Source organism: Flavobacterium sp. ov086, assembly GCF_900187965.1.
GTDB lineage: Bacteria > Bacteroidota > Bacteroidia > Flavobacteriales > Flavobacteriaceae > Flavobacterium.
This window is the reverse complement of the sequence record NZ_FZNL01000003.1, coordinates 1-115,343: the sequence shown is the minus strand read 5'-3', so window position 1 is coordinate 115,343 and position 115,343 is coordinate 1. Positions and strand designations below refer to the sequence as shown.

The following is a 115,343-nucleotide window of genomic DNA, read 5'->3' as shown; positions in this document are numbered from 1 at the left end:
ATGGCGCAGATGTTGGTTTTTGGAAAGTATATGTTGGATCACCAGTAGCTACACCTCCAAGGTTTCCTGATTTTGTTAAACCAAGGCTCGCTGTTGAATTGTATGTATTTGGAACAAAGTAACTTCTTCCCCAATCTTTGTTGATTAAGTTTCCAACATTTGCCATGCTGAATGAAATTTGGAATGTACCTACTTTTGTAACTTTAATTTCATCCATTAATTTCAAATCTGCCTGAATATTCCATGGCGTTGTATCACCATTTCTTTCAGTGAAAGTTCCTCTTCTGCTTTTCAAATAATCATTTCCGTTAACAAAAGCTTCATAAGCTGCAACTTGTTGTGCCGCTGTTGCAGATGGAACTCCTGCTGAACTTACTCCAATATATTTAGCTGCTTCTGCTGCATCTTTAAAGACATAAGCCAATCCTGCTGCTTGTCCTGTTCCTGCAATTGTTGAGTTTACAAATCCCCATGAGAACGGATTTCCTGATTGTGCATTAAAATACACATTAGCAGAGAAAGTATTGTTATCAGCTAATTTTACTGCATATCCAACATTAGAAACGATTCTGTGTTTGATATTAAAGTTTGAAGTTGCCAATTGCGGATCATTTGGTGTCAATGATTGGTTCATTTGGAAGTTACTTTCCATAGAATTACGAATTCCATTTGTAACATCGCGAGAATCTCCGTAAGTATAAGCAACCATAAAGTTAAGACCAAAATCGTATGTTTTTGAAACCATTTCGGTAATACTATATCTGTACCCTTTGTTTGTGTTTGATAACAAGTAAGCATTTGAAAAAGCCGGGTTGATATTTGCCGCATAAATTGGCATTTGGTGATTGGTGTCGTAAGAGAAATAAGTAGGATTGTCTAGCTTATTAACTTGTTGAAATTCAAGATCACGAATCACTTTTGTGTAAATACCTTCAGTCGTAAATTTGTATCCGTCAATGATTTTATCGATTGCCAATGAGTTTCTTAAAACTGCCGGCATTTTGAATTTATTGTCTACTAAATCTGCCTGAACTTTTGGAGTTGCATCGTGATATCCGTTCAATCCGTTTGTTGCCAAAGGATCTCCCGCTGCTGCAACCTGAGCTGGCGTTAAGTTATTTTTGTCATAACTTCCGTAACCAACACCGTCATTATAATATGCATATCCTAGCCATGCAAACGGAATACGTCCTGTAAATACTCCTGAACCTCCTCTTAAAACTAAGGTTTTGTCTTCGTCAACATTGTATGTAAATCCAATTCTTGGAGACACTAATGCAGTGCTGAAGAAGTTGTTATTTATTTGGCTTAGTGGAGTATAATTATATGTTGTGCCATAGTTTGGATCTGCTGGAGAATTTTGAACTTGCGGGCTTAATTTTGGTTTGTTTGGCAAGTCTGTATAATCAACTCTCACACCCGGAGTAACTTTCAATTTACTACCAATTCTGATCTCATCCTGTGCATAAACACTATATAAGTTTACTTTGAATTTAGCATATGGATTGTTGAAAATCTCATCTCTTGTAGAACCATCAAAAGGATACGTTCCACGAACACGAGAAGGAAGTTTATTGAAGAAATCATTTAGAGATTTGTATGAAACTCTTCCATTAAGCGAATTTACAAATCCGTAATTAATGTCGTAAAATTCGTTGTGCGTACCAAATAAAAACGTGTGATTTCCTGTTTTATAAGTAAGGTTGTCTGTGATTTCGACAGTATTTTGTTTCATGTTAAATACTGTTGCTTCACGATCGTTTCCTAAGAAAATAGTTCCTCCGTTGTAACCAATCTCTGTTTGGGGAAACATGATATTGCTTGATTTTGGATCACGATAATCTTTAATTGCTGAGTAACTTGCAATAAAGGAGTTTGACCATTGGCTGTTGAAATGACTTTTTAATTCTAAAACCGTACTAATAGATTGGTTTTTCTGCGTAAAATCCATGCTTGAAAATCTAAAATTTGCCGCATCACGCTCTAAGTTTGAAGCCTGAGAAATTACCGTATTGTTTCTTAACGAAAGAGAGTGTTTGTCATTAATTTTCCAATCTAATTTATTGAAGAATTTTTGACTTTTTGCAAAGTTATTGTATGCTCCATAACTTCCTGGATCAAAGCCATAATTTGTTTTTACGAAATTCGAAATTTGTTCTGCAGTAGCATTATCTACTAATGAAGTTAATTTTCCGGCAGAATTTGTTGATCCGGCATTGTAGAATAAAGGGTCAGTTCTTTCTGCATATTCCATATTGGTAAAGAAGAAAAGTTTATCCTTAACAATTGGCAAACCTAATCTGAAACCAATTTGATAATCACCAAAAGAGCTTGGCATTTTTGAACCGTCACCAGCATTGTTTGGACCTGTAATAGCGGCATTTCTGCCATAACTGTAAATAGATCCGCTTACTGTATTTGTACCGCTGCGAGTTACAGCATTTACACTTCCTCCAAGAAAGTTTCCTAATTTAATATCATAAGGAGCAATATAAACCTGAATATCCTGAATCGCATCTAAGCTAATAGAGTTTGATCGTGTACTGCTTCCAGGCATACCTGAAGTTCCGGATTGACCACCCAATGATGGGCTAAAACCAATTGCATCGTTATTTATAGAACCGTCAATTGTTACGTTGTTATATCTGAAATTGGTTCCTGCAAAAGAGTTATTAGAACTTTGTGGAACTAGTTTTGTAACATCCTGAATTCCTCTGTTGATTAACGGAAGACCATTTACTTGTTTTTCATTGATATTGGTTCCGTTATTTTTAGATGATGGTTTAGAACTTGTAATTACAACTTCTTCCAATACATTGTTGTCTGCTTTATTAACTACAATTGTTGGCAAATCATTGTCACCAAGTGCTAAAAATATTTGTGCATTAGAATAATCTTTGGTACCTGAACTTTTAATTTCCAGTTCATATGGACCACCGGCATTCAAATTTTCGAAACTAAATCTACCTTGTTTATCAGTTGTAGCTCTGTAAACGGAGTTGGTAGGTAAATGTGTTAATGTAACCTCAGCTTCAGTAAGTGGGCTGGTTCCATCATTAACTTTGGCGGATAATGATGAGGTTGTAATTTGAGCAAAAATGTTTCCCATAACAAGAAGCATAAATGCCGAAAAAAAGAGTTTTAGTTTTGTCATGTTGTTTTTAGTTTTTATTTGACAAAGAAACTCAGTTTGTTTCGATCGGATTTAACGCTTTTGTTAACTTAAAATGATAAAAATATTCATTGTTAACGCAAAATTATCAACGTGTTATTTCTGTTTAAAGGGTTTAGGTCTTTAAAATCAATCGTTTATTCAAAATGCTAAAAATAAGTAGATTAGTCTTGTATTTGAAGTAGATTAGAGAAAGATTAGAGTGTTAATTTAATGTTACCGATTGTGAAAAACGATAAGTTTAGATATTAATATTGCAACCCAAAAAGTGTAATTCTTTGATATGTCTAAGTCTATAATAGATTTCAAAATACTATAAAATTGAATAGCGTTCAACTTTAGTTGGATGTAAAATAAAATACAAGGGAAGGGCTTTAGCCGAATTTGGGAGAGTTTGGCTAAAGCCCTTTTCTATTCAATTTTTATTCTCCAGCTAAAGCTGGAGGCTATTCAAAAAAACTTTATTTTATTACCAATCCGTTAAATTATGATTTTAAGAAGTTACAATGCTTAAAAATTTTTCTCGCAGATTTAGCAGATTAGGCAGATTTTTTTTCTCAATTTAGATGACGTAAAATTAAGATTAGATCCGCTCAATCTGCTCAATCTGCGAGAAAAAAATAAATTCTAAATCTTTTAAACTGTCATCCCTTTGTCAATAATTTAAACTTTTATTTAAGGAAATATCAAAGAAATTGAAGTGCCTTTTTCTAACTCAGAATCAACTATGACATTAATATGGTGGAGTTTTAATATTTGCATTGTTATAAAAAGTCCTAATCCTTGTCCTTGAATATGACGTGTATTATCGCTTCTGAAAAAGAGATTAAAAATAGATTCCTTATCAGTTTCTGAAATTCCTGGTCCTTTATCTGTAATTTTTAGCTGGAGTTTTCCTTCTTTCGAAAAAGCAAAAACGGCAACTTGTTCAGGAGATGAAAACTTAATAGCATTATCCAGAATATTATACAATGCTATAAAAATCATGTGTTTATTTCCATTAATGGAAAGCAAATCTTCATCATTGGCAATAGCATCAAAATTGACGGAAACTTTAGATTCAGGATATTCGATAGTTTTCTTTTCCAGAACATTCCATAAAATTTCATCAATTCTGACTGTTTCCATTTGCTGAGGTTCAGAAAGTTCGAGTCCGGATAATACTAAAAGACTGTCCAAAGTAGATTTTAAATGTAACGTATCTTTCTTGAGTGATTTTAAAATTTGCTCGTATTGCTTGTTGGTTCTTGGTTGCTGCAACGAAACATCAATATCTCCAATAATAATCGTAAGCGGTGTTTTTAATTCGTGAGAAGCATTTTTTAGAAAATTGTTCTGAATCATAATTCCGCTTTCCAGTCTTTCCAGAAGATAGTTGAAAGTAGTAACAAGTTCTTTTATTTCGTCTTTTCCGCTTGTTTGAGGCACTTCTAATCTCGAATGAAGATTTTCGGTCGTAATTGTATTTACTTTTGCTATAACGCGCTCAAAAGGCAGAAATGTTTGCTTAGCAAGAAATGTTCCCAAAAGATAGTTTATCGGAATTCCGGCGAGATAAAAAATAATAAACATAATGCCCAAAATCTCCAATTGTCGGTTTCCTGCACGATCAATTCCCGAAACTACAATAATAAAATCTCCCTGATTGTCTTTGTAAAATAAACCTACAAATTGCCTTCCGTTGATTTTAAAATGTAAAATTTTATCTTTTTTGATTAAATCCAAATATTGATCACTCAGCTGAATATCAATATTATCCTTGACAAAAAGTTTTTTTGTTTTGGCATCATAAACTCTTATCGATTCATTATTGATTCGGTTGTATTGTATTTCGATTTGATTATAACGTTCACTGTTAATCTCTTTGATTTCGTCTTTTTCGAAGTAAAAAAGAGCCGTTGTCATCGCGTGATCTTCAAGGTTATCATAATACAGATCTTTCATGTGAGTTCTAAACAACAAGAAAGAACCCGCCATTACAAGTCCAACCGTAAAGGCAAAAAGCAAACTGGAATTAACCGCCAGCTTGTTTTTAAGATTCATGATTCTTTTGTTTCAGCATATATCCCGTTCCTTTTATGGTATGGATTAAAGGCGTGGCGAAGTTTTTGTCGACTTTATTTCGAAGATAATTAATGTAAACATCCACAGTATTAGAATTCATATCAAGATCAATGCTCCAAACTGCCTGAGCAATGGCAATTCTCGATAAAGCCGTTTCGCGGTTCTTCATAAAAAAGATCAGTAGCTTAAGTTCTCTCGACGATAAGTTGAGTTCTTTTCCGTCTCTTGTGGCGCTTTGTTCCTTCATATTAATCTCGATTCCGGCATAAGATTGGAAATCTAATATTCCCGTACTAAATTCGGCACGACGAAGCTGAGCATTTATTCTTGCCAGAAGTTCTTCAAACAAAAAGGGTTTTGCCAGATAATCATCGGCACCGGATTGTAATCCTTTTACTTTTTCATGCGGAGTATCTAATGCACTTAAAATAAGTATTGGGACAAGTATTTTTCTATTTCGTAAAACCTCACAAACTTCAAATCCAGTAATATCCGGAAGCATGATATCGAGGATAATAATATCAAATTCATTTTCCATGACCTCGTTGATGGCGTCATAACCTTTAGAAACCGTTTTAACCTGATAGAGATTTTCTTCAAGTCCTCGCGAAATAAAGGAAGCAACTCTGGGATCGTCTTCTACTAATAATACTCTATTCATAACCGAATATAATTGGGGTGTGCAATATCATTTAAGTAATACAATAAGCATTAGTATGACTTATTGGATTTACTTTTTTATCGTTTAATTCTAACAAGGTATTTTCGATCATTTGTGACATTGCGTCCAATGCCAGATCGTTGGGCTGCAAACCAAACGGATTTTCCAATTCGTCTGCAATTGCTTCAAGAGCTACAAAGGTATAGGCTATAAAAACAATTATAAATGGTGTAATCCATCCCATTGTTTCTACAAAGCCAAAAGACAATAAAAAGCAATAAATATATACGGTTCTGTGCAATAATACACTGTATGTATAAGGGATTGGCGTGCTTGCGATTCGTTCACATCCGCCAACAATGTCGGATAGTTTATTTAGATTTTCTTCGAAAGCGAGTTGCGTAATGCTGTCGATTTTGTTGTCTGATTTGGCATTTTTCACCCAAATCCCTAATTCTCTTAAGATAATTATAGGTTTGAATTTGACTTCTTTAAGATGATCTGCAAACTCTTTAGGAAGTAATCTGTTCATATCCTGCTCAGAATTAGTTTCTCTAAGCTGATGTTTTAAACTGTAGGCAAATGCAATAAGTAAGTTGGTGAAGTTTTCTCGTTTGGCGTCATATTCTTTGTCGTTTATGAGCGTAATACTTTGTCTGGCAAGAGATCTGGTGTCGTTAAGTAGTGCGCCCCAAAGTTTTCGGCCTTCCCAAAAACGATCGTAACTCACATTGTTTCTAAAGCCGAGAAATATAGCCAGCGCGATTCCGAATAAAGTGAAAATGGCGGGATTAATATGTAAATTATATTCGAGAAGATAAGGCTTAAAATATACAACGAGAAGCGAAAATAAAAGCAATAATAAAAGCCTTGGAAGGAGTTGTGGCAAAACGGAACCTCTCCATTCAAAGAGCATTTTAAACCAGGTATTCTTTTTCTTTATGATCATTTGGGAAAAATGAAATTCGATGTTATAAAAGTAAGTAAAAGAAGTATCGCTCGCAAAAAATCACAGAAAATATCATGATTTGTTGGGTATAATAACTGAAAATTTAATTTAACACATAGAAACATAGATTTTATCTGTAAAAAAGAATACCGAAAAAGAAACATGTTTCTTTCACATAGCTAGTTCCGAAGCGAAATGTTATTAAGGTAAACTTTTTTAAACGCAATCTTGTCAGGCTGAGCATCCCGACGCTTCGGGAGAAGCCCATAAGTAACTCGACAAAGAAAATTTTACCGCATCCCTAAGCCTCGGGACACAAAGAATTACGCAAAGTATGCAAAGTTTTTGTGAATTACGCTTTGCTATAAGATCGCAAAGGGATTGTGTTTAAAAACCGAACTTAATGACATTGAGCATCGAGATGAATTTTAAAATAAGTGAAACGCCTTTTTTATACGCCGAACACTATGTGTTAAAATAATTACGCACAAACAGGTTAAATTAATATCGATTGTAATAAAAAAGCCGTCAAATTGTAGCAATAAGACGGCTTCTGAAATTGAAATATTTTATTACGTAGATAAAGTCAAACCTTTAGCTTTAAAATTACTGTAAAACATTTGTCTTGCACTACTTATTGTTTCTTCGGTACGGTAAATGCTGCACCAGAATTTTACTTGTAATTTGAATTTTCCATCGGCAATAGCTGTATAATAAATCTGAGGAGGCTTAGTATTATTCACTAGTTCCATACTTTCCAGAGATTCTAATATTAGCGTATTAATTTCTTCCGGCATAATTTCGCCACTAACTTCGATGGCAATTTCTACCAGTTTAAAATTGTCCGTATAAGTCCAGTTGGTAATGTTTTGAGATAATAAATTACCATTCGGAATAATAATTTCGGCACCATTTGCTGAATTAATCTTGGTAGTTCGCAATCCCATCGATTTCACACGACCAGAATCAGAACTTATATTGATAACGTCTCCAATTTGTATTGGTTTATCAAAAATTAAAATAATACCCGAAACGAAGTTATTAACCACACTTTGCAATCCAAGTCCAACACCAACACCTAATGCTCCCAACAAAATACTTAGTTTGTCTAATGGCATTCCGGATGCGGCAACAGCAAGAAGATATCCAACAATTAATACCACAAGCCTTGTGATGAGTAATTTAGAATGTTGTCTTTTATTGACATTTTCTTCGTTTTCATCGTCGATTTCGCCAAAAAAGTAAGCTACATATTTTTGCAATAGATGCGCTATCCAAATAATGATGAAGAACAATACAATGTTTCCTAAAGTAAAAGTGATGCTTCCAATTGTATTTGGGTGACTTAATAATGAGGTTAAGCCGGCACGCAGCGATTCCCAGGTATTTAGATTGGCTGCGATTACAACAATCCACATATAAGTGATGATGATAATGAAAGGTTTTTTTAGTGTTTCTGATAACGTTTCATGATCAAAAATCTTTTCGAGACCTCGTTTAATTCGGGTTGTGTAAATCTGTAAAAGAATAACTTCCAAAACAATTTTCAAAAGAACGCTTAAAGCGACAATCTGTGTCAGTGATATAAAGGCTGTAAGAGTTAGCATATTGGATAATGAAACTCTTCCGAAAAGATTATTAAAGATTGATAAGACATTTAAACCAATAAAAATAATCGTCGCCCATTTAAAAAATCCTTTAATATAAAGTTGTTCTTTTAAAGTTTTAATCTGAACGAAGCCGTAACGAATTCCCAAAATATTGATGGCAATAAAAGCACAACGCTGAATAAATCCTACTGTGATAAACAAGTCCAGAAAGCACAGAATAAAGAATAAAACTAAAAGATATACCCAGTTTTTCAGGGCTACCGCCGACCATTTATTCTTAAAAAGAACCGTAAGAAGTCCCAGAAGTACAAGCTGAATCAATTCTATAAACAATGCCGGAGCATATAAATTACTTACCACAGCAATGTTAAGTCCAATGACAGCGACAGGAATTATAACACCTCGATTTAAATATTTGAAGTTAAATTGAGACAGATTTTCGTCATGTCCGTTGCTTTTTAGGTATTTAATATTTCGGGAAATATACCAGCCCAATAATCCCATTAATAAAACCAAAGTGATTAAACCGCCGGCTCTGTAACTTAAGTAATAGGCTGCGACATTTTCTTCGATAATGATTTTGGCTTTGATGTTTTTGCCTACTATTTTTTTAGCTGTCGAATCGCTTTTACTCCACAAAGTAGGGTAGTCTTCTTTAAGCATTCCAATTCCTGATTTCTCCAAATTGGCTTCGACAGTAATTAAGGCATTCGAAACCGCAATCTTTCTTTCGACAGTAAGTCTTTTGTTATTGTTTAGAATGCCCTGATTTTTGGTCATTAAACTGTCTGTGCTCAGGTATCTGTTTTTAAGATTGGCTAATTCTGTTTTAAATTGCTTGCGACGGATGGTATCCTTAATAAGTGTCATGAGGTTTTTATCCTTGCGTAAATCAATTACACGGCCTTTGATTTTTTCCAAAGCCAGATTGCGTGAATTGATGCCTTTATTCTGTTCTTCGAGTTCCTGCTCAATTTCCTTTAACACAATACGATACATCTGCTGATTGCGCACATTAGGATTTGCACCTTTTAAACTCTCCAGAATAAGATCAAGTTTGCTTTGCGTTCTTTTGATATCGCCAAACAAATGGTGACTGTTTCCGTCAAATTCAGTGTCATTATGAGCAGATTCCAGCACTTCTCCGGCTTTTTCAATCGCCATCAAATAATCACTATCTGTAGTGGTTTCTTCAAATAGTTTAGATTTGGTTTCGGCTTTTGGAGGAGCTGTTTGCGAATAGGCGAGTGGTGCGCAAAATAATATTGCTAGCAAGGCAAGTAAATAAATCGAATGTCTTTTCTGAATCATAATTTAGGGCATAAATTGAACCTTCAAATGTAATTTTTTTTGTAGTATTTATGATGAAGAGTATGATAAAATTTGGTTAAAAGAGATTTTGTGATTAATCGCGCAAAGGCGCAGAGTCGCAAAGTTTATGTGCAATATTGTCATTTCGACGAAGGAGAAATCCTCGTGAGAAGCTCGACAAAGATTGGATTCTCGTTTTGGATTTACTTGTGGAGATTTACTTTGCATGAATTCACATAGACTAAAGTCTACAAGGAATAATCTTTTTACCCCATTTATCCCGAAGTCTCGGGAGTGGCAAAAAAAACAAAGGGAAGCAAACACAAAACAGAAAAAAATCTGCCTAATCTGCTAAATCTGCGAGCAAAAAAGAGAGAAGTAAAAAGAAAACTTTAAAAATATTATATTCGTACTCTTATACCACCAAAATACCAAAACATCTACAAAATGGAGAATATTACCGTAATTATCATGTTACTATTTGGAGTCGCTTTCCTGAGTCTTGTTAGTAAAAAGTACAATTTTCCCATCCCGATTGTGTTGGTACTTTGCGGAGTTATTATCAGTATTGTTCCCGGGCTTCCGGTAATTGCTTTAAGTCCCGAAGTGGTTTTTATTGTCTTTTTACCACCTCTTTTATACCACGCTGCATGGTACACCAGTTGGTCTGATTTTAAACAAACCATTCGGCCAATTACACTTGCGGCTGTAGGTTTGGTTTTTTTTACTACAGTTGCTGTTGCGATTGCCGCACATATGTTGATCGATGATATTTCATGGCCGTTGGCTTTTCTTTTGGGGGCAATTGTTTCGCCACCGGATGCAGTTTCGGCAACTTCTATTACAAAAGGTTTGGGTTTACACCCGAGATTAATTGCGATTCTCGAAGGCGAAAGTCTGGTGAATGATGCGAGTGGTTTGGTCGCTTACAAATATGCCTTAACAGCTATTACAGCCGGGAATTTTGTGCTTTGGCAAGCAGGATTAAACTTTGTGGTAATGTCTGTATTAGGAATTGCGATTGGTTTAGTTGTTGGGTATGTGATGAGTTTTATTCATAAAAGATTTGTTTGCGACGAGGTTATCGAAGCCACATTAACTTTGCTGACGCCTTTTGCATCTTATTTAATTGCAGAACATTTTGAATGTTCCGGTGTTCTTGCTGTCGTTGCCACAGGACTTTTTCTTTCGGCAAGATCGGGGACTATTTTTACACACGAAAGCCGAATCATGACCGGAACAATCTGGAGCGTTTTAACCAATATTCTAAACGGATTGATCTTTATCTTAATTGGACTTCAATTGCGACAAATTATTGAAGGAATTGGTGATTACTCGGGTTGGTCGTTGTTTGTTTGGGGCGCTTCGGTAAGTTTGGTCGTGATTGTGGTGCGTTTTTTATGGGTGATTCCCGCGACATTGTTACCACGATATATTAGTAAAAAGATCCGTTTGCAGGAAGAATTTGATTTCCGGAACATGATTGTTTTTGGTTGGTCCGGAATGCGTGGCGTGGTATCGATGGCGGCTGCATTGGCGCTTCCGTTAATGATGAATAAAACAGAAGCTTTCCCATTGAGAAACCTCATCATTTATCTCGTTTTTTGTGTGATACTTTCCACTTTGGTCATTCAGGGATTGACATTACCTTGGCTGATTAAAAAACTAAAAATTGAAAAGTATTCTATACTTGCCGAAGAATACGAAATTCGAAACATCATCGTTTCGCAAACTATTACTCACATCGAAGATAATTTCTCCTTACTCAACGACGACTTACTACACAATATAAAAAGCAAATACGAAGTAAAATTCAACCGCCTCCAAAAAACCGAACTCCCAGCCAACTTCTTCGGAAAAGGAAATCTTATGGGCGGCGAGATCTTCAACGACTTCACCAAACTGCAAATCGATCTCCTGAATGTTGAACGCAACAAATTAGAATTCATGCATAAATCGGGTTCTGTAAATGAAGAGATTTTTAGGAAGATTGAGAAGGAGTTGGATTTAGAGGAGACTAGGTTGTGGATGGAGATGTATGAGGAGTAGGGATTGCATAATATTCAATTCCTTTTTGTTTTAAAGGATTTGTACTCCATTCTGACCATTCATTTTTGTATGGATCATAACCACATTTTAAAGGTTTTGAATAAAAATTTTCAGGTTCTTCAGTATAAGCACGACAATCTGTACAAATATGTCTGAATTCACAATCTTTGCAAACTGTTATTTGATCTTTAGTAATGTTCCAATATTTTTTAAAATGGGGTTTGTTTAAAGCTTCCTCTAAAGTAGTATCTTTTATATTGCCAAAACTTGCAGTCATTGAAGGACAGTTTTTTATATAACCATATTTATCAATGGATATTTTTCTGTTTAGACAAGTATTGTGATGAATGGATTCGCTAAAAAGTTTAATATTTGAATAGAAATATTCTTCATTTATTATTCCGCAATATTTTTCGTTAGATATGTTTCTTGCTACTTGCATTATATAACCCATGTTTTGCCTTAATGGCTTAAAACTTTTATTATAAGGCGAATTAAAAACGACAATTGAATGTATTCTGCTATTTTCCGATAATAATGTGTTTAATTCTTCAAGGTTAAATTTCTCATAGTAGGGAATTATAAAGTCAATGGAAACAATTCTCGATTTTTCTTTTTTTAGTAATTCAGCAATATTCCTGATATAATCGATACTTATGTTTTTATAAAATCTTAGCTGAATGTAAGAACATTTTAATGTCTCAAATTGTGGAATTAAAACATTAAAGTCGTGAATGATTGTTTCATAATCGATAATGATATTTGTGATCAAAGAAGGAGAATTCCATTCTGTTGACATTTTGGGAAACAAATCTGGATTTGAATTAAAAAAGATCAGTTTATTATCAATTAGATAATCAAAGTATTCATCAATTATTTCATCATATTTATGCTCAGAATCATTTTTTATATCTTCAATAGTTTTGCCATTGTAGTTTTCCAGAATATCGTATAATCCATTTGGAATCAAATAAAAATTATTGCTTTTTGTATCACAGATAATACTTCTGTTAATTCCTTTAACGGGAATACAGTCGGCAAAAAGAATAAAGTTGGATTGTTTCAAATCAGATTATTTTAGAAATGGGTTTGACAAAAGGTTTCGATATGTTTTGAGAATTTTGATATGATTGAATTGTAATCAGATTACTTTTTGGTTTTGTTTGATTTTGAGTATCCATATTCATTTTCGATTTTAAACCATTAAAAACATTGATTGGTTTTTTATTTTCCATATTCCAGAATTTTGGCTAGTTTATTTTCTAAATAATAATTGCAGGTATTGTTCATAAAGCTTACTTGCCCAGTTGGATTTATTTCAAGAAAATAATAATCACCTTTACAATACATAAGATCTGCCGAACCATAATTGAGATTAAATTTTTTAAAAACATTTTCAAGTTTTTCTTCAATAGCTACGGGCAATTTAAAAGGAACCATTCTTAAATTGTCCATTTCAATAAGCTTTGTTCTATAATCAATAGTATCATCAAAAACGTGAATAGCTATAGAATAAAAAGAGCCATCGATATAAATCGCCCTAATTTCAAAATCGGCTATAATTCTTTCCTGAAAAAATGAAATAATAAATTCGTCAGGTACTTTTGCCAGGATTTCAGAAGTGACCTGAAAGGTTAAATTAAAATTATACCGAAATTCATTGTCCTGATAATACAGAATGTCTAATATTCTCTTAGATACAATTCCGTTTTTATTAGCAAAATGATCATAGAATGTCTGTAATTTTTGTTTACTTCCCGTAATTAACGTGTGCGGGATTTTCACTCCCTGTTCTTTCGCTTCGAGCATTATATCAAGGCGATTGGTTTCGAAATCAGCAATTCTTTTTCCTATTTTTTTAATTGATTTTTGCAGAATAAAAGCATCATTGAGAACTTCATAACATTTATCTTCATAATTATTTCCCATAGATTTGATACATCCACCATTAAACCAAACACTTTGAACTTTTTCTAATTCAATATTTTCTAAATATCCGGTTTTTAAAACATAAGAGTTTTTCTCATTGCTAAAATCCATTGCTTCGATGGTCACTTTATCAGATTCTCCTATTCTGATAAAATTGCTGTCCAGACAATCAATAACATTATTTACAAAATCATCAACATCTTTACTATATATCAAAATCATAATCTGCGTTTTTATTTATCATAAAACTCCCAGTCATCTGTAAGCTTCATAATTAAGTTGAAGTTTTCTGCATAATAATCGTCCGCCGCTTTTGGATTCTTAGGGTTATAAGCTTCAACGACAAAATTTCCATAATCCATAATAAATCCGCTAGGATTACTGAATTTGAAACTTATTTTTCTAATCTCTACATCATTTCTTCCACAAGATTTTGAACTATATAAATTGCCCTTATAAATGCTAAAACAAGAACCAATTTGATTATCGTTATTAGAACTTCTTTTACTGTCGTACTCAAAAGCGGTAACGCTTTTATCCAGTAGATTGTTTAAAACATTCAGATTTTCGGGCTTTTGCTGGGAAGCGTGTATAATTAAAATATTAAAATCAGGATAAGATATTAAACTAGTGTCCCTTATTATATAGGCACCTATTCTTTCTTCAGATGGGTAACCTTCTTTTTTTAATAAATCGATCAGTTTACCGGTAACTCTTTCGGTTGTTTCATATAATACTTTTGAACTTTTTCGGTTTTCCAATCCATATTCAGCTTGGTCTTCGTTTTGTAAATTTGTTAATTCTTTTTTTAGATTTAAATTCCATTTACTCTGCGTATTTTTGCAGATTGAATCGTATTTGATACTAAAGTTTTTCCATTCAGGATTTTTTCGTAATCCGTTGAAAATTTTGGCATTAAAGTATGTAAGATCAACGCCTTTTAAAGCTAATTTTTCACTCCACCAATAAGCTGATTTTATATCTCTTGATAAAATAGCACAACGAATAGCGTTATGAATATCTCTGGCAAATAAAATGGGATAATTTTGACTCAGCAAATTGTATTCTTCCTTAGCTCGTGCATATTGTCTGCTTAGAATATAATTCTCAGCTTTTTGTGTGTGGGTATAATAAGTGATTTCTTGTTTTTGCGCTTTTTCTTTTTCAATATCTGCTATTAATTTGTTGTTATTGATCAGAGGTCTGCAATCAAGTTCTTCTTTTTGTATTATTTTTTTTTGTTGATTTTTTTTCGGGTTATAAATCATAGAACCTAAATCAAAAATCTCAGAATAAGATGAGACTGAGCCAAATACAAGCAATGTGTTTTTTGTGACTTTTCCGCTTATTTTAAATGGCTGTCTTGTTCCTAGAATTGTTCTGTTAGGTAAATAGTTTTTAAAATAAAAAGCAGGAAATGTGTCCAGAATTGTAGAAGATTGGTCTATTTCTTTGTTTCTCAGTTTTACTTCTACGCTATCTTTATTTACAATTTTACCCAAATAACAAAATCTTATAGTATCCGTTTTTTGTCCTAGAAATATCTCAATATCACTTTTTGTTTTTTTTGTTTTAATAAATTGATTTGAACCCCAATTATCATTTCCACTAACAAAACCTTCTATGTCTATACTATTGTCTTTTGGGTTATAAACACATTTGCTAATTTCTACTTTTAGAAAACATTCTGATAAATGTTCAACAAAACGAAAGTTTCGATAATTCTTACTACGAAAGGTTATACCATAATTAATAATTCCTTTATATTTTCTGGCATCTACAAAATAAGATGTTTTTACACTACTATCATTTGGCACTGAAAACCAATTCCTTCTATTCTTATCCCACAAACTATATATCTCATCGAATGCTTTGTTTTTTTCAAAATCAGTTTGATTATATATTATTTGTTTTGGCTGATTTTGTCCTAATGAAACATTGATAAAAGCTATGTTTATTAAAATAATTAGAGATATTATATATGTTTTTTTCAAAATAATAACGCGTTAGATTAAAAGAAATACTAATAGAGTTTTGGCAATTTAAAATGAGTCTGGACTGCTAGAATACAGTTCAGACTCAAAACAATTATTCTCGAAGTAGAGGACCATCAGGACTACTTGCAGTTATAAATCCACTACAAGTATCTTTAATTTGGGTTCTATCATGATAGGTCAGAACTCCATCTCTATTAGAATCATATCCATAGTTAAAATTCATCAATCGTTGTGAAGCTCCATGAAAAGCACAGATATTACCTGCGGTACTTTTAATTCCGCCACCATTCAATTCGAACATCTGTTCTTTTTTTAAAGTACAGTCTTTAAACTTGTCTAATTTTAAACTTTCTAAATTCATAATTTTTCATTTTTTAATTAATAAATAACGTTTTAAAATCATCAAAATCAATTTGTTTTTTCGTAACGTGCACTTTACATAAAATAAAAAGAAAGAATAATTTGTAATTCCAATATTACACAATATAAATGTTAAAATAATATTTTTCTTATAAATATTTAGAAAAATGTTTGCTGTTTGAATGTTTTTGAAGTAAAAAATTGAGAAGAAAAGCTTATGAGAGGCGAGATCTTCAACGATTTTACCAAACTTCAAATCGATCTTTTGAATGTTGAACGCAACAAATTAGAATTCATGCATAAATCGGGTTCTGTCAATGAAGAGATTTTTAGGAAGATTGAAAAGGAACTGGATTTGGAGGAGACGAGGTTATTGGTGGAGATGTATGAGGAGTAGGGGAATTTATTAGTATTTAAAACTAAATGGCTTGTTTTACTAAACTCATTATATATTCTAGATTTTCAGTATCCTTTACATTTACTTCATAATCTCCGTTGCCACCATGACCTGTTATAGAAACATCCCTCATTAAATTTTTCGGATCATCTAATTGTCCTTTTTTTAAGTTAATCCAGATTTTTAATGATTTTGCCTGTAATTCAATATCAACAACATTTTTATTTAATTTAAAAGCTATATACCATTTTTTAGGAACAATTTCAAAGTCTGGTTTTAGATTGAGAAGAGCCTCTTTAAAGCTTTCGTATAATTCAACAATTTCCTCAGTTCTTCTATTTAAATGATCTTCTTCATTGTAAACTTTGATTTCTTCATTGACTGATTTTATTAAACTGCTTTGCTTTGTCACAGTTTTAATGGTTTCTGCAGATTTGGTTTTTTTGATAGGATTAATAATAATCACATCATTTTCATATCTTTTTATTTCCCATAATTCAATGGCAATATCTTTAAAATTAGTAGCTAGCCTTTGATTTTCTGTAAAATTAGGAGAAACAAAAACAACTCTTGTTTGTGACCAATCTACTGAAGAACTGTGAATCGACTTTTTAAGAGTTTCATTGTAAGTTAAAACAAAATCGGCTTTGTTTTCTAACATTAAACTTAAATAAGTGAAGCCTTGATCTACTACACTTACATTTTTATCTCGTTTATATTCAATTATAACAAATGCCTTAGATTGTGGATCATATCCCAATGTATCAATACGTTTACCTTTTATAACAAATTCCGAATTAACCATTTCTAAACCCATCAACTCAGAAAGATTCTTTTCAAATAGAATTTGTATTTCTCGTTCCAGTTTAAAAGGTTTTTCTTTTAAAATATTTAGATTGTTGGAATTTTTGGATTGATATAGATTCATTTTTTTTAATTTTTCAAAAGGTAATATTTTAGATACCTATAACTTTTGTTTTAGATTTTATAGAGAAAACTTATTTATGCAAAACCGGCATTTTGATTTACATCATTAATTACCTGAATGATTTGTATGAGTTTGTTTTCTTCTGGAAAAATTCCGAAAATTCCCTGATCATGTTGCTCATTAAAAGGGGATTGAGTTAATAATTGTTTTTCTATTACTCCTTTATTATTCAGGTAATTTATTATCTTTTGAATAAAAGTAATTTGATTACTGTTTAAATTCCCTTTACTAATAAAGTCTGCAAACAATTGATTCGCTACTTCTATATCAAGACCAATAATATTACGAACAAATTTCCCCAGAGGTTGTTCTCCATATTCCCTCACAAATCGATCTTTACTTTCTAGAGCTTCTTGTAGTAAAAAATGTTCCAAAAGGTTTAATTCATCATTAGTAATGGGTAAGTTTTTATATAATTTGTCAATTACCAAGTGTGATTTGTTTTTCCTGATAAAAGCTTCAACACGATCTTTATAGCTTTGTAGTGAAGTATAGCTAGCCAGAACATCGACTTCTTCAACTTTGTCTAAATGAAGTTCATCCGTAAGCGAAGTATATATGGGATCTAATTTTTTTTCGTCTTTCAAAAACTGCATTAAATCTCTAAGCTCTTTCCGGAAATCTTCTATTTGTATTGTATTTATGGTACTCCAAAATTGATCTTTTTGTAATTTTTTAATTGTTTCGATTTTAGCAAGTACAGCCGGGATGTTTCTTTTTGTAAACAATAAATTGACAATTTCATAAATATTACCAATGTGCTTAACTTGAGCTTTATCGGATGTAATTAATGCCAGTTGTAATTTATAGGTTAGTAAATCAAAACGTTTAGCAAGTTCATCCTTATCCTGATTGTAATCTATAAGATGAGATAAATTGCTTTGTATATTAAGGATATCGCCTTGCAAAAGATTATTCCAACGGTCTCTTTTTTTATACTTTAGTACATAGCGCCAATGTTTTCGAACTTCAAAACGATTTTCATTTAAATTGCTAACTAATTGATGTAAATCATCAGTAAATTGAATTTGAATAGTTTCTTGTTCTTCTGTTGGGTCTTGCAACTGTCGAATTGCTATTACAATTTCCAGCTTGATATTGAATATTTGTTGAGACAGAGAAAGACTTGTTTTTTGAGTTTCACCGTCCGGATTATCTCCAAAGTATTCAAAATTACCACAGAAATCAAAAATCAAAAAGTACTCTTTATCTTTTCCGGGACCAAATATGTTGGGACATAAACGTGTACCACGACCAATCATTTGCCAGTATTTTGAAAAGGATTTTACTTCTTTAAAAAATACTAAATTTAATACTCTTGGTGCATCAACACCAGTATCCATCATATCAACAGAAACAGCAATTTGAGGATCTTTTTCATCGCCTTTGTCAAAGCAAAATCGCTCTAATAAATCTTGCGCTTTATCTTCGTAATTATCAATAACACGCAGAAAGTTACCGCCATATTGTGGATAGTTTTTATTAAAACGTTCTTCTATAAAAGCAGCATGTTTATGGTTTTTTGCAAAAAGAATTGTTTTAGCTATTTTGTCTCCTCCAGCAATTTTCTGACCATTGCTCATTAGATAATCTAACACTTTATCTATCGTATCAGTATTAAATAGCCAAGTGTTGATCTTGCTTTTATCAACATTTTGGACTTCGTTTTCGTCTCCAAATTCAACTCCAAAGATTTCCCTGAAGCGAGTTTTATCCTGATCTGTAAGAGCGTCATAAATAATGCCTTCTCTTGGAAATTTCAAAGGAATTTTAAAAGCTTTAGGTGGTTTAAGATAATTATCTTCTACTGCTTTGTTTAATTCATAAGCATAGGTTGGATTATCATCCTCGATTTCAAATAAGCTATAAGTGTTTTTGTCAATTTCTTTTTTAGGAGTTGCTGTCAATCCAACCAGAATGCAATCAAAATAATTAAAAATCGACTGGTATTTTTGATAAACAGATCGATGTGCTTCATCAATAATTATCACATCAAAATGCCCCACACCATAAAAGCGTTCATCGCTTTTTAAACTATCAATTTTATTCATGATAGTAGGATAGGTAGAAAATACTACTCTGGTTCCGTTATCTTCTTTTTCTTTTGTTAAATCAATTGCAGAGAGATGTGGTAAATGTTCTTTAAAGGCGTTTTTGGCCTGAGTGACCAAAGCATTTCTATCTGCCAGGAACAAAATCCTTTTTGCCCAATTACATTTAGTAAACATATCGACCATTGCAGCAGCAGTTCTAGTTTTTCCGCTTCCGGTTGCCATAACTAATAGAGCTTTTCTACTTTTGCCTTTTAATTTATTTTCGTTTGTACCAACGAGATGCTCCGCTACACGTTTGATAGCTTCAAGCTGATAGTATCTTCCTGCGATATTTATATTGACTCCAAATTCTCGTAAATCTTTGCGAGCGAAACGTCTTTCGATAAGAATTTGTAGTTCTTCTTTGGTGTAAAAGCCTTGTGTTAATCTTGAAGGATAAAAAGTGTCATCCCAAATATGGGTTTCAAAACCATTGCTATAGAAAATAATTGGGCGCTGCCCAGTGTTTTTTTCTAAACAATCTGCATATAAGTAAGCTTGATGTTTTCCTTTTGTAGCACTATGAACAGTGCTTTTTGCTTCAACTACTGCTAGTGGCAAACCATTATCTCCCCATAAAACATAATCAACAAAACCCTTGCCTGATGGATTTGTAGTTAATGGCATGCCTTTAACCTCAAATTCAATTTCTCTGCCTTGCTTTAGATTGTCCCAACCTGCTTCACGTAATAATAGATTAATTAATAAAAGTCTTGTTTCTTTTTCAGAAGTCAGTTCAGGAATATCTTTTTCTTCTATTATTTTTTGATAACGTTCTTCTTTACGCTCCGTTATAAGTTGTAATTGCGCTTGTAATTGTTTACGAAGTAAATCATTCTCTTCGGCAAGTTTCTCTTGTTCTTTTAGTGCATTTTGAGCTTCAGTATGCTTTTGTTCGAGCTGATTAGCAAGTTCTTCAAGTTGCTTTTTGTTTTTATCATTTGTATCTCCGTACGGAATTACTCTCTCGTCAAATGCCGGAATATCAGGATTAGCTTCGCTATAATACTTACTTAAATAGGATAAAAATCTAAAACTGTTTTTTAATGATTGTAAAGCTTCCAGAGCCTTTACAGATTTGCCATGTGCGGCATTATTTCCGTTTAATCGTATAACATTTAACTCCATCAACATATTTGGATGAAGCATGTTGATAAAGCTTTCGTTACGCAGTAAGGTATCTAATTTAGTATCATATGGCAATACTAAATTTTCATCATTTTTATACAACCAAAACAGGACTTTTTCAAGAGTACTTCTGCACAACAAGGCTGTATATCGAGGTGCCGTAAAAGTATGTTTTTCGGCATCTGTAATCTCACGATAGATTTCAGGGAATTCTTGTTGAAGAAAAGTAAAGTTACTCTGCATAGTTTTATGTTGATAGGACTAAAATACTACTTAATTTGTTAATTAAAGGTAGTATTCTATAAACTAATAATAAAGTTAAGCGATAGTTGTAGTTAACAATAAAAAGTCAGCACATAATTTATTTAACAGTTCAAAAACCTCTTCTTTGCTTTTTATCATTGTATTTAAATGATACCTTGAATCTCTTATTTCAAAATTTAATTCAGTTAAGGTATTTATTATTACATCTGGGTATTCATTTTCATATCTATCATAAAAACTTAATAAAAAACCATCTTCAAAGTAAATGTCTAATGCAAAATTATTATTTCCAAAAAACCAATTTTCAATAAAAACACATGGTTCATCTATTGTATCGTAATAATTACTACGGGTAAATGGTTTTAATGGCTTATCTTCAAAATATCTTGAATACAAATCATAGGAATATAATTCTGCTTTCCTCTTCCAACTGTTAGCAGTACTTCGTGCCAGATATATTTTTTCTTTATTTTTTTTAATTTGAAAATTAGAACAATATGCTATTACAGCAGAATTATGTATGAAAATATTTTTCCAATCATTTTTTGTATATGCATCAATTAAAGAATTTAAATCACTTTCTAAGGAATCAATATTGATATTATCTAATAAGCTTTTTAAAATTAAACTTTTATTTACATCATTAAAAACTTTTCTCCAATTGTCGATTTTAGTACGAAGACCCGTTTCAAAACTACAAAATGTTTTACTATTGCTTGTATCCACTAAGTAATATCCCATACTAGTTAATGCTCTTTGAAAAAGAAAATCCTTAGTGTCTTTATAATCGCTAAACAATTGACTCAATAAGGAAGAATAATTAGAAAACTTGTTAATATTGTATTCTCCTTCTTCTTTTGAGTAGTTTAAAATAAAACCTATTTGACCATCAAAATAGGCGTGATTTTCAATTTTTAGAATCTCATTTTTCCAATTAGAATTTGGAATTAAAATTAATTCTGCTTTAAGTCGCTCTTCTTCTTGTTGCGTTGTTAGAAAACCTTGCACCACAGAACTGGAAATTATATGTTGGTAAATATCTTCTAAACCATCACTTAATTTATTAATTGATCGAATGGCAGTATAAAATTCACTAGGGCTTTGAATTAAAGTGTTGTTTATTAAGTTTTTACAAATACGCATCCAGTTTTTATATATGTCTTTATTCGTATCATTTAATTCTCCTTTTTTAATGAAAAATTTTGCTAATGCATAAAATCTCACTCGTTCCCAATAAGTTATGGATGTTGTTTTGATGAAATCGAAAAAATATTTATCGTCATCATTATATGTTTTTAAAGCGTCTAATATAGCATGTATGTCTTTTGTAGATGTGCTTTTGTTTTCGTAAACTGTATTATAATGATTAAATAGATAATAGTTATCAGTAAATTGTTTATCAATATCCTGTTTTTCAACATAAAAATTCAAGGTGATATTAGAAAAGAAATTATAAAATTGATTGTCAATATTTTTAATTTCTAAAGTTGATTTTGTACTTTCTAGTTTCCAAAAAATATCATACCATTCATTATCTAATTTAGATTTTTCTTCCTCTTCAAGGAAATATGAAAAGTTAGCTTTGAAATTTTCAAATTCGGTTAGAGGTTTTCCTCTTGAATTCATTTTTATATAAAGTTCATCAGTTAATTTGAACTTATCCAATGGCAAATAATTAAAAGTAATCAAATGACTATCAGTTAGCTTCTCAAATAAATCTATAGTAGTATCCTGAAAGGTTTCCTGAATAATATCAAGCATATTAAATATTGCCTTTATAGTTGGATCTGATTTCCAGGATAATGAAAACCATTTTTGATCTTCAATTTGCGAACTAACTAGTTTTGTATTATCAAAATTTAAAATTCCCTCAGTGACTACTTTTAGACAAAAATCTTGAGAACTAGGTCTGGTTTCATAACTGAAGTTGACTAATTTATCTTTTACTTCTTCAGAAATTTTACCCTCTTTTATTGCAATGAACAAGTGCAATAAAAATAACGTAGTCAATCTTTGTTGACCATCCAATGGAATTAATTTGGAATCAGCTGTTTTTCCATAAACAAAATCAAGATTTAAGTTTTCATCATTTAAAAGTCTGATTTTTATTTTATTTATAAAACTAATTGCTATTCTGTATTCTTCAACTCTTCCTTGTGCATAATCGCGCTGGATTATTGGAATTTCAATTTTGTATTGCGAGATAAGTTCCCAAAAACTAGTTTTCATTTGTAATAATTTGAGGTAAATAATCGTGAAGTGTTTTTTCTAATTCGTTGTAATAAGCACGCTGATCTTCTGTATTCCAGCTTACGTTTTGTTCAACATTTTTTGAATAATATTTCATAAAAACATTTTTTGTTCCCATTGGAATAAAAGATCCTTTTTCGTCTAATTGTTTGATTTTGTCTTTTTTAATAGGGAAAATGTTATTGTTTAAGGCAGAATTATCATCTTTACTTAGAAGTGCCATATTTTGTATTGAATGCTCTTTACTTTTATCAGAATATTTTAAGAAGATTTCATCTTCAAGAGCGTTAAATTCCGGATCATTTAGTGTAGATTTTTCTAATAGTTGAACTATTCTGTCAAAAATTACAGTGTTCTTTTTCTCAAAATAAGTTTTTTGTTCTTCAAGCAGCAGGCGTTTTTGTTCTTTGGTTAAACCTTCAGAATTTTGTGCATGAATATGCTCTAAACTCCAATTTTCTTCTTTAAACTTTTCAAATGGGAATCTATTATAGTTACTTTTCATTGTAGAGATTACATTGAATAGAAAGAGGGCTCTATGCGTTTCGTTATAATTATCATAGGATAACTCACTTAGTTCAAATGTAAATTGAGATTTTATTTTTTTTCTCAATGCTGCTTCAAATTCTGTTTTTGTTTCATTATCAGCCAGCGAAATAATATCAGAAATGTTGTTTCTTTCACTGGAGTGAATTAAGTAACCAATTAAATGATAGTACTCATTATGATGGTAAAAATCTAGAAATTGACGATAAGATGTTTTAATCTCATCCCAAAGTTGTTTTTTTACAGATTCTGTCGTGTTGGATTTGCCCTCTGGAACTAATTTTTGAGCAATTAAATTATTAAAGATATAAAACGTATATAATTTATCATTTTTGTATTTTGCATCAATAGAAGTTAAATGCACATATTTCTGGGCAATTAAGTCAAATATTAATTCAATATGATTAGAACCTTTGTAAGGTTGTGAAGTTATAAAATACCAGAAGTTTTTATTTTGAAGTGCATTTTCTATTTGGTCCCATTCATATCCCATTTGCAGCTGATGTCTCTTTTTATTGCTTTCATCTTTATCAGTTACAAAAAACAGGGCTTTAACAAGTTCAGCATTAGTCAAAGGTATTTTACCCATATTTAGACGTGTAAAAATCTCGATGGGATTTTTTTCTTCTACAACTTCATACCATATAAATCTTATATTATTTGCTATATCAATTCCTTCATGAAAGTTTGTTTTAAGTAGTGTGTTTAAAAAATCTCCAACATTTACACCAGACTGTTCAAACCAGGTTTTTACCGTGAGGAAAGCCTGACTCATATGATAAAAATCTGAATTGGTTTTGTCAATCTCAGTGCTGTTTTTGAGTTGATTTAAAAATTCTTTACTGCTGTTGCCATCTTTTTCGCGAGTTTCATATTCAATAGAATATAATTGGGAGTTTGGAAACAAATATTTCTTCGCTTCTCCCAAATAGGTTAAAATGATAAACAAAGTAGTAAGTCGCTGCTGACCGTCAATAACTTCCCAATTTCCATTTTTGTTAATGACTACAATAGGCTGAAGACAATAAAATTCTCCTTCTTCCTTATTTCGTTTATTCTGAAATTCCAGAATATCATTTAATAAATCAGTTACTTCTCTTTCAGTCCAGCGGTAGCCTCTTTGATAAGATGGAATAAGAAAATGATTTTTTAAAAAATCTTCCTCGCCAATTGCTTTTAAAGTAATGTTATTCATAGTTGTGGTTTTGTGATAGTAAGTTAAGTAGAATGATATAAAGATATTGGTTAGAGCTTTGGGTGATAAAAAATAAAACTTTCTATAATTTATTTTATATTAACTCAACTCTCCCTTAAAAGCTTTTTGCAATAAACTTTGAAACAAAGCTTCACTTTTCTCTAAAGCTTCTTGCGCTTGCTGTTTTTGAGTTTCTATCTGAAGTATAAATTCTGCAAATTTGTTTTGAAGATTAATAGGAGGTAACTGTATTTCTATTTTAGATAATAATTCTTGATTAATATTTTGAATATTAGCACCACGTCCATTTTTAAAAATATATTTCTTGAATAATTTATTTCTCATTAATTGAACTAAATACATATCACTTAAATATAAACTGCTTTTTCTAAATCTTATGCAAAAGCCACTATATGTAACTTTTTCTTCATTTGGATAAGTAATCAAGCATCTTCCAACTAGATCTTTATTGCCATTTGATCTAACAAAAATTAAATCTCCATTTTTTAGTAAAAAGTCAGGTGAAGGGAAAGATTCTATTTCAATAGTTGAAAGATTACTATAGTTTGATATTTTCCAAAAGTCTTTAAAGTCACCGACACCTAAAATTTTAACAACTTTCCCATTTTCCGATTTTGTATAATTTAATCCATTTTTAAAAGATCCTAATTCACCTAATTTTTTCTTTTCCCATTTCTTCTCATTGTTCAAAGGATCCCCAAACATATCCAAAAACAAACTTTGTGTCAAAGCATCATATTTTTCAACAAGTTGTTTGTTGTATTGTCTTAGTTCATCAGCTTTATCTAGAATGTTGGCAATTTTTTGTTGGTCAGAAAGTGTAGGAAGTAGAATTTCTAACTCCTTAATGTCTTCTAATCTAATGCTAGGATAAGCATCATCTAGGATTAAGTTTGTTGGGTTAAACCAATTTAAATATCTTGCTAAATAGTTTGTATTGAAATTTTCAGAGGGAAGTATAGCAGCCAAATGGCTTACAAAGTAACTGTCTTCACTTGAAATGTATATTCTGTTTTTTTTTGCACTCATTCCACTTTTTGCAAATAAAATAGATCCTTTAGGTAATTTTTTTAATTTATATTTTTTTGCAATTTCATTATTTATTTTAGGAATTTTATTCAATTCACTACCGGAAACTAATTCTTCTAAATGACCAGCTCTAATAAATGGAAGCCCATTATTTGAAAATTCTTTTGGAGCTGCTTGTCCTGCTGTAATTGTTGCAATTTCTTTAAATTTAACTTTACACATTATGCTAATATTTTATAAATCTAAATTTATTTTTTACTTTTATTTTTTAAATACATTTTCGAATGATGGTCAAAGCTTCAAATCTTTCTCCAATTACAAGTTAATTTGTAGAAGGTTACAGGTTTGAATCCAGTCGAGGTCACAATTTGAGCACTTGCCTTCTAAAGAGGCGGTCGTATTTTTCCTCTTTATTTTACTAAATGTTGTAATAGTTCGAGGGTTTATAGTTCGAACCCCTCCGCGGTCACATCTGTTTTTAAGGAGCGCAGGATTCATAACCCTGAGGTCAGGAATAGAATCCCTTCCTCTCTGCAAAACAAAAAATGTCGGAGGTTCAAATCACTCTTTCTCCGCTAGCCTAACATTTTTTCTAGATCTTTCATCGCTTCCAGACGTCTTTTATCTATTTCCTTAATAGCTTCTATAATGGTTTGTGGCTTTTCGTAAACGACCTCATCATAAACAATTTCTTTGTATCGGTTTATGCTTAAATCATAATCGTTAGCAACGATATCAGCTTTTGAAACTAAGAATGATTTTTGGGTTTTGTCCTGTCCTTCGCCTTTTTTCGGTTTAACATTTCCGCTATATTTTTTCCAATCTAGTAGAATATTAGGAATGTCACATTTACCGTTCATTTCATCCAGAACACTTTCGGGATTAGCAAAACATTGTTCGAAAATTTCTTCAGATAGTTGCGGGTTTCGCTTATCATCCAAACTAAAACCATCAGCTTGCATATCATAAAACCAAACGTTACCTGTACCTCCGGAATTTGTTTTGGTAAAAAATAAAATAGCGGTACTAACTCCTGCATATGGTTTAAAAACTCCGCTTGGCATCGAAATCACCGCTTGTAGTTGTTGGTTTTCGATCAATTCCTTTCTAATATTTTTGTGGGCGCCTGAGCTACCAAACAATACACCGTCAGGCACAATAACTGCTGCACGACCGCCTAATTTTAGCATTCGTAAAATCAAGGCTAAAAATAGTAATTCGGTTTTTTTGGTTTTGGTAACATTTAGTAAACTGCTTTCAACCTCATCATAATCTAAAGCTCCTTTAAATGGAGGATTTGCCAAAATCAAAGAATATTCGCTGCTAATATTGTTACTTTCACTTAATGCAGAATTTCCAATTAAAGTTGGGTTTTCCATTCCGTGCAATTGTAAATTCATTGCCGAAATTCGCATCATCGACGGGTCAATTTCAATCCCGTTGAACATATTTTTATTATAATGTTCCCTGAATTTTTGCTCCATGAACCAATCTTCGTGTTTTTCATGTACAAATTGAGAAGCCGCGACTAAGAACCCCGCCGTTCCACAAGAAGGATCACAGATAGTATCTTCTTTTTGAGGCTTGGTCATTTCAACCATCATACGAATAATATGTCGCGGTGTACGGAATTGTCCGTTGGTTCCTGCTTCGGCAATTTTGCCTAACATATACTCGTATAAATCTCCTTTTGTATCGCGATTGTCAAGCGGCAATTTGTCAATTTGCTGTACTACACGATCTAATAATTTAGCCGTAGGAATCATAAAAGTAGCTCCTTTGATGTATTGTGTAAAAGCACCGCCATCTTTACCCAACGTTTTCATGAAATCAAAAACGGTAACATCATTTAAATGTCGTTGTTGTTTGGTAAACAATTCAAACATCACTTCAGGATCTTTGTCTTTAAAACTACTCCAGCGCAATTCTTTTTGTTCTGGGGTATAAATATGCTTTTGCGTTGTCACGCCAAGTAGATTTGCGTTTTTTTCGATAAGGATTTGTTTGTCGTCTAATTGTTTTAAGAAGATAAGGTATGTAAACTGTTCGATTACGGTTAAGGGATTCGATATTCCGCCTGTCCAGAAGTCGTTCCAGATTTTGTCAATTTGTGCTTTTAATTCTCCGGTGATCATGTATTCTTGTTATTTTAAAAATGCAAAGGTAAGTTTGTATTGTGTGTTATACCGTGCATTCTGATTATTTTCGTATTCTTATTTTTTTAAAACTTCTAATAACTTAAAGTTTAGATATAGTTTTTCTTTTCCTACGATTTCGCTTTTTAGAAATCCATTTGCTTCGAGATCTTTTAGATAATTACCTACTGTTTTTAAATTTCCTATACGTGCTTTTTCAAGATTGTTTCTTTTAGTGTATGGTAATCGAAACAATTCTTCCATTAGTTCTTTTGAGTATACTTTTGGTAGTTTGTATTGTATTTCTTTACCCATTTCGGTCATTAAGTTTTCTATGGCAGCAATTTGTTTTCTGCCTTTTAGTGCAGTTTGTTCCACCATTTCCAGCATATATAAAATCCAGTCTTCCCAGTTTCCTTCTTCTGTTACTTTTCTGAGATTGCTATAATATTGATTTTTATGCTGTATGATATAATCACTTAGATATAAAGCCGGTAAATCTAATAAACCTGACATTTTTAGATATAATAATAAAATGATTCTTCCTGTACGACCATTGCCATCAAAGAAAGGATGTATGGCTTCGAACTGATAATGTATAATAGCCATTTTTACCAATGGATCTATTGTATCATCGGCATGAATAAAATCTTCAAGGTTTTTTAATTTTTCTCTAATAATTTCTTCTCCTTCAGGAGGTGTATAAACTATAGTTTCGTTTGCAGGATTTGTTAATTGTGTTCCGGGAGTATTTCTAATACCTGACTGGTTTTCTTTTATTATTTGCATTATTGCAATGAAAAGATTTGTTGTCAGTATTGGGCGTTTGTTTATTTGCTCTACACCATACCACAGCGCATCTTTATAATGCATAACTTCTTTAGTAGCATGATCTTCATTTTTTTTATCAGCTATAGATGCCTTAAATAATTCATCCTGAGTCGTAATAATGTTTTCAATTGCTGAACTCGCTTGTGCTTCTTGTAAATTGATTGTGTCAATAAAAAGTGTAGGATTTGGGAGATTAGTAATTGCACCTTTCAACTCTGACAATGCTCTACTTGCTGCAATTGTTTTTTTTAATATTGTAGTGCTTTCTATTTCCGCTTTTGGTGGTAATAAAGGGAGATTGTTATACGGAGTTTGGGGATTATATTTTATTTCTTCACTCATCTTTTTGTAGATTTAAACGAAAGTAAATAATACTCTTGTTTTAGTTTCGAGTGTAAATATATGTATAATTTACTCTCGTTTTGTTAACAAAGGTAAGTTTTACTCTCGTTTTTTATAATAAGATAGGATTACTAATCTCAAACAAATATTGTTTTTTAAAAGTAAACGACTTTACGGAAAACCATAATATCGTAAATTAATTTTTATAATGTATGCCAATAATATCTATTAAATACAATATCCCTAAGCCAGACAGGAGTGGCATTCTTTTTCCTGCTTTCTTTAAGCAGGAAAAGGTATAGAGTCCGGAGGCTTAAGGGTGGAAAAAGCTCCTTAAATTATTTGATAACATTACTTTTTCAATCTTTTAATATCTGCTTCAATTTCTTTTAAGCTTTGTTCGGTCTCTATTGTTTTTCTGCTTTCTTTAAATTTTTCAAATTCTAGAGTAGATTTATCCAAAGCCATTTGATGACTAATTTTTCCCGTATACGTCAACAATTCTCTTCCGTTGAGTTGTAAAATACTGTCAAGTCTTTCTGCCCAATCTTTCATATACATGGGAGTTTGCTGTTGCGCCATAGTCTCCGCAAATGCTAAATATTGCTCTACCAATAATCCTAAAAGTTTTATTTCGTCTTCATTCAGATAATTTTTGGAGATGCTAACATCTGTTTTCAGAACTGCTTTGGCTTCTTTTTTATCAAAACATTGCATTCCTAACAATGGTAAAGTAGCATCAACTCTGCGATATATTAATTCGGCAGCTGTGTTTTGAGAAATTGCCTAAAGGAATTTGTTTTGTACGATTTTGAAAAATGAAACTATTTTTTCGTCTTTTGCATCATAATCAATACTTGTGGTGTAAATGTCTTTTATTTTTTGGTAGAAAAACTTTTCAGATATTCGGATCTCACGAATGCGTTGCTGCAATTCGCTAAAGTAATTCATGGTATTACCTGATTTAAAACGATCGTCATTTAATGTAAAACCTTTAACGATATATTCTTTTAATCGCTGGGTTGCCCAAATACGAAATTGCGTTCCCTGAAGTGATTTTACTCTGTAACCTACAGAAATTATGACATCAAGATTATAATAATTAGTTTGATAATTTTTACCATCAGATGCAGTTGTTCGGAATTTCCGAACAACTGCATTTTCATTCAATTCTTCTTCTTCAAAAATGTTTTTTATATGCTCGCTGACTGTAGCTTTAGATTTTACAAAAAGATCACAAAGTTGTGCCTGAGTTAACCAAACTGTTTCTTCTTCAAGTCGCACATCAATTTTAATATTGCCTTCTTGATTTTGATATATAAGTATTTCTCCCGTGTTCATTATACTATTCCTCCATAAAATTCGTTCCTATATTCTTATACTCTCAGATTGTTGATGTGCTACAAAATAATCTGATTGCTAAAGTATTGAATAAATAGTTAAGATTAGTAGGTAAAGCTATAAAAAAGTAAGAATAGGTGTATTTTTTAGAAGTAAATGTTGTTCTTAGTTTAATCAAAAAGGTTCTTATGAAATGTTTCCTAGCCCAGATAGAAGCGGCATCCTTTTTCTTGCTCCTTTAGCAAGGAAAAGATATAGTGGATGGCTGGAAATTGCTCCGAAAAAAAGAAATTCCAATATTTTAATCCCGAAGCTTCGGGACCAAATTCCAAATTGCTTCGCCTATTCGCTATCGCTAGCGTTCAAAAAAAATCCTTCTCCCGAAGCTTCGGGACACTCAGTGTAACAATAATAAATTTCAGAAAGCGTTATAATGAAACTTCAAGCCCCTCGGGCACACCAAAACCTCAACTCAAAACCTCCCAAAACACCAACAAAATCTGTATCCTGTATACTAAAGCGTATAATAATTACACACTCAAAAACTACTCAAGAAAGCTAAAACGCTAGAATCCAGTAAAAAGTGATTATGGCACGTGGCTTGCAAAATGGGAATAAGTGAAATCCTTTCCGATAGAGAAAAATAGAATCGGAGGGAAGCATTTTTAAATAAAAGCCCATACATAGCAATCAAAAGTAGTGTCATATGAAAAGTGAAATCTTAACATCAGAACAATTTTATACTTCAAATTCAAATAGCAATAACGAACACGCCTTAAATGGTTCCATTTTTCGTATTAACAATTCCAATGCAGCAGTAAAAAAAGTAAGTGAGCGCACCAAAAGTAAGTTTGGATTATTTGTGTTGGTGAGCACCTTTGCCTTAATGTTTGTTGGAGCATACTCGGTGTATTATTTACAAGCAGACTTTGATCAGTTTCAGATCGATAGAATGAATTCTTCCTGGGGACTTCCGTTCCTGATAGTGGCAGGATTATTATTTTTCTTTCAAACAGGAGTATTTCTTTATAATTTATACTTGTATTATAACTACAAACCAATCGAATCAGTTTCGGATGAAATGTTGCCAACTGTTACCGTGATCGTTCCTGCGTATAACGAAGGAAAACTGGTTTGGGATACTTTATTGAGTTTGGCCGAAAGTGATTTTCCGGCGCATAAATTAGAGATATTAGCTGTTGATGACGGAAGTAAAGACGATACCTGGTACTGGATGCAACAAGCCAAAATAAAACTGGGAGATCGTTTGACTATTTTTCAGCAACCTGAAAATGCAGGAAAACGTCACGCACTTCACCGTGGATTCGAACTGGGAATGGGAGAAATTTTTGTAACGGTTGATAGTGATTCAATCGTGAAAAAAGATACTTTAAGAAACTTAGTTAGTCCGTTTGTGGTGGATGAAAAATGTGGTGCAGTAGCCGGAAACGTTCATGTATTGAACAGTAAAAAAGCAATCTTGCCTAAAATGCTTAATGTAAGTTTTGTGATGAGTTTTGAATTCATGCGTTCTGCCGAAAGTAAATTGGGTTCTGTTCTTTGTACTCCGGGAGCGGCGGCAGCTTATAGAAAAACTTCGGTTTTTGCTTGTCTGGACGAATGGATCAACCAAACTTTTATGGGACAACCATCAGATATTGGTGAAGATCGTGCAATGACCAATATGATTTTGAAACAAGGTCAACATGTATTGTTTCAGCGAAATGCGTATGTATTGACAAACGTTCCTGAAGAATATACGGGATTGTACAAAATGTTCATTAGATGGAGCAGAAGTAATGTGCGTGAGAACATTGCAATGGCAAAATATGTTTTTACAGATTTTAGAAAAGATTCAAAATTTGGTGCCCGACTTTTATGGTTCAACCAAGCTTTAAAAATTGTTATGGCATATCCATTTATGCTTTTTATGTTTGTTTTTATTGCCATGCATCCACTATTATTTTTAAGTTCTACACTTTTGGGGATTTTAATCGTATCGAGTTTTCCGGTGTTGTTTTATGCTAAAAGATACAATCTTGCCGATTCGCTTTGGGCGTATTCTTACAGTGTTTTTTACACCTTCAGTTTATTCTGGATCACACCCTACGCCATTGTTACCGCCAATAAAAGAGGCTGGCTGACAAGAGGTTTAGTCTAAGATAATTGTAATTAAAAAAATAGAAATTTGATTTGTTTTTTTATGACTCCTGTTCCCCCGAGCAGGAGTTTTTTTATGGAGTAAATTTTTTGTTTGAACCGATTTTTAAACCCGACAGTCCCGAAGCCTCGGGACTGTCGGGTTTGTCGTTGTAAATTATTCTGAAAAAAATCAATAATAAAAAAACGTTCATTCATTTATTATTTTATCTTTGCCAAAAATAATCAGTATGAGAGTAAGAGATGTTGACAAAGAAAAATTGGTAATCAAAACTGCAATTGACCAAATTGTGCGTGACGGGTTTCAAGGTTTCAGTATGAACAAGCTGGCGAAGGCCTGTTCTATTTCTGTTGGCACGCTCTATATTTACTACAAAGACAAGGATGATTTGATTCAGAAAATAGGTGCCATTATCGCGCTGAAATTTTTTACCAGTACCGTAAAAAATTTTTCGTCCGAAATGTCATTTGAGGAGGGTTTATGGAGACAGTGGGAAAACCGCGCCAACTTTACCATGAAATATCCGAAAGAAGTTGCATTTTTTGAAATCATTAAACATTCGCCTCATTCAGACACTATTCTGGCTTCTATTAAAGAGTTTGCAGAATTTAGAAAGATTATGAATGAGTTTATGGATAACGGACTTCGTAATAAAGAACTGGTCCCGATGACATTTGAAGCTTTCTGGTCTGTCGCTTACGGACCGTTATACACATTGTTGAATATGCATACTGAAGGTAAGAGTATGGGAGGAAAACCATTTAAACTTACCAAGGAGATTATGAAAGAGGCTTTTAAGGGTACAATTAAAGGACTAAAACCATGAAAAATTATGGAAACGAATTTGAACACAATACACATTTTCAAAACAAATATTAAACAAATCAATCCAGATTGCGATATGCATCGAACGCTGGATAATCATTCGGACATACAACAATGGAGCATCGATCATGAAGATGTTGATTGCGTGCTTCGCGTCGTATCGGATGTATTGAAACCTGACGCCATTATCGAAATGATCAATGAATTTGGTCACGAGTGCCAGGAATTATCTTAATCAAAAAATAACCAATTTATATGGAAAAAACTTCTGGGGACAGCCCCGCTTTTACTTCTCACCAAAAAATCATTATTGCGATATTAGCGCTTTTGCAATTTACAGTAATACTTGATTTTATGGTTATTTCTCCACTGGGAGATATTTTAATGAAAACCCTGAATATGACGACTGCAAACTTTGGTTTTGCGGTTTCTGCTTACGCTTTTAGTGCCGGAATCTCTGGATTAATGGCGGCGGGTTTTGCTGATAAATTTGACAGAAAAAAACTTTTAATCTTCTTTTATACCGGATTCATCATTGGTACCGTTTTCTGTGCACTTTCAACAAGTTATATGATGTTGTTGATGGCAAGAATCGTTACCGGACTTTTTGGCGGTGTAATTGGTTCTGTTTCTTTGGCAATTGTGACCGATTTATTTGTGATTCACCAAAGAGGACGTGTTATGGGATTCATTCAAATGGCTTTTGCTACAAGTCAAATTTTAGGAATTCCGGTTGGATTGTATTTTGCCAACAATTGGGGATGGCATTCGGCTTTTATCATGATTGCCGTTCTGGGAGTTTTGATTCTTATTGCAATTATTACCCAAATGCAGCCCATCACCAAACATTTAGAAGTACAAACAGACAAAAGTCCGTTTTTGCATCTTTGGCATACTTTGAGCAATAAACGTTATCAGGTTGGTTTTGCTTCTATTGCTTTTCTTTCGGTTGGAGGTTTTATGTTACAGCCTTTTGGGAGCGCATTTTTAGTGAATAATATTCATATTAGCCAACTCGAATTGCCTATGGTATTTTTCTTTACCGGACTTTCGGTTCTTTTTATAATGCCGTTGGTTGGTAAATTAAGTGATAAAGTAAGCAAGTTCAAATTGTTTGCTGCAGGTTCAATACTTTCTATCATTATGATTTTGATTTATACGAACTTAAATCCAATTCCGCTTTGGGAAATCGTAGTGATTAATATGATTTTGTTTATGGGAATCATGAGTCGTATGATTCCTGCAACAACACTTAATACTGCTATTCCGGGATTGGAAGATCGTGGTGCTTATATGTCTATATCTTCGTCTTTACAACAAATTGCCGGCGGAATCGCAGCGGTTTGTGCCGGATTTATCGTGCATCAAAAAACAAAAACTTCACCATTAGAAAACTATGATATTTTAGGATATGTAATTGCGGTAATTACACTTTGTAGTATATTTTTTATCTGGAGAGTAAGTCAGATGGTAAAAACGAAAGATGCTGTTGAAGTTAAAGATGCTATTGAAATAAAAAATACTGTTGAAGAAAAAGATGTTGTTGAAGTAGAAATAGAAAGTTAAGCGAAGAATATTTCGTTTAAAAATAGAAAAGCTTGTCTATAATAGACAAGCTTTTTTTTGTTTGTATGGCCCGCGGATTGGACGGATTGGACGTATTTATGCGGTTTTTTGTTTTTGTGTGAATGATTGATTGTGTAAGGATTTTATAAAGTAATCACAATCTTGTCATTTCGACCGAAGGGAGAAATCACACACGAAACTCTGCCGTTGCAATTGCTAATCTTTGTCGAATTACTAGTGTGATTTCTCCCTCTCGTCGAAATGACAAAAAACAAATTAAACTTCGTGCCTTTTGTGCCTTCGTAGCTAATGATTTCAAGAATTCCAGATTCCGGTTTGGGCTGTTTCTTTCGCGTAAGCGGAAAAATCTTTTGCTTTTCTTCCCAGAACTTTTTCGATGTCTGAAGTTATAGTTGAATTTCGTCCGTCTAATACTTGTTCGAAAAGGTAATTTACGAGCCAAATATGATCTTCCGGAACTTGATATTCCACTAACATTTGGTTGTATTCTTCTAAACTTAAAGATTGAAAAGTAATATTTCGACCAGTAACCTCAGCGATTTCTTTAATGACTTGTTTAAAAGTTAGAAGTTTCGGGCCAGTTAATTCATAGGTTTGTCCGTTGTGTTTGTCGTCTAATAGTACTGCTGTAACGACATCGGCAATATCATCGGCATCAGTAAAAGGTTCCAATGCTTCTGCTCTTGGTAAAGCTACGATTCCAGCTAAGATAGGATCTAAAAAGATGCTTTCGCTAAAGTTTTGATTGAACCAGCTTGCCTGAACAATTGTCCAGTTTTTGGCATTTTGTTTTACCATTTCCTCACAAAGTTGCGCTTCTTTTTCGCCTCTTCCAGAAAGTAAAACCATTTTTTGTACGCCTAATTTTGTGGCAAGACGGGTGAAATTCTCAATTGAATCTTCTGCCGATGGAATGGCTAAATCGGGTTGAAAAGTAATGTAAACCGAATCTATATCCTGAAGAACTGCTTCCCAGGTTTGTGGTTTTTCCCAATCAAAAGGAATTTTCTCATTTCGGGAACCTAAACGAATTTCGATATTCTCTACTTGTTCTAATCTTTCGACTACTCTGCGTCCTGTTTTTCCGTTGGATCCCAAGACTAAAATTTTCTTTTTGTTCATGACAATAGTTTTTTAATTGATTACTGATACAAAGTTGCAACCATTAAAAAAGAATCATTTGTCTGAAAAGAATTAAGATTTGTTTGAAAGGAATTGTTGCCGAACTTCATTGGGACGCATTCCGAATTTTTTATGAAAGGCATTCGAAAACGAACTTAAGCTTTCGTAACCCACTTCCCAAGCTGATTCTTGTACTGTTTTTTCGCTTTCGCGGAGTAGTTCATAAGCTTTATGAAGTCGTTCTTCCTGTACATATTTAAAAACAGGAATTCCGAAAAGTTCTTTGAAATTCTTTTTTAGTTTATTACTATTCAAGCCTACCATTTTAGATAATTGGGTAATCGATGGTGGTTTTGAATAACTGGTCGTGACAATTTCTTTGGCTTTATACAATTTGTTTTTGTCTATTTCTGAAAAGTCAATTTTTGTTCCTGTGGATAAAAGGGCATAGAAATGTGCCAATAATTCATTGATTTGACTTTTTAAAAACAACAATCTCGTGTTTCCCGTATACGTAGTATTGAAGATTTTCTGAATCGCCAATTGCATTTCGAGTGTCATATAAAAGGATGGGCCTTCGACAAAATGCTCTTTTGGATGTAATAATTCCGGAAGATAATTTTCGAAGATTTCTTTTTCGGCTTGTGGTAAAGAATGGAGTTTTTGGGGTTTGGTAAAAATACTGATCGATTGCAAAGGTTTGTTGGGTTCTATTTTATGGGCGAATTCTACTTTTTGATTTCCGAAAAAACAAATTGCCAAACCCGTTGTATTCGTTAGATATTTGGTTTGATTGTTATGTTTGATTTCCAGTTCGACATTTCCCGAACCATAAAAGGCAAAACCAACAGCATCGCCATCAATTTCACACTTCTGAACAAAAGTTTTAGAGGTGTTGGATTGTTCGATTAAAACAATAAAGTCATTTAGTTCTATGATATCTGTTGTCATTGGTTTTTGGCTATTTGACTACAAAAAGTATGAAAAGTTACTGTTTATTTTTAATTCTGCATTTATAATTATCGAAGTTTTGTAAAGATGTGTTTTGGTAATTGCTTTAAAATAAAAAGGGAATAGTATTGAAACTATTCCCTTTTGAGTATTGAAAACTATAGAATTAAGTCTATTTATGTTCTGTAATTGCAGATTGATTTAGCTTAATAATTCTAATTTTTTGGTTTGTATTGTCAGACAAGAAAAGACGATCATTAAGTTGTGCTGTACTAACAATTGTTCCAAATGGATTTTGTCCCATAATATCAGAAGCATTAACTCTTGCGGTGTATTTTTTATCCAGAAATTCAGCTTTAGGATAAAGGCGTAAATAATTTAAAGCTCCGATATTTTCTGATGTAATGGCCCAATCTTTACTAAAACTGATTGCAATAGGTTTTGCATCAAAAGTAGTATTTGTTGGCTCCATTGGTTTTGTCAACGATGCCGCAGCGTTGGCTTTAATAGCAGCAATACTGTAATACAAATAGCTTTTAGCATCTCTTCCGGCAACTACTAAATTTCCGGCTTCAACATCCAAAGAATACACCTGATCGTAACCGTTTAAGGTGTTTAACATCGCAATTGGTTTTAAATCCCAGTTACTGGTTTCAGTGATTTGTGTGGTTTCAAAAACTTTAATTGTAGTGTTTTTTTCTTTTACAAATACTAATCCGTCTTTTACGACAACTCCAAAAACGTGCACAAAAGTTGTCCACCATTGCCCGTTTCCAACCGTATTGATTCCGGCATTTGTAGTTTCGTCCATTACAAAAAGTCTGGAATCAACGCTTCCGATATAAATACGACCTTTATCAATACTAACCGAAGAAAGTTTGGTAAACGGAATTGTCGTTGTTCCTTTTGTGTAAGTCGTAATTGTTTTTAAATGTGCCGAAGTCAGAGCATCAAAAATTTCAAGAACATCACCATTACAAACGTACAATTTGTTGTTTGAGATTGTAATTCCTTTAGGATCAAAAGTTCCTGTTCCGTCGCCAATTTTGCTTGCAGTTATTGAAGCTTCGTCGGTTGGGTAGTAATAATTGTATTGCGAAGAATTATCGTTCTGATTGTCATCTTTGCTGCAATTGGTAAAAAGGCAAAGTAATGCTATAAAAAAAAGTATTTTGTTCATGATAGTTTTGTGGTTTATTTCCATTTTCCTTCTCCTTTATATTTTAATAAAAACGAATTTTTAGGATTAATAGTAAAGACAGGTTTTTTGTAAGTACCGGTCAAATAAGCCGTTTTTGTATACGTTTTTAATATCTCAGGATCGATAAAAGGTAAATCATTTAAGTAAATCAGATATTTATAAAACTCGGTTAACATTTCCTGCTGACCGCCGCCTTCGCCACTATTAGCTAAATTACTGGTGTGACTATAACCACTGTGATGAGAATATTCGTGTGACCAAACAGACATTTCGCCTTTCCAATGTCCGGTTACATAACCAGATTCCCATTGAGAAGCTAATGCGCCACCGCCCCAAGCCGAACCTCCGCCAACCATAGCCATATTCAAAGTTCGGTTATCGATGTAGGTATTATAAGCAGTTTCAATTTGAGCTTTGGTCAGATAATCATAAACACCGTTTGCAGCATCATCTTCAACATTTCCGTGCCAGTTCAATGCACCATTAACTGTAGCAGTTCCGGCTGTTGCTGCCTGCTCTTTTTTGAAACGATCAAAATTCATAAATGTATCATAATACAAAGGATGACTTATCGCATACGAATAATTGATAATCATTGTAATGGCTTCTTTGGCCAAAACAGGATTCATTGGTAAAAATTTATTAGGATCATCAGCAGGATTATTAAGGTGGTACTGCGTGCTGAATTGTACTAATCGATTTGATTTGATCTTTTTGAATTTTTCGAATAAAGGATCACTCGATTCTACCGAAAACTGGATTGCACCAGACGAGAATCCGTTGATTTTGTCAATGGTTACCGTTTTACCATCTTCTAATTTATAATCATGTTTTCCGTTAACTAACGGAAGTTGGTGAAACGAACGATGAAAAGCCGGAACTTTTGTAAATTCAAGGACTACAAATCGTTTGTCATAGTTAGGTAATTTTGCATAGACTTTTACATCTGTAAGTCCAACGGGAGAATAAAGGGAAATTTGTACAGAATCTTTTCCTTTCTGGATCACTTGCATGGGTTGATTGACACGAAACCAGCGGTCTTTGTTATCGTACATTCTCGCAGAACTTTCGCTGTCTTCGAACATGGTCATTGGTTTATTACCTGCAGGTAAATTTGTTGCGTCAATACTCGACAAATACGTAGGATTGTAATTTTCGTCTTTTGAGTCATCGCTGCATCCAATAAGGACTCCTGCGAAAAGTGCAAAAGATAGAAAATAAGAAATGGGTTTTCTCATAAGGTTTTGGGGTTAAATTTGGGGTTTAATTCTAAAACGCAAAACTATCAATATCCTTGCGTAAAACAAGAATATTGAAAGAAAATTGCTATTTATTTTGTTGTATAAGTACTTTTTTTTAAGTTTTGTTACATTGAGATTGTTTATTTGTTTTGAATTTGTTACTAACACGAATGTAAAAATGAATTGGAAGATGGGCTTTTAAATTTGATTTAAAATGTTTTGGTTTTGGTTAAAATTTTATTGGAATCATGTTTAAGGGAAATATCTTTTAGGTATATTTTTAAATAGAAAAACCTGTAAAATCATGTTTTACAGGTTTTTCTATTTAGTCGATTCCAACTACACTTTTTATTCAACTGGACAAAGTCAATATTATATTTAAGGAGCTACTACTGAAGCCGGATATTGTATCCAGCCTAAGCTTGATTTCTCATAAATCACTCCGCCTCCAATAATATTCATGCAATGAACTCGAAGACTAATCGCTTTTGGATATGTTGAATTCAAAGTTGTACCTGACAAAGCTGTAGTAGTTGTATTTATTACTGAGCCAATTTGATCAGTGTAAGCTTTAGTAACTAAACTGGTGTCACCACCTGAATTAATCAATGCTATTGTTAATGAAGGGGCTAATAATTGATGGGTATCAGTTTTTCTTAATCCTATTATACCATTGCCATCAGATAATACTATATTAGCATTTAAAGCTGGAGCTAATCCTGTTACTTTACCTAGAATAGTATTTCCGTTACCAGTTGTTACTCCTGTAGTATTACCTAGATTTTGTGCTACTATTAAATTATTATTTCCTGTAGTTATACCTCCACCCGGAGAGACAAATCCAGCATTTGCAATGATTGTATTATTACTTCCAGTTGTGATCCCACTTGCTGCTTGATTTCCCAAAGCAATATTCCAATTTCCTGTAGTTTGTGCAGATAAAGCCCAAGAACCAAAAGCTTCTCCATTACCAGTAGTGTTTTCTCTCATAGAATTAGACCCTACTGCTGTACTTCTATGCCCAAAAAGATTAGAACCTGAAACTCCTACATTTTTATTTAAAGCAAAATTTCCTATAGCAGTATTATGTTCACCAAATATATTAGTAGCTAAAGCTGCTGTGCCAATAGCGGTATTATATGAACCTGTGTTTACAGATAATGCTGCTGATCCAACACCTACATTATTATTTCCAACTAAATTATTCTGCAATGTTCCTTGGCCAACAGCTGTATTCCAACTTCCTGTTGTATTTGCTTGTAATGATCTACTTCCTATAGCTGTATTACTACCACCTTCGGTATTACTAGATAAAGCATTGTATCCTATTGCAGTAGAAGCATTCCCTGTATTTAATTTTAAAGTATTAGCTCCTAAAGAAATATTTCTTGAACCAGTACCAACAGTAATTTGTGAATCAACACCTATAGCAGTATTATCAGTACCTGTACTACTACCTATACCTACATTTACTCCATGTATTGATTTATCTACTCCTCCTAATTCTTGTAAAGGTATATTGTTGACTATTCCTGATTGTGTAGCAGATACTGGAACATTAATTTGATCCGTAGTAGCTACATCATAATCACCTTCTATTGTTTTTTCTGGAAAATTATAGTTTGTAAAACTAGAAATAGATGCAGGAATTTTTAATTCTATTGCTTTATGTGTAGATAAATCCTGTTGACGCATAAGTAATTTTCCGTCATCTGCACCTATAGCTGATTCATTTGAAGGCGATACATGTGTAATTGCAATCTGTGAATTATTAGAGGTAAAACTAGCTCTATTGGTTCCGTCTCCAACTGTTATTTCTGCGGTTCTATCATTAGAGTCACCATATAAAAAACCTATTATTGAATTTCCTTCGTCATATTCAGCTGTATTACCGTTATCTAAAGTTTGTTGTAAATTCTGTGAACCTTCGCCTGATACATTAATGTTTCCTGTTTCGGGATCAGGTTCATTACCGTTTACGGTTCTTACTCCGTATTTTTTCTTTGTCATTTTCTTGTATTTTTTAATTAATCAGTAATGTCGTTTATGACTAGATTATCGTCGTCATCGTAATAGCGGATTTTAGTAGTGCCATCAGGTCTATTGTATATTTCTTTTAAAATAGAAGGATTAAAAAGTAATAAATCTTCATTAGGTGAAATATCAGTAATACTTGAGTTTTGGAGCAAACTTAAATTTGACATTATTGAATCTGACGGTATAAAATAGTCTCCTGAACTTGAACCTTCTTTAAAGGTGCATTGAGTTTGTCCCGAATTATTTTTAAACTCAACACCTTGTTGGCTAGATCCTCCGGAAAAAGTTAAATATTCCTGATAAGTATTTGGCCCAAATGTGCAATTTGATTGCTCAGCAGAATTTAGAATTATAGATCTTTGATATCTTCCCGCAAAATTTATGTTTTCAAAATAAGAGTGAGAAACTGTAATATTCGAAACTCCTTTATAAGATTTAGGATTAAATGAATTGCCAAATTGAAATGCTTTAATAGCAGATTCTCTACCAAAATTATCATAATCAGATTTAGTATAAATTACATCACATCCTGATTCAATTTCATATCTGCGCGAGATCCAATCATTAGGATAATCATATTCTAGAATATCTAAAACCTGGTTATAATTATCTTCATTATATTGATCTTTTGTCCAATCGTAAGACAATGTGAATTGATCATAATTTTGTCCTTTTGCTCCTGAATTATTTGTCCATGAATATCCTCCCCAAATTGTTTTATCTCCTATGGAATATGACTGTTCTGGTTCATCTGTTGAAAGCTTAACAACATTGTTTGAATCCATATTTACAAAATATAAATCATTACCTGAAGAACAAACTGCAAAAGGTGTGTAAAAGGATGGATTATCATAAATTAAAGTTGATGTTCCATCAGGAGTTATTTTGAACACACGAGAAGTATAATTGTTAAGAGCAATAACATTACCTTCAGCATCCAAACAAAGGCCTCTTGAGGGAGTAGACACTGTTCCTAGTTTCGCGAAAACACTTGTTGTTCCATCAGGCTGGATTTTTATTACTGTTCCTGTACTAGTACTAACATATAAATTTTCAGTTAAGCTAGAAAAACAAATATCCTGGGGCCCTGATCCTAGTGTCGCAAAAAGACTCGATGTTCCATCAGGTAAAATTTTTGTAATACCGTAACCACCTCCATGTGCAACATATATGTTGGAATCGTTATCTAAACACATGCTAAGATTTCCATTTCCACAAGTTCCATGAATTGTGAAGGATCCATTTGGCGAAATTTTAATAACATCTTGATACGTGGAATTTGCCACATATACATTTCCGACTGAATCTACGCATATATCTTCATTACCATTTCTTCCTAAGTCTGCCAATGTAGATAAAACACCAGATGAATCTAGCTTAGAAACTGTTCCTCCAAAACCCCCTATCATATAAACAACATCGTCTAAACCTATACATAATTTATCTGTCCTGGATCGAGTTGATGTATCTATATCAATTCTTGTTCCATTAGGCAGGATTTTTGTAACACCACTGCCTCCTCCTGGGTATGGGTTTGCATTTGCCGTGTAAACAACACCATTACTATCAATAACTATACTTTGTGGATTATTTCCAGTACTGGATAATATTTGTTCATAATATCCGGCATCATTTAGTGTAAAAGTCTTTGAATTCCATATATTGAATCCATTGATCAATTGATCATATTTAGGATTCCAAAATTGTCCATGACCATTTTTTTCTAATGTATTAGTTGTTGCAGCTTTTATATGGATCGTTGTTCCGCTAGAAGTTCCATCGTCATATAAAGTTGGATGAACTCCACTTACTATATAATAAGCGCCTGGAATCAAAGAATCATTTTGGATCAGATTGTCTAATTCTGATTTAGTCACAGAAATAGCCGAACCACCACCAAAAGAGCTTTTATCGACTTCTTTAATGATTTTATCGGTACCTCTTACAAGTACTTTTTCTTCGGATATTGAAATCTCTTCAACATCGTTAAGAAGTATTTTTTTTCCAATTGAGTACTCACTCATTTTTTATGTTTTTTCGTAATTAATATTCATATTATCAATGTTTAATCTTTAGTTACGATTATATCATAACTAAAGATTAAATTCAGATTGCTTTTCTAATAAAAACTTTTACTAAACCTTCTGGGATACTTAATTCGATTAATTGTTAATAGTTACAATTAGTTATTTCGCAGAAGATTGAATTTTGGATTAGAGAAGTTGTTTTTTATTGCGTTATTGTTATAGTGTATTGAATCCATCCAGCGGTAGTTTTCTCATAGGTTAAAGCTCCGCTTGCAATATTTAAACATCTCACTCTAAAACCTGATAATGCATTTGGGTATGTACTTGTTAGAGTAGCGCTTGATAAGGTTGTAGTTGTTGCGTTATCTACCGCTGTTGTATTATCGACATAACCTTTATTAACTAACGAAGAGGTTCCACCGGAAATGATAAGAGCTTGTGTTAAATTAGGGGTTTTTAGTTCGCCTATAGTGCTTTTTGTAATGGCAATATTACCAACTCCATCAGATATTGTTATTGTATTTGATGCGTTAGCCAAAAGACCTGTTACTTTTCCCACCACAACGTTACCACTTCCAGTTGTTATACCAGTGGTATTACCGCTGTTTGGTGCAAGAATCATATTATTGGACCCCGTTGTAATACCGCCGCCTTTCAATATAAATCCGGTACCGGCAATTATTGTGTTACCACTTCCTGTCGTTATACCTGATCCTGCCTGATCGCCTATCCCAATATTGTATATTCCAGTTGTATTATTATATAATGAATTTGCTCCCACGGCTATAGCATTCCCAGTGGTGTTAGAAAACAGAGCAGCTGCACCAACGGCTGTACATAAACAACCATCTAAATTAGAGTTTAGATTACCAATAGTATTAAACATAGCATTTGTACCAATGGCTACATTATTATTTCCTGAAGCATTATTACGTAGTGCACTGGCACCAATAGCAACATTATTATTACCATCAATAGTTTTTGATAAGGCACTTGCTCCCATTGCAACACTAAAGGAAGCAGTTTTATTAGCATTCAATGCATTTACTCCAACAGCTGTATTATTACTTCCTGTTATATTACTACGTAATGCCCATTCTCCAAAAGCTGAATTGTTATTACCAGTTGTGTTTGCAATCATGGAATCGTAACCAACAGCTGTATTATAATCTCCCGTAGTATTTAAACTCAATGTATTTGCACTACCAAGTAATATATTTTCAGTAGTAGTCCCGTTACCTTTACCTATTCTTATCCCGTTGATAGTTTTATCTGCACCACCTAATTCCTGTAATGGTGTATTGTTTACAATTCCACTAGTATTGTTTGATACGGGAGTATTGGTAGTTATGTCATCTAATGTTGCCAACGTATATTCTCCCTCTGGTTTTGCAGGAAAACTTAAAGTAGTTGCAGAAATTGGATCTGAAAATTTAACTGTGGTATCTAATGTGTTGAACGGATCCGTTTGTTTTAATTCTACTCTACCTTTTTTAATATAAACGTAACCCCTTTGTTCAGGTCCCAAACTTTGTAAAGTAACGATATTTTTATCTACATAAACTTGGTGTGATGTGCTTAAATCTGGTGATTGAGCTACCAATTGAGATTTATATCCACCAGATCCATCTGGAGTTAATAAATCAACGGTATTAATTTCTCCTTTTTCGGCAAAACCATTTGAATTTACAATTGTCTGCAATAATATATCATCTCTGGTAGCCAAAGTATAACTTCCTGAAGGTTTATTTGCAAGATTATAAAAGACAATCTCACCAGAGTTTATTGCAAGATCTAAAACATTAACTCCACCAAGAGCGAGATTTCTTGCAAATATTTGATCTCCTCCTTCAAATCCTATGCCTTTATTCTCTACATGATCTACAACAGTCACTCCTCCTGATGCAATATAAGTTGTATATCTATTACTGGCTTCATGGAATTCAAGACCTCTATCGTCTACACGTGAACCAGCAAGTAATACTTGCTGTATCGGTGGTACACTATTGGTGATATTTATATTGCCAGACCCACTTAAATTTTGATTATTTATTGTTTTTAAGTTAATAATGGGATTGTTAAAAACTGAATTATCTACAACGTTACCCGTAACAGATTCGATGCCATTCCCACCCAACTCACTTTGCGAAACATATTTCACAGTATTATCATTACCTCGTACCAGTACATCATCTTCATTACTACCTTGATTAACTGTTTCTAATCTTAGTGGTTTATTTATTATGTATTGTTCCGGAATTGGTACTTGTTGAGATTCTTCTTCAAGAGCTTTATTATTATTTATCATGTTGTATTTCGTTTTTTATATTGTTGTATTTCAGGTTAATCGGTCGATGCTATTTTATTTATTAAAAACAACCAAACCATTTCTCACCTCATCAGATTCGAGAAAAGAACTGTTTTCCTGATCAAATTGAATGGTAAAATCTGTATGGTAATCAAGAATTTCAAATTGTGATCCGTCTCCGGCAATGACGATGCCCAAGGATTCTTTCAAATTCTCGATTTCTTTGTCGCAGATTAATTCATTGCCGGATAAGAACAGATCAAAGGTTTTTATTTTTTGTTGTATTGTTGTGCTAAAGGTTACTTTGTAAATTTCGGCTTCAAAGTTTGCTGTGGATTCTTTTTTATTTACAATAGAAAAAGAATCGCTTAAATCTATTGTGTTGTTTATTCTTCTGATTTTAAATATTCGGTCTAATTGGTAAGGTGCATTTTTGGGTTCTACTTTCAATTTGGTTGGTTAGTTTAAAGGCTGAGATTCAGATTCAGAAAAAAAAGAAAGTAGTTTTTATTTATTTTTAGACTTGCGTAAATTGTTGCAAATCGTATTTTATGAGGAGTTTTTTGTCTATTTCTCTATATGAAATTTGGGATCGATAGTGATCAAAAGACGTTTGAATAATTGTATCAAACGTTCTCTTATTGATTTAAGAATCAAGGTCATTGCGTCGAAATTTTCGACTTCTCTTTTTGTCTTTATGGCAATTATATTGCTGATTATTGAAATTCCGTCGCTAACAATAAGTAAATCCATTACAATGGTTACAAACCATTTAAAATTGTAATTAAGCCCTTTACTCATTAATGCCAAAGCTGTTGGTATTAGCAATACGGCTAACTTGGATACAAATCCCAAGGCTAATTTTTTAAAGCTAAAAGCATTATTTAGCACTATGGTTTTGATTATACCCAGAAAAGTATCCATTACCATTAAGTAAAATAGCACTTTGACAATTTCGATATCCATTTCTAAGTACATAAAGACTCCATAAAGCAATAATTTTAGTTCATTTGAATATTCTGAGATTTTATGCATCATAGGTTTTTAGTTTTTTTTAGTCTTCTACAATAGATTTTTTGGCATGATCAAAATCAAATACTCCCAATAAATTGGTAAATCTCTTTCCGAAAACCGATAGCGTATCGTCTCTTTCGTTTTCGCCTAAATTGTCGCTAATGGTTTCCCGGATAACACCAAATTGATTGGTAGAAGAAGCGATAATAAAATTGTCATTCAATAGCGCTCCGCCAACAATATTTCCGCCAATGTCGATACTCAGACTAAGTTTTCTTAGATAGCTCAAAAAGCCATTCCATTTTATAGCGGCATATGCAAAGCAAATAGGGTAGATGCCTAAAGAACAAATCAATGCAAATAAAAAAAGGGTCCATTTTGTGTAATGTTTTTTCGAAATAAAGAGAATTGGTAAGAGTAAAGTCGCAAACGGCATCATTGTCAAGATTGTAATTAGAAGCCACAGCAAGGCTGAAGCTGTAAAAATAAATTTCACAATTTTCATGTATAGTCTCTTTAAGATTAATGATTTTTGAATAAATAATCTTTTGGGGTTTAATTACCCCAAAAGATTATTACATATTGTAATTTATGGTTCCATTGGTTGTTTATTGTTGTGAGCAACAATTCCGGAAATAACATAATTATCTACATCTTCAACATCCAGAAGTATTACTTCCAAAGGTTCTTCTTTAAAGACGATTGATTCGATAGCTTTTGTTTTTCCTGTTTTGTCAATTAATAACATGCTTTGTACAACATTTTTTGTACAAACCCATTTTACATTCTCACCATCTTCAGACACCAATAACGGATGTTGTCCTGTGGCTTTAATAGTCGTTTCTGCTGTTTTAATTTCGAAATAATTAGGCTGTAAACTGGCTTTTTTGCCTACTACAGTTACCTCTGCTTTTGAAGCCTCATTTAGTTTTCCGTTCCAAACCATGTAATCTCCGTCAGATTCATCGATTTCATTTGGGAAAGAGAATCCTTGAAGTTTGTCGCCAATTTCAATATTCTTTAATTTTTTGGATTGTCCTGAAGCCATTGTCACCAAAGATTCTATATCAAAACATCCGCCACCTCCACCGCCACCGGTTGCAGGATCTGTAGTTGCATAAGCTTCACCATTAAAACCAGATGCATTTAGTTCAGCATCTAAAGCTTGTACCTTATAATAATAAGTCGTGTTTGGGGATAAACCCGTATCCAAACGAGAAGTATCAGGACTCATCATAAATGCACCGTAATTTCCGCCAGCAGGTTTTCGATATAATTCGTACTGAACACTACCACTATCATCAGTCGAAGCGTCCCATTTTACAAGTATTTGACTTTGACCTTCTGAGTTAGCTTGTATATTTTGGGGTACTGTTGGAGCTATTATTGATGTTGTTGTTACATCTCCATTGTCACTTCGTGCTGATAGATTTCCGGCGGCATCTCTTGCAATTACATAGAAATTATATCTTGTTCCAGCAGTTAAAGAGGTTACATAATAAGTAAGAACATTACTTGCTGTTTCTGCTAAATAATCACCATCTTTATAAATCAGATATTTTGTTACACCAATTTCGTCGCTTGCTGCTGTCCAGTTTAAACGTAAAGTCGAATTACCAATGTTTGAAAACGTTAAGATTGGTTTTGTTGGTGCTGTTGTATCGTTGGAAGGACCTACATATACGATAAATTGAACTACTTTGTAAGGGTTAAGAATTGGGAAAGATTGATTCTGACCTTGATAATCGGTATAATTACTTGCTCCGGTATAACCTTCCCAAGGCTCTGCTTTCATACCATCTCCAGTACCTGAATAATCTCCAACGGCGTGTCTATGTCTTGGCATTTCATCAATACTTAATGACTTAGCAACATATCCTCCTTCAGCTCCCAATGCGTCAAAAGGCCACGTCATTGTTCCATTATCATTATAAAAAGTTAAATTTTCGAAATAACTTCTTTGACCAAATTGCTGCGCACGTACTGAAGAACTAGGATTATATAAACCTACAGGCATTCTTCCTGATAGTGGGACATATTCTTCCCAGCCTCTAGGAATTGGCTCGGTTTTTCCCCAAATAGCTACCATACCAATAGGTATTGCCGAAGCAGGTTGTTCCTCTAACTTACTAATTCGTTTAAGTAATGAATCTAACAGGTTATTACTTTTAAAGACTTGGCTTGCATTATCAGTTAGTAATAAAGAATGTGATGAGGTCTTAGCAAGGATAAAATCTTCGGTACTTGTATTGGTATTGTCTAAATATATTTTTCCACCTACATGAGTGTTTGTCCAGTTTGACTGATAATTTAGAGTAAGATTTGACGTTCCGGGAATACTGGTGTCAACCAAAGCTTTTGCTAAATAACCATTTATTTGATTAACATCGCCTTCAATTACATCGATGTTTCCTTCAATTGCGTTAATGTTTGTTTTGATAGCAGTAACGTCGCCTTCAATTACATCAATGTTTGTCTCGATTGCATTGATATTTCCTTCAATTACATTGATATTGGATTCGATTGCACCAATATTTGATCGAATTTGCTGTAGAATTTCGTCTATTGTTTTGATATCTGTAATGGTATCAAAACCTCCTAAATCATAATATTTGATTGTCTGCACTTCACCATTTTCAGCAACAATAACAACATCATCATATTTTGCCGGGCTGTATTCTGCCTCATAATCATAATAAGCAGTTTGAGACGCTCCGGTTCCGTAGATTAATTTTGTCTCTGTTCTGGTAGTTTTTAAGTAATTCGTTCGAGCTCCCGCTTCAATAGAAAATAAAATTCCTGTTTGATTTTGAGGGCTTACCGGATCTTCCTGACGAATAACTGCCCAGCCTTTTGTTGCGCTTGTTGCATGCGCTACAATATAATCTGCAGTGTTGTCGATGCTTAAATGCCTTTTTAAAGCTTCGTACAATTCTGATCTGTAGGCAGTTTGAAGTCTTTCTAAAGTTTCTTGCTCGAGAGGAAACCCTCCTGCATGAGTAAAATTTACTTGTTTCATTTGTATTGATTTAAATGTCTGTTGTTTTGTATATTATTTATCTAAAACTTCTGGCGAATAAGAGTAGCTTTCATAACTTTTACCGGCTAGTTTATAGAAGTTAAGTAGGTTATGGAATTCAATGTTTGCAACTTTAATAGGTGATGCCGCCGATTGAGTTTCGTTATTATTTGGCTGAATAACTATTGTTCCGTTTGTTATTAAACTCTCCGGAATAAAAACTCTGAAATTGGCATAAGCTATTGTTGTATAATCTTTGCGATGAGCGAGATAAACAGGTTTGTTGTCTCTGTTTTTGTATTCATCATGGTTATATATTTTTAGTTGCGGGATCAATAATTCGCCTTTAACTTTGGTACCGTCCGGTAAAATACGATCCGGTTCAAAATACTCTTTGTGTAGGTATACGTATTGCAAAGTAGGTTTGACGGATTCGTCTATATAAATTAACTCGTCTAATCTTTTTTGCTCGATGCTTGCATTAGGATTGTAATTTTTGGTTGGATTGAAGGTTTCATTCAATATTTTTTCCAGATAAATCACCTGTCCTGTATGTTGCATTTTATAAAGAGTTTCTTCATAAATGGAACGAATGGGTGAGAGTAAAACATTGAGCCAATCCGCATGTGTTTTTTTCCTAAGAATAGGAGGGATGAGCCATAATAATAGCTTTTCCCATTTTAAAATCGTGTATTTATTCATTGTTTATGTATTAGACTATTGTTTATCTCTGTAAAATGTATAAGGAATATAGTTGACCTCAACCTCAAGAGTGCTCATATCAAAATACCCTGCTTTTGGAATGAAATATTCTATTTTGGTCACATCTGTTGGCGAAGTATTTGGTGCGTCACTTGGATTTGTTGCCGCAGCGGTTTGAACTTTTGTTAAAATCGGAATTTTAACTCCTTGAGCTTTCTGAATGGCATCTACCAAATAGGTTTTGACAAAAGCACCATTGAATTCAATGTTTTTCAAATGGTCTTTAAGAGCGTCTAATACTGGATATGCATCAGGATCAGAGATCAATGAACCATTTAATGTATCCAATACATAATCATCAAATACATTTAAATCACCTTTATTTGAGATTTTGGACTGATAATATTCGAGATCTTTTGGATTGATATAAATACTCAACGGATCGATATAAACATTCAAGCTTAGTTTTAGAATATCGCCTTGATCAGAAGTTATATAGACTTGATTTCCTGCATCTTTAATTTTTGCGATATATTCCTTAAAGGCATAAAGCTGATTTGGAACATCAATTCTCGAGATTTTTTCATCTTTTACGGTGGCGACTTTTATAAAAACAACTCCAACTTTGTTATGAAAATAATCAGAGAAAATTTCTTCGATTTCTGTGCCTGGTTTAAGCACCGTTTCTAAATCAATTTCACTTACTGCGCAATGTTTGATTATTTTAGAATCTTCAATTTCAGTGTCAGTAAGGTCTGTTGTATCAAATTGGTACGATCCATCTCTCCAGACTAGTGACATTCCGTTACTCGAATCCGGATCCAAAGACATTCCGTAATGAAAGTTCAAAGCCTGCTCTCTGTACCAGTTTAAGGTGTGAGGTCTTGATATCAAAGCATTTTTTTCGACTATTTTTTCATGAACCCAAATAGCAGTCGCAACTATGTTGATCCAAAGTTTCCAAATGGCTGTTTTCGAGTCACTTGTTAAGTCTTTCAAAGAAGATTGTTTCTTCTTTTCGTCCAGAATATCATTCTGTATTTCAGCAATTGTACGTGCCATATTTTAATTTTTTAATATAGATTAGCCTGTAAGACATGTGTAATATGCTTATAGAAAATTGTGTATGTTTTTTTGTAAATACTACTGAGATGTAGTTTTCTTTTTAGAGAATTCTAAAAGAGATTTGAAGATGAAATTTCAGTCTGTTTGATTGCTTAGAACTGATGTTGCAGAGAATTGCGGCAAAAGATTTTTATTAATAAATGATAAAATCATCTTCAATAATCATATAATCAATTCCGGAGAAGTTGTCCAGTAAAAACTCTTCTTCTTCAGTAAGAGCGGTTGCAGGTTTTAGGTTTCTGGAATTGTAATATTCGACAATATCTTTTTTAAAGGCTTCTCTTCCAATTTTCAAATCCTGATATACAGAAACATCTTCTGTAATATTAAACTTGTCATTGTCTTCTAAAATGTCGAATACTTTTTCGATACTTCCGTATTCTTGCAAAGAGAGGTCAAAAATGTTTTGGTTTTCTTGTGGTTTAATAGTTTCCATCGATTTTAATGTTTTGTAAATCGTTGACATCTAATGTTTTTACGTAAAAATTGTCATACGATAATTGTTTGTCTATTTCGTTTTCTAGTCTTAATCTGGATGTTGCATCCGGACTGTTAATGTATTTTTTAATTCCTACGCCAAGAATTGGAAACTCTTTATAACTTCCTTTTTGACTTAGCAGTAAATGTTCAATGTTTTGCTGATCTGCTTCCTGAATGGCGAAATCTCCATTACCAAAAGCATCCTTTATAATTAACAAGTCTTCATCTATGATAAAATCTTTCATATGTTGTAATTATTTGTTGTTTTTATTAATTAATTTCTCTCTTGAATTTGCGCGCCATATTCAAAAGATGCTGTTTTATTTGATACTGTAAAAATACGCTATGCTTATCCTTTAAACAAGATTTTGAGGCTTAGTATTCAGTAGTTTCAGTAAGTTAAAGTGTGTTTTTAACTTGTATTTAATCAGGTAGTTATGATTGATTTTGTGTGTTATTTTTTTAATGAAAAATTGCTTGTTAAAGACCTGGAATAATCATTTCGATAATTATTTTAAAAATCATTTTTATAATATTATTTTTAATCGCATTCAGTTTTATTTTTGATATTCCGGCAGCTTGAAGTGCTTGTAATGTCAATAGATTCAATTGGCTTTTTAAGAGCCATTCCAGTTCGTCTTCAGTAAGATTTCCCGAAGAGAAAAGAAGCATCCAGCGTTCCAGTTTTTCTTTGGATGTTTCCAAAAATGAATTTAAATCTTTCTCTAATTCAGGTTTGAAATCTTTGTAACTTTCAGATATAATAGCTTTTAATTTGCTTTTTAACTCTTCCAATAATTTATCGTTGTCCATAAGTTTTATGTGTTACCGTTGATTAAATCTAAAATTGCATCTTTTGATTCCTTGTCTTTTTTAATTTCATATTGAATAAGTAAATCAAAAGCATCTAAAACCTGTTTTTTGGATTCCTCCAGAAAAGGCTGAGAGAGAATTCCTTTTGTTTCCCAACGTTTAAAAAATCCAGCCAAAAGATTTTTTTCTTTATCGTTTAAAACTTTCCAGATCGAAAAAGTGATTTCATTATTGGGTTTGTTTTTCTCATATTCTGTTAGTTTTTCGATGTTAAGCAGCAAAGCTTCAACTTCTTTTGTATGAATAGAATAAGGCGAAATTGCTTCATCCATTAATTTCGAAGCTTCGACTTTTAGCTCCGTCGTTTTTTGATAAGAGTAAGAATCGTATAACGCAGTTTTGGTCGAAATACAAGAAGTAATTGTAAACGAAAGGACAATTAGAAATGATGCAAGTTTTAATTTTGAAAGCTTCATCTGTTTATTTGTATAAGATTACATAGTTTTTTCTGTCGCGTTTTAGCTTGCTAAGAACTTTCCAGTCGCTATATCCTTTTTTATCAAAATGCGGAAGATCTTTAAATGTTTTCCAGTCTCCGCCCCAGTTCCAGTTGTATTTAGCAAAAATTTTGACACATTCCTGCCAATCAGAAATTTGGTCGTTATCCCAATCTTTAGCCGTGTCCCAGGAAGCGGTTTTGCCATCTATAATGAGACAAATGTCTACAGCAAAACCATAATTATGAACAGATTGTCCGCCTTTAGCATTCGTCACTTTTTTTCCGGGTTTAGTTCTTCCAAAAGCGTAAAGATCTTCTTGTTCCTGAAAAGATCTGAGTCCTTGTGTAATTCTCACTTTAGCCTTTCCGGTTAAAGCAAGATCACATTCCTCAATAATTTTGGTAACTTCTTCCCTGACCGAAGGATGAAGCAAATCAATGTGTTTTTTTGTTGTTTGATCCATATTTGTATTTATTAATGATTTCGTTTTTTGAGAATAAAAAGCCTTTTCTGATTGTTCGAAAAACGATCACGGTTTTAATTATTTGGTAAGATTATTTGTGTTTTGAAATTTATTTAGTGTGGAAAGAATTCCTCAAATAAATCCTGAAAATGCTCCTTTTTTAGAACAATAATTTTGATAGAATAAGTGCTTTTAATTAGAGTGTAAAAATACGCCGAAATAGCGGGTTGTAAAAATAATATGAAGTTGTAAATCAGTAGTTTCAGTAGAGAATTAAGTGCTTTTTATGTTTTTATTTTGGAGAGAAAAATGGAAATTAAAGGCAAAAAAAATCCCCATTTTTCTACAAAACGAGGATTTAATAAAATGAAAATTAATTTATAGTTAATGTGAATATTAACCTCAATATTTATTCTAGAAATATATCGAAATACAAAAACATTTTACACAAGAATATTAAATTGATGATAAGTAGAACAAGAGAAAAAATCAGATAAGTTTTATTTTTAAAACTTCTAAGAAACAAAAATGATAAACATCCAAAAATAAGGCTAGTAATCGCATATAGCATTTTTAAGAATCCTACAACATCACTGTCAATAACTATTAAATCTCCTTCATTGACAGTATACGGATCAATAAAATAGCTGAGAAGAAAAAGAAAAAGTCCAATAAAAAACAATATTCGTATTATGATTTTCATAGTATTAATTAAAAAATGCAAGTATAAAAAATCATCGTTTCTCAAAGTAGAAAAATGGTTATTTCATGAATGACGAACAATTAATCTAATAAGATGTTTTCTCTAAGATAAATTGGCGTCTGAATTAAAACTTCATTTAAACTTTGTGCAGAAATTTTAAAGTTTAGTACCTCTTTCGGATTTATTTTTTTCCAAACTTTCCAGTACCAGACATCGTCTTTTTTATATCCTATAAAAAACCATAAATTGAAAAACCTGCTATTAAAAGGAATTTTAACATCATGAAATTTTTCATCTAATAATTCAATTTCCGGATTTTCCATTTCCTCAATTGTTTTACTATTAAAGTATTTATTCCATTTTTGAATTATCTCATCATCAGTAAAAGACCAGAAGTAATTGTCTTTAAACATCTGGGTTTCGTTCTCAATTGCGATATTAAAAACTTCAAAATCTACGCATAAAAAACTTAGATTTTCTTCTTCATTATATTCAAAATCATAATCGTTTATAATGAATGATATTTTTGAAAACCATCTGCCGGAAATGTTATTATCTATCGAAATGAAAATTTCTTTTTTAGTTCCTATTTCTTTTGTATTCATCTTTTTGTTTTAATGAAATCTTTATAAAATACAGAAACAATTAGTTTTGATAAATTCGTCATAGTTATTTTTTAGAAGCAATATTAGAAATTTGATGATTAATTAATAAGAACCATCAACTTCAATATATCCAGCTTTTTTACTGATGTAAAGCAACTCTAATGTTTTGGCATCAAAATAAGCAAAACAATACATTCCTTCAAAAAATGAAATAATTTTGCCATATTCATCATACTCTAAATTAGTACTTTTTGTTTTAAAAGATACTACATAAACTTCCTTTGTCTTTCCGTCTCTTAATTCTCTTAATTCTTTGTCCCAACAATTGAAGCCTATTTGTTCGTCGTATGAAATAATGTTGATCTTATTAATCCAATTTTTTAGATTTTCAATTGCTTGTTCTTTTGTATTTGGAAGGTTTTTAGAAATAAAATCTTTGAATGCTTCCATAAAATTAATAAATTCATTAAAAGTCCAGTTAAAATCTTCTTCTTCCTGAGCGGTTCTCCAATCAAAAAAACAGACACACTCTTTGTCAATAGAAATAGTTAATTCAGTTCCTGGAACAACATAGTCATAAATATCATTTCCGGTTAAACTCTTAGATTTGTCAATAATCATTTGAACTTCTTCTACAGTCCAACCTTGCCATGCAATTTGAAACAACGATTTATGCTTTTTATCCAGAGAATCGTAATCTACTCCATATGCATAAATAATTTCGTCTTCAGGAAGAGTGCTATAACTAAAATCTATTTTACTAAATTTAATTTTTTCCATCTGATAAATATTCAATCTTAATTTTTTTATCAATACATTCTTTGTTTTGAGAATTAGAATATGCAAAAATCAATAAAAAAAGAAATACGTTTTTTTTCATAGGGATCTGTTTTTTAGAATAATCTGTAGATCAAATTATTTAAACTCATTGTAAAAATCATCTATTAAAACTTCTTTAGTATTGTTAAAGAAAGTTTCGGCACTATTATTTTTTTCTGTAAAAATCAGATTGTCTAAAGTATTAAATAAGTAAATATGATTTTCTCTTTGTCTTGCATAATAGACTTGTTCATCCCAAATTTCATAACATCTTTTAGCGTAATTCTTTCGCTCCAGCTTTCGGATATAATTTGCATAATCATTGGCTATTTCAAAAGCTTTTTTAGCAGAAATTGAATCCTTAAAAATATATTCAGTTAAGGCGATATTATTTTGGGTTTTATTTTCTGTTAGATAATAAGTTTTGCTTTTTATTAGATCCTTATAAAAAGATGGCTTACAAGTGTGAAGATTTGCAAGAAAAAAATCGCTATCCTGGGATCTTATTAGTTTTATTTTTTTGCTAATTTCTAATGTATTAAAAACTTGATTAAAATTAAAATCATCTGAAAAACTTACATTAATACCAGAAGTAGTGATAAAAAACACAATGAATAGAAGAAAAGCTGAGGTCAGATTTTTTTTCATTATTTAAGATTGATAAATTCCTTCTAAGAACATTACATATCGCATTGGTTGTATTTCTCCAAAAGAAAACAGAAATTTTTTATCCTCTTTAATACAAAAATACATATTGAGATTATCCACTGATTTATATTTTGGAATAAAAGAATCTACTTTACTAAGATTTAGATCTGATAAAATTTGGTTTAACTCTGATTCATTTATATAGTTCAATAAATCTTCTAAGGAATTATCGATAAAGTCAGTAATCTTAAATTTAAATTTTTCATTTGCATAGGCAATCTCGAATATTTGATTGATTATATCACTTTCAAATCCATCAAATAAATTTTCTCTTTTATTATTGCTCATTCGTAAAATGGATACAAATATATTATTGCTTAACTTTCTTTACTTTAAATTCAATTTTAGAAGGACAATATCTAAATCCTAAATAATAATATTCTTTACTAACACTTTTAATATAAATAGTTTTATATGAATCATTATATTTTGTACATTCTTGTTTATCCATTAGATCAGATGGTATCGTTATTAATGTTTTTGCTTTGGAATTTACATCATAAATAAAAAATTTGTAATCATCATCTTCATCTGCGTATAAGATTAACTCATTTTTTAAATCAAAATCCATTCCAATACCTGTAAAAACTTCCTCTCCTGTTTCTTTATCATACAACCAAAAATAAGAATTATGAGTACCGAAGCTTGCATGTAAAACAAAATATTTTTTAAAATCATTACCTTGATATATTGGAATATAAGGTGAGTCAAATGTATCTGTTAATAAGTAAGTGTTATCCTTTTTTTCTTTAACTATTCTAAAATTAATTACTTTTTTCCCTTTATCTAAAGCAGGAAAAATTATCAATTTGTAATTGTTTTTTAAATGGAATGTATCTGCTACAATAGTGTCTCCTGTGTGTTCATCGATAAAAGCAGTATCAACAGAGACTTGTTTTTCGCTTTTTTTCTTATTAGTAATTTTATTTGGATCAGTTTTACAACTGATAAAGCAAATGAGTAAAATGATTAAAATTTTATTTTTCATTTTTTATAAATTATGATTCATATAATATTTCCATAAATATCCTTTATTATTTGGATGCTCATAGTAAAATTTCCAAAAAATGTGACCTCCATAAACCACAGTAGCTTTGTGTAAAATTCTTCCAGAGTTATTATTAGTGCCTAAAGTTTCATAATAATCTATGTTTTTTTTGCCCTCTAATCCAATCTGAAAATTCCAATTATTATTTTGAGATGGAAAAAAGTCAAAAATGTAAGGTTCATTAGTTTTTTTTGTTGTTTTTTCTTCTTCAAATGGTATAGTTGCTAAAGCTTCTGCTTTCGTTTTATCTTTGTCGTGAGCTGGTGAATCTGGTCTATGTAAAAGAAGTCTTTGAGTTCCTTTACTGTCAGGTTTGAACTTAGAATTCTCTATAAATTTGACCCACAATTTTTTGGTAATAGAAATTCCTCCCTCTTTTGTTGCTTTGTTATGAGTAATACCTGTATCTGCAAAGTCAATACCATCCCACAATACTGCTCCTTCTGAGTAATCTTTTTTTCCTTGTAGGACATGTATTAATCCTTTTCGGGCATTTTTATAAATATTATCATTTACTGTATCTTTTAATGATTTTTTTGATGTTGCGGTTGAATAACCTGTAGAAAGCAGTTTTTTTGCAAATTTACCTTGTTCTTCAATAGTCAACTTATCTCCTTTTTCAAACTTAACGGCATTAAATGTTGCTTGAGTGGTTGCAGCAGCACTCTCAAAAGTACTAGAATCTTCTGCATTTATTACTCCGGCAATGTAGCAAAAATTTTCATGTGTTATATCTAATTTAATTGCATTTAAGAACATGTTTTTTTCTTTTCCTTTTCCGTCGCAGACATATACATCGTTAACACTTCCTTTATTCTTCTTGATATTTACTTTCCCTTCAAAAGTTCCATCTTTATTATAAAAATGACCATTTACATTTATAGCAGGATCAACAAATATTTCCTCTACAGAATCAACAAGATTGCTTGTAGAAGATTTAAAGGTATTAAATTTGTAATTATTCTGATCATTTAGATCTTGAAAATTATTCTCTAATAAGGTTTCTCTAGATAAACTAGTGTTATGTTTTTCATCAAGTGTTATGGGCTCAAAACGTTGATTAATCTCATTTAGTTCAATATACTGATTCATCTCAACACTATTTTTATCATCTTCAATTTGTTGACGCCAAATACTCAGCATAATTTGCCTAAACCTGGCCATTTCAGATGCGCTGGTATCTTTTAGTTCTATATCGTGGTTTTTAACAATCATTATTATGGAGTTTTAAGGAGAACAGAAAATGTTTTTTAGATTACCTCTATTTTTACAGGTTTAGGTTGAATATGATCTGAGAATGCTGTGGTAATATTGAGACGCAAATCATCCTCTTGTTCAATTTTGCCATCGCCGCCCAAATAACAATTTCTGAATAATACTTCAAGAGCTTTGAATTCGTCCATTTTGGAAGCTTGCAATACGGCTGATCTGATGCTCATGTCCGGTTTTTTGAAATAAGCAAATAGGGGAGTTTCATCATCATCTGCAATGGTAAGTTTAACAACTTTTTTGTGTTTGTATTTCCATTGGTTTAATTGCGCTTGAGTAATGTTTCCGTCCAGAACATCTGCAGTTTTAGAGATTGTGTTTTCCATTTTGAAAGTCTTTGTTTGGTTTTATGATTGGGTAATTGATGTCAGATTTAGTGGTGTCTTTTATCTGTATTAAAATGCAATAACACTTTATAATACTTTGCGACACAGGTATAAATGCCATTCAGCTTATATTAAACTGATTGACGTTTTTCTATTATTATAGAAATTGAATTATTTATGTAAGCAGATTTTAAAAAAAAGAGGCTGCTGAGTTATTTCTGTTGAAGTTGAATACCCTCAAAGCAGCCTCCTGAAGTAAATTCCCTGCTTAAAACGGACTAATAAAGAGCGTGTAGAATAGTTTGCTTGCAAAAATCATGTTGCTTCTGAACTTCTTTTTTGTGTAACGCGTTTGATATTGGTTTTCTCTTTTTAGTTGGTTTTAGAGACAGGGAAGGGGATTATGATTTTAGGAATTTATCGGCTGATTAATTCCACTCAACGTGAGAACAGATCAAGTCAAAAGAAACTGCAATTTTAGTATCTCCCTGGCTAATTCCTCTGCTGTTTGAGTTAAACTCACAGTTTCTTACCGTGTGAGTAATCACTTCATTACTATCGTCAAGGTAACTTACGATGATGCTAAAAGGATTAATATCTTGTAATCTTTGTCCTTTTGGCAAAGCAGCCAAAATAGCTTCTACTTCGTAGTTATATAAAGTGATTGAAGCTTTTGCCTCATATTTTCCTCTACCTCTGTGAACTGGCATATCTCCAGCTCCGTAATGGTTTTCTTTAGATACTGAGTCACTATAGTTTACAGCTGTAATACCCGTAACGATGTTACCTGCAATACTTACTTCAATTGATGACCAGCTGTGTTGTTGTCCGTTAATTAATGGTAATTTATTCATATGTAGCTTTATTTGTTTTTTAATAATCCCGATAACGCTCAGGAGCTATAACCTTATTCCTGTTGTGTTTGCAACAATTGAATGATGGCGATAACGTTGGTGAATTTTTTGTTTTTTGTGAAGTATAAATTATGCTTTGTCGATTCCAAAAGGATTTTTGAATCCAAGATCAACCATAATTTTACGAGCAGTTCCAACTGGCGTGATTTCTGCTTTTACTTTTAATTCAGAAGTTGCTAAAATGTTTTGTTTTGGATCTACATAAACATCAAAAGCAGAAACTTCCTGATTTGCAATCATTCCTTCTAAAGCTGATCTGCATAAACCTTCAAAGCTTTTAGAAACAGATTGTGGCAATTTTCCATCAATATCTACTAAAACTGGAGAAGCCAATTTTGGTAATAAAGCAGTACGCAATAAACGAGTTGCTTTGTTAATAGTACGGTTGTTCTCAACATAAGCAAAGTCAGATGTTCCTGTAGTACAAGTAGCGCTATCGTTGAAATAAACTCCTGGTAAACCAGTGTGGGTTCTTGCAAAAATGTATCTTTTGTCGTTTAGATCTCCTAAGGTTCCAAGAGCTTTTACTTCTTCTCCACCTACGAAACCTGCTTTTGCGAAACCTTCACCAGTAAGATTGAATTTTTCGATCCAGGCGATGTTTTCAGATACTTTTGCTTTAGAAATTGCGCCTAATGCTAATCCAACTGCTGCAGAGTTTGGGTATTTTTCTGCTTTTTCAACATCCATAGCCACAACTACAGATACATTTTCTGCAGTTAATTCAGCTAAAGAAGTAGCTTCTTCAATACTAAAACCTTTTCCTTCCAGGATAACTTCAAACGGCATGTAATCTGCATAAGCAAGTTGAGTTTCTGTTTTTGCTTTTAAAACTGCGGCTTGTGTTTGTGCAAATGTTGTAGCTCCGGAGTAGATAATTGCCATTTGACGAATGTTTCCATTTGCTTTTTCCTGCATATCTTTTGCTTTCCCTGTAATTACTTCATAAGAAGTTGCTGCTGTTTTCATAATGTATAAATCACCAGAAGGATTCATTCTGAAAAATTGCTGAATTTGGTAGTAAGCAGATTGTCCTTCTACATCATTTAATTCTGTAACGCCATACGCTTCGGCATCTTCTAATGAAGCTAAAAGAACTACCTTGTCATTGTCAAGTTCATCAGTTGAAGCTCCACTAAAAAGTAATCCTGAAACCATGTCTTGTTCTGGTGTTCTTCTTCCTAATCCGCCAGATAGTTTGTTAATCACTACATCGTTTAATTTACTCATAATATAAAATGTTTAATTGTTTAAAAATTTGTTTTTGGGTTTTTGCTCAAAAATGGGCAAAAGAGGGGCTGTAACAAGTTGTTAAACTTGTTATTATTGGTGTTTTATTATTTAAAATGATATTCGTAATCCAGAATCCAAAAAAGCAGAATTTCTATTTTTGGACGATTTGTAAAAACTGATCTTTTAATTGGATTTTCCTCTTGGCCAAGAGATAAATTTGCTTTTGATATCGAGTACAAATTTAAGACTCAATGTTGCTTTTTCCAATTTTTTTGATTGTCAAAACCAGTAGTTTCAGTGCTTTAAGCTCTAGCCTCTGTAGCGAGACCTTCATTTATAATAGTATAAATAGTGCGCTCTGTCAGGAACAAAGTATCCGAAAGTTCAGATACTACAACTTTCATTTGTTTAGCTTGATTTCTATTAAGATAGTTAATAACATAATCTCTCCTTTTGTCTAATAGTGTTCTGCTTCTTTTCATTTGTGGTATTTAATGGTGGGGATTAATTTTACTTAGCTTTTAGTTTTTGGTTGCTGCTTTAATTTGAGTTTTAATTCATAGACATTATTATTATTATTATTATTTAAATGAATGACTTTTTTGATTAGCGAGTTGTATTTATATCGATATCTCCCTGAACCTGATTTGGGTTTATCCCGATTATTCCCGAAGTTAAATCGTATCCTAAATCTTCTAATTCTTCATTGCTTAAACCGTTATTAAAAAGGATGTATTTCTTTTTTAATATATTTTCGATCAGGGTTGTTTTATAAGTGATCTCCCAAATAAAAAAATCATTTTTGTTCCAGTACGTATGTTCGTTTGTACATTGTTTTTCTCTAATTTTAAAAGTCGAATGAGTGTCTATAGCAGTGTTACTATTACTATTAGACAATACAGCTTTGTCTATTCGCTGTGCAATATCGAATGCATTTGCATAACTTGTAGATGAAATAGTTTCAACCGGCAATACGATATACACACAAAAGGATACATCTGCTTTGTAATTTTTTTCAGAAGATGTTTCCCAGTTTACAACATCGTATTTAAACATTACTACTGGTGTTTCAATAGAAGTTTTAAAAATAGCGTCACTGTAAAGTTGAACTGTTGGCGCATTAGAAATGAACTCCGTTTCGATTGCGTTCTTTTTTTCGGTATAAAAGTCTTTTAGAATCATATGATGGATTTATTTTTTACAAATATACAACATATGTTTTAAATTACACAACATATTACACTAAAAAATGCAGTTATTTCAGTAATATGATTTAATTATTTCTTTCTTATCCTCTAGTAATACAATAAGAAAGAGGTTACAAATAGCTTGTAAATCAGCTATTTTAAAGAAAAAATATAAAAGAATGCAATTATTCAAGATATATTATTTAGCTTTGCAACATATAGTGGAATGTTTTGGATAATATAAAACATATTACATAATAAGATAAAGATAACTACAACATGGAAATACATACTAAGATAAAACGTATTATAGACGAGATGAAGTTAAACAATAACTCATTTGCGAAGTTAATAGGCGTAACCAGTACTACGATAGACAGTATCACGATTGGAAGATTGCAAGCTGACGGAGATAGAAAAAGGACCAAACCTGGTTTTGATTTACTGCAAAGTATAATTACACATTGTAATGTAAATCCGGATTACTTTTTTGGAGACAGCGATGAAATTTTCACCAATAAAACAACTGCTGAAGTTGGTTTAAATCTGCCAAAGATTATCACGGTAAATGAAGATGGAGAGGAAAATATTAATTTTGTTGGAGTAAAAGCCCGTGCAGGTTATTTAGACGGTTATTCGGATCCGGAATACATGGAAACGCTTCCTTCTTTTAGTATGCCAATGCTAAAAAACGGAACTTACAGATGTTTTGAAATTAAAGGAAATTCGATGTCGACAACCATACATGACGGAGATTATCTTTTTGGGAAATATGTCGATAATTTTGATGATATTCTTGACGGAAGAATCTATGTTATTATCAGTAAGAATGATGGAGTAGTGGTAAAAAGGGTCTTAAACCGAATTAGAGAAAGCGGAAAATTAATCCTGAAATCTGATAACAGAGACGGAAATTATCCAATGTATTCTATTTATGCCGAGGATATTCTGGAAGTTTGGTACGCAAGTATGTATGCTTCTAAACAAATGCCGGATCCTATTAATATTTACGAAAAGATTCATGATCTCGAAAGTAAATTCTATGAAATGGAAGAGACTTTAAGAAAGAAGCTAAACTAGATAAAACAAAAAAACTGCAACGTTATGTTGCAGTTTTTTATTTATCATACATTTTTAGTTTATTGTGTTTTGATACTTCTTGTGTGATTAAAAGAAGAAAATTAGTTTTCTTTATACTCATCACGCAATACGCCTGGTTCGTCTTCTAATATTTCATCGCCACTTGGTTCTTCCAGACTTACACCTAACATTTCCATTATCATTTTTTCTTTTGCGGCAGAAAGATCTAAGCCTTCTAATTCTTTATTGCTAAAACTCGTTCTTCGAAATATTTGACTCGGAAAAGCGATGTAATCTTTGCTTTTTCCATTTTTTACAAAAACCAAAATAATTTTAGGATAGGTATCTTTAATACCATTACGGCCTGTTATTGTGTATCTGGTAGTGATAAATTTATTATATATTACTTCGTAATAGTTAAAAAGAATATCTGAAATTTTATTCATTTGCTCCTCAGTGACCAAAGTCTTTGAGTCATGAAATTTTGATTTAATATAATTTCGTGGTTCCTTATCATCATGGTATTTTGGTGTCACAATATATACAGAATCATATTTAGAAAAGGGAAACATTTTTTTTCTTTCTACTAACGGGATTTTGAACAATGGCATTAGAGTGTCTTTTTCGTGGCTTATTTCTAGAGGAGATGGAGGCCAACTCGGAAGTTTAGAAAGATAATATAAATGTTTGTGGTAAAAATCACATTGCTCTTCGCAATATATGTTTCTAAGCTCGGTAAGTTTTTTTATTTGAGCATTGCAAACAAAAGTAAATAAGATCGTTAATGTAAATAAGATTGTTTCCTTTTTCATAGATAGTTTATTTTATTTAAGTTCAGGGTATACGGCTTGGGTATCTAACTTCCATTTTTTATATTTTGCCAACCCCCAATTTTTAATATAGAACTTTTCATAGTTTTTTGAAAAATATAATTGAGCATAATATTCTTTATCACTTTGTTTTTTTGTTAATTCACTTTTTCTGTCTAGCAAAGTGTATATTTTCTTGCCCATACTATGAAGCCAAAGATCTTTTTTTGTAATAACTATTTCTTTTAGTTTGGTGTCATAATACTGCCAGCCATTTTGATTCTTCCATGCCGATGTTATGTAACAATTTAAAATGGAACGATAATCATTAAAAGATAAATCATAATCTTTATATTTATAATCAGTTCCATCATCTATAAGAGAAAAGTTAGTATTCCCAAATATCTTAATGTTTTTATCTGTAAAATCTCCAAGTTCGGTTAAAAAACTAGGATCTTCAGCTTCTTTGCACGCAACAGAAAGAAAAGCTCCTTCATCTAATAAATTGCTTATTAATAATTTTAAACCTAAGCAGGTTTTTATTTTTTGTTCATTAGGTGCGTTTTGGGTATACAAACTCTTTGCTTTTTCAACTACTTTAGCTACATATGTATTGTCAACCTCTGTTGGAGTATCTAATTTAGCAATTACTTGTTTTATTTCACGAATTTTGTTTGCAAACAAAATGGCCCAGCTGTTTTTGCCTTTTGAGGTATCGGAAAATATATTTCCGTGATGAACAAGGCAGATGTTTTTATATTCATATTCTGCATTTAATTTATTTATTGCTTCAATATCAGCTATACTCTCGAGCTTAACACATTTCCAAATATCATTATAAGTTCTATTAAATTGTGTTATACCTCCCAATTCCAAAACAATCAAAAGATTTATCTTTTTCTTATCTACAATTAACGTTTTATCTTGAAAACTAGTATCGCCATTAACTTCTTTTATTCTAAATATTCTTTCCATTGTAGTAACTAGTTTTCATTTTCAATTGGGATTTCTTCTTTTAAAATAGCAAAACCATCTGCATTTACTTCTCCACTAAATTTTACAAGTTTATTATTTGCTTTAATGTTTTTGCCGTTTGCTTCATCGATCACAATGACTATGGTTTCTCCTTCTTTATAATTTTTTGTTTCAACAACCAGACTTACTTTGTCACCAATATATGCTAAATCTATCTCATTTTTCAAATCATTGTTTTTCCAATTAACACTTACAATTTCTTTTTTTAAAGGTGTTACTACGGGTGGAGTATAATTATCAAATATAACAATTTTAGATCCGGTTTGCAGTGAATCTGTAATCTTAATCTTTCCTCCAACAGTACATATTAATTCTGAACTTTCTAAAGAGGCTTTTTTATTTCCCACATAAACATTAGCCGCAGGATTTTCCCATTTAGTTTCTATAACAGGAGTGCATGGATCATTTTTTTTTAATTTACAGTTTCCAAAAAAAGGACTTTTAAAAGTTATATCATCTTCAGTTGCCATTAATTTTTCCTGAACAAAAATTGTGTTTTGAGAGCTGACATCCAAAGCACCCTCTTTAGTACCTTGGTTGCAGGCGCATAATGCGCCTTTACATACATATTTGGTAGCCATAATTTAATTGATTTTTACATTATCTCCGCTAATAATAGTATCTCCTGTGGCATTAATATTGATTTTTTCAGTCGATTTAATATTTATATTTTTTGCTTCGATGTTAATATCTCCTTCACTTTTTAAAGTAATGGCTGTTTTTCCTTTCAGTTCGATTAAATTCTGATCATCTTTTTTTAATCGAATACTGTCACTTTCTCCATTTAGTTCAAATGATAGTTTTTTAAGCTCATCTTCTTCAAACAAGTATGCCGCTATTTTGCTTCTTTCAATAGCTAAAGAAGCTTGCTTTTTATCGTCTTCGTTTTTTAATAAAATAGTGTAATTCTCAGGAGTTGCAACCATCGAATTCAACTCCTTGCCTGTGTTGTTCTTAAATTTGAAAGAAACATTATCTTTAGAAGCACTCAAGACTAAGGATTCTTTTACTTCTTTATTTTCAATAGAATTAAAAGTTGTGGTTAAGCCATCAGATGAAAAATGTGTAATTGCCAATGGTTTTTCATCATTATCAAAGTAACTAATTGTAAAATGTTGTTCCTTATCAAACTCTATTTTAGCGACATCGGTAATTTTAGTTTCATCAGTTTCAGTTTCGGTATCTGTGTTTATATAGCGAATATGTAGTTTATTGCCGTCAGCGCTATAATCCAGAAAAAAATTAGAGTCAAATTTAGATTGTATTCTTCCCATTATTCTGTCGACTTCAGAAAACTGCGAAACAAAAGCTCTCGTTTCTACTCCGTCAATAATTGTGGCCAAAACCCAACTGTCTTTTTTAGGAATAGTAATAATTCCTTGTTCTACATCAAGGATTGAAGCTTTCAATCGTACGTTTTTAAGTATGGCGCCATCAGCGCGCATAATATTTACCGTATAAGCATCATTTGTATTATGAGGTGATTCTGTTTCCTTATTTATTTCGATGACTTTTGCCGCAAAAGTTTCGATCATTTGATTTTTATTGGCGACATCTTTTATTAGATCTGTTATATTTCCCATTTTTGTTTTTTTAAATTGCTTCTACTCTTCGTCCTATAAAAATCCTTTGTCTGTAACCGTTTTCGCCAAAGCTTCGTTCTACTTTTTCGACCTGAAAAGTTCCATTTTTTTCTTTATCCTTTGCGTTTTCAAGAATCACTTTGTCTGTAGGTCGCACAAAAGGTTCACCAAAAGTCAGGAAAGAACCTTCGAATCCGCTTGGTTTAGATTCCATTGCTCTCAAAGCGGCATATTGATACAACTCTGAAGCTATTTGCGTAGTTACTTTTTTGAAAGCGGTTGGATCATTTGGCAAATCGTCAGTATCATTATGCAAAATATGGGTTTTTGTTAATTGCCCGTTTGGATCGCCCAATTCAATGTAAATTGGAGTGTTTGAGTTCTTAAAGTATTTCTCAACTCGAGTACGCGTGTTTTTTGTAGATTCGTTAACGACAACTAATTTGTCTTCGATAATATTATAACGAAATCTAAAACGTGCTTTTCCAGGGAAACTTGAGGAAATTGATTTTCCGGCTTTATCCAATTGAGAACTTAAAATACTAAGTCCCTGATTGATTAACTTTTTGACAAGTGTTCCAGCCAACGGACTTTTGATGAAATTTCGAGTGATAAATCCGCCCAATTCAGCAAAAGTATGCTGTTGCGGATTATTGGTAATGGTAAGAACGGGACCGGTTAGTTCGGTTTTAAAATAAGTATAGATTCCTTTGTCTTTTAGCATTTCAAAAACTTGTGCCAGACTTTGGTTTCTGTTAACCAGTATATTACCCAATTCTTCGTCAAGTGCATTTACTTTAAAAGGGAGTTTTAGTTCTTTGATTCTTTTTTCGAAAAAAGTTTTAGGATTAAAATTTTCAACATTTGTGGTTGGGTTTGTTGCGACAAGATTTAGAACATCATTTTTGTTTTGAACGTCGTCATCTTTTACGGCTTTTACTTTTTTGAAAGCATACATTGTGTCTTCACAAGTTATTGTAGCAGTTGTTATATCTGATTGAACTCCTGTGATATAACCTCTGAAAGCGGGTTTGTAATCGCCATCATATCCTAAGAATATTTCGATATAATTTTCCAGTTTAAAAAAGTCGTGAATTGTTTTTTCTTCACCGCTCGCATTTGCAAACAAGCTTTGATCGAATCCTTTAGTATCCGTATATACTTTTTTTGGCATTACAAGAGTTGCTGTATCAGTCAGTGATTTGTATGAACTGTTTATGTCGACATTTTTGACATAAGTAAATTCATAATATTTGGGAGTTGGAATAAGTCTTATCGTTTCGTAGACTTTAATTCTCGCATTTAGTTTAAACATTGTCTCTGATTATTAGTTCTACAGTTTCGTCTGAAGTGGCGCTGGCAGTAAATTTTTGAATATTTTTTGTCCCTGAAATAGAAGGAATTGAGTACGAATCTATCACAAGTTCATAAATACCAAATCGGTTCAAAATTGCGTGTGTTACTCTTAAAGAATATGGCGCATTTAAGAATTGTTTCAATAAAAAAAGTTTTTCTTTTGGATATTCATCTCCGGTTTCACTTGCAATTAATCCTTCGATAGAAATGCTAAAATCGCCATTTGTAATGTGTTCTTTTATGGTAGAATCTCTTCCTTCGATGCTTTCTTTTTTGATGACTTTTGAACGATTTAGATTTACAGTAACGGCATCGATTCGTAAACTTGGCAAATTAAGATCGCTTTTTACAAGAGGTTCAAAAACCAGGGGAGCAAAAACTCTCAGGTTAAATTCGCCTCCGGTTTTGTCGATAATAAAATCTTTTGATTCAGATTCGTTATAATTAATACCAGTATATTCAGGATCTTTGGTATCTAGAATTTCGTTTACATTAAAATTGAATTTCATAATGATTTATTTTTTGTTTTTAATTTGAAAATGTTTGTGCAAAAGCGGTCATAAGTGTGTTTTCCATTCTTTTCTCATTGTGTTTTTGTAACCAGAGAGCTTCTTCCAGAAGTTTGTAAAACTCATCCATAGAAAGCTGATAAGGATCGACCTGAAAAGCTTGTCTAATAAGTGCAGCCGATTTTTTGAATTCGTCTTTTTGCGGAGTTGCATCTATCGTAAATTCGCTGTCTTTTTTTATCATAGCAACAATTGAATTTCCTGCCGAAAGCATGAATTCATCATCATAGTTTTCCTGATCAAGAACACATTCTTTAAATAAAAACAAGATCGCTTCGTGCGGATTGTCTTTGTATAGATTTTGATAGTTTAAGAAGATATCGAACGAAGGTTTTTTGCAATAAGCAATTGTCAATTGATCGGCTGAGGTAAGTTTTAATACGGTTCCGTATTTTTCTTTTAGGTTTTGTATTACTGTTTCGTCTGACATTTTTATGGGTTTTAGCGGTTTTGTTTTTTTTGCTCGAAGAATTAAGCTTTGTAATTTTTGAATCTTAAATATTGCTGTCTCTGCTTTCTTTTTTAATGGCTTCGGTCAGACTTTCGCTTTTTTCGGATACACTTAAAGGCGCGATGTTAAAGCTTTCTATAAAAATGCTTGCTTCTGATGCTTGCATTAAGGGATTTTTGAAATTACTCATGTCTGGTGTTTTAGGTGTTTCTCCTAAATCTTTTGGTGTATAATCCATGATTCGCTTATTGTTTTAATTGTTAATATGATGATTAGAATTACGTGTATAGTTGAGGTGTCCACTTTCAGAAATATTTTGAAAGCAGGAGCTTTTTTTGTGCCTTTTCGGCAAACTAATAGTTGGAATTAGAGTATGTAAAAATACGGCAGAAGTGTCTGAAAAACGAAAAATTGGAGTTGTGTTTTCAGTAGTTTCAGTAGAAAATAAATTACAATTAACTAATTGTTATTAAGGTGTTTATTGTTGTTTTTGTGTGATTTTTTGGAGAGGACTTAATCACCGATTTTTTGAATTAGTCAAACTAGGTTTTTCGTGTCAAAAAAATACGCCAGAATCGAGAAAAGGGATTTTACTTTTCAATCGATTTTGGCGTAAGCTTTAGATTAATGTTGCTTTTGATATCTATTTTCTAATGTGAAGCTTAATTTAATTTCACCCATGCAGACCATGTTCCATTGTTGCAATTTCGAACATAAGTATTAGGTATTGTTCCCATCGAAATATAGGTTTGAGTACCATAATCCCCGGCATCATCTGTTTTGCAACTTGTCAACATTCCCCATGATGGAGAAGTATCAGGAGCGAATTCACTTTGATAATTTACCTGGCAAGTATTTACGGAACTTCGTCTGTAACTTGTAAATAATGTGTTTAGATTGGTGATACTTTTATAAGGAACATCTGGAACATTTATTTTTTCTCTTATGCCTCCATGAGTTTCCCATAATGTCCCGTTCCAATCACGTTCGAGTGCTCCATCTTGTGGAGTAGTAGTTAAAATTCCACCTGGAAGTATCAGCGGAGGGCTTGTATAGTTACCGCTCGGTAGTGTTAAAAAATCTCCTTTTAATGCTATTGTTCCGGCTTTATCTGGCATTAGAAAACTTCTCGAAGTAGTTAAATTATCGGTATTTAACTCTGCCTGAATAGCTGCTCTGCCAAATTTTATACCATGTGAGTTTACTTCGGTGCTGAAATTACCATTTGAATTGTGAGTGAGCATTATTCCATCTGGTTGCGTAATTATCATATTGTATGCTAAAGCAGATGGTTGCTTTAAATAGATCGCCCCAGCATCAAATAATGTAGAACCACTAAGCGTTTTATTGCCATTTATGATTTGACTTCCAGATGTTTTTACGTTGTCTAAATTTGTAGCAGCAACAAAAGCTGCAGTAGCTATTTGGTTGCTGCTAGTTCCTAATGATGGTGTTGGAGCCGTTGGAATTCCTGTAAATGTTGGCGAATTAACTGGTGCATAATATGTAGATGATTGTCCGCCAAGATTTGTTGCATTATTTGCTGTTCCTGTGGTATTTTGGTTTAATATTGGAAAATCACTCGCCGTTGCAATTACAGGAACACCAGTTGCATTTGTGTTTTTTAAAATACCAGTTGGTAATTCTGAAAGTAAAGTTCCGTTAATCCCTTTTACCGTTAAAGTTGTTGCTCCCGTAGCATCACCTGTATGGGTTGCATTTGATACTTTTGAATTTAATTGTGCTTGAATACTGGACGTTGCATCATTAAAAGCTTGTTGATTCGCAGTTTGGAATTTTTTTGTTGCTGTTTCCGTGATTTGGTCTGCTGTATAATCTCCTGTTTGAGCTGTAATTGCTCCGTTACGACCAAAAACGGTTGTTACATCACTCGTTGGTGTAAGTAATTCCTGCCAATCTGATACTACTGCTGGATTTCTTCCTTTTAGAATAAAAGATTTATTTAAATCAGATCTTACTGCGATGTCTCCGGTTTCTACAGTTAAAGCCAACATTTCGGTTTCTGAAGCAACAACAAAAGTGTCATTTATAGTTATCGAAGGAATTTGTGAAGAGATTAGTTTTCCGTCAACGCCAAGTCCGGCATATCCGTTTGCTACATTTTTATTGCTTGCATTTTCAGGAGTAAATCCAAGTGAAGCTTGTTTAGCATTCCAGGTTACTTTCTCGGCATCTGTTACAAATCTATTATTTGCATCCTGAGTAATAACACTTGGTGGATGATTTGTTGGATGAACATAATTAAAGAGTGTCGCAAGACGGGTAATTTCGGTATCTGCAAGTAAACTTTTCCCGGTAGATTTATCCACTTTTGTAGTTTGCAATAGTTTTCCCATTTCGGCAGTCAAAGCTTTGGTTGTTCCTCCAGTAGTCAGATCATTTACTAAAATAGAACTTAATGAAGTTTGGATGGTTTCAATCGCATCAACAATTTCCTGGATAGTATTTAAGTTACTATTGTCTGAAGCTAACAATGCCTTTATATTGTTAATTTGGTTTTGCAGAATTACGCCTTGTTCGGCACTTAAAAGAGAGGTAGAACCGCCGGAGATTAAATCATTTACAATATCTAAATATTGACTGGCCAATTTTGTAAAATTGTTTAATGGCGCATATCCGTCAGCGGCACCTTTTAGGATCTTATCTTCTTTAGTTTCAAACAAAGCGATATGTGCCGTTTTATCGACTTTATGAGCTTCAATTTGTGATTTATCTGCTTTAGTATCTAATGTATTTACCAGATTGCTAATGCTGTTTTGAGGTATTACCTCGTCCTTATGCCAAAAGCTTTGCCAGGAAGCCCAAAATTGGTCTTGTGATGGTTTTTTGCCGGTTTTAAACCAACCTAAAATAGTATTGATATTTGTTGCCATATTGTATTGGAATTGATTACGAAATTAAATTGTAGATTTTGAGAACCCCGGATTTTTTAGTAGTGTTTTGTACGGAATGTACGGGAATTTGAGTATGTAAAAATAGGGAAGAGGTGTCTGAAATACAAAAAATAAGTGACTCGTTTTCAGTAGTTTCAGTAGAAAGTAAAACCAATAAATTGTTGTGATTTAATAGATTATTTTTTAGAAGAGACAGCTTTGTTAATAGAGGTGTTTCTTGTGAATTTATAAAGTGAAAAGCCATCATTACGAGATTTTTTAATCCTTTTATGATGGCTTTGTTTTAAATTAAATTGTTGAGAAATTAGATGTTTGTTAGAGAGTTTTTATTAGATTTCTCTTATTTTTTTTTGGTAAAATCTTTTAATACTATTTAGATAGGAATTACCAATTCTAAGAAACAAGGTTAAAAGTTTTCTCTTAGTTTAAGGGTATATTTCTATTTTTATGTATGCATTAATTAAATTAATATCTACATAACTATTTGTGACTGCAGATGATAAAGTCGCCGTTCCAAAAAAGAAAGTGTCTCCGCCTAAGGCTGCCAGTCTTAAAATCTCACTAATGTTTTTTCCATCTACCCAGTATAGAACTTTTTTAAATTGAAAAATTGGACTAGAAAAAGTTCCCACAAATTGCCCTGCATTCGATGTTTTTACAAGGTTTAATGTAGCTCCGGTGTCATTATAAATCACTTTAACAGTGGGTTCATTTGTGCCAATCCGATTAATATTTGCAATAAATGTTTTTACTGGAGGCAGTGAAATCACAACATTACCATTTATATCAGCAGGAATACCATTTACTTTTGAAACAAGCGTGATTGATGGTTCTGTTGTTTCTACCGGTAATTGATAGTCTGTAAGTTTTGATAAATTATCGGATTTAATTATACCGGTACCGCTTTGAGAAATATTGGTTTTTAAAAGCAGACCCTCAGTATCAAGTTTAAAACCTGTTTGATTAGCATAATCACTTCTTGTATATAGCGAACTGATATCACCGCTTCCATAAACGATACCAGTTGTATTGCCTCCATGTGATTTTTCTACTCTAATTCCTCCTGGCATAAGTCGCATTTCATTAAATTGCCATCCAGGGGCATATTGATTTGTAAGGCGCATATAATCATTTTGCCCATAGGTGCTATAGTTATTTCCTTTATTAAGTACTTGTTGTAAATCCTGAGAACCTCCACCATCAATACTTATATCTCCAGAACCTAATATTGATTCACCATTGATTGTTTTAAAATCAGATTCGTCTGTCTTAGAATCAAGTAATTCGTCAATGCCTTCAATATCACCTACAGGAACTTTATCACTTTTATGTCGAAAAGAATCCCAGGTATCCCAAAATTGAGCTTGTGTTGGTTTTAAACCAGTTCTAAACCAGTTTTTAATAGTTTTTAATGTTTGTAAAGCCATATTTTTAGATTGTGTTGTTATTTGTTTTTTTAGTTAGCCTTCACGGATTTAGAAACAAAACACTCAAGATCATCAGAGAATTTATGCTCTCTGATGGCTTTGAATGTTCTAATTCAGAACGGATATGAGAGTTTTATAAATTTGGTCAAACTATTTTAGTTTGCGCCGTCTAAGGAGGTAACTTATTTTATTACTCCGGTTTTATTGCCATCTTTACTAACAATTAGCCCTAAAGCAATACAGATACTCGTTATTTGTCCGCCAACTTCGGCTGTGATATAACCCAGAGCAACTGCCACTGCAACACTTCCTACGATAATTCCTGCAAGTGTTGTTTTCCAATTTTTAATAATGTTTTCCATTTTTTTATAAGTTTAGATAGTTAAATAATTTAATATTGTCCTGTAATGTTAAGTTTTGGAAACCCGAATCCAATACTTGCGTTATTTGAATAAGTGGTTTAATAGAATTTGAAAATTTTATTTGACCAATTCGGATTTTAGGGATCGTTCTTTTGTAATGATCTGCTATGGTTTTTTATTTGGTATTATAAATTCTGCCGAATCGTCAAAGTCACCAATAGTATCTCTTAATTTAATAATAGTACCTGGAGTTAATTCAAGCCATTGTACAGATGTTTTTGGGTAGGAAGAACTAAAATATTCTACTGAAAATTCGAGTTGTCCTGGTCTTTTAGACATAAGTGTAACTCCATTATAGGTACCACAGCTATAAGCCCTTTGCAATACTTCATCATTAACTTCATAAATAATAAAGTCACCGTAGTTTGGATCGTTATAATCGAATGATATAATTCTCCCCACAAGATTGTTTGATTTAGTAAAACTGCTCATCAAACTTGTATCTCCACCGTAATAGGTTGCTTCGCCAAGGAAATTACCTTCACAATATCCTATTACGCTGTCACCGACTTCTAATTCATTACCTGTATTTGGATCAACTTTAAAAATTAGAAACTGTCCGGATGGAATAATTTTATCTCCAAATAATGTATCAATCCCTTCAATATCTTTTGCCGGAATTTTTTCGCTTTTATGTCTGAAGGAATCCCAAGTATCCCAAAATTGAGCTTGTGTAGGTTTTAAACCTGTTCTAAACCAGCTTTTAATAGTTTTTAATGTTTGTATTGCCATTTTTTTTCTTTTTTTAGATTATGTAATTAAGTTTTAATGAATTTTTGTTGTTGTTACCTCTATAATGAGTAGATTTTTGGTTTTTATAGAGTGCGAATGTTTTCTTTGAATGTTTGATTTGGCAAAAAATGAAAACTAGTTCTGTCAGGTATTTTAGGCATTTTGCTGATGCCAATTGCTAATACATTATCCATAATGGTTATTGTTTTTGAAATGATTAATACAAAATGTTGTGATTGTTTTTGGAGGAAATAAAAGGAGAGTTGACAAGTTATTATTGCCTTTAAAATGATGTCTTTTATTTGATATTTGAGGGTGTAAAAGTAAGGTAGAAGAATAGAAAATGAACAAGAAAAAGTCATCTGTATTCAGTAGTTTCAGTAGAAACTAAACTTACTGAAACTACTGAATACAAGTGCTTTGGAGTTTTAAAATGACGCATATCGATAGTACTTTTACATCCAGAAAAAATACTATAGCGATGAGTAAAAATGCAATTCACAATTTCAATCTTTCAATAAAAAATAGTGCTGATATAAAAAGCTCAGAAAACTTAACCGAAGCTATTCTAAAAGAGTTAGCCAAAGTTTCAAAAGAAATGAGCCAGCAAAAAGACATAGTGCAAATATGGCAGGAGCAACAAACCCTAAACGCTACTGCTATTGCAAATAATTCCAGTACCTCAATCGAAGAAGGCGCTATCGATACTATTGCCGAAAAAAACGGAAAACAATTAGTATCGGTAAGCAATACTTCTTCGATTTCTGAGGGAACAATGCCAAATCATATAGTCTCAGCTGGGGAAGGCGCCAACAGCACACTTAAGCAAGTTGGTAATACTTCTTCGGTTTTAGAGACAACAACTTCAAATTCCAGCGCTTCAATCGGAGAAGGCGTTGCAGATACCACTGGCAGTACAATATTGAGTTCAGCCGCATCTGTAAACACTACTTCTCCGACATTAGGAGCAGGAAATAGCGTTTTGAATTTTAGCAATAGTACAACGACTCAAACTTATGGAAATGTAGCAGATCAGCAAACTTTAGCCGTTCCACAAATGCTACAGACAAATAGTGGAGAACCAACTAGAGAAACTGTAATAGCAGAAATCGAAAAGAAATTAACTCAGGCTATTAAGGAAAAAGATTTTGCTGCAATTGCATATTGGACCAGCATTTCTAAGGCTTTTGGTGAAGAAGCTAAAGTTCAGGATTTTGATGGTAAACCAAATAATGCACTGTTTACAGATATGTATGCGATGCTGAAACAATCAAATCAGATACCTATAACTTCTCAAAATTTTAATTGGGATGATGTTCGCAAAAAAATGGTTGAGTCAATTGATAATAATATCCTTAAAGGAAAAATTTCTCAAGCAGGTAAAAATCGTTGGAAATTAATTAAAGAACAATTAAAGAATGAAGCAGTTAATGTTGCCAATCTTTTTGAGCGATACAACGAACTGTTTTTATTACTAAAAGAAGTGGAAGGGCTTGATAAGTTGCCAGGCACCATTACAATAACCACTAAAACCAAGATATATCCTAATTTAAGCGCAGATAGACTTTATGCTGAAATTGGGAAAGAAAATGTTTATGTTTTCTTAAAAGAAATAAATAACAAGGAAATTACGGGAAGAGCGGTAAGGAAAGGAGCTGTTAAAATCAAAAATACTGATGCAACTAAATTTATTGTTGGAGAAAGTCTGGAATTTATTCTTGATGAGGCTCTTATAAAGCAGCATAATGAGTATAAAAAAGAAGACATTAATTGGATAGTTTACAAAGAAAATAAAAAGAAAAAAAACAAAGATCAAGAGTTTATTTTTATAAATGAAGGAACTTCGTTTAGTTATAATTTTGATGCACCAGGAAAATATAAAGTTGAAGCTTACGGTGGAAATCCAGGATCAAATAGTAAGGATAAGGAAGCTGTAAAATTATCTGCTTTTGTAGAAGTAGAAGTAATTGCTCAGGAAATTATAATCGTATCTCCGGCAACTATTAAAACCACTTTTGTAAGACCTTTTACTGAAGAACAGTCATTTAAAGTAACCTTAAAAAATCCTGAAGTAAAAACATTAAATCCACTAAAACTTTATTATCAGATTGCTTATATAAACGCAGATAAAGTAACCACAATTTCAGACGAACAAGAATTGGATTCAACGGGTATTGTTAAGCTTGCTATGCCAAATTTTGGAGAATACAGTATTAAAGTTGTTAGTAAAGATCAATATACTTTGAATCAAAAATACAGTATTAAGACAATCAAAAACTTTATTAATAGCATCGAGATAACAGAGAACAAGGCCGAAAAGGATATTTATTTATGGAATATAACAAATCAAAACCCCATATTTAAAGCTCAAAACTTTAAAATTGAGCCAGCGACTCTGCAAGAAAAACAAAACATTAAATGGCTGGTTTATGATAAAAATGGAAAAATATACGTACCAGATCGTTTACCATTGCAATTAGAAAATAATGATGCAGGAAAGCAATATTTGGTTAAAGGAGAATCTTTTACCTTTTCGATTCCTAAAAAAGAAGGTGAATTTACAATTGAAGCTTATAGTAATGTTAAACAAGGTTCTAAATCAACATCAAGCAAAAAAATATTTGTAAAACATCCGGAAGTAACCGAAGCTTATTGGACTTATAATGACGGCAATAAAAAGAACACATCTGGTTTTGCCGGAGAGATTAATCATATCAAGGCAAGTATTCCAGGATATGTGAATCAAGCGGTAAGAATTAAATTCTATTTAAATGACAGTAAAGTCGTTAATTATCATAATGATACGGCAACAAATGGTGATGGTGAAATCAATAAAATCTTAAAATTTGATGCCAGTTTGCAGAAACATTTTGGACTTAAAAATGGAAAAACTGCCAAAATTAGATTTGAACTCGAAGGAATTCAAAACGGAAATGTGCCCTATTTATTTAAGGAAAATGCCAACGCTTATAAAGAAACTTTATTAAATGTTACCACAAGTGCAAAAATAACGGATGCTTATTTCATGTATGATGGTAATCGTGTAAATCCATTTACTCAAGTTCCTTATGGAGCAAAAGTAACAGGAATAGTTAAGACTTTAAATATGGTTGGAAAAGCTGTGAATTTGAAAATTTATAAAGATGTTCATCATCCCAAACAGAGCACTAAAGTTATTGTAGACAATGAAGGAGTTGCTGTAATTAATTTTACATTAAACAAAAATTGGAAGGAAATAAGCGTACTATCAGGATTGATGGATACATTTTATATTGGAATTGAAGGTGTTGAATCTAAAATTTCTTTGGAGAATGGTTTGAATGCTATTGTAGTAAATGTTAAACATGATGAAAGTAAGAAAGAAAAATTGGATGAAAATAATCCTCAATTAATTTGGGGGGCTAAAGTGAATAAAGAATTTAGAGTGAAAGTTGTACAAATTTGTAAAAAGCTTTGGCCAAAAAATACATTAGAAATGGCAAATGGTCTTATGGCTGTAATGAATAGAGAAACTGGAGGTACCTTTGCTCCACACCAAATTGAAGGTAAAAAATTAGTTCCAAAAGAACAACTTACTAAAGATTCATTTATTACGTATGATAAAAAGGGGAATAGAATTTCACATGCAGTAGGATTAGTTCAATTTACACAAAAAGCACTTACAGATATGGGAGAATACAAAGGAGGTGGAATGGATGTACTTAATGAATTAAAACTTAAGTTTGCAAATATGACCCAATTAGAACAATTAACTAAAGTTGAGGATTATATGAATGCAGTAGCCATTTTACCAACTATCCCGGAAGAGATCTATATGGCTGTTTTTGCTCCTGCATATGTCGGAAGAGGGCTAGATAAAACAATATATGAATTAGGAACAACTAATTATAATGAAAATGCTAGTCTAGATGTCGACAAAACAAAGAATGGAATACAAATAAAAGAATTGATTGATGAGTATTATATTAGTTTAGAGAATGGTAAATATGGTAGAAATATCTGGAGGAATCCATTAGATAGAATGGAGTTGAGAGGATGGTATAGTACTTGGAGACTCAATGATAGTAAATTCGGATATACTCCCACTAGAGATTCAGGAAAACATGAAGGTCTTGATTTATACGCACCAGTGGGAACACCAGTTAGAGCTTGTGTTGATGGTTTAATTGTATTTAACAGTACAGCTGGAGGATATGGAAATACTGTAGTATTGAAAGGTTATTATGAATCAAAATTATATTTTTTCTCATATTCTCATTTGAAAAATAAGAGTGAATTTATAGCTGATAAATCTTGGGTAAAAGCAGGAGAAATTATCGGATATACTGGTAAATCAGGAAACGCAAAAGATTTAACACAAGAAAAAACACATTTGCATTTTGAAGTTAGACCATTAAAAGAATGGGGAGATAAAACAAAAGAATTTAGAGGAAGGGTAGATCCAGTAAAAGAAATTAAAGATTTAATTGTAGATTTGAATCCAAAAAAAGAAAACCAGATATGATCAATTTAACCCAAAAATTTTTTTGTATAATTTCAGCTTTTTTCATATTAGTTTCATGTTCAAAAGAAAAAAATATGTTGGAACCTGAAAAAATTGAAACTTCAGAAAAAATCAAAAGCAGCATACCTGAAAATCTAAAAATTCTTAATACAAAAAAAGTAAACTTAAACAATGATGTTACTATTTTTATATGTTTAACAATCGACAAGACAAAAGGAGAATATAATGAGTATTGGTTTTCAAATAACGAGGAAATTAAATTAATAGATAAGTTTTATTCTGAGTCAAACAAAAAATGGTTTGTAAATATAGATGACGATCCTGCGTTAGAAATGGTGAAAATTATATCAGATGAAGGTTTTGTTGATTGTGCATTTTATGATATTGATAATCAGAATTTAAAATCTAATATTATTTTTAATTTTGATCCAATTATTCTTAATGAGGATAAGAAATATTGGGGATTATCTAATGATATAAGTGATATCATTTTAAAAGATAAAAAACTTTTAACAACTATTGAAAATGGTATTCCTGATTATGAAGAAAAAAAAATGAGCAAAAATCAAAAAAAAACACCTATTATATATTTTAGTAGTGATAAAAAGGATCTTGATATCATGGAAGAAAAAATAGGAAATTTTGAGTTTATGAGTATTGATGAAATTAAGCAAAAGATAAATTAAAAACAAAAAAACTACCTCTAACCAGGTGGTTTTTTTGTTTTAAAAGAATTTCACAGTTTAAAAAGATACTATATTTACTGTAAATCTAATTATATTATATATGCGTCATTTGGTTAGTGCTTTATGTTTTTTTGTTTTTCTTTCTTGTAAAAATAATAAAGCAGATATTGATAAGACTGATAATAAAGATCAGGAAAGCAGTAAAAATAAAATCTCTAAAAAGGCAGGTGACGATTTTAAATCAGCTCCAATTGATTTTTTAGAAGAAAAATATAAACGTAATGGATATAGTCTTCCTGATTATTCTCCGACATTTCCAACCTACTCTTTTTCTGATAAACAATTAGGAATATTTAGTGTTAGTTATATTGGTAAGTCTGAGTTAATTCAAAACTATTGGAATGTTTCAAATTTAAAAGGATTTTTTTCTCAATTTCAAGACATAAATCAAGCTTCGGGTAATTCAAAACTAATAAATGATAAAGTAAGTCAAATTTTAAAGCATAAAACTAATGATTATTTTATTATTGCTGATTTTTTACCAAAAGAATCGATAAAATATTTTGACGATGGATCAGGAGATTTTGAATTAAAGAAAGATGCTCATACGTATTTTTATATTTATGAAAACGACAAATGGGTTTTTATAAAAAAGCTTTTAACTAATAAAATTGATAAAGAAGGGATTTCTCTTTATAATGATCTATTACTAAACGATAAAGTAAAACTTACCACACCAATTTCTGAAAAATTTCTGGGTCAATTTGAAGTTGGTACAAAGGCGAATTAACTAACGAAGGAACGGGACATACCACTTATCACTTTACAATTACAACAAACGGAATTGTATTAAAGTCAGAAGCTTTTAGAGGAGATTATTTATGCGAAGGAAATTATAAAGGAATAGAAAAAGATAATGTTTTAGAGGTTTATTACAATGAGAAAGATGAACGTTGTAAGCAATCAAAACCAAATTATCATATAAAAAAAGATGGAGAGGAATGTTTTATTAAAGGAGTAGGTGGTGAAGCAACTTATAACCAATGGGTAAAGCTGGAACAAAAATAAACTGTAAAGAAAACTACTCTAACAAGTAGTTTTTTGTTTTAAAAGAACACTTTTTTTAAGAGGTAAAAACACTGTTGATTAATAACTTGAATCGATATATTTTTTAGCTACAATTTTTTGGATTTAAAATAGTTATAATTTAAAAGTTGGCACAATTGATACTTCTCCTTTTTGATTCATTAATCCTAATATTTTATTTAAATTTGAAATTCGTCTTTAGCGTTTTAATATGATGGTACGATTATTTTATTTATTCTTTTTTTTTCAATCATTCAGTGTTTATTCCCAGTCTTCAACCAAAGAACTGATAGATGGTTTGAATACTGTAAGTGATCATCAGAAAAAAGTTGATTTGTCGCTGAAAATTGCGTTACTATTGCAAAAAACAGATTGGGATCGAGCCATAAAATATACTGAATTGGCTGAAGCCGAAGCAAAAAAAACAAATGACTCAGAACTTACACTTGCTCATGTTTATGTAGCTTCGGGCAAAATGTATGCTTCAAAAGAGGTGTTTGATGTAGCCTTAAAATATTATCTGAAGGCGCATGATATTTATAAAAGTAAAAATAATATTGAGGAACTGGCGAAATTAGAAAACAATCTCGCAATTATTTATTCACTAGGAAAAAACAAAGAAAAAGCACTACAATATTTCTTAAACGTATATCACTATCAAAAGTCTAAAAATGATTCCGTTAAGCTTGTCAAAATTTTAAATAATATAGGAACAATATATTTAGAAAAAAATGCTGATTCTTCTCTCCATTATTATCATAAAGCCCATTTAATAAATGCAACTCTAAAAGACAATGCTTTAAAAATTTATGTCTGCACGAACTTAGCACGAGCTTATGCTTTGAAAAATGACAAAAAAAATACTGAGTATTATTTTGATCAGGCTTTTTCTTTGGTAGACAAACCGGCTGATAATTTAGTAAAAGCTTTTGTGTATGAATCTTTTTCTCAGTATAAATTAAAAGAGAAAAATTATGATGCTGTTATTATAAATGCAAAAAAGGCACTGGAATTATCGAAACAAAATGTCTATAGTTTTTCAGGATTAAACCTGAATAAAATGCTTTATGAGGTTTATATCAGTAAAGAAGATTATAAAAATGCAGTCTATTATTTTCAGAAATTTAATGCAATCAACGACAGTATAAATGTCGAAGAAAAAGCTGTAAATCTCGAAAGAATTAAGCTGGAACAGGATTACAAAGTCCGAACGCAAATAAAAACACTTCTCGAACAAAAGAGAATATTCAAATATTCTGTAGTTGGATTAGTGTTGGTTGTTGGGATATTGATTTTAATTATTTTACTGATAAGATACCGAAACAAGAATATCAAAAATCAGCTGGAACAAGAGAAATTAAAATCAAAAATGCAGGATTTAAAAGAGAACCTAAAAGCTAAAAATATGGTTCTTGTAGGGAAAGCAATGTCAGAAATCCATCGCACGGATAGTATCAATGAAATACTTACAGATCTTAAACAGATTAAACTTAAAACTATTAACAAAGAAATGCAGCAGGCAATTGATATAGTTTTAAAACGTCTGGAAAAGAATCTGAACATAGATATCTGGAAAGAATTCGAAATAAGTTTTGAACAGGTTCATCAATCTTTTTTTGATAAACTAAAGAACGAGTATCCGTCTCTTACTCCAAAAGACAGAAGATTATGTGCTCTTTTATATCTGGATTTAACTACAAAAGAAATTTCTCAAATTACGGGACAATCCTTTAAAGCGATTGAAAATTCCCGAACAAGACTTCGTAAAAAGTTTGATTTAACTAATGAAAAAGTAAATCTCTCGACACATCTCAATACATTTTAATACTATTAAAGTAAAAAAAAATAAGCCAAGCTAAACAATTGATTTAGTTTGGCTTATTTTTTTTTGAGTGTTTTCTTAGTGGCGCTTTTTTGCCTGTGAGTGTTTTTTGAATAGTTCTTTTTTTCATAAACATATATGTCCATTCTACATTTACCAAGGCGATGTAAATAAATCAAGAATGAACGAGAAGAAGAAAGAAGAATCTCCTAAAAGCTTAGAACAGCTTTTGGACGAAACAAAAACAAAAAAGAAAATCCTTTTAAAGATTCTACAGAAAATAACAAAAGATAATCCTGAAAATCAACTGTCAAATTGATTTTTAGAAATCGCTTTTATGGCTTTGCTATACCATTTAAGGCGTAATTATTAACCAAGCTAACCATAATATTAATTTTAAATTTAAAAAAATGAACCAAATTTACTTCAAGACCAAGTATTTGCTTGTTTTGCTGGGTTTCTTTGCCTGTTCAGTCGGAATGGCTCAGTCTCCTATTCCAAACAAAAAAGGTGGTGCGGCAGAAGGCGCAACAACAAGCAAGACGAAAGATCAGATTTCTAAGAAAACAGCTGACCCAAATTCTAGTCAGGATAATGATCCTAATAACCTCTTTACTCAGAAAGAAGAAAAAGTTAATGGTGTAGAGCTTTCTGCAGCAGACAGTGAAGCAGTAAAGAAACAATTACAGCAAAGTCAGCAATTGTTTGGACAAAAACTAAATTATACTGCTGAGAAAACAAATTCGCAAGATTCAGTTAAAACAAATGTCAGATCATTTGCTAAATCTTCAAATTTAACTGCGAAAAATATCTTCGAAGTTAAAAAAGCAGATTTTGATTTATCTTCATCTGATAAAATGCAGTTAAAATCAATTTCTGATAATCATGGCAGAACCCTTGCTACTTATCAGCAATTTCATAATTCTATTCCTGTTGAAGGAGCAATTTATAAGGTTAGAGAAAACAAAACTAAAATTGATGCATTTGGTTCTACGGCGAAGAGAATGTCAGTTAGCAGCAACTATAAAATAAATGCAGCAGCGGCTTTAGAGATTGCGCTTAGAAAAATAAATGCGAAACAATACATTTGGGAGAGTAAAAAATTAGGTTCATTAGTTCGTAAAGATATTAGCGCAAAACCGCAGGGGGAGCTGGTTTATGTTGGACCTAATTTTTCTTCTGAACTTAAAGACTATTACCTTGCCTGGAAATTTGACATTTATGCAACAAATCCACAATCCAGTCAGACAATTTATGTAGATGCAAACTCAGGAAAAATAATCCTTACTATAGATCTAAATCGAGATGCAAATTATGCAGGTCAAAGTTTAGGAAAAGGCAAAGGACGCTATACTGGCGAAGTTGCTTTTAATACCAAACAATATGCTGATGGTTACAGATTAGAAGGTTTACAAGGAAAATACAAAGTGCCTATGTACACCTGGAATATGAACCACGCTGATAATGCTTCAGATGAGGTAATTACAGAATTTATTGATGAAGATAATATCTGGACAGATTTACATAATAAAAATAATGATGAGGTTGCAATCGATATCCATTGGGGTATGCAAAAAACCATAGAATATTATGGTGAAAAATTTAATCGAAACAGTATCGACGACAAAGGAATGACAATTATTGGTTTAGCGCATTTAGGTACTAATGTCGAAAATGCTTCCTGGACCGGAGGTTGGGCACAATTTGGTGATGGTTATGATACTCCTTATGTTGGTTTAGGGATTACAGCGCATGAATTAACTCACGGAGTAACACGTTTCACAGCTGGTTTGATCTATCAGGGAGAATCAGGTGCTATGAATGAATCTTTCAGCGATATATTTGGTGTAGCTGTTGAGTTTTATGTTGGAAAAGACAAAAGAGAAAATATCTGGATGATGGGTAATGAATTGTACACTCATGGTAGCATGAGAAACATGTCTAACCCAAAAGCTCAGGGGCAGCCAGACACTTACGGAGGAGTAAATTGGGTGAATCCATTAGCTGTTAATTACGATAATGGGGGTGTACATATAAACAGTGGAATCACAAATTATTGGTTTTACCTTTTAAGTGAAGGTGGACAAGGTGTAAACGACCTTAGTAATAGTTACGACGTTAAGGCTATTGGTCTTGCCAAGGCAGAAAAAATCGCCTACATAACGCTTACAGAGTATTTATCTCCTTCTTCAAACTTTAGAGATATGCGCCAGGCAACTTTAATGGTTGCAGAAGATCTATACGGATTAGGTTCTGACGAATACAAGCAAGTTACCAATGCCTGGTATGCGATTGGTATTGGAGCTGCCTATTCAGATACCCAAATATCCGTAGTTTCAGTTGAAAACCCTTCAGTTACTTGTGGTTCTTTAAAAGGGGATGAACCTTTTTATGTTAACATTAAAAATACTGGAACTACTATAATAAAAGCAAACCAAACTTTAAATTACAAATTAAGGTTAATGACAACAGGTTTTGGAGGTAGATATAATGTTATTTACACTAACGATGGTGCTATTAATTTTGATAAAGATCTTGCAGTTGGTGAAGAAAGGACTATAAAAATTCAAGATAAAATCCCTTACATTATAAGTGCAACCATAGTAAACTATGTAGAAATTAAGCTTGATCTTAATCCTATTACAGCTTTTGGCCCAAAAGATGGAGTTTCTTTTGTTTCAAATTTTATAGTTCCACCTTCGCAAAAAGATTTTGACCTAACAGTTGCAGGATTAAATCTTCCGGCATATACAGGAGAAGCTTTGACAGCAAGTCATCCTTTGGCAATTACGATCTATAATTTAGGCTGTCAGGATATACCAGCGGGATCTCAATTAAAGGTAGGATATTTAAATAAACTTCCGGGAAATCAAACCGTATGGAAAGATATTACATTGGACACTGCCTTTAAAGGAAATTCAGAAATAACAATTCCTTTTGACAGTAACATCGATTTATCTGCAGGAGGTTTACACTCCTACGAGGCTTTTGTTACTTATAGCCAAGATCCTGTAACAACTAATAACAGCACCGTAAATTCTATTTACAATGGTATTGTGGTTCAATTTCCGTATTATCAGGACTTTGAAGGAACACCGGGAGGCTGGTATTCAAATTCACTACAAACAAGTCAAAAATTTATATGGCAGCCCTCTGTGTATTCCTTTAGAGATACCAAATCGAAATATTTGTGGGGATGTGTCACGCTTGGAAGTACTGAAAAAATAGCTCCAAATGCTGATTTTGCATTACAATCGCCAATATTTGATTTTACCAATATTGCCTCTCCTTATGCTGAGTTTGATTTGGTAAATGTATTTTATAAAGGATATGACGGATTAATTGTTGAATATTCTGAAGATAATCAAAACTGGAAAAAAGTTGAAGGCATTAATTATCCTGAAACTTTACATTACAATGATTTACTATCAGGACCATGGTTTACCGGGATTAATAATGATTTCAAGAAAAAACCAATTAGAGTACCTTTAGATGAACTTGCGGGTAAGAAAGGAGCTATTCGTTTCCGCGTAGTTATGAGTGATTATAATAGTGGTTTTTTAGGAGCTATTATAGATAATATTACAGTAAGTAATGCGCCATATGATTTGGGAATAATAACAGCAAAAGCGGAAGCTGGAACATGTGATGTTAATAATGATAATGTAACGGTAACTGCTAAAATCGTTAATTATTTCAAAACATCTAAAGAGCAGGTTAATGTAACAGTTAAAATTCTTGATAAAGCACAAAATGAAGTTTATTCAAATGTTGAAAAAGTTTCATTAGAATTTACAAAATACAGGGATACAATAGTGTATTCTATTCCAAATATTAATCTAAAAAGTAATGGTAAGAATACTGTAACAGTTTCTGTTTTTCCAGAAGACGTGACTCAGGATGTTAAGCCAGAAAATAATTCATTGACATTCGGCTTCGATAACTGGAACAATGAAGATATGAAAGTATCTGTACTTCCGTATACAATGGATTTTGAAGATGTGACTCAATATAAAGGATGGAGAACTTCTGAAAATAATAATAGTGGAGGTTGGAAATATGGAACAAGTAAGGAATTAGGATCTCCGGGTTGGTTTCTGGAGGGACGAGATCATTTTATGGCCAGTAATGATGACAAGTGCAATTGTGATGCATCAAACGATATGTTGATTTCTCCTGTATTAGATTTGAGTAATTATAAAGAAGCGCATTTAGTATTTGATGGTTTTGGCGATGGACAGAGACTTTCAGACGGATATGTAAAAGTAAGTACTGATGGAGGTAAAACCTGGGAGCAGGTATTTAAAATGTCTTATATCAATAATTGGATAGAATACCATGTGAATTTAACACCATATGCAGGAAAGCCTTGCGTCCTTGTTGCATTTGTACATGATGATAATGGATTGTTTGCTAACGGTTTTGCAGTAGATAATATTAAAATCAAAGAAACAGCAGATTATTTACAGCTGTCTAATTTAAGTGTAGCAGAAAAAGTGTATGAAGATGCACCTTCGCATCAGTTTTTTATGAGCGTTAAGAATTTATCCTATAATACGGTTAATAATACTACTATCGAATATCAAATTTCTCAAAATGGTAAAGCTATAGGAGAACCAATTGTGTTAAAAAAAGCAGATCAGATATTTCAATATCAAACTATTGTTTGTACAATAAATGGTATTCCGCAGTTACCAGCTGGAAATTATGAAATTAATGTAAAAGCATTTATAGACGGACAGCCAAAAGCTTTGATAGAAAGCCTTAAAGCAACTTTTGAAGTTATTTCAGAAGCTCCAAACTTAGAAGCCGAAACTTTTTCAGATATTCCTGAAGGATTATTATTTGGAACAAAAGGATTTGTTTCAAGCCGTAGTGATAGAACTTTTCCATGGGGAGTTGTGGTTACTCCCGATAACAAATACTTAGGTATTCCTGTTAAAGATCATACTAGAGATGCTTCTGCAAAGATGCTTTACCATCCGCTTGAAAATGGATCTAACTATGGCGAATTAATCTTTCCTCTATATAAGCTGTCTGAAAATGCAACTGCTATGGAGTTCTACTATGCAATCGATAGTAATGCCAGTAATGATCTTATTGTAGATATTAAAACTATAGGAGGTGAATGGAGTGAAGCATGGAAAATCTCTAATCAAGGAAATCATTCAGACAAAGAATGGCAAAAAGGAGTAGTTAATTTAAATAAATATAACGGAAAGTCTGTAATGATACGATTTAGACATTCTTTAATAGATGGGTATTCATATATGGTCTTAGATGATTTAAAATTAATCTCCGATCCTATTATGGATGTATCAGTTCAAATATTGTCACCAAAAGATATCTGCGGCGGATCTGAATTTAAAGTTAAGCTAACCAATGAAGGACAAATTCCAATTGCAGCAAAAGCAATTCAGTTAGATTTAGGATATACAAACACACTTGAAGCTATTTCAGAAGTTGTTGATGCTGGAATTCCTGTGGGAGAAAGTGTAGAGTATACTTTCAAGAAACAACCTACAATGGATACAAGCGGAGACTCCCATGTATTTAATGTTGCTGCAAAATTAGAAAATGACATTGTTCCAACAAACAACGAAATAAAAAACTATATCTATCAAGGCGTATCAGCAGATGTTAAAATATTTGACAATCCAGTAATTCATGGATATGCGGGTAAAAGTTTGTACATAGATGCCGCAACTAATTTTACAGCTAATAAATTAAAAGTTGCTTCATACAAATGGAGTACAGGTGATATTTCTAATGCTATTGAAATAAATAAAGAAGGAGATTACACGGTTACATTAGTAATGAAAAACGGATGTACATTGATAGAAACTCTAACAGCGAAGTTTGATACTTTCGAATCAGAATTGGAAAGTGGAGATCTTTGTGGTCCTGAAGTTGTTTTGTCTCCTGGAAAATACAAATCTTATGAATGGTTTGATGGAACAACAGAACCAACTCGTGTGATAACAGAAAGTGGCGATTATTTTGTGACTGTTTTTAATGAAAATGGCATTGGTAAAACTTTTAGTACTACAATTTCTATTCTTGAAAACAACGTTGTACCGGAAATTCAGCTTGTAAGTGACAAAAAATTAACAGCTTCAGTTGATGCAGTTTCGTACCAATGGTTCTTAAATGAAAGACCAATACCAAATGCAACTGAAAAATCTATTATTGCAATTTGGGAAGGAAATTATAGTCTTCAAACCACCAACAATAATGGATGTAACAGAATTTCGACATCATTTGATTCAAAAGGAATGCTTATGGGAAAAATTACAAATCCTTTCAGAGTATTCCCTAATCCGGCTGTCGATAATGTAAATATCTTCTTGGCGGATAAAATTGAAGGTGAAACAAAAATCAATGTTTACGCCGTAGATGGTAAAGCAGTTTGGAGTAAATCATACACAAGCATGCCATCAATTATTAATCTAAGCGGATTAACTCCTGGAGTATATGTTTTAGACTGTACTGTACAAAACAAAAAGTATACTGCTAAGGTTATTAAGAAGTAACAAAATTACAGATAGAATACGGTAACTCTTGTTGTGAGAGTTACCATTCTTAAAACAAAAATATACTATGAAAAAATATACGCTAATACTGTGCACATTATTTTTAGGTGCGACTTGTATTGCCCAGACTCAAAAAGTTAAATTGGGCGTAAAAGCAGGTTTAAATATTGCCAGTCTTACTTTTGATGAAAGTGAATTAGATTCATCAAGTAAAACTGGATTTACGGCAGGGATTATGGTTGAAATTCCTATGGCAAAAAACTTCTCGCTTCAACCCGAAGTATTGTTCAGTCAGCAAGGAACAAAAAGCTCTTTTTCTGATCTGGATGTAACTAATTCGAACTTTAAAAGCATAATCGAATTGAACTATTTAAACATTCCTGTAATGCTAAAATATTACGTAATAAAAGGATTAAGCATACAAGCAGGACCTCAAATTGGCATACTTTTGAAAGCTAACAATAAATATCAGGATAATTTTTTAGGATATGAAAATCACGAAAGTTTTAACCTGAAAGATTATTCAACAGGAATAGACACTTCTGTAAACTTTGGATTGGGGTATCAATTTAAAGATAAATTTTATGCAGACGCGAGATATAATATTTCTTATTCTAATGTTTTCAAAGAAGGAGATGTGAATCATTTCATCAATAATGATATGAAGAATCGGGTTTTTCAAATATCAATAGGTTATTTTTTTAAATAGAATTAGTTTTTTATACCTATTTCTAAAGCCACTCTAATTTTTATTGGAGTGGTTTTTTTATGGATTTAATAATCAGATATTGAAATAATAGTTGTTCGTAATTTTACAATTTCTTCTCTGGCGGAATAAGTTACTTTGTTTCTATAAAAATTAAACAAATGAAAAAAACTCTTATTTTAAACGGATTATTGATGTTCACCTTTTGGTGTAATGCTCAAACTACAGATTCTGGATTAAAGGCTGCCAGAAAGGCTATAGAAACTAGTAATGAGATCTATGCAGATCTCGCTAATAAAGGCGATGGATCTATCCTTACCAGATATACCGAAGATGCCTGCTTGTTTCCTCCCAATGCTGCACCGTTATGTGGAGCCGCAGAAATCCTTTCCTTTTTTAAAGGTGGACCTAAGGTGCATGTCAAATTTACTATTCAACACTTATATGGAGATGGAAAAACATCTGTAACAGAGGAAAGTTTTTACGAAATGACTGATTTGGAAGGTAAAAAACTAGACGACGGAAAAGTAATTGTCATCTGGAAAAACACAAAAGAGGGTTGGAAGATGTACCGTGACATGTTTAGCAGCAACCATCCGGCGAAATAAAACTAGAAACCAATGTTGACAGCTTGTTGAAAATCTGTACCATTTTTTATCAATGAGTTTCTGGAAGCCGATGGAGTGATACCCGTAAACTTTCTGAACTCTTTGATAAAATGTGCCTGGTCATAATACCCGCAGTCGTAAGCTATTTCGGTTAACGATTGTGTAGTATTGAGCACCAGTTGTAAGCTTTTGTTAAATCGTAATACCGAAGTATAAGCAGCAGGACTAATACCAATGTTCGAGAGGTAAAGTTTTTGTATATATCTTTCTGATAATCCTGATTGCTGAGCCAAAACAGGTAAATCTAATTGTTGGTGATCAAGAGAAATGTGATGATTGAGTGCCTGAACCATTGAAACTTTCTTTAATCGGGTTTCGTTTTTTTTCAGCTGTTCAAGAAAGTAGGTTTCAAGTATATTGATTTTATTAGTCAAACCATCTGTTTCCATGACACGATCGTATAATTCTCTGTTTTCTCCCAAAGCTACATCGTACATATCAGTGGCATAGTTAGTAAATTCAGACAAGGGATCAGAGAAAAACAGTGCACTGGCATGCGGATAAATCCTGGCAATAAGTATCGATGTACCTTGTGCCACAGTAAGTCGGGTAGGAAGGGTGAGATGTCCCAGAAGTTCTATTGAAGGCGTATCTTTTCGGTTACCATTGATAATAGTCGCAGCGGCTCCTTCAGAGATATTGACAATAAAATCTACATACCCGCTTGGATAAAAAACTTCGTTATCCAGATTTTTTTCAATCGTAACAATAGTATAATTCTTTATGTATGGCGCTAAAATGACGGAAGGTAAAATCTCCATATACTTAATTTTTGTCGTAATTTAAGGAATGAATCTATTGATTATTAGCCTGTTCTAAATTAGAGAAAAAAGTAATAGGAACTGATGTATAAGATTAAAAAGTTAATCTCGTAAGGTGTTTGGTTGAATTTCAGTATAATAAAAAAGCCTGTAAACAATAAGTTTACAGGCTTTTTTGTGGAGTCGCCGGCTATAGCGCTAATTATATCAGAGTTGGTTGTTAATAATTGATTATCAATAAGAAACGCTTGTTTTGTAGTAATTCTTATATTTGTTATAACTAAGTTTTTATAACTAAATATAGCATTATTGTCAACTAAATTGTCAACTGATGAAATACACTTTTAATCTTAAAGAGCCGAAGAGTGATAAAGAAACTTTGATTTTATTTTCATGCTATTTTAAAAATGAGAATAAGAAATTTGTCTTTTCAACTGGAGAGAAAATAATGCCTGAAAATTGGGATTTTGAAAATAGATTCCCTTTTGTAAATGGGAAAAAGAAATCAAAATTTGTTCAAAGTATAAGACTTCAGATGAATCGATACTCTGATTTATTTCTTGAAACAGAAAGCTTGTATAAAAGAATAAATGAACCTTTTACTTCGAAGAATTTAAAAAAAGTCTTTGACCAAGAGTTTAAAAAAGCTCCGTCTGGGAAAAATACATTTTTTGATGCATATGATGAGTTTACAACCGAAAAGGAAAAAGGCAAAGAATGGTCGGCGTCAACAATTAAAAGGTATAAAAATATAAAGAATATTCTAGAAAAATTTGAAGCAGCTAGAAAATTCAAATTGACATTTAGTAAGATCGATGAAACATTTCATCGTGAATTCACTTCCTATTGTATGGATGATTTAAAGCATATTAATAATACTTATGCTAGAAATCTAGGGCTTTTCAAAACCTTTATGTTTTGGGCTAGGAAAAATAAATTCACTTATAATGATAGTTTTACAGAATTTAAAAAAGTTGAGAGAGTAATTACAAATCAAATTGCATTAACAATAGATGATTTGAATAAGTTGATGCAACACGAATTTGAAAGTGAAAAGCTAGGGAAAGTTCGTGATGTTTTTGTCTTTGCTTGTGTAACTGGTATGCGTTTTGGTGAGCTATCTCTGATAAGAAGAAGTAATGTAACTAATGATTTTATTTTATTAAAAGAAGATAAAGATGAAACTAAAGAAACCAGGGAGATACCTTTAACCAGTATTTCTAGATATATTTTATTAAAATATGATTATAAACTTCCTTTAATTGCCAATCAAAAACAGAATAAATATATAAAAGATGTATTTCAGGAGATGGAATACAATAATAAAGTTCAAAAAGTTACAACTAAAGGGAAAGAAAATATTAAAGAAGAAATGTTCTTTTACGACAGAATAAGTACACATACAGCAAGAAGAACTTTTATTACTATGATGAAAAGACAAGGTAAAAGTGATAAATTAATTGCATCTATAACTGGGCACAACGATATGAAAACTTTGAATCAGTATTATCAGATTAGTGAACCAGAGAAAAAAGAAGCCATGGATGAAGTTTTTAATGTTGAATTGAAATTGAAAGTTGTTTAGTATGGATTTTAAAAAGAAATATTTTAAAAAGAAATCAAAATTTATTGATTTAAAGCCTCTTAATAATAAGAATACTAATGGTGAAATTAAACTAGGTGTAATTATTCTTATTATGGTTTTTCTTTTTTTGATTGCTTTTTATTTTTTCGAAAATGTTTTTCTGAAGTCAAAAGGAATATTTAGACTAGTAGCTATAGGGATAACGTTTTCGGCAGCAATTATGGTTGTTTTATATTTTCGTCTTTTGATTGATAAAACCGATAAGAGGAATAAAATAAATTCAGCAATAGTAAATTATGATTTTTCGAATGATGAAAATAATACAATGGAAGTTCGGTTTAAAAATTTTTTTAAAGATGAATTGTGTTATTTGAATTTTAAAAATAATGCGATTAAAATTGGATTAATTGGCCAAAATTGTAAGTGGTTGTATAAAGAAAAAGAAATTTTGTACTTCGCTTTATTGTTCTCTAAGTTAAAACAGAATAATTATTTTAAAAATACAATTGAAAACAAAGATTTTTGTGAGGTTTCTAGCCAATTTTTAGATATTAAAATTAATTCAACGATGCTAACAAAATATGATCTTTCCAAGGAAAATAATCTAATTAAAGCACATCATGAAAAATATTATGAAAAGGATTATTCCATTTTTAACCAAATATAATTCAACTCATTTTCAATTGAATTCAATTGAAGATATTGAATACAAATAAATTATAATTAATACGATTAAGTTATAAAATTGTAAAAAATTAAATCTACAATTTTATGCAAAATCCATTTGAAACAATTCAATCAGAATTGAAAGAGCTAAAAGGTTTAGTTGCACAACTTCTTACTAAACCAGAGAAAGATTTATCGAATAACATGTACACTGTCAAAGAAGCGGCAGAACTCTTACATGTGGATCGCCAGACTATTAGAAACCATATTGATAATGGTAATATTAAGGCTTCTTTTATTGGGAGAAGAATTTTAATAAATCACGAAGAGTTATTTGACTCCCTTAATGAAGTAAAATCCCTTAAATATAAAAGACAAGTATAGAAAGTACCATTTCTATACTTGTTTTTTATTATCTAACCTATTGTATACACCATATATACAATAAAAAACATTGTACAAAATGGAAGAAAAATATTTACGAGTAGGAACTTCCTATTTCAAAATTATAGATAAACCTTTAATTTCTGGCGATAAAGTAAAAGTAATGGTTCGGTGGAATCGTGAAACAATCATTTCAGATCACGGAAAATCGTTTTTAAACGATATATCCAAACTAGATGGATTTTGCTGTATTCCTAATCATTTTGGTTATGAGCAAATTGTAGATGATTTCTATAATACCTATCATGAACTCCCCAATCAACCGATTGTTAAGGATTTTCCAATTCATGAACTCGAAAAATTGATTCCGAATTCATTGCAATTCATTCAACATATTTTTGGAGATCAAAGGGAATTAGGCTTAGACTACATAAAACTTTTATATGAAAAACCTACTCAAACATTGCCAATTCTTTGTTTAGTAAGCAAAGAGCGATCGACAGGGAAAAGCTCTTTTATAAAGTGGTTGAAGGCAATTTTCGGAATGAATATGACTTACATAAAAGGCGATTCATTTGGTTCACAGTTTAATTCTGATTGGGCAAGTATGTTGCTTGTAGCCATTGATGAAGTCTTTTTTGATAAAAAAGAAATTACAGAACGTTTAAAATACCTTTCTACGACGGACAAAGATAAAGTAGAAGCAAAAGGAAAGGATAGACAAGAAATTGAATTCTTTGCAAAATTTATTCTTTGTTCTAATAATGAAGATAATTTTATTCAAATAGATGAAGAAGAAATTCGTTTTTGGATTCGTAAAATTCGTACTATAAATACAGAAGATGTATTCTTTCTTAAAAAACTGAACAAAGAAATTCCGTATTTCTTAAAGTACCTGCAAATGAGAAATTATTTTTCCGAGCAAAAAACGAGAATGTGGTTTAAACCTGAACAGATTATGACAGCTTCTTTATTAAAGCTTGTAAATCGAAATAAAGAAGAAATACTTATTCTTGAATTGATACATGAATGTTTTGAGAAAATGGAAGAGGATGAGTTGAAATTAGCTCCTAATGATATTTTTATTCTACTGAGGAAGCAAAATAACAGAATAAATATTTCTGCTAATGAAATAAGAAATATTCTCAAACGATGGAGTTTTACTCCTGAAGATAATACGAAGTCTTATTGTGGAATTGAATTACTGTCGCATGGTGAATATGTGAAAGTAGATCGAAGAGGACGTTTTTATACGATCAAAAAGATTTTGTTTTATAAAATATTTGATGCTTTGATGCAAAATTAGTATAAAGTCTTGTAATTGAGCTAAAGAGATCTGCATCAAAGCTTGCATCAAACTAAAAAACAATCTTTTTTGATGCAAAACTGATGCAGGACACAAATAAAGTGATGCATTGATGCAGCTATTGATGCAGTGCAATCTTAAGGTAACCAATGGGTTACGTAGTTTTTGCATCAAAACATCAAAAAAAGCAAAAGTTATAATTCTTTTTTTCATTAGCAAATGAACAGACCTGTGCGAAATCAAATAGAAGATTTATTAAAAAAAAACAATTATGGAAAAGTTCAATTGTAAAATTGCAAATCAAATTGATTTAGTCAATTATCTTAAAACATTGGGGCATGAGCCATCAAAAATAAAAAATCAGGATTATTGGTATCTATCGCCACTGAGAAATGAAAATACACCCTCTTTTAAAGTGAATCAAAAATTAAATTTATGGTATGACCATGGATTAGGTAAAGGAGGGAATGTAGTTGATTTTGGGATTGAATATTTTAGATGCACTGTTTCTGAATTTTTACAACTTTTAAATGGTAAAAGTATTTCCTCCGGTATAAGTTTATCACTTAAGAATGACAATCGACAGTATTCAAGTCTAAGAATTGCAAATGAAAAGAAAGATAATCCTCTTGATAAAATTGTCATTGTTGATGTACGCACATTGGAAAATAAGTTGTTGATAGCTTATTTAAATAACCGAAGCATTTCACAAGAGATCGCGAGACAACATTGCAAAGAGGTTGATTTTTGTTTAAATAATCGAAAGTATATTGCAATTGGATTTCAGAATATTTCAGGAGGATATGAATTACGTAGTGAAAATTTTAAAGGTAGCAGCTCACCAAAAGACATCACTTTCATAGATGCCCAAGCAAAATCAGTAGTCGTTTTTGAAGGCTTTTTTGACTACCTCTCTTATAAAATGATGAATCAAAAATCAGTTAATCAACAAACAAATTTCCTGATACTTAATTCACTGTCTTTTTTTAAGAAGTCTATGCAATTAATGGAAAAACATGAGAGAGTTGATCTCTATTTAGACAGAGATACAGGAGGTGTAAAATGTACTAATGAAGCTCTACAAAGAGATTCTACAAAATATATCAACCAAAGTTTTTTATATGAGCAAAAGAAAGATTTAAACGAATGGTTAAACCAGGGAAAGCAAGTTAAACAAGGTCATAATTTTAGGAGATCTATATGACGTCCGAGTGGTAGCCAGCTATGTTTTGGTAAAACCAAAACGCTGGCTCCCCTCATGCTATCACATTCGTTGAGAGGATTTTTTTCATGCTGCCGCATTCAAAAAATAAATGATAAGAGACTATGGAAGAGAAAGAAATTAAAAAAAATACAGGAGGTAGACCCAAAAAGGCTGTAAAAAGAGATCAGCTTATGGCAATTAAATGTACACTCTACGAGCGTAAAATAATTGAAACCAAAGCTAAAAAAGCAAATCTTACCGTTTCCGAATACCTTCGTGAAATTGGACTCACAGCAAAGATAGATTACAGAAATAAAGCTCTTCCAAAAGAAATTCTAAGCTTTACCGGAGTGCTCAACCATATGGCAGCCAACCTGAACCAAATTGCTAAAAAGAGAAATAGCAATGATGAATTAAGTCCGCTTGAAAGGGCAGAATTAAAAGTGCAGTCAGGTCAGGTTAAAGATCTTGCTGTCCAAATTAAAAACTTTATGTCATGATAGGTCATGTAAGCATAGGCAGCTCTTTTTACCATTGCATTAGCTACTGTCTGGAAGATAAAAGAGAATTGTCCGAAGAGAAAAAGCTTGCACTTGCAATGCAAGATCATTTACAGCATAAAGAGCGTGCAGAAGTATTAGAATACAATAAATGCTTCGGAAACAAATATGAGCTTACTGGGCAGTTTAAGGATGTTAGAAAATTAAGCAGGCGTATTGAAAAACCAATGTTGCATCTAACCCTGCGTTTAGCCCCGGAAGATACATTGACCAAAGAACAATTGAGAGAAGTTGGCAGAGAATGCGCTAAGGAGTTTGGTATAGCAGACAACCAATACATCTGTGTACTGCATAAGGATACCAAAGAGCAACACATTCATATTGCAGCCAATCGTGTTGGATTTGACGGCAAAGTAGCCAATGACAGCAATAGCTATAAACGCATGGCTGAACTTTGTCGTCGTCTTGAAAAGAAATACGGTCTTCAAGAAGTATTAAGCCCAAGAGCATTCCTGTCCCCTAAAGACAGGTTATTGCCTCGTCATGACAGTAGAAAAGAAAAACTAAAAGCAGATATCCAACAGACATTAAAGTCTGTCAGTTCTTATTTATCATTTGAGAGACAGATGAGAGATTTGGGGTATAAAGTTCTTAAAGGCAGGGGAATTTCTTTTATAGATGATAAAAAAGTAAAAATAAAGGGGAGCGAAGTTGGTTTTTCATTAACAAAAATTGAAAAGATATTACGCCATAAAGAGCAACTTGTGATAAAAAATACAAGAGAAGAAAAAAAACATAATAAAGACAGGCAGTCAATATCCAATTCTTTCAATACTGGAAAGCAAAACGAGGAAAAGCAAAGCTATAACTCAGGTAGAACAGGGGAGGAAGTTGTTAAAGAGATTTTAGGGTTTACAGGTCAGCTAACGAATTCTGAATATGAACCGGATTATATTGATCCTGAATTAATGAGAAGACTCCAAAAGAAAAAAAAGAAGTCATCATTAAGGAGATAATATTTTAAAAAATAATAGTATGGAAACAGATGGAAACAAAGGATATATAGAACGAGAAACATTACAATTAGTATTGGAGGAATTTACACAGGAACAGAAAACAAATAATCAGCATATTGAGGCGCTTGTTATTGCAGTTAATAACGTAGGCAATAAAATAGATGCCTTTAAAAAGGAGGATAATACAGCAAAAAGTGTTTCAGAGACATTGGATATTAAAGCAATAGAGACTATCCTGCAAAAAGGCTTCCTAGATATTAAATTTATGATTGGCAGGCAGCCAAAAAGTATCGTTAGGAAATTTCAGATTTTGTTATTTCCAGAACAAGATGCAAAACTGTTTTATAAAATTGTTTTTGGAAGGTGGTTTTTATGGCTTGTTATAATGGTAGCCCTAAGCAATCTTTACAACTGGGGAATACATTATAGCGACAATAACAAAGAAATTGAAATGCAACAAATTCAAAACGATAGGATAAGGAAAGCCTGGGAATATATGTATATTAATAATGATAAAGAAACTAAAAAGCTTATGAAAAAGGCATATGTAAACTCTCTAGAAAGTAAATGACGATGGAAACTTGAATTAAAATAATTTCTTTTATTCAATTAAGTAAATAAAGTTGGAGATTTATAAAGGATTTTTTGTCTTAAAAAATGGTAGGCTGTATTTAAAAATTAAGATTTATTTTTTCCGATACAGAAATTGGCAACTTACTGTTTAGTAGGTCTACCGTATTTTGAGGTATAGCAGAGGGACAAATTTTTGCAAAATATAGCAAACAAACCGTAGTGCTTTTTTGATAGGAGTATAAAATTTTGTTAAAGTATGAAAACGGACTGTTTAAGAAAATATTAACAAACATAATTTAACTTAAATTTAAAAAAAAAAAATAGTTAGATTCAATTTTTTAACTAATATCAAATATGTAATTGTGATTTGAAACCTTTATGTTCATCATAAATTAAAAACCTCCAAAGTCATATGATTTTGGAGGTTTTTCGTTTAATGGGATTGTATGATCTTTCTAGCCAATTCAAAACTTATAGAAAACGAATAATTGAATCAGATGTAAAAGGGAGAGATTTAAATTATCTAAACAAGAAATTTAATTTTTCGTTCTAATCATTTCACTTCTTCAATCTCTCCTGGTTTCCATGTTTTATCAAAGAAAGGCTGTAGTGGGCTGTATAACCTTAATAATGTAAACCAACCTTTTCCAGGAATCGTTTGAATCCAATTACCCTCATTAACATTTGCTGGTTTTTTTGGAGAAAAATAAATTGTATAAGTGCCATCTGAATTTGCTACCACTGCAGGTGTAGGATAACTTTGACTTCCAGCTCTTGGATAACGCTGCGGAGTTTGAAGCATTGATCTTGTTTGATTATCATATAAAGTCAACGACCAGAATTTGGCTGCTGGAATATTTGCAGGCAATGTCAATTTATATGTTTTTGCTCCATTTAATGCTACAGATTTTGAATCGAAAAAATTACCTAAGTATTGTGAACCAATATTTGTTAAACGCATACACATAGCCGGTGTAATACCAGTGGCAGAATAAAACATACCAATACGGGCATTTAATTTTTTGGCACCATCATCAGGAAATTGTTTTACACCTTCTTTTGTAATCATCGGTGGTGGAGTTTGAAACTCATAACCACCAACAAATAAAGGGTTTACCCAATGGCTATCTTCGCCGTAATAATTGAATCCTTCTTCTGGCCTTGGTGTAAAAGAGATCGTACGACTTATTGCATTGCCCATTGCTGCAGATTTAATCAGTATTTTTTTTAATCTTTCATTTGGAGTAAATGGCTTATCTTTTACAATACCAATGGAAGCCAAATAACCTGCTATTTCAGGATCTAAAGCATTAGCAGGCTGAGCTTGAATTGCACTGTTTAACATTTCGAAAAAAGAATAATCAGCAGGAGGAATGGTGTTCATTTCTTTTCCCGTTCCTTCTACAAACTTTAAATCACTTGGTTTAGAAATAGGTGCAAGCGTTGACTGTCCATTTAAAAAAGAGCCAATACTTGAACCCCAGCTTCCAGGGTTATAAGAGTATATTTTTAAATTCTTTTTTACGTTTTCATCTGTAGGCTTAGGGTCATTATTTTCTAAAAATGCTCTTCCTAAAATTCCCACTTGCATGGTTTTACTATGATAAATAAAATATCCCCCTTCAGGTAAAGTTCCTTTGTAACCCGGTGGCACGATTAAGTATTTTCCACCCATACCACGGTCAGGACCTGGCAATCCAAAATCAGTAACCCAACCCCAAAACATATCATCAATAACACCTAAAGTATTCGGAGGTGTCTCAACAATGATGGGCCCTTTACTTAAATCAGCATAAGTCCAGAAATAGTAAGTATCTGCGTTAGCGGTAAGAAAAAGAGATTTTGAGTCCATAAGTCCCGAGAAAACAAGCACATCATTATCGTTTATCCCTGCTTTTTTAAATCCTTTTATTATTGCATACTGGGATACAGCTGCATATCCATTTATAAATGCATCGACACCATGCACATAATCAATTTCGTCATATAATTTTTGTGCAGTTGCGGCATCCGGCATGCCATCCTTAAAATTTAATGTACCGAGCGATGACTGAACTTTATCAGGAGTAGAAATAGATTGTAAAGTGCTTTTTGGTACCTGTGCATTGCTAATTAAAGATATACTGCCTATTATTAATAATGATTTGATTGTTTTTTTCATCTTTTCATTTTTAATTGATTAATAATTCATTGAATTCTAACAAAAGTACAATAAGTACTAAAAACCCTAGTTTTTATCTACAGTCTAATCCGTTTCAACTTATAATATGAAACCAGAATTTAAATTTATTGCTGGTTGTTTAGCGGTGTATATATTCCCCCTTAACAGATTATTTTTTCTCAGTTTTATACTACCGGTGAAGTATTATGAAGTTCTATTTTCTAATTTAATCATGAATTTATTAAATAGAGGAATATCTGATTTTGAAATTTCATAATTAGAACATTTGAGAAAATCTAACATTTCTAGTTTGAATATTTGAACATTTTTTTTAAGTTTTTACAATTCTTTTTTTCTGAATTACGATTCGAACGCTTAAGATAATTTAAACTCGAATAGAGATTTTTGAAACCGTAACATTGATAAAACTTGTTTCAAATTATAAAATGAAACAAGTTTAGAAATGCCCGTTTAAAAAATCATATGTAATTTTATTTAATAAGTCTTAAAGCAAAGAATAAATAAATTTTTAAGTATGAAAAATAAATATCTAGTTATTCTGGTAACTTCTTTGATTTTAAATCAGGGATGCCAAAGAAATGCAGTCTCAAATGAAGTTACGATATCTAAACCTCAAACTGATGCTAAAATTACAATGGATGGAGAACTGCCTTCAAAAGAATCTATTCCACTATTGTTCGATGAAATGGATTTTCAGCAGGCCACACAATGTTACTTATGGGGATTGCCAATTGTGGCTTTCGCAGAATGGCAAAATATTCATTACAAAACATTTAATGCATCGAGTAATGATTTGGTCTTTTATAATTCATACAATGATCGTTTAGGGATTTTAACGGGTAATGCAACAACACCTTACATTATGTCATTTATTGACTTAGCCGCAAACGGACCAACAGTTATCGAAATGCCAGCCGGACATACAGCTGGAGGACTTGCAGATTTCTGGCAAAGAGAGCAGGCTGTTATTGGAGAAATGGGACCAGATAAAGGAAAAGGAGGTAAATACATATTAGTACCACCAACAATGAAAGATTTTAAACCGGCAGGTTATTTTATAGTTCCTTGTAATACGGTTAATATGTTTTTTGGATTTAGAGCTTTAGATCCGGACCCAAAAGTGACCGAGACATTGTTGAAACAGGTAAAAATTTATCCTTATGATAAACGTGCTAATCCAACGCCAACAAAGGTAGTAAGTCCGCCGGCAGGAAAAAAATGGTACGGAATTCAGCCAACCGGAATTGCCTATTGGGAACGACTTCATGCTATTTTGCAAAATGAACCTGTTGAAGAACGTGATCTTTTTTTTATGGAGTGGCTTAAAAACCTTGGCATAGAAAAAGGAAAACCTTTTAGCCCGGATGAACATCAGAAGAAAATCCTAATTGCTGCTGCTGAGAAAGGGCAGCAAATGGCAATGGCAAATTCATTCAGTAAACGTTTTAAGGACGTAAAACATTGGCCGGATAAAAAATGGGATTATGTAATGGTTATTAAAGATCCATCGCAACATGCTGATTCTTATGATGAATTTTTTGAAAGAAGTTCTTATTTCTATGAAGCAGTTACGTACTCAAAAGCTATGATTACAAAAATACCAAATGTAGGTCAAGCATATCTGGGATCTTATTATGATAACAATGGAAATTGGCTGGACGGAAGCAAAAACTACACATTAAATGTTCCTGCAAATCCGCCGGCAGTTAATTTCTGGTCGATTACTATTTATGACGTAGCAACACGTTGTTTAATTGATAATGCTCAAAAAAACGCCGATTTATCTTCTCGTAAAGACTTAATCAAAAATGCCGACGGATCAGTTGATTTATATTTTGGACCAAAAGCACCAGCGGGAAAAGAGAAAAATTGGGTTCAAACTTTACCTGGAAAACATTGGTTTACCTACATGCGTTTTTATGGACCAACTGCAGCTTATTTTGATAAAAGCTGGAAAATGGACGATATTAAAGAAGTGAAATAAGAAAAAAAACATAATCTATAAAGCAAAATGAATAACACAGCCTTTCTATGATTGGTTTAATTGCTTTTTTGTTGTAAAAAGAATGTAGATCTCCCTACAAAAGAGGAAACAAAGTTAAGGGTGTAGTATATGCACTCTTAATTTCTTTATATACCTCCTCGTGTTTTTTCTTCTGAGTTGGGCAATGTAGTGTTTAAGAGATTATTATATTTTAAGTTTAAAAAATCGATCTATGAAGACTTACCAATAAAAAATAAAGATTTTGATTTTTCCCAGTATAATTAAAAATTAATTTACTTTTTTAATCATACTACTTCAATCTATATCTTAATTGTACCTGAAATACCTTTTGCTTTACTCAAGAATGTTCAGTTAATTTCTGGAAGTGTGAAATTAACTTAATTCATATTTTTTGTATTGAAAGATAGTTTCTATTGATTAATACTGTAAAGAGATGTTTTTAATTTGTAAGAGGAAGAGTTCTCGAATTGTTTTTATTAACAATGAAAACATCAACTAAATTGTCAACTAAAAAACAAAAAGCCTGTAAACATTGAGTTTACAGGCTTTTTTGTGGAGTCGCCGGGAATCGAACCCGGGTCCAAACAAGCAACTAAAGAGCTTTCTACACGTTTATTTCCTGATTGGATTTTCGATGTTAAGCTAGGTCAGGAACAACCACTCAACACTTATCTTCTTAATTTCGAAATCCACCCGAAGCTCATGGAAATCTAGGTCTATTTTTACGGTTCCCCTATACTGACCGCCACAAACCAAGGCTTTCAAGGAGAATCCAGCTTCCCTATCTGATAGGGACGTGGCTAATCTTACTATAATTCAGATTATGCAGCTAAAGCGTAGTTATTTTCGCCGTGTAAAATTGTAAGATCTTATATTTACGAGCAAGGTCTCAATGCTCGACGTGCTTACTTTTCAATTCGACTTGCTGTCAAAACCAGTCGACCCCAAAAATGAGTTTGCAAATTTATACTATTTGAAGATACTTTGGTAATAAAATTTACACAAAAATAATATTATTCTTCATCCTTAAAATTAAACGGATAATCACCAAAAATAGGCGCCAGTTTACGAACAGCATAAGTGTTTCTGGTCATCTTGTTAGATAACGCAATTATGGTTACATGTTCTTTCATTAACGGTATATATGATGAGGTATTACCATGCCACCATCCATTATGGAAGTAATAATTTTGTCCAGTTTCCCAATTAATCATTCGAATACCAAGTCCGTAATTTTTTTCTCCTTTGCGCTCGTTACTGTAACCAGTATAAACTTGTTTTAAAAGTGCAGGTTTTAAAAAGTCAGGTGAATTTCTGGCTCTGTCGAATTTTAAAAGATCTCGTACCGTTGAAAAAATGTTTTTGTCTCCATAAACATTATCAAGATAATCAAAACCAATTTCTGCGCCATTACCTTTATAAGAAGGTACAATGTTTTTACGGTCTTTATCATCGTCAAAAACATAAGTATTTGTCATACCTAATGGCTTGAAAATCATTTGAGACATTGCTTCTTTATATTTTAAACCCGTAATTTTTTCGATTATAAGCGCAAGCATTGCATAATTGGTATTGCAATAACTAAAACGTGTTCCGGTTTTTGACTCTAATCCAATATTTTTTGTGGCTAAAATATCTAAAATATCTTTATTGGTAAGCTGATTATGCCTGTCCCAAACCGATTTGTCTCTGTCTGTAAAATAAGCATAATTACGCATTCCGCTACGGTGACTTAGTAACATTCTAATCGTACAATCTTCGTATGGAAATGTCTTTAAAATTGTATTTACTTTTTGGTCCAAATCAATTTTTCCGGCATTAACAAGTTTAAGAACCGCTGTTGCAGTTAGTACTTTACTGACAGAAGCAATTTGTACAGATGTATTTGCTGTTATTTTAGTTCCTTCGTTTTTATTAGCATAACCACTATAGCGTTCAAAGATAATTTGGCCGTTTCTGGCAACCAAAAAACTTCCGTTCATACTATTATTTGGCCAGTTTTTGTTGTAAAAGTGATTTATTCTTCCGGTTACTGAATTTAGATAAGCCTGTGTAAGTCTTTTTTCAGGACCTAAAGGCTTCATTTTTGGTAAGGTATCTTCTACTGTGGAAGCTTTGTCAATACTCGTTTTTTTATCTTTTCCACATGAACTTAAAACTAAAATTAGAATAAGTATTTGTGGTATATTTGTTCTTTTAAGGAAATTCATTTGCATCATTCTTGAAAAACAAATATATCGAATTCAATATTTATGTTTTGCTTTTTTTCAATATTTGAAAAGCTTTGTTTAACATAAAATTAACTTGTTTTTTATTTAGTCGATTGTTAACCAGCTTTTAACGGTTTTTAAAGATTCTAAATTGTATTTTGACAACAAAACTTTAACGAAAATTGTTATATTTGAAACAAATAAGATGTAAAAAGTTATATTAATAATTACTTCAAACCTATTTAAATGAAATTTGGAATCATAAAAGAAAGAAAAAGCCCACCAGATCGCCGAGTTGTTTTTGCTCCAAGTGAATTAGCAAAACTTAAACAATTGTATCACGATGCTGTTGTTGAGGTAGAAAGTTCAGATATCAGAATTTTTTCAGATCTTCAATATAAAAGTATGGGAATTAACGTTACAGAGGATGTCTCCGATTGTGATGTTTTATTTGGTGTGAAAGAAGTTCCCGTAGAAAATTTAATTCCAAATAAAGCTTATTTTTTCTTTTCACATACTATAAAGAAACAACCTTACAATAGAAAATTGTTACAGGCAATTTTAGAGAAGAATATCGATTTGTACGATCACGAAACTATTGTTGATGCTGAGAATCGCCGCTTAATTGGTTTTGGAAAATATGCCGGAATGGTTGGCGTTTATAACGGTATTCGTGCTTTTGGGATAAAATTTGAATTGTTTAAATTACCTAAAGCTGAAACTCTTGCCGGAAAAGACGATTTAATTAAACATTTAAAGCGTATTACAATGCCAGCTTTAAAGTTTGTTCTTACCGGAACCGGAAAGGTGGGAAGTGGAGCTAAAGAAATTTTGGATGCTATTAAAATAAAAGAAATTACGGTAGATAATTATCTAACCAAGAACTACACGCAGGCAGTCTATGTACAATTGGATGTTCTGGAATATAATAAACGTATAGACGGTGAGGTTATAGATTTTAACGATTTTGTAAAACATCCAGATGAGTATGTTTCTGATTTTGAAAAATTTACTAAAGTTTCAGATATTTATTTTGCAGGTCATTTTTATTCAAGTGATGCGCCAGTGATTTTGACAAAAGAAATGTTGAATGCAAATGATTGTAAGTTAAAAGTTGTTGCTGATATTTCGTGTGATGTAAACGGACCAATCGCCTGTACTTTGCGTTCGTCGACTATTGCAGAACCTTTATATGGTTATTTCCCGCTGGAAGATAGAGAAGTTGATGTTTTTCACCCAGCTGCAGTTGTGGTAATGGCGGTTGATAATTTACCATGCGAAATTCCAAAGGATGCAAGTGAAGGTTTTGGAGAACAATTTATGGAACACGTAATTCCTGCTTTCTTTAATAATGATAAAGACGGAATCCTAAAACGTGCAAAAATAACTGAAAACGGAAAACTCACAGAGAGATTTAGCTATTTGCAAGATTATGTAGATGGGAAATAGGAAAAGTTTCAAGTTTCAGGTTTCAAGTTAAAAAAGAGGTGTAAAACTTTAAGTTTTACACCTCTTTTTTGTTATTTAAAAAGTTCGTATTCAAGTTCTGCGGCCCAGAACTTGAAACCTGAAGCTTGAAACTTTTTTAAACAAAACAATTAAATCATCTCCTCCGGTTTTACCCAAGCGTCAAAATCCTCTGGAGTTACGTAGCCCAAGCGAACGGCTTCGTCTTTTAGAGTTGTTCCGTTTTTGTGAGCGGTTTGTGCAATTTCGGCAGCTTTATAATATCCAATTTTTGTGTTTAAAGCAGTAACTAACATCAATGAATTGTCTACTAATTCTTTGATTCGTTTGTAATTTGGTTCGATTCCTTGTGCGCAATGTTCGTCAAATGAAACACAAGCGTCACCCAGAAGTCTTGCCGATTGCAGAAAGTTTGCTGCCATCACAGGTTTAAAAACATTTAGTTCATAATGTCCTTGCATTCCGCCAACGGCAATTGCCATATCATTCCCTATTACTTGTGCACAAACCATTGTTAAGGCTTCACATTGCGTTGGGTTTACTTTTCCGGGCATGATTGAAGATCCTGGTTCATTTTCCGGAATATGGATTTCGCCAATTCCTGAGCGTGGTCCGGAAGCTAACATTCTGACATCGTTTGCAATTTTATTTAAAGAAACCGCCAATTGTTTCAAAGCTCCGTGTGTTTCAACGATTGCATCATGTGCAGCGAGAGCTTCAAATTTATTCTCGGCAGTGATGAAAGGGTGATTGGTGAATTTTGCAATATATTCGGCAACTTTTACGTCGTAACCTTTTGGCGTATTTAATCCTGTTCCAACTGCGGTTCCGCCTAAGGCGATTTCTGATAAATGGGATAAAGTATTTTTAAGCGCTTTTAATCCGAAGGATAATTGTGCGGCATATCCTGAAATTTCCTGTCCTAATGTTAATGGTGTAGCGTCCATAAGATGTGTACGTCCAATTTTTACAACATCTTTGAATTCTGTTGCTTTCGCCGATAAAGTTGCATGTAATTTTTCGACTCCGGGAATTGTGGTTTCAACAATCATTTTGTAAGCCGCAATATGCATTCCGGTTGGGAAAGTATCGTTTGATGATTGCGATTTGTTTACATCATCATTTGCTTTTATAAATTGCTCGCCTTCGCCAATGTTGAATCCTTTTAGAACTTGTGCACGATTGGCAATAACTTCGTTTACGTTCATATTGCTTTGAGTTCCTGAACCGGTTTGCCAGATTACAAGCGGAAATTCGTCGTTTAATTCTCCAGCAAGAATTTCGTCACAAACGGCTGCGATTGCATCTCTTTTTTCGATTGGTAAAACGCCTAAATCGTAGTTTGCATATGCGGCAGCTTTTTTAAGATAAGCAAAGCCTTCGATGATTTCGTGTGGCATTGATGCCGATGGTCCAATTTTGAAATTATTTCTGGAACGTTCGGTTTGTGCTCCCCAATATTTATCGGCTGGAACCTGAACTTCGCCCATCGTGTCTTTTTCTATTCTGTATTTCATGTTGTTATTTGTAAAAGGTTATATGTGATTTGTGAAATGTTGTAGTGAATGGGACGCGGATGACGCTGATTTACTTCGTAAAGACGCGGATTAAAACTGATCTTTTCTTTTATGATTGAATCTTCTTATGAAAATGGTTGCCCTAGCCCTGATGGAAGCGGCATCCTTTTATGTCCGCCGCGGCGGACATAAAAGATATAGTGTACAGCAGGAAATAGCTCCTGAATATACTTATCTTCTTCTGTTTTAGATTGTTTGATTATAAGGGAATTAATCATGTCAAAAAAAGCTTATTTAAAATGAGTTTAAATATACGGATAATTGTGATTTTACGAAAATTGATTTGGATTTTATTGCTAAGGAAAAATATAAAACTTACATTTGTCCTTACATTCAAAAATTCCGGAAAACATGTTTGAATTTTCACAGTACTTAGGCTTTTTACTTTTCTTGACCATACTAACTATAGGGTTTTGGTTGATGTTTTTCTTAGTTGGTTTCGTATCTTATTGGGTTACGGGAGCAAGCTGGGAAATGTTCAAAGAGAAAAGAGCAAAAAAGAGACAAGAAGAGCAATCAATTTAATTTTAAATTGACTTCATAAAGAAAGGACCCGTTTATACGAGTCCTTTTTTTTATTGCCGAAAACTAAATTCCAATAAAAAAAATTCCAAATTCCAATCAGTAATTTGATTAATTGAAATTTGGAATTTTTTATTTTATTGGAATTTCACCTATATTATCCCGGATAATCTCCTCCGCCACCGTCACCATCATTTTTAGGTGCTGCATTTTTATCTCTGTCGTTTTTAGCTTTGTTAAAACGGTACGTAAACGATAAGTTGAACTGACGTTTACGGAATTGCATTTCACTATAAGCATTTTGGCTCTCATGCGTCACATCGTTCTCAAGGTAAGTGTATGATCTCATGATTCTTGAGTTGAAAATATCACTAATATTGAATGCAATTGTTGCTTTGTCTTTTAGTACATCTTTACTAAATGCTGTATTCATACCAAACTGACCTAGGTTTCTACCTTGAGCTGTTTTTTGTTCGCCATTGTAAACGGCGCTTAATTGCCAGTCTATTTTGTATGGTAAAGTTAATTTTGAGTTGATTCTGGCAAACCATGTATTGGCTTGATTGTCCAGATTTTGTACAACTGTATTTCCTTTAGTATCGATATAGGTATTATCTCCGGTAGTTTTTACGTTGTAAAAGTTGAAGTTACTGTTGATTCTCCATATTTTGAATGGTGTGTAATTAAGAGTAAACTCAAAACCAAATTTTTGTTCTCTCCCTAAGTTAATCGGACGGCTTAAGATAACCGGAATTCCTTCAACTGTTTCACCTGGTTTAGGAGTTACGATCTGACCATCAGGAGTTAAAATGTTACCGTTTGGAGTTCTCACGAAACTGAAAACGTCTTTTGTGTTTTCGAAATAAGCTGAGGTATTGAACGTTAATTTGTCCCAACGTTTGATGTATCCAATATCGAATTTATCAGTTAGAGAAGGATCTAAGTCCGGATTTCCCTGAAAGATATTAACATTGCTGGAATAATTCGTTGCAGGATTCATGAAACGACCTCTAGGTCTTGTTAAACGCTTGCTGTAACTTGCTGTGAAGTTACTTTGATTTGAAATTTCATAACTAACAAATGCACTTGGAAATAAGTTGTTGTATTTTTTAGTGTTGAAATCCTTAGTATCAAGCAAATTAACTTGAATGTTAGTGTCTTCCCAACGCAAACCAAATAAATAAGAGAATTTATTTACCTTGAAACCGTATTGGGTGTAAATTGCATTTATGTTTTCTTTGTATTGTAATGTATTTGATAAATCTGGATCCGGTTGATCTGAGTTGTTTGTTATTATATATTGGTTGTTCAGGTCGCCAAAACTTCCTTTGTATCCTGCTTCAAACTGGCTACCTTCGCCTAAAGGCAATACATAATCTGCTTGCAATTGTATTTGTTTCTGTACCTGATCGTTCAATGTAGTGTTGAAATTTGGGGATGCTGTAATGTAACTATTACTATCGTCTGTATTTCTTGAAATCGATAAATCGGCAGTAAGTTTGTGTCCTTTATCGTTGAAATTTTTGATTAAGTTTGAGGTATATTCTACGTTTTCACTTCCGGTAACACCATCATTTAAACGGTATGAGTTACCTGTAAAAGCGTTCGCAGCGTCAAAGTTACTATAGGTGATGTAATCTCTTGTGTCACCAGAACTCTTTTGGTAATTAATAGCATTTGTCCAGAAAGTATTTGGTGCAACGGTCCATTCAATACCCGCTCTTCCGTTAAATCCGTCAGAAGTTCTTTTAGTATCACGATCTTCATCAAGATATCCTTTTGCATTTCCATTTGCATCAACATATTGAGTGTTGGTTAAACCTGCACCTTCGCTAGTTCTGCGGTTGTATCCAAGAGTGGTGAAATAATTTAACTTTTCGGTTTTATAGTTTAAATTTCCGCTTAAACCGTATGTTTCAGGAAGTCCTGTAGAAGCAATGAAAGTTCCGTTTAAACCTTGATTTTTTCCTTTTTTAAGAATGATATTGATGATTCCTGATCCACCTTCGGCATCATAACGTGCAGATGGATTGGTAATAACTTCGACTTTATCAATCGCATCAGCAGGAAGCTGACGTAAAGCTTCGGCAACATTGATTGCGTTTGAAGGTCTTCCGTCAATTAAAATCCTAATATTATCACTTCCTCTTAAGCTTACATTTCCTTCGGTGTCAACAGAAACTGATGGTACGTTGTCAAGAACATCACTTACAGTTCCTCCTTTTACCATCATATCCTGACCAACGTTGTAAACTTTTTTATCCAGTTTTATTTCTACTGTCGATTTTTCGGCACGAACAACAACTTCGTTCAATTGTGCTGCGTCTTCAGACAGATTTACAACTCCTAAATTTGTATCTCCTGAAATAGTTTTTCCTTTAATTTCAGTGGCTTTAAACGAAATAAATTCAACTTTAATATCGTAAGTTCCAGGAGCGACAGCAACTTCGAATTCTCCTTTTGGGTTTGTAATTCCGCCTGCAACAACTTTTGTGTCATTTGGAGCCATTAACGAAATGGTTGCGTATTCAAGTGGTTGTTTGCTTACTTTTTCGAAAACTTTTCCGGTAACTTTTGCTTTGTTTTTTCCAGCGGGTGGTTGCTGCGCATAGTTGTAAAAACTTGTAAATAAGAATACAAGTAATACAGCAAATTTGATGTTTTTCATTGCTTTTTTTGGTTTCTTTTTCTTCTTAGACCGCAAATGTACCTTTTGGTTTAAAGAGAAGAATCACAAAAAAATGTTAATATAGTTTTTTGGAATCAATCCAAAAAAGAAGCAACAAGATCTAAATCACGACCAATAATCGCTTTTCCGTCTTTGATAACAATCGGGCGTTCGATTAAAATCGGATTGTCGATCATGGCCTGAACAATTTCATCATTAGTCAATTCTTCTCCCTTGTAATTTTCGATCCAGATTTTTTCTTTTGTTCGAACTAATTGAATTGGATCCAGATTTAATTTATCAAGTAAATCTTTTAATTCTTTAAAAGTGGGAGTCTCTGTTAAATAAGGAATAATCTCATATTTTTGATTGGTTTGTTCTATAAAAGCCAAACAATTTCTTGATTTTCCGCAACGTGGATTATGATAAATTTGTATCATTTTACTATATTTAAGGTGTTATAACTAAGTTAAAGTAAATTTTTGGTACTTTAGCAAGACCAAAAGTAAGATTTACTTATTAAATTAAAGATCTTTTAATACTCGATTATTAAAGATATTGTTTCTCATTTTTAAAATTTTAAATATATGTTTTTAGAACAAGGGATTAAGCCTGAAAATGTTTTTTGGAAATATTTAATAGGGTCTGTTTTTATAATCACGGCTTCATTTATTGGTCAGATTCCTTTTACATTGGCGATTTACTTTAATTATAACGGTAAAGGAGCTTTTCCTACTGATAATGATGCTGCACTAAAAATGCTTGAGCCAAATCTAACCTTATTTCTAGTAATGATTTCTTTTGCGTTTGCATTTGCCGGAGTGTGGTTTGTTGTAAAATATTTACACCATCAATCGCTGTTATCTGTTACTACATCAAGAAGAAAAGTAGATTGGAATCGTATTTTGTTTTCGTTCGTTCTATGGTCATTTTTTTCTATTCTAAGTTTTCTCTTTGTTTACTTGCAATCTCCTGAAAATTTTGTGTGGAATTTTAAATTGATTCCGTTCTTGATTTTAGTTCTTATGGGAGCAATATTAATTCCTATTCAAACGAGTACTGAAGAATATGTTTTTAGAGGCTATTTGATGCAGGGATTTGCAAATCTGGCTCAGAATAAATGGTTTCCGCTCATGATGACTTCGCTTATTTTTGGATCGATGCACTGGTTTAATCCGGAGGTAACCAAAATGGGAAATATTATTATGATTTACTATATAGGAACGGGTTTGTTTCTGGGGGTTATCACTCTTATGGATGAAGGAATGGAACTGGCTTTGGGATTTCATGCCGCCAACAATTTGATTGGAGCTTTATTGGTTACGTCAGATTGGTCCGTTTTTCAGACGAATTCTATTTTTAAAGATATGTCACAACCTTCAGCAGGTTTTGATGTCATTTTGCCGGTTGTAGTGGTTTATCCTATTCTGCTTTTTATCTACAGCAAAAAATACAACTGGACCAATTGGAAAGAAAGATTAACAGGTAAAATAAATGTTTTACAATCACCAAATTAATAGTATCATGTCAAAGTTAACACATAAAAATGTACATAATTATTTCAAACTAAATGGCTATCATTTAAACGGAAAAAATTTATGTCAGGCTGGATATAGTTACATCAAAGAAGGCGATGTTTACGAGCGTGCGATTGGCGAATTTTTGCTGGATTGGTTCGATGATAAAGAGTATATCGAAATGACAACTTCAGGAACAACGGGGCTTCCTAAGCTTGTAAGATTAGAAAAGCAAGCCATGATTCAGTCTGCATTGGCAACTGGGGATTTCTTTGGTTTAGAACCGGGAAATAAAGCTTTGCTGTGTTTGCCGGTTCAGTTTATTGCCGGTAAAATGATGCTGGTTCGGAGCCTAATTTTAGGATTGGATCTTGATATTGTTTCGCCTAGTACAGAGCCTTTAGCGAATAATTCGACGAAATATGATTTCGTAGCAATGGTGCCTTTGCAGGTTCAGAATTCTATTGAAGGTTTGAAAAATATAAAGAAACTAATTATTGGTGGTGCCAAAATGGACAGTGCTTTGGAAGAAAAGCTTTTGCCATTGAAAACTGAAATCTACGAGACTTACGGAATGACCGAAACTATTACGCATATTGCCGCTAAAAGAGTAGGAGATAGTGTATTTTCGATTTTGCCAAACGTAAAAATTTCTAAAGACGATCGTGATTGTCTGGTGATTTCTGTTTCTTCTATTTCCGATGAACCAATCGTTACAAATGATCTTGTAGAATTGATAAACGAAAATCAGTTTATCTTTTTAGGAAGAATCGATAATGTAATTAATAGTGGTGGGGTAAAACTTATTCCGGAGCAGATAGAAGCAAAATTGATAGGAAAGATTGATGCAAGATTTTTTGTAACCGGAATTCCGGACACTATTCTGGGCGAAAAATTAATTCTGGTTATCGAAGGAGAAAAGCAGGAATTTGCTCCTGACTTTTTTGATGTTCTTGGGAAATTTGAAAAGCCTAAAGAAATAGTTTTTGTTCCGAAGTTTAAAGAGAACGAAAATGGGAAGTTATTGCGTAAACCTAGCTTAGCTTAGTTTTTTATCATATAAGTTATATAAGTTCATTTAAAGTAGCGTATAATTGTTGCTGTTTTGTCCCTACAGGAAATGTCATTAAGTTTAAGCTTTTTTAAAGGCAGTTTTGTCAGGCTGAGCGAAGTCGAAGCTTATATATGTAACTCGACAAAGAAAATTTTACCGCAAAGTTCACAAAGAATTCCGCAAAGAACGCAAAGTTTTGTGAATTACGCTTTGCTCTAAGATCACAAAGGGATTGTGTAAAGGTTAAACTTAATTACATTTCCCATAGGAATATGCATTAGTTATGTTAAGTTTTTTATTAAATGAACTTATATAACTTATATGGTAAAATCAACAATAAAAAAAAGCCTTTAGATTTACTAGACTGCACCCAAAAGTTTAGACAAATTTATAATTAAGTTTGATAATAATGAGCTCGATATTTTATCGGGCTCATTTTGTTTAAATTTGATTTAATTCTTTCGTTATTGTAATATATTATATACTTATTAATTTCTTTTTTTAATTGTTCTATTGATTTAAATTTTTGGGTATAAAACATTTCAGATTTTAATATTCCAAAGAAGTTTTCAATAATTGCATTATCTAGGCAGTTTCCTTTTCTTGACATGCTTTGTTTGATTCCTTTTTGTTTTAATAAAAGTTGGTAATGATTCATTTGGTATTGCCAGCCTTGGTCTGAATGAAGTATTAAATTTGTATTATCTGGTAT

Annotated in this window: 90 protein-coding genes, 1 other RNA gene and 1 pseudogene (1 of these 92 running past the window's edge); 26 read left to right on the top strand and 66 right to left on the bottom strand. The window is 32.3% G+C overall.

The features are described 5' to 3' along the window. From CHB81_RS04125 to CHB81_RS04105, 5 genes are all read right to left on the bottom strand, one after another. Window positions 1-3,154, bottom strand: the 5' portion of a protein-coding gene (locus tag CHB81_RS04125) for a TonB-dependent receptor (protein WP_089350630.1). Its footprint begins 62 nt before the window's first position; only the first 3,154 of its 3,216 coding nucleotides appear in the window; its start codon is at window positions 3,152-3,154; its stop codon lies beyond the left edge, outside the window. 693 nt (window positions 3,155-3,847) lie between these two features. After that, window positions 3,848-5,215, bottom strand: a complete 1,368-nt coding sequence (locus CHB81_RS04120) for a HAMP domain-containing sensor histidine kinase (protein ID WP_089350629.1) — start codon at window positions 5,213-5,215, stop codon at window positions 3,848-3,850. Beyond that, window positions 5,205-5,897 carry a response regulator transcription factor gene (locus CHB81_RS04115; protein ID WP_089350628.1) on the bottom strand — a complete coding sequence of 231 codons (693 nt, stop codon included), beginning with the start codon at window positions 5,895-5,897 and terminating at the stop codon, window positions 5,205-5,207. The genes CHB81_RS04120 and CHB81_RS04115 overlap by 11 nt, the downstream gene beginning before the upstream one ends. A gap of 31 nt (window positions 5,898-5,928) precedes the next feature. Beyond that, a complete protein-coding gene (locus CHB81_RS04110) occupies window positions 5,929-6,846 on the bottom strand; it encodes a bestrophin family protein (protein WP_089350627.1) in 918 nt (305 codons plus the stop codon). 572 nt (window positions 6,847-7,418) lie between these two features. Beyond that, the gene (locus tag CHB81_RS04105; protein WP_089350626.1) at window positions 7,419-9,767 is read right to left on the bottom strand and encodes a mechanosensitive ion channel family protein; all 2,349 of its coding nucleotides are present in this window, start codon (window positions 9,765-9,767) and stop codon (window positions 7,419-7,421) included. 447 nt (window positions 9,768-10,214) lie between these two features. Here CHB81_RS04105 and CHB81_RS04100 point away from each other — a divergent pair, with 447 nt between their 5' ends. After that, window positions 10,215-11,816 carry a Na+/H+ antiporter gene (locus tag CHB81_RS04100; RefSeq protein ID WP_089350625.1) on the top strand — a complete coding sequence of 534 codons (1,602 nt, stop codon included), beginning with the start codon at window positions 10,215-10,217 and terminating at the stop codon, window positions 11,814-11,816. Here the strand turns inward: CHB81_RS04100 and gwsS are convergent. The 13 genes and pseudogenes from gwsS to rhuM form a co-directional block, all read right to left on the bottom strand. After that, window positions 11,785-12,882, bottom strand: a complete 1,098-nt coding sequence (gwsS, locus tag CHB81_RS04095; RefSeq protein WP_089350624.1) for a grasp-with-spasm system SPASM domain peptide maturase — start codon at window positions 12,880-12,882, stop codon at window positions 11,785-11,787. The genes CHB81_RS04100 and gwsS overlap by 32 nt on opposite strands. 1 nt (window position 12,883) lies before the next feature. Further along, window positions 12,884-13,051 carry a hypothetical protein gene (locus CHB81_RS26800; RefSeq protein WP_176427489.1) on the bottom strand — a complete coding sequence of 56 codons (168 nt, stop codon included), beginning with the start codon at window positions 13,049-13,051 and terminating at the stop codon, window positions 12,884-12,886. Continuing rightward, window positions 13,041-13,967, bottom strand: a complete 927-nt coding sequence (locus tag CHB81_RS04090; RefSeq protein WP_089350623.1) for a hypothetical protein — start codon at window positions 13,965-13,967, stop codon at window positions 13,041-13,043. Before CHB81_RS04090 ends, CHB81_RS26800 begins: the two co-directional genes overlap by 11 nt. Before the next feature lie 11 nt (window positions 13,968-13,978). After that, window positions 13,979-15,739, bottom strand: a complete 1,761-nt coding sequence (locus CHB81_RS04085; protein WP_089350622.1) for a hypothetical protein — start codon at window positions 15,737-15,739, stop codon at window positions 13,979-13,981. A gap of 94 nt (window positions 15,740-15,833) precedes the next feature. Next, window positions 15,834-16,043, bottom strand: a complete 210-nt coding sequence (locus CHB81_RS04080; RefSeq protein WP_254920957.1) for a hypothetical protein — start codon at window positions 16,041-16,043, stop codon at window positions 15,834-15,836. 478 nt (window positions 16,044-16,521) lie between these two features. Further along, window positions 16,522-17,427: a DUF5655 domain-containing protein gene (locus CHB81_RS04070; RefSeq protein ID WP_089350619.1), complete on the bottom strand. Its 906-nt coding sequence runs from the start codon at window positions 17,425-17,427 to the stop codon at window positions 16,522-16,524. A 74-nt stretch (window positions 17,428-17,501) separates the two neighbouring features. Beyond that, on the bottom strand, window positions 17,502-20,951 hold the full coding sequence (locus tag CHB81_RS04065; RefSeq protein WP_089350618.1) for a DEAD/DEAH box helicase family protein: 3,450 nt from the start codon (window positions 20,949-20,951) through the stop codon (window positions 17,502-17,504). A 75-nt stretch (window positions 20,952-21,026) separates the two neighbouring features. Continuing rightward, entirely contained in the window at window positions 21,027-23,201 is a 2,175-nt protein-coding gene (locus CHB81_RS04060; protein ID WP_089350617.1) for a DUF262 domain-containing protein, read from the bottom strand. Further along, complete coding sequence (locus CHB81_RS04055; protein ID WP_089350616.1) at window positions 23,191-24,963, bottom strand: DUF262 domain-containing protein; 1,773 nt, start codon at window positions 24,961-24,963, stop codon at window positions 23,191-23,193. The genes CHB81_RS04060 and CHB81_RS04055 overlap by 11 nt, the downstream gene beginning before the upstream one ends. A gap of 99 nt (window positions 24,964-25,062) precedes the next feature. Next, complete coding sequence (locus CHB81_RS04050; RefSeq protein WP_089350615.1) at window positions 25,063-26,235, bottom strand: restriction endonuclease subunit S; 1,173 nt, start codon at window positions 26,233-26,235, stop codon at window positions 25,063-25,065. A gap of 353 nt (window positions 26,236-26,588) precedes the next feature. After that, complete coding sequence (locus CHB81_RS04045; RefSeq protein ID WP_089350614.1) at window positions 26,589-28,148, bottom strand: class I SAM-dependent DNA methyltransferase; 1,560 nt, start codon at window positions 28,146-28,148, stop codon at window positions 26,589-26,591. A gap of 78 nt (window positions 28,149-28,226) precedes the next feature. Continuing rightward, window positions 28,227-29,321 (bottom strand): Fic family protein, encoded by a 1,095-nt coding sequence (locus tag CHB81_RS04040; protein WP_089350613.1) that lies wholly within the window; start codon window positions 29,319-29,321, stop codon window positions 28,227-28,229. Between the two features lie 351 nt (window positions 29,322-29,672). Next, a pseudogene (gene rhuM, locus CHB81_RS04035) lies at window positions 29,673-30,662 on the bottom strand (RhuM family protein). 706 nt (window positions 30,663-31,368) lie between these two features. Here rhuM and CHB81_RS04025 point away from each other — a divergent pair. The 4 genes from CHB81_RS04025 to CHB81_RS04010 all read left to right on the top strand — a co-directional run bounded on the left by CHB81_RS04025 (window position 31,369) and on the right by CHB81_RS04010 (window position 35,214). Further along, the gene (locus CHB81_RS04025; protein ID WP_089350611.1) at window positions 31,369-32,823 is read left to right on the top strand and encodes a glycosyltransferase family 2 protein; all 1,455 of its coding nucleotides are present in this window, start codon (window positions 31,369-31,371) and stop codon (window positions 32,821-32,823) included. 229 nt (window positions 32,824-33,052) lie between these two features. After that, window positions 33,053-33,649, top strand: coding sequence for a TetR/AcrR family transcriptional regulator (locus CHB81_RS04020; RefSeq protein WP_089350610.1), 597 nt, complete (start codon window positions 33,053-33,055; stop codon window positions 33,647-33,649). A gap of 6 nt (window positions 33,650-33,655) precedes the next feature. Next, window positions 33,656-33,883, top strand: coding sequence for a hypothetical protein (locus tag CHB81_RS04015; protein ID WP_089350609.1), 228 nt, complete (start codon window positions 33,656-33,658; stop codon window positions 33,881-33,883). Window positions 33,884-33,903: 20 nt separating this feature from the next. Then, window positions 33,904-35,214, top strand: a complete 1,311-nt coding sequence (locus CHB81_RS04010; RefSeq protein WP_089350608.1) for an MFS transporter — start codon at window positions 33,904-33,906, stop codon at window positions 35,212-35,214. Window positions 35,215-35,529: 315 nt separating this feature from the next. Here CHB81_RS04010 and CHB81_RS04005 read toward each other — a convergent pair whose 3' ends face one another. The 28 genes from CHB81_RS04005 to CHB81_RS03865 form a co-directional block, all read right to left on the bottom strand. Next, on the bottom strand, window positions 35,530-36,357 hold the full coding sequence (locus tag CHB81_RS04005) for an NmrA family NAD(P)-binding protein (RefSeq protein ID WP_089350607.1): 828 nt from the start codon (window positions 36,355-36,357) through the stop codon (window positions 35,530-35,532). A 72-nt stretch (window positions 36,358-36,429) separates the two neighbouring features. Continuing rightward, complete coding sequence (locus CHB81_RS04000) at window positions 36,430-37,308, bottom strand: AraC family transcriptional regulator (protein WP_089350606.1); 879 nt, start codon at window positions 37,306-37,308, stop codon at window positions 36,430-36,432. 172 nt (window positions 37,309-37,480) lie between these two features. After that, the gene (locus CHB81_RS03995) at window positions 37,481-38,488 is read right to left on the bottom strand and encodes an RNA-binding domain-containing protein (RefSeq protein WP_254920956.1); all 1,008 of its coding nucleotides are present in this window, start codon (window positions 38,486-38,488) and stop codon (window positions 37,481-37,483) included. 14 nt (window positions 38,489-38,502) lie between these two features. Continuing rightward, complete coding sequence (locus tag CHB81_RS03990) at window positions 38,503-39,747, bottom strand: hypothetical protein (RefSeq protein WP_089350604.1); 1,245 nt, start codon at window positions 39,745-39,747, stop codon at window positions 38,503-38,505. 381 nt (window positions 39,748-40,128) lie between these two features. Then, complete coding sequence (locus CHB81_RS03985; RefSeq protein ID WP_089350603.1) at window positions 40,129-41,760, bottom strand: hypothetical protein; 1,632 nt, start codon at window positions 41,758-41,760, stop codon at window positions 40,129-40,131. 17 nt (window positions 41,761-41,777) lie between these two features. Continuing rightward, the gene (locus tag CHB81_RS03980) at window positions 41,778-43,811 is read right to left on the bottom strand and encodes a hypothetical protein (RefSeq protein ID WP_089350602.1); all 2,034 of its coding nucleotides are present in this window, start codon (window positions 43,809-43,811) and stop codon (window positions 41,778-41,780) included. A gap of 205 nt (window positions 43,812-44,016) precedes the next feature. Next, window positions 44,017-46,122, bottom strand: coding sequence for a hypothetical protein (locus CHB81_RS03975; protein ID WP_089350601.1), 2,106 nt, complete (start codon window positions 46,120-46,122; stop codon window positions 44,017-44,019). 54 nt (window positions 46,123-46,176) lie between these two features. Further along, the gene (locus tag CHB81_RS03970) at window positions 46,177-46,572 is read right to left on the bottom strand and encodes a hypothetical protein (protein WP_089350600.1); all 396 of its coding nucleotides are present in this window, start codon (window positions 46,570-46,572) and stop codon (window positions 46,177-46,179) included. Window positions 46,573-46,689: 117 nt separating this feature from the next. Next, window positions 46,690-47,160, bottom strand: a complete 471-nt coding sequence (locus CHB81_RS03965; protein ID WP_089350599.1) for a phage holin family protein — start codon at window positions 47,158-47,160, stop codon at window positions 46,690-46,692. A gap of 16 nt (window positions 47,161-47,176) precedes the next feature. Continuing rightward, window positions 47,177-47,641: a hypothetical protein gene (locus tag CHB81_RS03960; protein WP_089350598.1), complete on the bottom strand. Its 465-nt coding sequence runs from the start codon at window positions 47,639-47,641 to the stop codon at window positions 47,177-47,179. 84 nt (window positions 47,642-47,725) lie between these two features. Next, a complete protein-coding gene (locus CHB81_RS03955; RefSeq protein ID WP_089350597.1) occupies window positions 47,726-50,155 on the bottom strand; it encodes a fibronectin type III domain-containing protein in 2,430 nt (809 codons plus the stop codon). Window positions 50,156-50,188: 33 nt separating this feature from the next. Next, complete coding sequence (locus tag CHB81_RS03950) at window positions 50,189-50,857, bottom strand: hypothetical protein (RefSeq protein WP_089350596.1); 669 nt, start codon at window positions 50,855-50,857, stop codon at window positions 50,189-50,191. Window positions 50,858-50,872: 15 nt separating this feature from the next. Beyond that, window positions 50,873-51,919: a hypothetical protein gene (locus CHB81_RS03945; protein WP_089350595.1), complete on the bottom strand. Its 1,047-nt coding sequence runs from the start codon at window positions 51,917-51,919 to the stop codon at window positions 50,873-50,875. 196 nt (window positions 51,920-52,115) lie between these two features. Beyond that, a complete protein-coding gene (locus CHB81_RS03940) occupies window positions 52,116-52,418 on the bottom strand; it encodes a hypothetical protein (RefSeq protein WP_089350594.1) in 303 nt (100 codons plus the stop codon). Next, the gene (locus CHB81_RS03935; RefSeq protein ID WP_089350593.1) at window positions 52,405-52,707 is read right to left on the bottom strand and encodes a hypothetical protein; all 303 of its coding nucleotides are present in this window, start codon (window positions 52,705-52,707) and stop codon (window positions 52,405-52,407) included. Before CHB81_RS03935 ends, CHB81_RS03940 begins: the two co-directional genes overlap by 14 nt. Window positions 52,708-52,942: 235 nt before the next feature. Beyond that, window positions 52,943-53,275, bottom strand: coding sequence for a hypothetical protein (locus tag CHB81_RS03930; protein ID WP_089350592.1), 333 nt, complete (start codon window positions 53,273-53,275; stop codon window positions 52,943-52,945). A gap of 5 nt (window positions 53,276-53,280) precedes the next feature. After that, on the bottom strand, window positions 53,281-53,751 hold the full coding sequence (locus tag CHB81_RS03925; protein ID WP_089350591.1) for a hypothetical protein: 471 nt from the start codon (window positions 53,749-53,751) through the stop codon (window positions 53,281-53,283). Window positions 53,752-53,755: 4 nt separating this feature from the next. Continuing rightward, window positions 53,756-54,238, bottom strand: coding sequence for a M15 family metallopeptidase (locus CHB81_RS03920; RefSeq protein WP_089350590.1), 483 nt, complete (start codon window positions 54,236-54,238; stop codon window positions 53,756-53,758). Window positions 54,239-55,021: 783 nt separating this feature from the next. Then, window positions 55,022-55,546, bottom strand: coding sequence for a hypothetical protein (locus CHB81_RS03910; RefSeq protein WP_089350588.1), 525 nt, complete (start codon window positions 55,544-55,546; stop codon window positions 55,022-55,024). Window positions 55,547-55,648: 102 nt separating this feature from the next. Next, window positions 55,649-56,326 carry a hypothetical protein gene (locus CHB81_RS27095; RefSeq protein ID WP_254920955.1) on the bottom strand — a complete coding sequence of 226 codons (678 nt, stop codon included), beginning with the start codon at window positions 56,324-56,326 and terminating at the stop codon, window positions 55,649-55,651. Window positions 56,327-56,461: 135 nt separating this feature from the next. Then, window positions 56,462-57,013 carry a hypothetical protein gene (locus CHB81_RS03900; RefSeq protein ID WP_089350587.1) on the bottom strand — a complete coding sequence of 184 codons (552 nt, stop codon included), beginning with the start codon at window positions 57,011-57,013 and terminating at the stop codon, window positions 56,462-56,464. Window positions 57,014-57,016: 3 nt separating this feature from the next. Beyond that, complete coding sequence (locus CHB81_RS03895) at window positions 57,017-57,361, bottom strand: hypothetical protein (protein ID WP_089350586.1); 345 nt, start codon at window positions 57,359-57,361, stop codon at window positions 57,017-57,019. Window positions 57,362-57,383: 22 nt separating this feature from the next. Then, complete coding sequence (locus CHB81_RS03890; RefSeq protein ID WP_089350585.1) at window positions 57,384-58,061, bottom strand: hypothetical protein; 678 nt, start codon at window positions 58,059-58,061, stop codon at window positions 57,384-57,386. A 3-nt stretch (window positions 58,062-58,064) separates the two neighbouring features. Next, the gene (locus CHB81_RS03885; RefSeq protein ID WP_089350584.1) at window positions 58,065-59,336 is read right to left on the bottom strand and encodes a hypothetical protein; all 1,272 of its coding nucleotides are present in this window, start codon (window positions 59,334-59,336) and stop codon (window positions 58,065-58,067) included. Between the two features lie 35 nt (window positions 59,337-59,371). Continuing rightward, entirely contained in the window at window positions 59,372-59,716 is a 345-nt protein-coding gene (locus CHB81_RS03880; protein WP_089350583.1) for a hypothetical protein, read from the bottom strand. Window positions 59,717-60,144: 428 nt separating this feature from the next. Continuing rightward, on the bottom strand, window positions 60,145-60,570 hold the full coding sequence (locus CHB81_RS03875; RefSeq protein ID WP_035684757.1) for a hypothetical protein: 426 nt from the start codon (window positions 60,568-60,570) through the stop codon (window positions 60,145-60,147). 129 nt (window positions 60,571-60,699) lie between these two features. After that, entirely contained in the window at window positions 60,700-61,860 is a 1,161-nt protein-coding gene (locus CHB81_RS03870; RefSeq protein ID WP_089350582.1) for a DUF2586 domain-containing protein, read from the bottom strand. A gap of 609 nt (window positions 61,861-62,469) precedes the next feature. After that, the gene (locus CHB81_RS03865) at window positions 62,470-63,045 is read right to left on the bottom strand and encodes a hypothetical protein (protein ID WP_089350581.1); all 576 of its coding nucleotides are present in this window, start codon (window positions 63,043-63,045) and stop codon (window positions 62,470-62,472) included. 284 nt (window positions 63,046-63,329) lie between these two features. Between CHB81_RS03865 and CHB81_RS03860 the strand changes: the two genes are divergently transcribed. Beyond that, the gene (locus tag CHB81_RS03860) at window positions 63,330-64,130 is read left to right on the top strand and encodes an XRE family transcriptional regulator (RefSeq protein WP_089350580.1); all 801 of its coding nucleotides are present in this window, start codon (window positions 63,330-63,332) and stop codon (window positions 64,128-64,130) included. Between the two features lie 101 nt (window positions 64,131-64,231). Here CHB81_RS03860 and CHB81_RS03855 read toward each other — a convergent pair whose 3' ends face one another. The 12 genes from CHB81_RS03855 to CHB81_RS03800 form a co-directional block, all read right to left on the bottom strand. Then, window positions 64,232-64,942 carry a hypothetical protein gene (locus CHB81_RS03855; RefSeq protein WP_089350579.1) on the bottom strand — a complete coding sequence of 237 codons (711 nt, stop codon included), beginning with the start codon at window positions 64,940-64,942 and terminating at the stop codon, window positions 64,232-64,234. Window positions 64,943-64,954: 12 nt separating this feature from the next. Continuing rightward, window positions 64,955-65,914, bottom strand: coding sequence for a hypothetical protein (locus CHB81_RS03850; protein WP_089350578.1), 960 nt, complete (start codon window positions 65,912-65,914; stop codon window positions 64,955-64,957). Window positions 65,915-65,922: 8 nt separating this feature from the next. After that, window positions 65,923-66,555 carry a DUF4280 domain-containing protein gene (locus CHB81_RS03845; RefSeq protein WP_089350577.1) on the bottom strand — a complete coding sequence of 211 codons (633 nt, stop codon included), beginning with the start codon at window positions 66,553-66,555 and terminating at the stop codon, window positions 65,923-65,925. 3 nt (window positions 66,556-66,558) lie between these two features. Beyond that, entirely contained in the window at window positions 66,559-67,557 is a 999-nt protein-coding gene (locus CHB81_RS03840) for a hypothetical protein (RefSeq protein WP_089350576.1), read from the bottom strand. A 10-nt stretch (window positions 67,558-67,567) separates the two neighbouring features. Further along, window positions 67,568-68,872 (bottom strand): hypothetical protein, encoded by a 1,305-nt coding sequence (locus CHB81_RS03835; RefSeq protein ID WP_089350575.1) that lies wholly within the window; start codon window positions 68,870-68,872, stop codon window positions 67,568-67,570. Continuing rightward, window positions 68,865-69,422: a DUF6046 domain-containing protein gene (locus CHB81_RS03830; RefSeq protein ID WP_089350574.1), complete on the bottom strand. Its 558-nt coding sequence runs from the start codon at window positions 69,420-69,422 to the stop codon at window positions 68,865-68,867. The genes CHB81_RS03835 and CHB81_RS03830 overlap by 8 nt, the downstream gene beginning before the upstream one ends. A 19-nt stretch (window positions 69,423-69,441) precedes the next feature. Then, window positions 69,442-69,912: a hypothetical protein gene (locus tag CHB81_RS03825; protein WP_089350573.1), complete on the bottom strand. Its 471-nt coding sequence runs from the start codon at window positions 69,910-69,912 to the stop codon at window positions 69,442-69,444. A 64-nt stretch (window positions 69,913-69,976) separates the two neighbouring features. Next, a complete protein-coding gene (locus CHB81_RS03820; RefSeq protein WP_089350572.1) occupies window positions 69,977-70,171 on the bottom strand; it encodes a hypothetical protein in 195 nt (64 codons plus the stop codon). Window positions 70,172-70,595: 424 nt separating this feature from the next. Next, on the bottom strand, window positions 70,596-72,827 hold the full coding sequence (locus tag CHB81_RS03815; protein WP_089350571.1) for a pyocin knob domain-containing protein: 2,232 nt from the start codon (window positions 72,825-72,827) through the stop codon (window positions 70,596-70,598). 446 nt (window positions 72,828-73,273) lie between these two features. Next, window positions 73,274-74,275: a hypothetical protein gene (locus tag CHB81_RS03810; protein ID WP_089350570.1), complete on the bottom strand. Its 1,002-nt coding sequence runs from the start codon at window positions 74,273-74,275 to the stop codon at window positions 73,274-73,276. A gap of 182 nt (window positions 74,276-74,457) precedes the next feature. Then, complete coding sequence (locus CHB81_RS03805) at window positions 74,458-74,637, bottom strand: hypothetical protein (RefSeq protein WP_089350569.1); 180 nt, start codon at window positions 74,635-74,637, stop codon at window positions 74,458-74,460. Window positions 74,638-74,802: 165 nt separating this feature from the next. Continuing rightward, the gene (locus CHB81_RS03800; protein ID WP_089350568.1) at window positions 74,803-75,429 is read right to left on the bottom strand and encodes a hypothetical protein; all 627 of its coding nucleotides are present in this window, start codon (window positions 75,427-75,429) and stop codon (window positions 74,803-74,805) included. 433 nt (window positions 75,430-75,862) lie between these two features. Here CHB81_RS03800 and CHB81_RS03795 point away from each other — a divergent pair, with 433 nt between their 5' ends. The 7 genes from CHB81_RS03795 (at window position 75,863) to CHB81_RS03765 (ending at window position 91,374) form a co-directional block, all read left to right on the top strand. Continuing rightward, window positions 75,863-79,933, top strand: a complete 4,071-nt coding sequence (locus CHB81_RS03795) for a M23 family metallopeptidase (protein WP_089350567.1) — start codon at window positions 75,863-75,865, stop codon at window positions 79,931-79,933. Next, on the top strand, window positions 79,930-80,619 hold the full coding sequence (locus CHB81_RS03790) for a hypothetical protein (RefSeq protein WP_089350566.1): 690 nt from the start codon (window positions 79,930-79,932) through the stop codon (window positions 80,617-80,619). The genes CHB81_RS03795 and CHB81_RS03790 overlap by 4 nt, the downstream gene beginning before the upstream one ends. Before the next feature lie 100 nt (window positions 80,620-80,719). Continuing rightward, window positions 80,720-81,409: a hypothetical protein gene (locus CHB81_RS03785; protein ID WP_089350565.1), complete on the top strand. Its 690-nt coding sequence runs from the start codon at window positions 80,720-80,722 to the stop codon at window positions 81,407-81,409. 507 nt (window positions 81,410-81,916) lie between these two features. After that, window positions 81,917-83,530, top strand: coding sequence for a hypothetical protein (locus CHB81_RS03780; protein ID WP_089350564.1), 1,614 nt, complete (start codon window positions 81,917-81,919; stop codon window positions 83,528-83,530). A 407-nt stretch (window positions 83,531-83,937) separates the two neighbouring features. Next, a complete protein-coding gene (locus tag CHB81_RS03775) occupies window positions 83,938-90,060 on the top strand; it encodes a M4 family metallopeptidase (protein WP_089350563.1) in 6,123 nt (2,040 codons plus the stop codon). Window positions 90,061-90,127: 67 nt separating this feature from the next. Continuing rightward, window positions 90,128-90,769 carry a porin family protein gene (locus tag CHB81_RS03770; RefSeq protein WP_089350562.1) on the top strand — a complete coding sequence of 214 codons (642 nt, stop codon included), beginning with the start codon at window positions 90,128-90,130 and terminating at the stop codon, window positions 90,767-90,769. 158 nt (window positions 90,770-90,927) lie between these two features. Next, the gene (locus tag CHB81_RS03765; RefSeq protein WP_254920953.1) at window positions 90,928-91,374 is read left to right on the top strand and encodes a hypothetical protein; all 447 of its coding nucleotides are present in this window, start codon (window positions 90,928-90,930) and stop codon (window positions 91,372-91,374) included. Between the two features lie 2 nt (window positions 91,375-91,376). Here the strand turns inward: CHB81_RS03765 and CHB81_RS03760 are convergent, their stop codons facing one another. Further along, window positions 91,377-92,195: a helix-turn-helix transcriptional regulator gene (locus CHB81_RS03760; RefSeq protein WP_089350561.1), complete on the bottom strand. Its 819-nt coding sequence runs from the start codon at window positions 92,193-92,195 to the stop codon at window positions 91,377-91,379. A gap of 331 nt (window positions 92,196-92,526) precedes the next feature. Here CHB81_RS03760 and CHB81_RS03755 point away from each other — a divergent pair, with 331 nt between their 5' ends. From CHB81_RS03755 to CHB81_RS03720, 8 genes are all read left to right on the top strand, one after another. Beyond that, complete coding sequence (locus CHB81_RS03755; RefSeq protein ID WP_089350560.1) at window positions 92,527-93,780, top strand: tyrosine-type recombinase/integrase; 1,254 nt, start codon at window positions 92,527-92,529, stop codon at window positions 93,778-93,780. Between the two features lies 1 nt (window position 93,781). Then, window positions 93,782-94,447 (top strand): hypothetical protein, encoded by a 666-nt coding sequence (locus CHB81_RS03750; RefSeq protein WP_089350559.1) that lies wholly within the window; start codon window positions 93,782-93,784, stop codon window positions 94,445-94,447. A gap of 104 nt (window positions 94,448-94,551) precedes the next feature. Further along, the gene (locus CHB81_RS03745; RefSeq protein ID WP_089350558.1) at window positions 94,552-94,830 is read left to right on the top strand and encodes a helix-turn-helix domain-containing protein; all 279 of its coding nucleotides are present in this window, start codon (window positions 94,552-94,554) and stop codon (window positions 94,828-94,830) included. A gap of 79 nt (window positions 94,831-94,909) precedes the next feature. Next, window positions 94,910-96,136, top strand: coding sequence for a primase-helicase family protein (locus tag CHB81_RS03740; protein ID WP_089350557.1), 1,227 nt, complete (start codon window positions 94,910-94,912; stop codon window positions 96,134-96,136). 271 nt (window positions 96,137-96,407) lie between these two features. Beyond that, window positions 96,408-97,340, top strand: coding sequence for a toprim domain-containing protein (locus tag CHB81_RS03735; RefSeq protein ID WP_089350556.1), 933 nt, complete (start codon window positions 96,408-96,410; stop codon window positions 97,338-97,340). 122 nt (window positions 97,341-97,462) lie between these two features. After that, a complete protein-coding gene (locus CHB81_RS03730) occupies window positions 97,463-97,840 on the top strand; it encodes a mobilization protein (protein ID WP_089350555.1) in 378 nt (125 codons plus the stop codon). Further along, entirely contained in the window at window positions 97,837-98,856 is a 1,020-nt protein-coding gene (locus CHB81_RS03725) for a relaxase/mobilization nuclease domain-containing protein (RefSeq protein WP_089350554.1), read from the top strand. The genes CHB81_RS03730 and CHB81_RS03725 overlap by 4 nt, the downstream gene beginning before the upstream one ends. Window positions 98,857-98,875: 19 nt before the next feature. Then, on the top strand, window positions 98,876-99,427 hold the full coding sequence (locus CHB81_RS03720; RefSeq protein ID WP_089350553.1) for a hypothetical protein: 552 nt from the start codon (window positions 98,876-98,878) through the stop codon (window positions 99,425-99,427). 555 nt (window positions 99,428-99,982) lie between these two features. On the opposite strand, the gene CHB81_RS03715 is transcribed toward CHB81_RS03720, so the two are convergent. Then, complete coding sequence (locus tag CHB81_RS03715) at window positions 99,983-101,590, bottom strand: DUF1254 domain-containing protein (RefSeq protein WP_089350552.1); 1,608 nt, start codon at window positions 101,588-101,590, stop codon at window positions 99,983-99,985. Between the two features lie 535 nt (window positions 101,591-102,125). On the opposite strand from CHB81_RS03715, the gene CHB81_RS03710 reads away from it, so the two are divergent. Beyond that, window positions 102,126-103,595: a DUF1254 domain-containing protein gene (locus CHB81_RS03710; RefSeq protein WP_176427488.1), complete on the top strand. Its 1,470-nt coding sequence runs from the start codon at window positions 102,126-102,128 to the stop codon at window positions 103,593-103,595. Between the two features lie 571 nt (window positions 103,596-104,166). Here CHB81_RS03710 and ssrA read toward each other — a convergent pair. Then, window positions 104,167-104,562: a transfer-messenger RNA gene (gene ssrA / locus CHB81_RS03705) on the bottom strand. A 67-nt stretch (window positions 104,563-104,629) separates the two neighbouring features. After that, entirely contained in the window at window positions 104,630-105,832 is a 1,203-nt protein-coding gene (locus CHB81_RS03700; RefSeq protein ID WP_089350887.1) for a serine hydrolase, read from the bottom strand. 240 nt (window positions 105,833-106,072) lie between these two features. On the opposite strand from CHB81_RS03700, the gene CHB81_RS03695 reads away from it, so the two are divergent. Beyond that, window positions 106,073-107,275 (top strand): NAD(P)-dependent oxidoreductase, encoded by a 1,203-nt coding sequence (locus CHB81_RS03695; RefSeq protein WP_089350551.1) that lies wholly within the window; start codon window positions 106,073-106,075, stop codon window positions 107,273-107,275. A gap of 149 nt (window positions 107,276-107,424) precedes the next feature. Here CHB81_RS03695 and fumC read toward each other — a convergent pair whose 3' ends face one another. After that, a complete protein-coding gene (fumC, locus tag CHB81_RS03690) occupies window positions 107,425-108,810 on the bottom strand; it encodes a class II fumarate hydratase (RefSeq protein ID WP_089350550.1) in 1,386 nt (461 codons plus the stop codon). A gap of 411 nt (window positions 108,811-109,221) precedes the next feature. Between fumC and CHB81_RS03685 the strand changes: the two genes are divergently transcribed. Then, complete coding sequence (locus CHB81_RS03685; RefSeq protein WP_026984685.1) at window positions 109,222-109,395, top strand: hypothetical protein; 174 nt, start codon at window positions 109,222-109,224, stop codon at window positions 109,393-109,395. Between the two features lie 154 nt (window positions 109,396-109,549). On the opposite strand, the gene CHB81_RS03680 is transcribed toward CHB81_RS03685, so the two are convergent. Both CHB81_RS03680 and arsC read right to left on the bottom strand, forming a co-directional pair. Next, entirely contained in the window at window positions 109,550-112,060 is a 2,511-nt protein-coding gene (locus CHB81_RS03680) for an outer membrane beta-barrel family protein (RefSeq protein ID WP_089350549.1), read from the bottom strand. Window positions 112,061-112,155: 95 nt separating this feature from the next. Beyond that, on the bottom strand, window positions 112,156-112,500 hold the full coding sequence (gene arsC / locus CHB81_RS03675; RefSeq protein ID WP_089350548.1) for an arsenate reductase (glutaredoxin): 345 nt from the start codon (window positions 112,498-112,500) through the stop codon (window positions 112,156-112,158). A 147-nt stretch (window positions 112,501-112,647) separates the two neighbouring features. On the opposite strand from arsC, the gene CHB81_RS03670 reads away from it, so the two are divergent. Both CHB81_RS03670 and CHB81_RS03665 read left to right on the top strand, forming a co-directional pair. Continuing rightward, window positions 112,648-113,577, top strand: coding sequence for a CPBP family intramembrane glutamic endopeptidase (locus CHB81_RS03670; RefSeq protein WP_089350547.1), 930 nt, complete (start codon window positions 112,648-112,650; stop codon window positions 113,575-113,577). A gap of 7 nt (window positions 113,578-113,584) precedes the next feature. Beyond that, window positions 113,585-114,625, top strand: a complete 1,041-nt coding sequence (locus CHB81_RS03665) for an AMP-binding protein (protein ID WP_089350546.1) — start codon at window positions 113,585-113,587, stop codon at window positions 114,623-114,625. Window positions 114,626-115,025: 400 nt separating this feature from the next. Here CHB81_RS03665 and CHB81_RS03660 read toward each other — a convergent pair. Continuing rightward, a partial coding sequence (locus tag CHB81_RS03660) for an IS3 family transposase (RefSeq protein WP_176427487.1) occupies window positions 115,026-115,343 on the bottom strand: 318 nt, incomplete at its 5' end.

Coding starts and splice junctions, on each gene's coding strand:
- CHB81_RS03865 (WP_089350581.1), bottom strand. CDS start 63,045: ATGATTCTAAAAGACTTTTATACCGAAAAAAAGAACGCAATCGAAACG.
- fumC (WP_089350550.1), bottom strand. CDS start 108,810: ATGAAATACAGAATAGAAAAAGACACGATGGGCGAAGTTCAGGTTCCA.
- CHB81_RS03680 (WP_089350549.1), bottom strand. CDS start 112,060: ATGAAAAACATCAAATTTGCTGTATTACTTGTATTCTTATTTACAAGT.
- CHB81_RS03965 (WP_089350599.1), bottom strand. CDS start 47,160: ATGATGCATAAAATCTCAGAATATTCAAATGAACTAAAATTATTGCTT.
- CHB81_RS03710 (WP_176427488.1), top strand. CDS start 102,126: ATGAAAAATAAATATCTAGTTATTCTGGTAACTTCTTTGATTTTAAAT.
- CHB81_RS03730 (WP_089350555.1), top strand. CDS start 97,463: ATGGAAGAGAAAGAAATTAAAAAAAATACAGGAGGTAGACCCAAAAAG.
- CHB81_RS04055 (WP_089350616.1), bottom strand. CDS start 24,963: ATGAATAACATTACTTTAAAAGCAATTGGCGAGGAAGATTTTTTAAAA.
- CHB81_RS03855 (WP_089350579.1), bottom strand. CDS start 64,942: ATGAAAAAGGAAACAATCTTATTTACATTAACGATCTTATTTACTTTT.
- CHB81_RS04015 (WP_089350609.1), top strand. CDS start 33,656: ATGGAAACGAATTTGAACACAATACACATTTTCAAAACAAATATTAAA.
- CHB81_RS03900 (WP_089350587.1), bottom strand. CDS start 57,013: ATGAAAAAAAATCTGACCTCAGCTTTTCTTCTATTCATTGTGTTTTTT.
- CHB81_RS04110 (WP_089350627.1), bottom strand. CDS start 6,846: ATGATCATAAAGAAAAAGAATACCTGGTTTAAAATGCTCTTTGAATGG.
- CHB81_RS03750 (WP_089350559.1), top strand. CDS start 93,782: ATGGATTTTAAAAAGAAATATTTTAAAAAGAAATCAAAATTTATTGAT.
- CHB81_RS04025 (WP_089350611.1), top strand. CDS start 31,369: ATGAAAAGTGAAATCTTAACATCAGAACAATTTTATACTTCAAATTCA.
- CHB81_RS04000 (WP_089350606.1), bottom strand. CDS start 37,308: ATGACAACAGATATCATAGAACTAAATGACTTTATTGTTTTAATCGAA.
- CHB81_RS03985 (WP_089350603.1), bottom strand. CDS start 41,760: ATGACAAAGAAAAAATACGGAGTAAGAACCGTAAACGGTAATGAACCT.
- CHB81_RS03925 (WP_089350591.1), bottom strand. CDS start 53,751: ATGAAGCTTTCAAAATTAAAACTTGCATCATTTCTAATTGTCCTTTCG.
- CHB81_RS04120 (WP_089350629.1), bottom strand. CDS start 5,215: ATGAATCTTAAAAACAAGCTGGCGGTTAATTCCAGTTTGCTTTTTGCC.
- CHB81_RS03795 (WP_089350567.1), top strand. CDS start 75,863: ATGACGCATATCGATAGTACTTTTACATCCAGAAAAAATACTATAGCG.
- CHB81_RS03860 (WP_089350580.1), top strand. CDS start 63,330: ATGGAAATACATACTAAGATAAAACGTATTATAGACGAGATGAAGTTA.
- CHB81_RS04045 (WP_089350614.1), bottom strand. CDS start 28,148: ATGATCACCGGAGAATTAAAAGCACAAATTGACAAAATCTGGAACGAC.
- CHB81_RS03955 (WP_089350597.1), bottom strand. CDS start 50,155: ATGAAACAAGTAAATTTTACTCATGCAGGAGGGTTTCCTCTCGAGCAA.
- CHB81_RS03845 (WP_089350577.1), bottom strand. CDS start 66,555: ATGGCTACCAAATATGTATGTAAAGGCGCATTATGCGCCTGCAACCAA.
- CHB81_RS03980 (WP_089350602.1), bottom strand. CDS start 43,811: ATGAGTGAGTACTCAATTGGAAAAAAAATACTTCTTAACGATGTTGAA.
- CHB81_RS03665 (WP_089350546.1), top strand. CDS start 113,585: ATGTCAAAGTTAACACATAAAAATGTACATAATTATTTCAAACTAAAT.
- CHB81_RS04010 (WP_089350608.1), top strand. CDS start 33,904: ATGGAAAAAACTTCTGGGGACAGCCCCGCTTTTACTTCTCACCAAAAA.
- CHB81_RS04020 (WP_089350610.1), top strand. CDS start 33,053: ATGAGAGTAAGAGATGTTGACAAAGAAAAATTGGTAATCAAAACTGCA.
- CHB81_RS03695 (WP_089350551.1), top strand. CDS start 106,073: ATGAAATTTGGAATCATAAAAGAAAGAAAAAGCCCACCAGATCGCCGA.
- CHB81_RS04070 (WP_089350619.1), bottom strand. CDS start 17,427: ATGAATCTATATCAATCCAAAAATTCCAACAATCTAAATATTTTAAAA.
- CHB81_RS03990 (WP_089350604.1), bottom strand. CDS start 39,747: ATGAGAAAACCCATTTCTTATTTTCTATCTTTTGCACTTTTCGCAGGA.
- CHB81_RS04115 (WP_089350628.1), bottom strand. CDS start 5,897: ATGAATAGAGTATTATTAGTAGAAGACGATCCCAGAGTTGCTTCCTTT.
- CHB81_RS04050 (WP_089350615.1), bottom strand. CDS start 26,235: ATGTGTAAAGTTAAATTTAAAGAAATTGCAACAATTACAGCAGGACAA.
- CHB81_RS03880 (WP_089350583.1), bottom strand. CDS start 59,716: ATGGAAAACACAATCTCTAAAACTGCAGATGTTCTGGACGGAAACATT.
- CHB81_RS03895 (WP_089350586.1), bottom strand. CDS start 57,361: ATGAGCAATAATAAAAGAGAAAATTTATTTGATGGATTTGAAAGTGAT.
- CHB81_RS03760 (WP_089350561.1), bottom strand. CDS start 92,195: ATGGAGATTTTACCTTCCGTCATTTTAGCGCCATACATAAAGAATTAT.
- CHB81_RS03960 (WP_089350598.1), bottom strand. CDS start 47,641: ATGAAAATTGTGAAATTTATTTTTACAGCTTCAGCCTTGCTGTGGCTT.
- CHB81_RS03780 (WP_089350564.1), top strand. CDS start 81,917: ATGATGGTACGATTATTTTATTTATTCTTTTTTTTTCAATCATTCAGT.
- CHB81_RS03890 (WP_089350585.1), bottom strand. CDS start 58,061: ATGAAAAATAAAATTTTAATCATTTTACTCATTTGCTTTATCAGTTGT.
- CHB81_RS03745 (WP_089350558.1), top strand. CDS start 94,552: ATGCAAAATCCATTTGAAACAATTCAATCAGAATTGAAAGAGCTAAAA.
- CHB81_RS04060 (WP_089350617.1), bottom strand. CDS start 23,201: ATGAAAACTAGTTTTTGGGAACTTATCTCGCAATACAAAATTGAAATT.
- CHB81_RS03840 (WP_089350576.1), bottom strand. CDS start 67,557: ATGGGAAATATAACAGATCTAATAAAAGATGTCGCCAATAAAAATCAA.
- CHB81_RS26800 (WP_176427489.1), bottom strand. CDS start 13,051: ATGGAAAATAAAAAACCAATCAATGTTTTTAATGGTTTAAAATCGAAA.
- arsC (WP_089350548.1), bottom strand. CDS start 112,500: ATGATACAAATTTATCATAATCCACGTTGCGGAAAATCAAGAAATTGT.
- CHB81_RS03930 (WP_089350592.1), bottom strand. CDS start 53,275: ATGGACAACGATAAATTATTGGAAGAGTTAAAAAGCAAATTAAAAGCT.
- CHB81_RS03815 (WP_089350571.1), bottom strand. CDS start 72,827: ATGGCAACAAATATCAATACTATTTTAGGTTGGTTTAAAACCGGCAAA.
- CHB81_RS04080 (WP_254920957.1), bottom strand. CDS start 16,043: ATGTTCGAATTGAATGGTGGCGGAATTAAAAGTACCGCAGGTAATATC.
- CHB81_RS03945 (WP_089350595.1), bottom strand. CDS start 51,919: ATGGCACGTACAATTGCTGAAATACAGAATGATATTCTGGACGAAAAG.
- CHB81_RS03810 (WP_089350570.1), bottom strand. CDS start 74,275: ATGGCTTTACAAACATTAAAAACTATTAAAAACTGGTTTAGAACTGGT.
- CHB81_RS03805 (WP_089350569.1), bottom strand. CDS start 74,637: ATGGAAAACATTATTAAAAATTGGAAAACAACACTTGCAGGAATTATC.
- CHB81_RS03790 (WP_089350566.1), top strand. CDS start 79,930: ATGATCAATTTAACCCAAAAATTTTTTTGTATAATTTCAGCTTTTTTC.
- CHB81_RS03785 (WP_089350565.1), top strand. CDS start 80,720: ATGCGTCATTTGGTTAGTGCTTTATGTTTTTTTGTTTTTCTTTCTTGT.
- CHB81_RS03740 (WP_089350557.1), top strand. CDS start 94,910: ATGGAAGAAAAATATTTACGAGTAGGAACTTCCTATTTCAAAATTATA.
- CHB81_RS03725 (WP_089350554.1), top strand. CDS start 97,837: ATGATAGGTCATGTAAGCATAGGCAGCTCTTTTTACCATTGCATTAGC.
- CHB81_RS03770 (WP_089350562.1), top strand. CDS start 90,128: ATGAAAAAATATACGCTAATACTGTGCACATTATTTTTAGGTGCGACT.
- CHB81_RS03875 (WP_035684757.1), bottom strand. CDS start 60,570: ATGAATAAATTACCATTAATTAACGGACAACAACACAGCTGGTCATCA.
- CHB81_RS04065 (WP_089350618.1), bottom strand. CDS start 20,951: ATGCAGAGTAACTTTACTTTTCTTCAACAAGAATTCCCTGAAATCTAT.
- CHB81_RS03870 (WP_089350582.1), bottom strand. CDS start 61,860: ATGAGTAAATTAAACGATGTAGTGATTAACAAACTATCTGGCGGATTA.
- CHB81_RS03835 (WP_089350575.1), bottom strand. CDS start 68,872: ATGTTTAAACTAAATGCGAGAATTAAAGTCTACGAAACGATAAGACTT.
- CHB81_RS03775 (WP_089350563.1), top strand. CDS start 83,938: ATGAACCAAATTTACTTCAAGACCAAGTATTTGCTTGTTTTGCTGGGT.
- CHB81_RS04105 (WP_089350626.1), bottom strand. CDS start 9,767: ATGATTCAGAAAAGACATTCGATTTATTTACTTGCCTTGCTAGCAATA.
- CHB81_RS03975 (WP_089350601.1), bottom strand. CDS start 46,122: ATGATAAATAATAATAAAGCTCTTGAAGAAGAATCTCAACAAGTACCA.
- CHB81_RS27095 (WP_254920955.1), bottom strand. CDS start 56,326: ATGGAAAAAATTAAATTTAGTAAAATAGATTTTAGTTATAGCACTCTT.
- CHB81_RS03850 (WP_089350578.1), bottom strand. CDS start 65,914: ATGGAAAGAATATTTAGAATAAAAGAAGTTAATGGCGATACTAGTTTT.
- CHB81_RS03700 (WP_089350887.1), bottom strand. CDS start 105,832: ATGCAAATGAATTTCCTTAAAAGAACAAATATACCACAAATACTTATT.
- CHB81_RS04100 (WP_089350625.1), top strand. CDS start 10,215: ATGGAGAATATTACCGTAATTATCATGTTACTATTTGGAGTCGCTTTC.
- CHB81_RS03935 (WP_089350593.1), bottom strand. CDS start 52,707: ATGAAAGATTTTATCATAGATGAAGACTTGTTAATTATAAAGGATGCT.
- CHB81_RS04090 (WP_089350623.1), bottom strand. CDS start 13,967: ATGATTTTGATATATAGTAAAGATGTTGATGATTTTGTAAATAATGTT.
- CHB81_RS03995 (WP_254920956.1), bottom strand. CDS start 38,488: ATGAACAAAATACTTTTTTTTATAGCATTACTTTGCCTTTTTACCAAT.
- CHB81_RS03735 (WP_089350556.1), top strand. CDS start 96,408: ATGGAAAAGTTCAATTGTAAAATTGCAAATCAAATTGATTTAGTCAAT.
- CHB81_RS04040 (WP_089350613.1), bottom strand. CDS start 29,321: ATGAGTGAAGAAATAAAATATAATCCCCAAACTCCGTATAACAATCTC.
- CHB81_RS03820 (WP_089350572.1), bottom strand. CDS start 70,171: ATGGATTATACACCAAAAGATTTAGGAGAAACACCTAAAACACCAGAC.
- CHB81_RS03950 (WP_089350596.1), bottom strand. CDS start 50,857: ATGAATAAATACACGATTTTAAAATGGGAAAAGCTATTATTATGGCTC.
- CHB81_RS03765 (WP_254920953.1), top strand. CDS start 90,928: ATGAAAAAAACTCTTATTTTAAACGGATTATTGATGTTCACCTTTTGG.
- CHB81_RS03720 (WP_089350553.1), top strand. CDS start 98,876: ATGGAAACAGATGGAAACAAAGGATATATAGAACGAGAAACATTACAA.
- CHB81_RS03715 (WP_089350552.1), bottom strand. CDS start 101,590: ATGAAAAAAACAATCAAATCATTATTAATAATAGGCAGTATATCTTTA.
- CHB81_RS03940 (WP_089350594.1), bottom strand. CDS start 52,418: ATGGAAACTATTAAACCACAAGAAAACCAAAACATTTTTGACCTCTCT.
- CHB81_RS03920 (WP_089350590.1), bottom strand. CDS start 54,238: ATGGATCAAACAACAAAAAAACACATTGATTTGCTTCATCCTTCGGTC.
- CHB81_RS03685 (WP_026984685.1), top strand. CDS start 109,222: ATGTTTGAATTTTCACAGTACTTAGGCTTTTTACTTTTCTTGACCATA.
- CHB81_RS03885 (WP_089350584.1), bottom strand. CDS start 59,336: ATGATTGTTAAAAACCACGATATAGAACTAAAAGATACCAGCGCATCT.
- CHB81_RS03825 (WP_089350573.1), bottom strand. CDS start 69,912: ATGTCAGACGAAACAGTAATACAAAACCTAAAAGAAAAATACGGAACC.
- CHB81_RS03830 (WP_089350574.1), bottom strand. CDS start 69,422: ATGAAATTCAATTTTAATGTAAACGAAATTCTAGATACCAAAGATCCT.
- CHB81_RS04005 (WP_089350607.1), bottom strand. CDS start 36,357: ATGAACAAAAAGAAAATTTTAGTCTTGGGATCCAACGGAAAAACAGGA.
- CHB81_RS03910 (WP_089350588.1), bottom strand. CDS start 55,546: ATGAATACAAAAGAAATAGGAACTAAAAAAGAAATTTTCATTTCGATA.
- CHB81_RS03755 (WP_089350560.1), top strand. CDS start 92,527: ATGAAATACACTTTTAATCTTAAAGAGCCGAAGAGTGATAAAGAAACT.
- CHB81_RS03800 (WP_089350568.1), bottom strand. CDS start 75,429: ATGGCAATACAAACATTAAAAACTATTAAAAGCTGGTTTAGAACAGGT.
- CHB81_RS03670 (WP_089350547.1), top strand. CDS start 112,648: ATGTTTTTAGAACAAGGGATTAAGCCTGAAAATGTTTTTTGGAAATAT.